Origin of the sequence: Brevibacillus sp. AY1, from assembly GCF_029870785.1 — a bacterium.
In the GTDB taxonomy this organism is placed as follows: domain Bacteria; phylum Bacillota; class Bacilli; order Brevibacillales; family Brevibacillaceae; genus Brevibacillus; species Brevibacillus invocatus.
The window spans coordinates 1-87,674 of record NZ_JAFLPN010000017.1 but is presented as its reverse complement, the minus strand read 5'-3'; the positions used below and the strand labels follow the sequence as shown (position 1 = coordinate 87,674).

Annotated in this window: 87 protein-coding genes and 1 riboswitch; of the genes, 10 read left to right on the top strand and 77 right to left on the bottom strand. The window is 47.7% G+C overall.

What is annotated here, in order from left to right:
• Nucleotides 1–271: 271 nt before the first annotated feature.
• From JZI27_RS14855 to hprK, 15 genes are all read right to left on the bottom strand, one after another.
• On the bottom strand, nucleotides 272–2,239 hold the full coding sequence (locus JZI27_RS14855) for a TRAP transporter permease (protein ID WP_280208010.1): 1,968 nt from the start codon (nucleotides 2,237–2,239) through the stop codon (nucleotides 272–274).
• Nucleotides 2,236–2,754: a DUF1850 domain-containing protein gene (locus tag JZI27_RS14850; protein WP_280208009.1), complete on the bottom strand. Its 519-nt coding sequence runs from the start codon at nucleotides 2,752–2,754 to the stop codon at nucleotides 2,236–2,238. Before JZI27_RS14850 ends, JZI27_RS14855 begins: the two co-directional genes overlap by 4 nt.
• A 34-nt stretch (nucleotides 2,755–2,788) precedes the next feature.
• Nucleotides 2,789–3,808, bottom strand: a complete 1,020-nt coding sequence (locus JZI27_RS14845) for a TAXI family TRAP transporter solute-binding subunit (protein WP_245996396.1) — start codon at nucleotides 3,806–3,808, stop codon at nucleotides 2,789–2,791.
• A 188-nt stretch (nucleotides 3,809–3,996) separates the two neighbouring features.
• Nucleotides 3,997–5,364, bottom strand: a complete 1,368-nt coding sequence (locus tag JZI27_RS14840; RefSeq protein WP_280208007.1) for a sigma-54-dependent transcriptional regulator — start codon at nucleotides 5,362–5,364, stop codon at nucleotides 3,997–3,999.
• Nucleotides 5,339–7,345, bottom strand: coding sequence for a transporter substrate-binding domain-containing protein (locus JZI27_RS14835; protein ID WP_280208005.1), 2,007 nt, complete (start codon nucleotides 7,343–7,345; stop codon nucleotides 5,339–5,341). The genes JZI27_RS14840 and JZI27_RS14835 overlap by 26 nt, the downstream gene beginning before the upstream one ends.
• 168 nt (nucleotides 7,346–7,513) lie before the next feature.
• Nucleotides 7,514–8,161: a bifunctional phosphoribosyl-AMP cyclohydrolase/phosphoribosyl-ATP diphosphatase HisIE gene (gene hisIE, locus JZI27_RS14830; protein ID WP_280208002.1), complete on the bottom strand. Its 648-nt coding sequence runs from the start codon at nucleotides 8,159–8,161 to the stop codon at nucleotides 7,514–7,516.
• On the bottom strand, nucleotides 8,158–8,916 hold the full coding sequence (gene hisF / locus JZI27_RS14825) for an imidazole glycerol phosphate synthase subunit HisF (RefSeq protein ID WP_122907073.1): 759 nt from the start codon (nucleotides 8,914–8,916) through the stop codon (nucleotides 8,158–8,160). The genes hisIE and hisF overlap by 4 nt, the downstream gene beginning before the upstream one ends.
• A gap of 1 nt (nucleotide 8,917) precedes the next feature.
• The gene (hisA, locus tag JZI27_RS14820) at nucleotides 8,918–9,655 is read right to left on the bottom strand and encodes a 1-(5-phosphoribosyl)-5-[(5-phosphoribosylamino)methylideneamino]imidazole-4-carboxamide isomerase (protein WP_280208001.1); all 738 of its coding nucleotides are present in this window, start codon (nucleotides 9,653–9,655) and stop codon (nucleotides 8,918–8,920) included.
• Complete coding sequence (hisH, locus tag JZI27_RS14815; protein WP_122907075.1) at nucleotides 9,652–10,275, bottom strand: imidazole glycerol phosphate synthase subunit HisH; 624 nt, start codon at nucleotides 10,273–10,275, stop codon at nucleotides 9,652–9,654. Before hisH ends, hisA begins: the two co-directional genes overlap by 4 nt.
• Nucleotide 10,276: 1 nt before the next feature.
• Nucleotides 10,277–10,876 (bottom strand): imidazoleglycerol-phosphate dehydratase HisB, encoded by a 600-nt coding sequence (gene hisB, locus JZI27_RS14810; protein WP_122907076.1) that lies wholly within the window; start codon nucleotides 10,874–10,876, stop codon nucleotides 10,277–10,279.
• Nucleotides 10,877–10,890: 14 nt separating this feature from the next.
• Nucleotides 10,891–12,171, bottom strand: coding sequence for a histidinol dehydrogenase (hisD, locus tag JZI27_RS14805; protein WP_280208000.1), 1,281 nt, complete (start codon nucleotides 12,169–12,171; stop codon nucleotides 10,891–10,893).
• A 27-nt stretch (nucleotides 12,172–12,198) separates the two neighbouring features.
• Entirely contained in the window at nucleotides 12,199–12,846 is a 648-nt protein-coding gene (gene hisG / locus JZI27_RS14800; protein ID WP_122907078.1) for an ATP phosphoribosyltransferase, read from the bottom strand.
• 3 nt (nucleotides 12,847–12,849) lie between these two features.
• A complete protein-coding gene (locus tag JZI27_RS14795; protein WP_122907079.1) occupies nucleotides 12,850–14,025 on the bottom strand; it encodes an ATP phosphoribosyltransferase regulatory subunit in 1,176 nt (391 codons plus the stop codon).
• 176 nt (nucleotides 14,026–14,201) lie between these two features.
• Nucleotides 14,202–14,690, bottom strand: a complete 489-nt coding sequence (locus JZI27_RS14790; protein WP_122907080.1) for an acyltransferase — start codon at nucleotides 14,688–14,690, stop codon at nucleotides 14,202–14,204.
• A 26-nt stretch (nucleotides 14,691–14,716) separates the two neighbouring features.
• Nucleotides 14,717–15,652: an HPr(Ser) kinase/phosphatase gene (gene hprK / locus JZI27_RS14785; RefSeq protein ID WP_122907081.1), complete on the bottom strand. Its 936-nt coding sequence runs from the start codon at nucleotides 15,650–15,652 to the stop codon at nucleotides 14,717–14,719.
• A 203-nt stretch (nucleotides 15,653–15,855) separates the two neighbouring features.
• On the opposite strand from hprK, the gene JZI27_RS14780 reads away from it, so the two are divergent.
• Genes JZI27_RS14780 through JZI27_RS14770 form a run of 3 tightly spaced genes read left to right on the top strand, consistent with a single transcriptional unit; the run spans nucleotide 15,856 to nucleotide 17,982 of the window.
• On the top strand, nucleotides 15,856–17,199 hold the full coding sequence (locus JZI27_RS14780) for a sensor histidine kinase (protein ID WP_280207998.1): 1,344 nt from the start codon (nucleotides 15,856–15,858) through the stop codon (nucleotides 17,197–17,199).
• A gap of 22 nt (nucleotides 17,200–17,221) precedes the next feature.
• A complete protein-coding gene (locus JZI27_RS14775; protein WP_122907083.1) occupies nucleotides 17,222–17,839 on the top strand; it encodes an accessory gene regulator ArgB-like protein in 618 nt (205 codons plus the stop codon).
• Nucleotides 17,836–17,982, top strand: coding sequence for a hypothetical protein (locus JZI27_RS14770; RefSeq protein WP_183184733.1), 147 nt, complete (start codon nucleotides 17,836–17,838; stop codon nucleotides 17,980–17,982). The genes JZI27_RS14775 and JZI27_RS14770 overlap by 4 nt, the downstream gene beginning before the upstream one ends.
• A 45-nt stretch (nucleotides 17,983–18,027) precedes the next feature.
• Here the strand turns inward: JZI27_RS14770 and JZI27_RS14765 are convergent, their stop codons facing one another.
• From JZI27_RS14765 to uvrB, 4 genes are read right to left on the bottom strand one after another with little or no spacing between them, the layout of a single operon-like run.
• Nucleotides 18,028–18,390 carry a phage holin family protein gene (locus tag JZI27_RS14765; protein ID WP_280207997.1) on the bottom strand — a complete coding sequence of 121 codons (363 nt, stop codon included), beginning with the start codon at nucleotides 18,388–18,390 and terminating at the stop codon, nucleotides 18,028–18,030.
• A 40-nt stretch (nucleotides 18,391–18,430) separates the two neighbouring features.
• The gene (locus JZI27_RS14760; RefSeq protein WP_280207996.1) at nucleotides 18,431–19,060 is read right to left on the bottom strand and encodes an HD domain-containing protein; all 630 of its coding nucleotides are present in this window, start codon (nucleotides 19,058–19,060) and stop codon (nucleotides 18,431–18,433) included.
• Between the two features lie 18 nt (nucleotides 19,061–19,078).
• Entirely contained in the window at nucleotides 19,079–21,946 is a 2,868-nt protein-coding gene (gene uvrA / locus JZI27_RS14755) for an excinuclease ABC subunit UvrA (RefSeq protein WP_251243937.1), read from the bottom strand.
• A gap of 15 nt (nucleotides 21,947–21,961) precedes the next feature.
• Nucleotides 21,962–23,938, bottom strand: a complete 1,977-nt coding sequence (uvrB, locus tag JZI27_RS14750) for an excinuclease ABC subunit UvrB (RefSeq protein ID WP_251243936.1) — start codon at nucleotides 23,936–23,938, stop codon at nucleotides 21,962–21,964.
• 180 nt (nucleotides 23,939–24,118) lie between these two features.
• Here uvrB and JZI27_RS14745 point away from each other — a divergent pair, with 180 nt between their 5' ends.
• On the top strand, nucleotides 24,119–25,018 hold the full coding sequence (locus JZI27_RS14745; protein ID WP_280207994.1) for a flagellar hook assembly protein FlgD: 900 nt from the start codon (nucleotides 24,119–24,121) through the stop codon (nucleotides 25,016–25,018).
• Nucleotides 25,019–25,087: 69 nt separating this feature from the next.
• Here the strand turns inward: JZI27_RS14745 and JZI27_RS14740 are convergent, their stop codons facing one another.
• The 6 genes from JZI27_RS14740 to ftsE form a co-directional block, all read right to left on the bottom strand.
• On the bottom strand, nucleotides 25,088–26,767 hold the full coding sequence (locus JZI27_RS14740) for a hypothetical protein (protein WP_280207993.1): 1,680 nt from the start codon (nucleotides 26,765–26,767) through the stop codon (nucleotides 25,088–25,090).
• A 185-nt stretch (nucleotides 26,768–26,952) separates the two neighbouring features.
• Complete coding sequence (locus tag JZI27_RS14735; protein ID WP_481752814.1) at nucleotides 26,953–28,221, bottom strand: PDZ domain-containing protein; 1,269 nt, start codon at nucleotides 28,219–28,221, stop codon at nucleotides 26,953–26,955.
• A gap of 99 nt (nucleotides 28,222–28,320) precedes the next feature.
• Nucleotides 28,321–29,787 (bottom strand): S41 family peptidase, encoded by a 1,467-nt coding sequence (locus JZI27_RS14730; protein ID WP_280208011.1) that lies wholly within the window; start codon nucleotides 29,785–29,787, stop codon nucleotides 28,321–28,323.
• A gap of 92 nt (nucleotides 29,788–29,879) precedes the next feature.
• On the bottom strand, nucleotides 29,880–31,082 hold the full coding sequence (locus tag JZI27_RS14725) for a murein hydrolase activator EnvC family protein (RefSeq protein WP_280207991.1): 1,203 nt from the start codon (nucleotides 31,080–31,082) through the stop codon (nucleotides 29,880–29,882).
• Between the two features lie 23 nt (nucleotides 31,083–31,105).
• Complete coding sequence (ftsX, locus tag JZI27_RS14720) at nucleotides 31,106–32,002, bottom strand: permease-like cell division protein FtsX (RefSeq protein WP_251243931.1); 897 nt, start codon at nucleotides 32,000–32,002, stop codon at nucleotides 31,106–31,108.
• Entirely contained in the window at nucleotides 31,992–32,678 is a 687-nt protein-coding gene (gene ftsE / locus JZI27_RS14715; RefSeq protein WP_122907093.1) for a cell division ATP-binding protein FtsE, read from the bottom strand. Before ftsE ends, ftsX begins: the two co-directional genes overlap by 11 nt.
• Nucleotides 32,679–33,060: 382 nt before the next feature.
• Here ftsE and JZI27_RS14710 point away from each other — a divergent pair, with 382 nt between their 5' ends.
• Nucleotides 33,061–34,218, top strand: coding sequence for an iron-containing alcohol dehydrogenase (locus JZI27_RS14710; protein ID WP_280207988.1), 1,158 nt, complete (start codon nucleotides 33,061–33,063; stop codon nucleotides 34,216–34,218).
• 100 nt (nucleotides 34,219–34,318) lie between these two features.
• On the opposite strand, the gene argH is transcribed toward JZI27_RS14710, so the two are convergent.
• The 14 genes from argH to JZI27_RS14640 form a co-directional block, all read right to left on the bottom strand.
• On the bottom strand, nucleotides 34,319–35,764 hold the full coding sequence (gene argH / locus JZI27_RS14705; RefSeq protein ID WP_251243929.1) for an argininosuccinate lyase: 1,446 nt from the start codon (nucleotides 35,762–35,764) through the stop codon (nucleotides 34,319–34,321).
• A complete protein-coding gene (locus JZI27_RS14700; protein ID WP_122907096.1) occupies nucleotides 35,761–37,020 on the bottom strand; it encodes an argininosuccinate synthase in 1,260 nt (419 codons plus the stop codon). The genes argH and JZI27_RS14700 overlap by 4 nt, the downstream gene beginning before the upstream one ends.
• Before the next feature lie 183 nt (nucleotides 37,021–37,203).
• On the bottom strand, nucleotides 37,204–37,635 hold the full coding sequence (locus JZI27_RS14695) for a DUF4760 domain-containing protein (protein WP_280207986.1): 432 nt from the start codon (nucleotides 37,633–37,635) through the stop codon (nucleotides 37,204–37,206).
• 82 nt (nucleotides 37,636–37,717) lie between these two features.
• On the bottom strand, nucleotides 37,718–37,906 hold the full coding sequence (locus JZI27_RS14690) for a hypothetical protein (protein ID WP_057134217.1): 189 nt from the start codon (nucleotides 37,904–37,906) through the stop codon (nucleotides 37,718–37,720).
• A gap of 138 nt (nucleotides 37,907–38,044) precedes the next feature.
• Entirely contained in the window at nucleotides 38,045–38,761 is a 717-nt protein-coding gene (locus JZI27_RS25055) for an HD-GYP domain-containing protein (protein ID WP_481752813.1), read from the bottom strand.
• A 604-nt stretch (nucleotides 38,762–39,365) separates the two neighbouring features.
• Complete coding sequence (locus JZI27_RS14680) at nucleotides 39,366–39,917, bottom strand: DUF5317 domain-containing protein (RefSeq protein WP_251243927.1); 552 nt, start codon at nucleotides 39,915–39,917, stop codon at nucleotides 39,366–39,368.
• A 255-nt stretch (nucleotides 39,918–40,172) separates the two neighbouring features.
• Nucleotides 40,173–40,256, bottom strand: a riboswitch (cyclic di-GMP riboswitch).
• Between the two features lie 91 nt (nucleotides 40,257–40,347).
• The gene (argF, locus tag JZI27_RS14675) at nucleotides 40,348–41,319 is read right to left on the bottom strand and encodes an ornithine carbamoyltransferase (protein WP_280207985.1); all 972 of its coding nucleotides are present in this window, start codon (nucleotides 41,317–41,319) and stop codon (nucleotides 40,348–40,350) included.
• Nucleotides 41,264–44,506 carry a carbamoyl-phosphate synthase (glutamine-hydrolyzing) large subunit gene (carB, locus tag JZI27_RS14670; protein ID WP_280207984.1) on the bottom strand — a complete coding sequence of 1,081 codons (3,243 nt, stop codon included), beginning with the start codon at nucleotides 44,504–44,506 and terminating at the stop codon, nucleotides 41,264–41,266. The genes argF and carB overlap by 56 nt, the downstream gene beginning before the upstream one ends.
• Nucleotides 44,499–45,605 (bottom strand): carbamoyl phosphate synthase small subunit, encoded by a 1,107-nt coding sequence (locus tag JZI27_RS14665; RefSeq protein WP_122907102.1) that lies wholly within the window; start codon nucleotides 45,603–45,605, stop codon nucleotides 44,499–44,501. Before JZI27_RS14665 ends, carB begins: the two co-directional genes overlap by 8 nt.
• A gap of 154 nt (nucleotides 45,606–45,759) precedes the next feature.
• The gene (locus JZI27_RS14660) at nucleotides 45,760–46,935 is read right to left on the bottom strand and encodes an aspartate aminotransferase family protein (RefSeq protein WP_251243924.1); all 1,176 of its coding nucleotides are present in this window, start codon (nucleotides 46,933–46,935) and stop codon (nucleotides 45,760–45,762) included.
• A 20-nt stretch (nucleotides 46,936–46,955) separates the two neighbouring features.
• Nucleotides 46,956–47,753: an acetylglutamate kinase gene (gene argB / locus JZI27_RS14655; RefSeq protein ID WP_280207983.1), complete on the bottom strand. Its 798-nt coding sequence runs from the start codon at nucleotides 47,751–47,753 to the stop codon at nucleotides 46,956–46,958.
• A 16-nt stretch (nucleotides 47,754–47,769) separates the two neighbouring features.
• A complete protein-coding gene (gene argC / locus JZI27_RS14650) occupies nucleotides 47,770–48,810 on the bottom strand; it encodes an N-acetyl-gamma-glutamyl-phosphate reductase (protein WP_280207982.1) in 1,041 nt (346 codons plus the stop codon).
• 192 nt (nucleotides 48,811–49,002) lie between these two features.
• A complete protein-coding gene (gene cccB, locus JZI27_RS14645) occupies nucleotides 49,003–49,377 on the bottom strand; it encodes a cytochrome c551 (protein ID WP_280207981.1) in 375 nt (124 codons plus the stop codon).
• 71 nt (nucleotides 49,378–49,448) lie between these two features.
• Nucleotides 49,449–49,718 carry a YciI family protein gene (locus JZI27_RS14640; protein ID WP_251243920.1) on the bottom strand — a complete coding sequence of 90 codons (270 nt, stop codon included), beginning with the start codon at nucleotides 49,716–49,718 and terminating at the stop codon, nucleotides 49,449–49,451.
• Nucleotides 49,719–49,843: 125 nt separating this feature from the next.
• On the opposite strand from JZI27_RS14640, the gene JZI27_RS14635 reads away from it, so the two are divergent.
• Nucleotides 49,844–50,743 (top strand): PAS domain S-box protein, encoded by a 900-nt coding sequence (locus JZI27_RS14635; RefSeq protein WP_280207980.1) that lies wholly within the window; start codon nucleotides 49,844–49,846, stop codon nucleotides 50,741–50,743.
• Between the two features lie 29 nt (nucleotides 50,744–50,772).
• Nucleotides 50,773–51,063 (top strand): ATP-binding protein, encoded by a 291-nt coding sequence (locus tag JZI27_RS14630; protein WP_251243918.1) that lies wholly within the window; start codon nucleotides 50,773–50,775, stop codon nucleotides 51,061–51,063.
• Here the strand turns inward: JZI27_RS14630 and prfB are convergent.
• The 4 genes from prfB to hpf form a co-directional block, all read right to left on the bottom strand.
• Nucleotides 51,053–52,166 (bottom strand): peptide chain release factor 2 gene (gene prfB, locus JZI27_RS14625; RefSeq protein ID WP_122907107.1). Its coding sequence is split into 2 segments (ribosomal slippage): nucleotides 51,053–52,084 and nucleotides 52,086–52,166, totalling 1,113 coding nucleotides; the frame shifts between segments, so codons are not numbered across the junction. The two genes, JZI27_RS14630 and prfB, sit on opposite strands and share 11 nt — an antisense overlap.
• A 115-nt stretch (nucleotides 52,167–52,281) precedes the next feature.
• The gene (locus JZI27_RS14620; RefSeq protein ID WP_280207979.1) at nucleotides 52,282–52,740 is read right to left on the bottom strand and encodes a hypothetical protein; all 459 of its coding nucleotides are present in this window, start codon (nucleotides 52,738–52,740) and stop codon (nucleotides 52,282–52,284) included.
• A 249-nt stretch (nucleotides 52,741–52,989) separates the two neighbouring features.
• Complete coding sequence (gene secA / locus JZI27_RS14615) at nucleotides 52,990–55,512, bottom strand: preprotein translocase subunit SecA (RefSeq protein WP_280207978.1); 2,523 nt, start codon at nucleotides 55,510–55,512, stop codon at nucleotides 52,990–52,992.
• Nucleotides 55,513–55,757: 245 nt separating this feature from the next.
• Nucleotides 55,758–56,315, bottom strand: coding sequence for a ribosome hibernation-promoting factor, HPF/YfiA family (gene hpf / locus JZI27_RS14610; protein ID WP_280207977.1), 558 nt, complete (start codon nucleotides 56,313–56,315; stop codon nucleotides 55,758–55,760).
• A 205-nt stretch (nucleotides 56,316–56,520) separates the two neighbouring features.
• On the opposite strand from hpf, the gene JZI27_RS14605 reads away from it, so the two are divergent.
• On the top strand, nucleotides 56,521–57,579 hold the full coding sequence (locus JZI27_RS14605) for an HD-GYP domain-containing protein (RefSeq protein WP_280207975.1): 1,059 nt from the start codon (nucleotides 56,521–56,523) through the stop codon (nucleotides 57,577–57,579).
• A gap of 53 nt (nucleotides 57,580–57,632) precedes the next feature.
• On the opposite strand, the gene cspD is transcribed toward JZI27_RS14605, so the two are convergent.
• The 5 genes from cspD to JZI27_RS14580 all read right to left on the bottom strand — a co-directional run bounded on the left by cspD (nucleotide 57,633) and on the right by JZI27_RS14580 (nucleotide 61,553).
• The gene (cspD, locus tag JZI27_RS14600; protein ID WP_122907112.1) at nucleotides 57,633–57,830 is read right to left on the bottom strand and encodes a cold-shock protein CspD; all 198 of its coding nucleotides are present in this window, start codon (nucleotides 57,828–57,830) and stop codon (nucleotides 57,633–57,635) included.
• Between the two features lie 178 nt (nucleotides 57,831–58,008).
• Nucleotides 58,009–58,683, bottom strand: a complete 675-nt coding sequence (locus JZI27_RS14595; RefSeq protein WP_280207973.1) for an amino acid ABC transporter permease — start codon at nucleotides 58,681–58,683, stop codon at nucleotides 58,009–58,011.
• Nucleotides 58,684–58,784: 101 nt separating this feature from the next.
• On the bottom strand, nucleotides 58,785–59,588 hold the full coding sequence (locus JZI27_RS14590) for a basic amino acid ABC transporter substrate-binding protein (protein ID WP_280207971.1): 804 nt from the start codon (nucleotides 59,586–59,588) through the stop codon (nucleotides 58,785–58,787).
• Between the two features lie 353 nt (nucleotides 59,589–59,941).
• The gene (locus JZI27_RS14585) at nucleotides 59,942–60,739 is read right to left on the bottom strand and encodes a flagellar motor protein MotB (RefSeq protein ID WP_280207970.1); all 798 of its coding nucleotides are present in this window, start codon (nucleotides 60,737–60,739) and stop codon (nucleotides 59,942–59,944) included.
• Nucleotides 60,732–61,553, bottom strand: a complete 822-nt coding sequence (locus tag JZI27_RS14580) for a motility protein A (protein WP_280207969.1) — start codon at nucleotides 61,551–61,553, stop codon at nucleotides 60,732–60,734. The genes JZI27_RS14585 and JZI27_RS14580 overlap by 8 nt, the downstream gene beginning before the upstream one ends.
• Before the next feature lie 143 nt (nucleotides 61,554–61,696).
• On the opposite strand from JZI27_RS14580, the gene JZI27_RS14575 reads away from it, so the two are divergent.
• Nucleotides 61,697–61,873, top strand: a complete 177-nt coding sequence (locus JZI27_RS14575; RefSeq protein ID WP_280207967.1) for a putative motility protein — start codon at nucleotides 61,697–61,699, stop codon at nucleotides 61,871–61,873.
• Between the two features lie 52 nt (nucleotides 61,874–61,925).
• Here the strand turns inward: JZI27_RS14575 and fliT are convergent, their stop codons facing one another.
• From fliT to flgM, 29 genes are all read right to left on the bottom strand, one after another.
• Entirely contained in the window at nucleotides 61,926–62,285 is a 360-nt protein-coding gene (gene fliT / locus JZI27_RS14570; protein ID WP_280207965.1) for a flagellar protein FliT, read from the bottom strand.
• A gap of 5 nt (nucleotides 62,286–62,290) precedes the next feature.
• Nucleotides 62,291–62,668, bottom strand: coding sequence for a flagellar export chaperone FliS (fliS, locus tag JZI27_RS14565; RefSeq protein ID WP_280207964.1), 378 nt, complete (start codon nucleotides 62,666–62,668; stop codon nucleotides 62,291–62,293).
• Between the two features lie 18 nt (nucleotides 62,669–62,686).
• Nucleotides 62,687–64,168, bottom strand: coding sequence for a flagellar filament capping protein FliD (gene fliD / locus JZI27_RS14560; RefSeq protein ID WP_280207963.1), 1,482 nt, complete (start codon nucleotides 64,166–64,168; stop codon nucleotides 62,687–62,689).
• Between the two features lie 12 nt (nucleotides 64,169–64,180).
• A complete protein-coding gene (gene flaG, locus JZI27_RS14555; RefSeq protein ID WP_280207962.1) occupies nucleotides 64,181–64,519 on the bottom strand; it encodes a flagellar protein FlaG in 339 nt (112 codons plus the stop codon).
• 61 nt (nucleotides 64,520–64,580) lie between these two features.
• Complete coding sequence (locus JZI27_RS14550) at nucleotides 64,581–65,564, bottom strand: Gfo/Idh/MocA family protein (protein WP_280207961.1); 984 nt, start codon at nucleotides 65,562–65,564, stop codon at nucleotides 64,581–64,583.
• A gap of 12 nt (nucleotides 65,565–65,576) precedes the next feature.
• On the bottom strand, nucleotides 65,577–66,599 hold the full coding sequence (locus tag JZI27_RS14545) for a Gfo/Idh/MocA family protein (RefSeq protein ID WP_280207960.1): 1,023 nt from the start codon (nucleotides 66,597–66,599) through the stop codon (nucleotides 65,577–65,579).
• A complete protein-coding gene (locus tag JZI27_RS14540) occupies nucleotides 66,596–66,898 on the bottom strand; it encodes a hypothetical protein (protein ID WP_280207958.1) in 303 nt (100 codons plus the stop codon). Before JZI27_RS14540 ends, JZI27_RS14545 begins: the two co-directional genes overlap by 4 nt.
• Nucleotides 66,895–67,476, bottom strand: coding sequence for an SGNH/GDSL hydrolase family protein (locus JZI27_RS14535; protein ID WP_280207956.1), 582 nt, complete (start codon nucleotides 67,474–67,476; stop codon nucleotides 66,895–66,897). Before JZI27_RS14535 ends, JZI27_RS14540 begins: the two co-directional genes overlap by 4 nt.
• Before the next feature lie 38 nt (nucleotides 67,477–67,514).
• Nucleotides 67,515–68,342, bottom strand: a complete 828-nt coding sequence (locus JZI27_RS14530) for an SDR family oxidoreductase (RefSeq protein ID WP_280207955.1) — start codon at nucleotides 68,340–68,342, stop codon at nucleotides 67,515–67,517.
• Complete coding sequence (locus JZI27_RS14525) at nucleotides 68,323–69,042, bottom strand: acylneuraminate cytidylyltransferase family protein (RefSeq protein WP_280207952.1); 720 nt, start codon at nucleotides 69,040–69,042, stop codon at nucleotides 68,323–68,325. The genes JZI27_RS14530 and JZI27_RS14525 overlap by 20 nt, the downstream gene beginning before the upstream one ends.
• Nucleotides 69,039–69,950: a Gfo/Idh/MocA family protein gene (locus tag JZI27_RS14520; RefSeq protein ID WP_280207949.1), complete on the bottom strand. Its 912-nt coding sequence runs from the start codon at nucleotides 69,948–69,950 to the stop codon at nucleotides 69,039–69,041. Before JZI27_RS14520 ends, JZI27_RS14525 begins: the two co-directional genes overlap by 4 nt.
• The gene (locus JZI27_RS14515) at nucleotides 69,947–70,996 is read right to left on the bottom strand and encodes a nucleotidyltransferase family protein (protein WP_280207948.1); all 1,050 of its coding nucleotides are present in this window, start codon (nucleotides 70,994–70,996) and stop codon (nucleotides 69,947–69,949) included. Before JZI27_RS14515 ends, JZI27_RS14520 begins: the two co-directional genes overlap by 4 nt.
• A gap of 2 nt (nucleotides 70,997–70,998) precedes the next feature.
• Nucleotides 70,999–71,643, bottom strand: a complete 645-nt coding sequence (locus JZI27_RS14510; RefSeq protein ID WP_280207946.1) for an acetyltransferase — start codon at nucleotides 71,641–71,643, stop codon at nucleotides 70,999–71,001.
• Complete coding sequence (neuB, locus tag JZI27_RS14505) at nucleotides 71,640–72,716, bottom strand: N-acetylneuraminate synthase (RefSeq protein ID WP_280207944.1); 1,077 nt, start codon at nucleotides 72,714–72,716, stop codon at nucleotides 71,640–71,642. Before neuB ends, JZI27_RS14510 begins: the two co-directional genes overlap by 4 nt.
• Nucleotides 72,716–73,381: a PIG-L deacetylase family protein gene (locus JZI27_RS14500; protein WP_280207943.1), complete on the bottom strand. Its 666-nt coding sequence runs from the start codon at nucleotides 73,379–73,381 to the stop codon at nucleotides 72,716–72,718. The genes neuB and JZI27_RS14500 overlap by 1 nt, the downstream gene beginning before the upstream one ends.
• Nucleotides 73,378–74,268 (bottom strand): methionyl-tRNA formyltransferase, encoded by an 891-nt coding sequence (locus tag JZI27_RS14495; protein WP_280207942.1) that lies wholly within the window; start codon nucleotides 74,266–74,268, stop codon nucleotides 73,378–73,380. The genes JZI27_RS14500 and JZI27_RS14495 overlap by 4 nt, the downstream gene beginning before the upstream one ends.
• Nucleotides 74,265–75,437, bottom strand: coding sequence for a UDP-N-acetylglucosamine 2-epimerase (gene neuC / locus JZI27_RS14490; RefSeq protein ID WP_280207941.1), 1,173 nt, complete (start codon nucleotides 75,435–75,437; stop codon nucleotides 74,265–74,267). The genes JZI27_RS14495 and neuC overlap by 4 nt, the downstream gene beginning before the upstream one ends.
• Nucleotides 75,430–76,611 carry a LegC family aminotransferase gene (locus tag JZI27_RS14485; protein ID WP_280207940.1) on the bottom strand — a complete coding sequence of 394 codons (1,182 nt, stop codon included), beginning with the start codon at nucleotides 76,609–76,611 and terminating at the stop codon, nucleotides 75,430–75,432. Before JZI27_RS14485 ends, neuC begins: the two co-directional genes overlap by 8 nt.
• Nucleotides 76,608–77,618, bottom strand: a complete 1,011-nt coding sequence (locus JZI27_RS14480; protein ID WP_280207939.1) for an NAD-dependent 4,6-dehydratase LegB — start codon at nucleotides 77,616–77,618, stop codon at nucleotides 76,608–76,610. Before JZI27_RS14480 ends, JZI27_RS14485 begins: the two co-directional genes overlap by 4 nt.
• A gap of 1 nt (nucleotide 77,619) precedes the next feature.
• A complete protein-coding gene (locus JZI27_RS14475) occupies nucleotides 77,620–79,509 on the bottom strand; it encodes a motility associated factor glycosyltransferase family protein (protein WP_280207938.1) in 1,890 nt (629 codons plus the stop codon).
• A 19-nt stretch (nucleotides 79,510–79,528) separates the two neighbouring features.
• Nucleotides 79,529–80,092 (bottom strand): DUF8042 domain-containing protein, encoded by a 564-nt coding sequence (locus tag JZI27_RS14470; protein WP_280207937.1) that lies wholly within the window; start codon nucleotides 80,090–80,092, stop codon nucleotides 79,529–79,531.
• A 128-nt stretch (nucleotides 80,093–80,220) separates the two neighbouring features.
• On the bottom strand, nucleotides 80,221–81,153 hold the full coding sequence (locus JZI27_RS14465) for a flagellin N-terminal helical domain-containing protein (protein ID WP_280207936.1): 933 nt from the start codon (nucleotides 81,151–81,153) through the stop codon (nucleotides 80,221–80,223).
• Nucleotides 81,154–81,338: 185 nt separating this feature from the next.
• Complete coding sequence (gene csrA / locus JZI27_RS14460) at nucleotides 81,339–81,587, bottom strand: carbon storage regulator CsrA (protein ID WP_280207934.1); 249 nt, start codon at nucleotides 81,585–81,587, stop codon at nucleotides 81,339–81,341.
• Between the two features lie 13 nt (nucleotides 81,588–81,600).
• Nucleotides 81,601–82,017, bottom strand: a complete 417-nt coding sequence (fliW, locus tag JZI27_RS14455) for a flagellar assembly protein FliW (protein WP_280207932.1) — start codon at nucleotides 82,015–82,017, stop codon at nucleotides 81,601–81,603.
• A gap of 13 nt (nucleotides 82,018–82,030) precedes the next feature.
• The gene (locus JZI27_RS14450; protein ID WP_280207930.1) at nucleotides 82,031–82,609 is read right to left on the bottom strand and encodes a DUF6470 family protein; all 579 of its coding nucleotides are present in this window, start codon (nucleotides 82,607–82,609) and stop codon (nucleotides 82,031–82,033) included.
• 29 nt (nucleotides 82,610–82,638) lie between these two features.
• Nucleotides 82,639–83,541 carry a flagellar hook-associated protein FlgL gene (flgL, locus tag JZI27_RS14445; protein ID WP_280207928.1) on the bottom strand — a complete coding sequence of 301 codons (903 nt, stop codon included), beginning with the start codon at nucleotides 83,539–83,541 and terminating at the stop codon, nucleotides 82,639–82,641.
• A gap of 15 nt (nucleotides 83,542–83,556) precedes the next feature.
• Nucleotides 83,557–85,044 carry a flagellar hook-associated protein FlgK gene (gene flgK / locus JZI27_RS14440; RefSeq protein ID WP_122907126.1) on the bottom strand — a complete coding sequence of 496 codons (1,488 nt, stop codon included), beginning with the start codon at nucleotides 85,042–85,044 and terminating at the stop codon, nucleotides 83,557–83,559.
• A gap of 14 nt (nucleotides 85,045–85,058) precedes the next feature.
• Nucleotides 85,059–85,547, bottom strand: coding sequence for a flagellar protein FlgN (locus tag JZI27_RS14435; protein ID WP_348521367.1), 489 nt, complete (start codon nucleotides 85,545–85,547; stop codon nucleotides 85,059–85,061).
• Nucleotides 85,548–85,587: 40 nt separating this feature from the next.
• A complete protein-coding gene (gene flgM, locus JZI27_RS14430; RefSeq protein WP_122907127.1) occupies nucleotides 85,588–85,863 on the bottom strand; it encodes a flagellar biosynthesis anti-sigma factor FlgM in 276 nt (91 codons plus the stop codon).
• A gap of 267 nt (nucleotides 85,864–86,130) precedes the next feature.
• On the opposite strand from flgM, the gene JZI27_RS14425 reads away from it, so the two are divergent.
• Nucleotides 86,131–87,591, top strand: a complete 1,461-nt coding sequence (locus tag JZI27_RS14425; protein ID WP_280207923.1) for an RNA-guided endonuclease InsQ/TnpB family protein — start codon at nucleotides 86,131–86,133, stop codon at nucleotides 87,589–87,591.
• Nucleotides 87,592–87,674 lie beyond the last annotated feature (83 nt).

The following is an 87,674-nucleotide window of genomic DNA, read 5'->3' as shown; positions in this document are numbered from 1 at the left end:
GCAAATCATTTCATGATAGACTCATCAACGCTTTCGCTGTTCAGTTTTCAAAGAGCATTTTTTGTCGAACGCTTTATATCCTATCACGTTCGCTATCTCGGAGTCAAGATCTTTTTTCGTGATCTTTTTTCTCGTTTTCCCGTCGCTCGTTGGCGACAAAAATAAATCTATCATATTCAAAAAAACAAATCAAGAGTTATTTTTAAAAGAATGATTTTCCATCAACAGAAAAAGAGAGGCACTGAAGCCCCTCTTTCATTCAAACTCTACTCTACATTGGAATAGCCAATGCATTTCGCTTTTTCATGTATTGGAATACGGTCACGGACATAAGCAATGCGAGACCAAGTCCAAACAACAAGACTTCAGGGAAGATCAACAGGACACCACCCAAGATTAAAACAGTCCGCATCGCCCAGTTGATTCTGGCGAACAGGAACCCTTCTGTAGCAGCAGCAAGTGCCATTACAGCCAGCAAGGTGGTCACCGTAGCAATCGATATATCTACGATACTTGCATCATGAATCAACAGCCCTGGCTTATAGATAAAGATAAAGGGTACGATAAAGCCTGCCAATGCCAGTTTGCAGGATACCCAGCCCGTACGCTGCGGCTCCGACCCCGCGATACCTGCCCCTGCAAAGGCCGCTAAGGCAATGGGCGGCGTCAAATTCGCGATCGCTCCGAAATAGAAGACAAACAGATGAGAGGCCAGCGGATCAATCCCATAGGTGGACAGTGCAGGAGCTGCCATCGTGGCCGTGATAATGTAGCAAGGGATGGAAGGAAGACCCAAGCCTAGAATAATCGAAGCCAGCATCGTAAATAAAAGCGTCATGAACAAGCTTCCCGACCCCATCATCAAAATGATGTTGGCCAACTTCAGACCCAGTCCCGTCAAACTGAAGACCCCGACTGTTATCCCAACTGCCGCACACGCTGCCGCGACACCAAGCGCATCGCGCACCCCACTTTCCAACGCATGAACGATATCACGGAAGTTCATCCGGCTCGATTTGCGTAATGCTGCGATCAAAATAGTACCCGCGATGGTCGCAACCGCTACCAGTGTCGGCGTATATCCCATCATCAACAGCACAATCAGAAGCACCAACGGGATCAGTAGATGCCCCCGCTCGCGAATCACATCTTTTACTTTCGGCAGCTCACTCTTGGTCAAACCCTGCAGGTTGTCCCGATCTGCGCGCAGATGCACCTGAACGAGCAATCCAAAGTAATACATGATAGCTGGAATAACGGCGGCAATCACAATCGTGACGTACGGTACTCCCAATGTTTCCGCCATGATAAACGCAGCAGCTCCCATAATCGGTGGCAGGATTTGTCCCCCCACCGCGGCTGTAGCCTCAACAGCTGCAGCAAATTCCGGCTTGTACCCAACCCGCTTCATCATTGGAATCGTGAACGATCCGGTCGTCACGACGCTTGCAACGGCAGAGCCGTTGATCGATCCGTGAACGGCCGTCGCGATCACGCCTACTTTAGCTGGACCGCCTTTAGTTCCCCCGGCCAATGAAAGCGAGAGATCATTGAACAAGGTACCCATCCCCGTCTTGGTCAAAAAGGCTCCAAAAATGATGAACAAAATGATAAAAGAAGCAGAAACGGCAATGGCATCGCCAAATATCCCCTCTGTCGTCACATACATATAGTTGGCAATATCGCTAAACGTATAGCCTCGATGCCCAAAATCCCCTGGTAAATACGGCCCCAGATAGGCATAGGCGACAAAGATTCCAGCCATCGCTGTCAGTTCCCAGCCTGTAACGCGCCGCGATGCTTCCAGTACAAGTACACAGGTAATGACCGCAAAGATCACATCCAGCGTCGAGGGAATCCCCCCGCGATTGACGATGTCCAAATAGTAGATAAAGATGTAGCCTGCTGTCCCAAGTGCTGCAAGCGCCAGCACTCCGTCAAGCAAAGACAAGGTTTTTCGAGACGCCTTTTTCCAGCCCGGATAGAGTAAAAATATGAGACAAAGTACGATAGCAACATGCAAGGAACGGTGCTTCAATGTCACGAATGGAACGGCGTATACAGCGTACATGTGATACAGTGCGAAGCTCACTGCAATCACCGTAATCAGCACACTCATCCACTTCTTCGAAAATCTGCGATAACCTGCTTCCAGGTCATATTCCTGCAAAACCGCTTGGGCCTTGCTTTCATTCACACGAATCTCTTGATCATTTGGCAATCTGATCGGTGCACTCAATATTTCGCCACTCCTTTCTCGTCCAACCCGGAAGCAAAGCGATACCACCACGGATACCACCCGACAGAGAGCTCTAACGACGTTCCCAATGGCAATAGATCAGACAATCTCCAGGTTTGCTCTCCGACCTGCAGCAGATAGTCATCCCGCGTGATCAAATATAAAACCTGGTCACGCTTTTCCTGCAAACCCGAGACCGTAATCCATCCATCCCGAACCGATACTTGGACTCCTTGTTGATCTTGAAAATTGGCCGGGACTCCTGCTCCAAAGGACCGAAAAGAAGTCTCTGCCAATTCCATCCCTGAAAATCCAACAACCCTGTAAGTCTCCCGCCACGGGGTTCGTTCGACGGAATGTATCCACTCAATCTGAAAATAATCCTGTATGCGAATCGGGACGACGCCAATTTGCTCCTGCCGATGAAAATCGCTCAGCTCCAAATAAGGATGGGGCCCGATCAAGATGAGCCCCAGTACTAGGGGAATGAACCATTTCGTTAGTCGTCTTCTCATGTTGTTGATCTCCCTCCCCACAAGACTCCCGTTCCTAGTCGAGAGCCCCTACTTCCTTGTAGTATTTTTCTGCTCCCGGATGCAAAGGAACAACCAGATTTTTGCCTGCTTCCTTCACGTCAATTTCCTTGGCAGCATTGTGTGCAGCTTGCAGAGCAGCCATCTCATCGAAAAAGGCTTTGGTCAGATTGTACGCCTGCTCTTCGGACAGGTCCTCACGAATCAAAAGGATATTGCGAATGGCTGCCGTCTGTACGACTTCTTCGTTTTTATAAACACCTGCTGGAATTTCAGCAGAGACGAAGAACGGATATTTTGCGGCCATTTTATCTACGTCTTCCTTCTTGACCGGAACAATTTCTACATCTTTGGTGGTCACCAGGTCAATCACCGTAGAGTTCGGTAGCCCCGAGGTGACAAAGGCAGCGTCAATCGTATTGTTTTTCAACTGCTCAATGGCTTCTGCATATGAAAGATAATCTGCCTTGATGTCGTCATAAGTAATGCCGTGGCCAGCCAAAACCATGCGTGCATTGACTTCGACCCCGGAATTGGGTGCTCCGACCCCGACGCGTTTGCCCTTCAAGTCATAAACCGATTTAATATTGCGGTCTTTCAAGGTGACGATTTGCACATAATTCAAATACAGTCCGGCCATCGCACGCAATTCTTTAACCGCACCGCTGTCCTTGAAATTCTCTTGCCCCTCGTAGGCAAACGTGGTCACATCGGACATCACGAAAGCCAGATCCGCTTTTTTGCTTTTAATCAGGTTGATGTTCTCCACAGACGCTCCTGTAGATTGGACAGAAGCATTGTAGCCCAGCTTATCCTTGTAGACTTTTGCCATCGCTCCGCCAATCGTGTAGTATGGCCCGGAGCTGCCGCCTGTTGCGATAGTCAGGAATTTCTGTTCAGCACCTCCACTTGGCGCAGCAGATCCTCCTCCTTGATTCGAAGCTCCCGGCGCTGGTGCAGACTGCCCTCCACAAGCAGTAACGGTCAAAACCAGCAGCGCAGATGACAAGATAGCTAGCATCTTTTTCCGAAACACCTTGTTTCCCCCTTTTTATATGAAATCGCTTTCATGTCAGATTGTAATAGCAAGCATCATGCCAAGTAGGAAAACGGGACATTTCGTAGATTAAATCAGGCCTTTCAGTAGCGTAGTCATTTTCCGACATTACAAAAAAACGGCAAAAAAATCCCCTTTATACGGAATTTTTTGCCGGATGTGTGTTTTCATCCCATCTCCAGGTATTGCTTTAATTTCTGTCTCAAGCCCCGTTCACTGATTCCCAGTTGATCTGCTGTTTTTTTGCGGTGTCCCCCATGCAACTCCAAGGCATGCAAAATAATCCGTCTCTCCGCTTCCTCAAGCGTGATCCCGGCTGGTATCAGCACCCCATCCCTGTCTATTCGCGACTGGCGCAAACCAGCGGTTCGTTCCATAAGCGCAGGGGGAAGCTCATCCAGCGTGATCACTTCTCCCTGAGAAAGGGCAACCGCGTATTCCACAATGTTGGCCAGCTCCCTGACATTCCCCGGATAGGAGTATCCGTACAGCCACTTTTTCGATTCAGCTGAAAAAATCTTCTTGCCTCTTCCCATCTGGACTGCCGAACCGTGCAGAAAATGGTCCAGCAGGTAAGGAATATCTTCACACCGTTCTCGCAATGCTGGGGTTCGGATCGGAATGACGTTGAGTCTATAGAAAAGGTCTTCGCGAAATCTTCCGCACGCCACCTCCTCCTCCAGCTGCCGATTGGTGGCCGCAATGATTCGGATGTCGACTTCCTTGGCTTTGTAGCTTCCAAGTGGCGTCACTACTTTTTCCTGAATGACGCGTAACAGCTTTGCCTGGAGGGGAAGCGGCATTTCCCCGATCTCATCCAAAAATACTGTGCCGCCGGAGGAGCGCTCAAACAAGCCCTGCTTGCTCTGATATGCTCCTGTAAACGAACCCTTCTCATGACCGAACAGCTCGCTCTCCAGTAGGGCTTCTGGTATGGCAGCACAGTTAATGACGGAAAAAGGAGCGCTTTTGCGATTCCCTTCATAATGAATGGCCCGCGCCACCAGCTCCTTCCCTGTCCCGCTCTCGCCTGTAATCAGAATGCTGGACGGAATATCCTTCACCTTCTCGATCAATTGAAAAACCTTGCTCATCGCTGGGCTCTTCCCGACAATACCGGCGAAGGCATGCTGCTGGCGCACTGCTTCACTAAGCACCTGTACCTGCTTGTGCAGATTTTGATACTCAAGCGCCTTGTTCAATAGCAGCTTGACTTCATCCATGTGCAAGGGCTTGGCCAAATAATGATAGGCTCCGGCCTTGATCGCTTGCACCGACGATTCGATCGTGCCGTAAGCCGTCATCATAATGACAGTCAAATCCGGCTTCATCTTTTTACATTGAACCAATAAGTCCAGCCCACTGGTATGCCCTAGACTCAGATCTAGCAGGACGCAATCAATAGATTCTGTCCTGATGATGTCCAAGGCTTCTTTTTCCTCCGTGGCTGTCCATACGGTATATTCGTCCTCCAATGCAAACGAAAGAGACACGCAGATAGAAGGTTCATCATCCACGATTAGCAAATTTGGCATGGTTCTCCTCCTTCCTGCCAACTGATTCTTCTTCACGTACACCAACCGACCACTGTTGCTCATACCAGACTTCATTCATCTGCGGCATTCGCAGCGTAAACGAGGTTCCATGACCAGGTGTACTGCTCACTTCCATCATCGCCCCGTGCTCCCACATGATCTTTTGGCTAATATAGAGCCCGAGACCGATTCCCTGTGTCTTGCTCGTATGGAAAGGCTCAAACAGGCGCTGCAGTTGCTCCTCCTGCATGCCTTCTCCGGTATCTCTCACAGTGATCCAGATCTCGCCTGCCCTTTCCTCCGCACGTATCACAAGCTGCTTGTCCGAGCTTGCTGCCATCGCTTCAATTGCGTTCATGACCAGATTGATCAGAACCTGCTTCATTCTTCCCCGGTCCACCAGTACCTGCAATTTTTCGGATACCTGCACGGTTACACCGATTCGTTCACTTTCAATCCTGCGGGTAAAAAGTACAAGAACGGATTGAACGAGCTCCTTCACGCGGATGGATTGCATCTGCTTTGGTCTGGTGCGTGAATAATCCAGCAGATCCTCGACAATGCGGTTTAGTCGTTCCATCTCTTCCGGTACGTAGCGCAGCAGCTCGGATCGAAAGCGCGGGTCGTCCATTTTTTTTGGAAGTATTTCAATAAAAGCCTTGATCGCTGTCAACGGATTGCGCATTTCGTGGGCGATTCCTGCGATCAGCTGCCCCAGCGCACGCATCTTCTCCTGCGCAATTAACCGTGTTTGCATGCGAATTTGGTCTGTCCGATCCTGCAAGGTAATGATCCATCCCACATGCTCCTCGGCTGCATTTGCAAATGGGGCCATATAGTAGTGGAACACGCGCCCCGACTCTTCTCCCCATTGGAATTCCCCTTCAAACAGGCGGAACGGCTCAGAGAAGGCGGACTCGATCGGCAGCTCGGGCACAAGGCAGACGATATGACGCCCCAATGCGTCTTCCCCGGCCCCCAGCATCCGGTGGGCAACCTGATTGACTAACGTAATATGTCCGAAAACATCAAGGGATAGAATCGCGCTCTCCGTATGGTCCAGAACTTTTCGCTGAAAGGCCATCATATCAGCCAAAACCGCCGTTTGTCTCCGTACCTCCGCCTGCAATCTTTTATTCCAAGCAAAGAACGTCGCCAATGAGACAACACCCAGCGCCAGTACAATCAGCAAGCCAATCACCAGCTTGCGCCACCCATCTGTCAAGTGGGGCGAGTAAGGCTCGAAGTATTCACTGTACAGCCAGGAGTAGGTTCCATCTCGATACATTTGGTTGAGACCCTCGTTTAGCTTCACCAGCAGTTCTGTGTGCCCATCCCGAACAGCGAATGCATAGTCAGTCGGATTGATCAGACCGGATCGCATCTCGAAGTCATCCAGGCGGTTCTCCTGCCGAAGCACATACTCGGCCGTCCAGCGATTGCCGATGAAAGCATCAGCGCGTCCTCGAAGCAAATTTTCCAGCGCTTCCTTTTGGCTGAAGGAAATGTTCATCTTGACTCGCCGCACGCTTTCCAACAAATCCATACTGCTATGCGAGCGTTGAACTGCCACCACTTTCTCGGACAGCTGGTTCAAGGTGTAGATCGACTCATCCGCACGCGGAACCAGCAACACCTCTGACATCGTAAAAAAGGCTTCGCTGAAGTCGAAAATCTCATCGTAACGACTCGTATACTTCATTCCCAGAACCACGTCTACTTCTCCTGATTGAAGCGCAGTCACGACGTCTTCCCAATCAAGCGGCACATACTCCAGCTTCCAATCATTGTATCTGGCAATCCCCTGGATCAGTTCAATATTGAACCCTTCGATACGCCCGTTCTCTTCCACCGCTGAAAAAGGGGGCAAGGCACGGTCAAAAGCTACCCGAAGGACCTTTTCCTCCGCTCCCGCTCGAGCTGGATACAAGCAGCTTAAGAGAAGAACCAGCAATATGGGCCACAGACGCTGAGCACTCACCATACTCCTCCTATCCCGTGTACGCCGGGAAATAAAAACTAAAAAGGGAACAATCTTAATTATCTGTTTTTTAAATAGTAAAAGAAATCCTCAATCGAGGCAAACACGAGCGGGCGATAATGAAAAAACGAAAAAGCCACTCTCCGCAAATGAGAGTGGCGAATCTGCTTAACGGCGGCGTTCCAGCTCAGAGAGAACCGCGTCAAGTGGCAGTTTTTGTTCCCGCAGGAGGACCAGCAGGTGGAAGATCAGATCTGACGCTTCATAGCGAAGCTCTTGGGGATCGCGGTTTTTGGCTGCAATAATCACTTCAGCCGACTCCTCGCCCACCTTTTTCAGAATCTTGTCTACCCCTTTTTCAAATAAATACGTCGTATAGGAACCTTCCGGGCGCTCCGCTTCTCTCGCTGCGATAAGCTGCTCCAGTTCTCCCAGAATCGCATACCGATCAGAACCTTGTTTCGCTTTGGCTTCCGCTTCCTCTACTGGCAGCAGCTCACCGGCAAAACAGCTGTACGTTCCTGTATGACAAGCAGAACCATTGGGCACGACCTGCACCACTAATGCATCTTTGTCACAATCCATTTGAATGGAGACGATTCGCTGCGTATTGCCGGAGGTCGCCCCCTTGTGCCACAGCTCTTGGCGGGAACGGCTCCAAAACCAGGTCTCTTTGGTTTCCAGTGATTTTTGCAGCGACTCCTTGTTCATATAGGCCAACGTCAAAACCGTTTTACTCACTGCATCCTGCACGATGGCGGGAATCAGGCCATTTTCATCAAACTTCACTTGATCCCATGCTTGTCCTGTTGTCATGGCCTTACCACAACTCCTTTGGTTTGCAGATACTCTTTTACTGCATGAATGGATGTCTCATCGTAGTGAAAAATGGAAGCAGCCAGCGCTGCATCTGCTTTGCCTACCGTCAGGACGTCGTAAAAATGCTCGCGCGTCCCCGCACCTCCAGAAGCAATGACCGGGATGCCAACCGCTTCCGAGACGCTCCTCGTCAGTTCAATGCCAAAGCCTTTTTTCTCTCCGTCGTCGTCCATACTGGTCAAAAGAAGCTCTCCAGCACCCAACGCTTCGGCTTCCTGCGCCCATTCAATTACATCTCTGCCAGTCGCATTGCGTCCGCCATGTGTGTACACTTCCCAGCGGCCATCTCCAGTCTGCCTTGCATCGATCGCAACAACGATACATTGCGAGCCAAATACGGTCGCCCCTTCACGAACCAGCTCCGGTCGCAGGACGGCTGCAGTATTGAGTGAAATCTTGTCCGCTCCTGCACGCAAAATGCGCTTCATATCCTCTACACTGTTGATTCCGCCGCCAACCGTGAACGGTATCGTAATATTCGCCGCCGTGCGTTCAATCACGTCCACCATCGTTTTGCGCCCCTCGTGGGAAGCCGAAATATCCAGAAAGACCAGTTCGTCAGCACTTTCTTCGCTGTATTTCTTGGCCAGCTCCACCGGGTCCCCCGCATCACGCAGACCGACAAATTGCACACCTTTCACGACACGGCCATCTTTGACATCCAGACACGGAATAATTCGTTTGGCCAACATCCTACTCACGCTCCCCCATCTGACGAAGCGCTTCATCCAAAGTAAAAGCATCTGTGTACAGGGCTTTGCCGACAATCGCGCCGGATACACCATCAGCTGTATGAGCGGACAGAGCCAACAGGTCATCCAGCTTGCTGACACCGCCGGAAGCAATGACGGACTTGCCTGTTGAGACGGCCAATCCCGCGATTTCTTCAACATTGGGTCCTGTCATCGTTCCATCTCTAGCGATATCCGTGTAAATGAACGTCTCGGCACCGTACGAAACCAGCCTTTTTGCCAATTCTGTCGCCTGAACATCTGTCGTGGTCAGCCATCCGCGCGTCGCGACCAGACCGTTGCGGCAATCCAGGCCAATGGCGATCTTGTCTCCGTATGCCTGCAAGATCCGCTTGGTAAAAGGCTCATCCTCGATGGCTGCTGTCCCCACAATCACACGTGCCACACCGGCATCCAAATAGTCGGCAATCTGCTCCTCTGTGCGAATGCCCCCGCCGACCTGCACCGGAACGGAAACAGATTTGGCGATCTCCTTGATCAGTTCAGCATTGGCAGGCTTGCCTTCTTTGGCACCATCCAGATCGACCAGATGAACCCAAGCTGCTCCTTGCTCTACCCAACGCTTCGCCATCTCCACTGGCGAATCCGCGTACACGGTTTCCTGCGCGTAGTCCCCCTGGAACAGTCGGACACATTTGCCCCCACGAATATCGATAGCTGGATAAATGATAAAACTCACGCCAATACCCCCTCACACTGTACCGCGAAGTTACGCAACAGACGCATGCCTGTATCTCCGCTTTTTTCTGGGTGGAACTGCATTCCGTACACGTTGCCTTGCCCTACGATCGCCGTGACATCCTGATTGTATTCTGTCGTCGCAAGCAAGGCTGCCCGATCCTTTACGCGTACATGATAGGAGTGGACAAAGTAAACATAGTCCCCGTCCGCCACGCCTTCCAGCAGCGGAAGATTGCTGTTCGTGCTGATCTTCAGCTGATTCCAGCCCATGTGCGGAACCTTGTAATCGCCTTGGAAGCGAACGACTTCGCCTCCCAGCAAGGAAAGCCCCTGATGCTCCCCGTGCTCTTCACTTTTGTCAAACAAGAGCTGCATCCCCAGGCAAATACCCAAGATCGGACGGCCAGAAGCTACGTAATCCTGAATCCCCTGCTCCAAACCTAACTCCCTGATGTTGGCGATGGCATCACCAAACGCCCCGACACCTGGTAGGATAAGTCCCGTATATTCTTGTAATCGCTCTGGCACCGAAACGAATTCGTAGGAATAACCCAACCGCTCCAGCGCCTTGCTCAGACTGTACAAATTCCCCATGCCGTAGTCGATGATGCCGATCATGCTACAAAACTCCTTTGGTAGACGGAACCCCTTTGACGCGGGGATCTATCATCGTCGCTTCGTCCAGTGCGCGCCCCAATGCCTTGAAGATCGCTTCAATCATGTGGTGTGTATTGTGGCCATAATGCAGGATGACGTGCAGATTGATACGCGCCTCCAATGCAAACTTCCACAAAAATTCATGTACCAGCTCAGTAGGGAATTGTCCGACCATCGTCGTCTGGTAGTTCGCACGGTACTCCAGATGTGGACGGTTGCTGATATCGATCACGACTTGTGCCAGAGCGTCATCCATTGGCACGAAGGCATTGCCGTATCGCTTGATTCCTTTTTTATCACCGAGCGCTTCACGCACTGCATTGCCCAAGCATATGCCGATGTCTTCTACCGTGTGGTGGTAGTCGATCTCGATATCCCCTTTTGCCTTCACCTGCAGGTCAAAAAGTCCATGACGGGTAAAAGCGTCCAACATATGATCGAAGAAAGGCACGCCCGAATCCTGCTTGCTCTCTCCCGTGCCATCGATGCCAAAAGCCAGGTTGATTTGCGTCTCTTTCGTATTCCGTTCGATTTGGGCCACTCGCTTCTGCTGCTCACTCATCTGCACTCACACTCCTACTCTTCCCGCTTAAAGTCTCGAAGTCTTTCCGAAATCGCTCGACCATGTGCAGCCAGCCCCTCTTGCTCGGCAAGTGCCACGATCTTATGTCCGTTTGCAAGCAGGTCTTGCTTGCTGTAAGAAACGACGCTCGATTTTTTAATGAAGTCATCCACCGACAGCGGCGAGGAAAAACGCGCCGTGCCATTGGTCGGAATCACGTGGTTGGAACCCGCAAAATAATCGCCTACTGGCTCGGAGCTGTATGGTCCCAAGAAAATAGCGCCAGCGTTCTCCACTTTGCCGAGATGCTCAAATGGGTCCGTGATCATAATCTCCAAGTGCTCGGGCGCGATCGCGTTGATCACTGCAAAGCCTTCATCCAAATTCTCCACCAGTATAATGGCGCCGTGGTTTTGAATCGAAGCCTCCGCGATGGACTTTCTCGGCAAATCCACCAATTGACGCTCGACTTCCAGGGCTACAGCATCCGCCAAAGCAGATGAGGTCGTGACCAGCACCGCTGCCGACATCGGATCATGCTCTGCTTGCGACAACAGATCCGCTGCCACATAACGGGGATTGGCTGTATCGTCTGCCAAAACAGCGATCTCGCTTGGGCCTGCCACCATATCAATGCTGACCAGACCAAACACTTCCCTTTTTGCCAAAGCGACAAAAATATTGCCAGGACCGACAATCTTGTCTACCGCCTTGATCTGTTCGGTACCGTAAGTAAGGGCTGCGATAGCCTGCGCTCCGCCCACCTTGTAAATATCCGTCACTCCCGCGATCTGGGCCGCGACGAGAATCGCCGGATTTACTTTTCCATCGGCTCCAGGCGGTGTCGTGATGACCACCTCAGGCACACCCGCAATTTTTGCCGGGATCGCGTTCATCAGGACGCTCGAAGGGTAGGCAGCTGTTCCACCTGGCACGTACAAGCCTGCTCTTTTTAATGGACGTATGATCTGACCCAGGATAGTTCCGCTCTCTTTGGTAGAAAACCAGGACTGGCGAACCTGCCGCTCGTGAAAATCCCGAATGTTGGCTGCTGCTTCTACCAAGGCCTGCTTGACTTCAGGTGAAACAAGCGCGCTCGCCTCCGCGAACTCCGCTTCACTGACACGGAAATCCTGTAAGGCTACCCGGTCAAATCGTTCCGTATACTCGCGAAGCGCTGCGTCTCCCCGCTCTTTGACATCCGCAAGAATGGCCTTGACTGCATCCTGCTGTTCTTTTGTTCCCGAATCAACGGATCGTTTGGCCTGATACTGATTGGCTGGAATTACTCTCATCTTGTCTCTCACCTCTCCACAGACTCTCTATTTTGAACTCGGAATGACTTCCAGAAACTTTTGGGCAATATCGTCTACCGCTTCGCTCTTCATCCGATAACTCGCTCGGTTGGCGATCAGTCGGGTTGTAATCTCACAAATATGCTCCAGCTCGACCAGTCCGTTTTCCTTGAGCGTACGTCCAGTCGAAACAATATCTACAATGCGATCTGCCAGTCCAATCATCGGTGCCAACTCCACTGAGCCATTCAGCTTGATGACCTCTACCTGCTGGCCCTGCTCGCGAAAATAACGGGAAGCGATCTTCGGGTATTTAGTGGCGACTCGTGGCGCATCTGTCTGCTTCCAGTCGGGCATGCCTGCTACCATCATCCGGCAGTAGCCAATTTGCAGATCCAGAAGCTCATACACATCACGTTCTTCTTCCAGGAGCACATCCTTGCCCACGACGCCAACATCGGCTACGCCATATTCCACATAGGTTGGCACATCCGTCGGTTTCGCCAGGATAAATTCCAATTGCGCATTTTCGACAGGAATGACCAGCTTGCGTGAATCCTGCAGCTCTGCGGTCACCTGCAAGCCAGCCTGTTGCAGAAAGTGAACGGCTTCCTCGAAGATTCGCCCTTTCGGCATGGCGATCGTCAGTTTTTGTGAGCGATCAGAAAAAACCATCTCCTACTCCTCCTGTTTCGTCAAACAGATTACTTTGGCGTAACCCGCTTTTTCACTGTCGCTTAATTCATCTTCATTCCCGATCAATCGAGTCACCACGATCAGTCCATCTTCACGAAGCAATTGCGCTTCTGCCAACGCCTCTCTTCGACGTTCGACGGTGTAGCAAAGCAGAACCCGGGTTGTCGGTTGTCCTTTCATCGCCGGTGTTACTTGGAGCAAACGATCCATTTTGATCGCAAAACCAGTAGCAGGTGCTGGTCGTCCAAACTGCGCCAGCAAATGATCGTAGCGCCCCCCGCCTAACAATGGTGATCCGAGGTCTGCAGCATACCCCTCAAAGACAACGCCTGTGTAGTAATTCAGATTGCTGATCAGATTAAAGTCGAGCAAAAGATCCTCTGTCACGCCATACGCCTCCAGAGCATCCCACAGCGAAGCAATCGTCTCCACCGCCCGTCTAGCCTTGCCGTTCACGGTTAGCTCCCGTGCCTCTGCGATTTTCCCCTTATCCCCGCGAAGTCTGAGCAAGGCCTCCAATCTGTTTCTGGCATCGTCACTCATGTCCAGTGTAGCCAACAACTGACGATATCCTACAAAGTCGCGCTCGTACAGGAAGTTGCGGAATTGGCTGCGAAGCTCTTCATCCGCGATCTCTTCCTCCAGCAAGCCGTCGACAAAGTCAACATGACCGATCGCGATTCGGAACGTCTCCACTCCTGCTGCTCTCAGGCAGAACACTGCCAGAGCAATCGCTTCGGCATCCGCATCCTCTGAAGCGTCCCCGATCAGCTCGATACCCGTTTGAAAAAATTCTGCGTTGCGTCCCGCTTCTTTTTCCTGGGCACGAAATACGTTTGCTTGGTAAAACAGCCGAATCGGCAGCGGAACATCCTTATATAAAGAAGAAACCACACGGGCGATAGGCGTTGTCATGTCCGGACGCAACACAACCGTATGCCCCTGTTTATCCAAAAGGCGGAACATCCGGTCCGTCAAAGTCGCACTGGCCGCTCCTACCGTGTCGTAATATTCCAAGGAGGGTGTAGAGATCTCTTCATACCCCCAACGATCAATGCAATGTCGAAGCGCACGCTCCAAATGCCGCTGCTTGGCCAGTGAATCTGGTAGTATATCCCGCATGCCCAACGGCTTTTCAAATCCCAACGGCTTTGCCATCGTCATTCCCTCCTGCGCCTTATGCTTTACTCTGCTAATATGGTAGCAAGTTAAAGTGATATGAAGAAGAGTATCACGGAATCTTGAACTGGTCAACCGCGATGCGAATAGTCAGAAAACAAAAAGGTGCCGCTTTTTCCTTTGCTGGCACCCTGACTATTCATTTTGTCTTTCGATTAAACGTTTCCTTCGCGGATGACCTGCATCGGATTCCCACCGACAAAAGTCCCCGGCGCTACATCCTTATACACGACGGAGCCTGCAGCTACGATCGCCCCATCCCCAATCGTCACACCCGGGAGGATCGTCGTGTTCGCCCCGATCAGCACACCGTCACCAATCCTTACTTCCCCCAGACGGTATTCCTCGACAAGGTATTCATGAGCAAGAATCGTTGTATTGTAGCCGATCACGCAGTTCCGTCCAATCTTGATCATCTCGGGAAACATGACATCCATCATCACCATAAGGGCTACGGCACTCTGTTCCCCTACCTCCATCCGCAGAAAGGTACGGTACAGCCAATTTTTCAAGGATAAAAAAGGGGTGTACCTCGCCAGCTGGATGACAATGAAGTTTTTCATGACCTTCCAAAAGCTCACTGTCTTGTACATTTGCCATAACGGATTGGCTCCGTGAACGGGATAACGTGTGGTGTTTCTCATTTTTTGCCTGTCCCCTTCTTCCCTTATTAAAGATCAGCTTCTGCATCCTCCAGAATGGCATCGGATTGTTTGCGTGAGAAGTGAACGGCCGCGTTGTAGCCCATCCGTTTCAGACGGAAGTTCATCGCCGCAACCTCAATAATGACAGCGAGGTTTCGGCCGGGACGTACAGGCACTGTAATGATCGGAATTTCCATATCCATGATCTTGACTGTTTCCTCATCCAATCCCAGACGCTCGTACATCTTTTGCGGTTCCCACAGCTCCAGCTGCACAACCATTTCAATGTTTTTCACATTGCGGACAGCGCCTGCTCCAAACATCGTCATCACGTTAATGATGCCCACACCGCGAATTTCCAGCAAATGCTGAATGAGTTCGGGAGCGCTGCCGCTTAGCTGTCCGCCTTGGGTCTGGCGAATTTCTACCGCATCGTCCGCTACCAGACGATGTCCTCTTTTGACCAGCTCCAAGGCTGCTTCACTTTTTCCGATTCCGCTAGAGCCCATGATCAAGACACCTACGCCGTAGATATCGGTCAATACCCCGTGAATCGTCGTCGTCGGAGCCAATCGATTCTCGAGAAAGTTCGTGACTTTGCCTACCAGCGTAGTCGTTGCCAGCGGGGATTGGAGAACCGGTACTTGATGTTTATTTGAAACTTCAATCATTTCCTCCGGCACTGGAAGATTGCGTGTGACACAAAAACACGGCGTCTGTCCCTGCATGAGAAAGTTCATTCTTTCCAGTCGCTCTTCTCTGGACAGCGTCTGATAAAAGGTTACTTCGGTCAGACCAAAGAGTTGTATCCGTTCTTCCGCATAATAGGAATAATAGCCTGCCAATTGCAACCCAGGTCTACTCATATCCGTCACTGTAATTTCGCGTCCCAAACCTTCTTCGCCGCTCAAAATATTCATGTTAAAATGATGGGCAAGATGACCAACATTTGTCTTTCGCATATGGCGTCCCCCTTACATGGGTTAATCTCCCCAATGTCCATCCTTATTGTATCGAAAGGAGTGTAGGCGAGACAACCGTTCTCCTTTCTTTCTTCCTGCAACACATTGTTGTATCATTTACATTTTTCTTCTTATTTCATAAGATAGAACTGTTGTATATACATCAGTCTCGGTAAAAATTTGAACTGAAAGGAGGCATCACCTTGGATTTTTTACTACGTTTCGTTTTTGTGGACGTACCTGAAGCCTTCTTGCTGCTAACCATTGGATTGGCCATGTTCAATCGTTCCGTATTCGAAAAAAAGAAGCAAGCTTTGCTTTTCTCCATTTTATCGGGTGGCTTTGGTGAGTTTTTAGGCTATTATGAAATTTCCTATCAACCCAAAGTACTAACCATGTTTCTGAGTACCACCTTGATTTTCTATCTCCTGTACAAGCCGGGTCTTCTCAAATCAGTATTTATGTCTACTGCCGCCATGGGTTCCCTAATCATGGCAGAGTTCATCTTGCTAGTGATTTACAATAGTCAGCATCTTTACTGGATGGATATCCTCTCCACGGACGCGCTAATGACATTCATACGGATTCTTTATTTGAGCATTTTGTTGATTTTTGCTGTGATCCTGCGAGTCATGAAATTCGATATCCGTCGAGTGTTTCCACGGAATCGCTACAACCGTTATCTGTTTTTATTGATACTGGTAGGAAGTATTGAGTTCCTATTGATCCTTTTTATGAATACCTCCTTTTTTCTAAGGGACAACAATTCGGTGCTGGGACAGGTTTACACGCCACAGTTCCAGTTGATCTTTCAACTTCTCATCTTGGCCTTATTTATTCTTATTGTGTTCTTATTCCGAATCTACCTCACGTTGACCATTCATAGAGTCGAAGAAGAGACTGGCACGCCATACCTGAACAGCATTCATGACATGCTGACGGCCATCCGCTCGTTCAAGCATGATTCCATGAATCATTACACCGCCATTAATGGTTTTCTAAAAAAAGGGTTGTACGATCTGGCCAAGGAATATGTAGAACAACTACTACATGAGATTGTAGTCACTGAAAAGACTGTAGATTCGAGCGCTCATATACTGGAAGGCATCAAGAATCCGGCTGTTTCTTCCCTGCTCCAATCCAAAATGGCGCTTTGTCTGGCAGAGCGCATCCACTTGACCATGAACATCACGACAAGCAACCAGTTTACCCATATTAAAACCTACGATTTGATCAAGGTATTGGGAAATCTTATGGATAATGCGATACGAGCCACATCCTACGAGCTTGAGGAGAATCGCTACATACGCCTGGACTGGGGACAATCAGAGCGCGAACTCTTTCTCACGATTGAAAATAGCGGTCCTGGGATTCCAAAGGATAAGCTGAATGAAGTCTTTTCTATCGGTTATACCACCAAGAAAAATGGAGAAGGCGGCCTTGGTCTCACGATCGTCAAGTCCGTAACCGAGCGCTATGGGGGCAATGTAGACGTCTTCTCTGAAAATGGCATCACTCGCTTCCATGTTTCTTTCAATAACCGATAGATTGCGAAAGGAGGGATTTGACATGACATGGTCAGAAAAGATATCACTGCACTTGGCGAAGCAGATCAAGACAGAGGACTCACCCTACTCCATTGGTCAGCTGGCTCACGGAATTGAAATCTTCCTGCTCAATATCATCAATGGGATCGCTCTTCTCGTCGTATCGGCCCTGCTTCACATCGTCCTGGAAGTCGCCCTCGTTTCATTCCTGTTTTTTCTGTATCGCATCATTACAGGAGGCGTACATTTACGAAATCCTTGGAGATGTTCGTTTGCCACCCTCTTATTGATGAACACCGGCGGATTTACGCTGAAGCATCTGCCGGCGATCCCTTCTCCCTACATCTATCTGCTTATCCTAGTAACACTAGGCCTTGCATTCACGATCAACTACCGATACGCACCCGCCAAGCACACCTATGCTCCTGATCATCCAGAAGTTCAAAAGAAAACTAGAATCATCGCACTATTTTTAATTGGAGGTAGTTGTGTCTTGTCTCTCATTTTGGTAGAATATGCTTATATTCTAATACTTGCCAACATCATTGCCGTATTGACACAATCCGCTCTTCTGTTACCGGGTTCTTTTCTACTAGTTTCCCGCTTGGAAAATTTTCTTGAGAGGGTGGTTGAAAAATGAAAAAGTTACAAGCTCTGTCTAATCGTTTCTTTGGTCGTATTTCTTCTATGAATCTGGCTGGTATTCTCAAGTTTGGTCTCATTTACGAACCCATTCCACCTCAACAACGTGATCAACAGCTGGCGCAAGAAACAAAAAAATGAATCAAAGCCCGCGCATTCTCCGCAAGAGCGATGCACGGGCTTTTTTTACTGCTTTTTCTTACCGAAAATCAAATCGATCAGCCAACCAAATAAACTCATCAACGCTGCAGCTACAATCACCGTACCGATATTATCTGGCCAAGGTCCTAGATCAAAGCCATCAATAAAGAAAGCCGTCAAGGCAAATGTTGCTGCATTGACCACAAACCAGAATAATCCAAGCGTCATGATCCGCAACGGCAGTGTGAGCAACATGATGACCGGACGAATCATCGTATTTACCAATCCCAGTACCAAGGCAGCCCATACAGCTACTCCAAAATTGGCGACACGAATGGATTCAAACCACGAACTGATGTACAACAAGGCAGCACCATTCAAGAAAAGCATGACAATCCAACGTACCATCCGCTTCCCCCTCTCTTCGCTGACCCAACTGCCCAGCACTTTAGCGAATGCCTCGAATCTCCAAATTCCACTGTTCAAAAAACTTCTTCATAAACTGATGCCGTTCTTCTGCAATCTGGCGAGCAGTGGCCGTATACAATCTGTCTTTGATACGGACCAGCTTCCACTCGTATTCGTGAAACGGCGTGTGTTGATCAGGCAGTTCAGCATGGATCGGCTGACCGATGACACCGGAATACGCGAAAGCTCGGGCTACCCCAATAGCCCCTATGGAATCCAGCTTGTCAGCATCAAACAAGATTTTTTCTTCCAGAGAAGTAGGCGGCGACTCTTTGCGAAAGCGATGAGCAAGAATCGCTTTTTGCACAAGCATAATCTGCTCTGAATCCATTCCCTCTTCACACAGCCATTCTCCAGCTATACGGGCACTGATCTCGGCGTGGCACTCTCCCGTTCGACGCTCTTCGGCCCGTCCGATATCGTGCAGGAGGGCAGCGAGGCGAAGAAGTGCCATATCTGCACCTTCCTCGCGCCCAATCCGCTCACACATCGCCATTACCCGGAGATTATGCTGCCAGTCATGCGCAGGATCCTGCCCGTCAAACAAACGCTGTGTGTTCCGTACCAGGCGTTCTGGCAGGGATGCCGTGGTTTCTGTCACATAGTCCATCGCTCCACTCTCCCTGCTCTATTTGGATACCAATTGTTCCAGCTTGGCTTTAGTACGAGCGCGATCACGATCCAAAATCGGCTTCAGGTAGGTTCCCGTGTATGAACCATCCAGCTCTGCGACTTGCTCTGGAGTACCCGTTCCTACGATTTGCCCACCTCGGGTCCCCCCCTCAGGACCGAGGTCAATGATGTAGTCCACCGTTTTGATCACATCTAGATTATGCTCGATGACCAGCACCGTATCACCATTTTCCACCAGCCGCTGCAAAACCTTGAGCAATCGGTCGATGTCATCGGTATGCAGCCCAGTCGTTGGCTCATCCAGAATATAGAGCGTTCGGCCTGTGCTCCGACGATACAGCTCAGAGGCCAGTTTGACCCGTTGTGCTTCCCCGCCGGACAAGGTTGTCGCCGGTTGGCCGAGCTTCATGTAGCCCAGTCCTACGTCGATGATCGTCTGCAGCTTTCTTTCAATGCGCGGCAGATTGCGGAAATACTCAACCGCATCCTCAATCGTCATCTCCAGTACATCTGCAATGCTTTTGCCTTTGTATTTCACATCGAGTGTTTCGCGGTTGTAGCGTTTGCCATGACAGACCTCGCAAGGGACATATACATCCGGCAGGAAGTGCATCTCGATCTTGATGATGCCGTCACCACTGCATGCCTCGCAGCGTCCTCCCTTGACGTTGAAGCTGAAACGTCCCTTTTTGTAGCCGCGCACCTTGGCCTCGTTGGTCGAGGCGAACAAATCGCGAATGTCATCAAAAACCCCTGTATAGGTAGCAGGGTTGGAACGCGGTGTCCGTCCGATAGGCGACTGGTCGATATTGATGACTTTGTCCAGATGCTCCAGGCCAGTGATGCGGCGATGCTCACCCGGCTTTACCTTCGCACCATTTAGATCACGTGCCAGCGTCTTTTGCAAAATTTCATTGATCAGTGTACTTTTCCCGGAGCCGGAGACACCTGTGACGGCCACGAACAAACCGAGCGGAATTTTGGCGGTTACGTTTTTCAGGTTGTTTTCCTTGGCTCCTTCAATCTTCACCCATTTATCACTTGTCGCTCGACGTTCCATAGGAACAGGAATAAACTTCCGACCACTCAAATAGGCACCAGTGAGAGAAGCTTCCTGTTGCATCAGCTCCTCCGGCGTTCCGGTCGCTACAACCTGACCGCCGTGTATGCCCGCACCCGGGCCAATATCGATGATGTAGTCGCATGCCATCATGGTATCCTCATCATGCTCCACCACGATCAAGGTATTTCCCAGCTTGGTCATATGCTCCAGTGTTTTGATCAGACGTGCATTGTCGCGTTGATGCAGACCGATGCTCGGCTCGTCGAGGATGTAGAGCACGCCCATCAGACTGGAACCGATCTGCGTAGCCAATCGAATACGCTGTGCTTCTCCCCCGGACAAGGTCCCGGCTGCACGACTCAAAGTCAAATAATCCAGACCTACGTCCACCAGGAAATGAAGGCGCCCCTTGATCTCCTTAATGATGAGATTGGCAATTTTCGTTTCCTTTTCAGTCAGATCAAGCCCTTCCATAAACGAATGCGCGTCCGCGATCGACAGATCCGTCAATTCAGAAATGCTCCGATTCCCAATCTTTACAGCCAGGCTTTCGGGGCGTAAACGCTGTCCCTTGCATACCGGGCAAGGCTTTTGACTCATGAATCCTTCAATCTGTTCACGGATATATTCAGAGCTGGTCTCCAAGTGACGGCGCTGAAGATTGGGAATGACCCCTTCAAATGCAACCGCAGCCTCGCGCACCTGTCCGAACTCATTCTCGTAACGGAACTGAATCTTCTCGCCCTGACTTCCATACATCACGATCTTAGCCTGCTCTTCTGGCAGCTCCTCAAACGGCAAATCCATGCGAATGCCGAAGTGACGGCAGGCAGATTCGAGCAATTGCGGATAGTAAGTAGACGATTTTGGCTCCCAGGCAGCTACAGCCCCCTCTGCCAGAGGCAAGGTCACATCCGGTACTACCATGTCTGGGTCTACTTCCAGCTTGACCCCAAGACCATCACATTCCGGGCATGCACCGAACGGGCTGTTAAAGGAAAAGATGCGCGGTTCGAGCTCACCGATAGAAAAACCACAAATGGCGCAAGCATGGTGTTCGCTAAAAAGCAGCTCTTCCTGCTCCATCACATCCACGATCACCTTGCCGTCTGCCAGTCGAAGAGCAGTCTCCAACGAGTCGGCCAATCGGGATGCGGCATCCGGTTTGACAACGATCCGGTCGACCACTACCTCGATATTGTGCTTCTTGTTCTTCTCTAGCTTGATTTCTTCTGACAGATCCCGTGTATCCCCGTTCACTCTGACACGAACGAAGCCCTGCTTCCGGATATCCTCCAGCAGCTTGACGTGTTCACCCTTACGTCCCTGGACCATCGGAGCCAGGATTTGAATCCGCGTCCGCTCCGGATACTCCATCACCCGATCCACCATTTGCTCGACCGTCTGTGACTGAATCTCCGTCCCATGCTCAGGGCAGATGGCTCTCCCCACACGAGCGTAAAAGAGACGCAGGTAATCGTAAATTTCAGTGACCGTACCCACAGTAGAACGCGGGTTGCGGCTCGTGGTTTTTTGGTCGATAGAAATAGCAGGAGAAAGTCCCTCGATTGAATCTACGTCCGGCTTGTCCATCTGTCCGAGGAACTGACGAGCATACGCAGAGAGGGACTCTACGTAACGGCGTTGTCCCTCTGCGTAAATAGTGTCAAATGCCAGGGATGACTTACCCGAACCTGATAAGCCGGTCAAAACGACGAATTTATCTCTAGGAATCACAACATCAATATTTTTCAGGTTGTGGGCACGAGCGCCCTTCACCACAATATGTTCCAATGGCATGAAAGTAACCTCTCCTTAGAGTTCAGCCTTTAGCTCAAGAATCAAGTCACGCAATTCGGCAGCGCGTTCAAACATCAGACTGCGTGCTGCCTCCTTCATTTCTTCTTCCATCCGTTCGATGACCGCCAGGCGATCCTTCTTCGGCATCTTCTTGAATTCTGCATGTGGCAGATAGTCGGCTTTTTCTTCCGCTACCTTTGTAGCTTCAATCACGTCTCGTACAGCTTTCTTCACCGTCTGCGGCGTGATGCCATTCTTTTCATTGTACGCCATTTGAATCTCGCGACGGCGCTCCGTCTCGCGGATCGCGGCTGTCATGGAATCCGTCATCTTGTCTGCATACATGATGACGCGTCCTTCCGAGTTGCGTGCCGCACGTCCAATCGTCTGGATCAGCGAACGCTCGTTGCGCAGGAAGCCCTCTTTATCCGCATCGAGAATCGCAACCAGTGAAACCTCTGGCAGATCAAGACCCTCACGCAGCAGGTTGATCCCCACCAGCACATCGAACTCACCCAAGCGCAACGAACGCAAAATCTGCATCCGCTCGATGGTCTTGATATCCGAGTGCAAATAGCGCACCTTGATACCGATTTCCTTCAAGTAATCAGTCAGATCCTCCGACATTTTCTTCGTCAACGTCGTGACCAGTACCCGTTCGTCTTTGGCAATCGTCGCCTGAATTTCACCGATCAAATCGTCAATCTGTCCTTTGATCGGACGAACCGATATCGTCGGGTCGACCAGCCCTGTCGGACGGATCACCTGCTCTACCACTTTCGGGGTATGCTCCAGCTCATAGGGGCCAGGTGTTGCGGAGATATAGATCGCCTGCGGTACCTTTTCTTCAAATTCAGCGAACTTCAACGGTCGGTTGTCCCTGGCAGACGGAAGGCGGAAGCCGTGCTCCACCAAGACATCCTTGCGCGCACGGTCGCCATTGTACATCCCACGCACCTGCGGCAAACTGATGTGCGACTCGTCGATCAACACCAGGTAATCCTCTGGGAAGTAGTCCATCAACGTGTAAGGCGCATGGCCTGGAGGGAGTCCGGTAAGATGGCGCGAATAGTTTTCAATACCGGAGCAAAAGCCCATCTCCATCATCATCTCGATGTCGTAGCGCGTACGCTGTTCCAACCGCTGTGCCTCCAGCAGCTTGCCTGCTTCACGAAACTCTGCCAGTCGCTCCTCCAGTTCAGCCTCGATGTTTGCCACAGCCAACTTCAGTTTTTCACTGCGCGTGACATAGTGAGAAGCCGGGAAAATAGCAACATGATCACGCTGTCCCAGAATTTCCCCGGTTAGGACATCGATCGAAGTGATTCGCTCAATCTCATCACCAAAAAATTCAACACGAATCGCCTGCTCTCCATGTGACGCAGGAAAAATCTCCACAACATCTCCACGCACGCGAAAGGTTCCTCGAACAAAGTTGATATCGTTGCGCGTGTACTGAATGTCTACCAAACGATGCAGGATTTCGTCGCGTCCCTTTTCCATTCCGACCCGTAGCGAGAGCAGCAGCTCTCTGTACTCTTCAGGAGAACCCAAACCGTAAATGCAGGAAACAGAGGCAACAATAATCACATCGCGACGCTCAAACAGAGAGCTGGTAGCTGAGTGACGCAGCTTATCGATCTCCTCGTTCACACTGGAATCTTTTTCAATATAAGTATCCGATTGGGGAATGTACGCTTCTGGTTGATAGTAGTCGTAGTAGCTGACGAAATATTCCACAGCGTTGTTGGGGAAAAATTCCTTGAACTCCGCACATAGCTGGGCTGCCAGTGTTTTGTTGTGCGCCATGACCAGTGTCGGTTTGTTCACCTGGGCAATCACCTGGGCCGCTGTGAATGTTTTTCCCGTACCCGTCGCCCCCAGCAAAGTCTGGTGTCGCTTGCCTGCCCGTACGCCCTCGACCAGCTCGGCAATGGCAGTAGGCTGGTCACCGGATGGCTGATACTCCGATACCAATTCAAAACGATCCATTCCCTCGTTCATCTCCTCGTTGCCTATCTTTTCTCATTTCCATTATAACACAATTCCGGGGATGTTAAGCCGGAAATTCGAACAAACGTTTGTCTTCACACTTCATCCTGATTTTCCGATAGTAATAATGAAATCATATTTATGTCCTCACAAGACCCGCCAATTTCAGGGAGGATCGTTATGTCTGACAATACCGTAAAAAACAACCCTTATATACAACCCCATATGAGCTATCAAGGCAAAAAGGAGTTCTCCACAGAGCTTGACAACAATGCCTTCATGAAGCTTTTACTGGAGCAGTTGAAGCATCAGGATCCGATGTCTCCGATGGACAACTCGCAGTTCATCCAACAGACCAGCATGATGACCATGGTCGAAAAAATCACCAAGATGGCAACGCTGATGGAGCAATCCAACAACAGCATGCTCACGTTGGAGAAATACGAGCAGCTGGTTGGACGCACCGCCACCTACACCCTGACGACCGCAGATCCTGTAACCGGTGAAACTTCCACCGAGACCAAGGAAGGCAACATCGAAGCCGTCTACATGGATAATAACAAGATCTACTTCCGTCTTGCCGGAGAAACCACTCCGATTCCTCTCACCGACATTAAAGGACTGGAATCCCAGGGCATGGCCGGAAATGCAATCGACAGCAGTGTGAAGTTCATGGAAATGATCGGCAGCACCGTTTCCTACAAAACCACTACGCAAGTGGAAGGAAGCGAGCCTGTTGAGGTCATAAAGGACGGCGTCATCACCGGCTTCTCGATGAAAAACGGCGTGGCTCAATTCCAATTGGATAACGGCGCCACCGTCAAACTGGATGAAATCACGGGCATGTCCGTAAACCCGGATAACCAAGCCATGAGCAGCTCGCTGCAATACGCCCAAATGATCGGATTCTTCGTCACCTACAACCAATCGACTACCAACACAGACGGTACCACCTCTTCCGAAGAGGTGTCGGGCATCATCCAGGCTGTCAGCATGAAGAATGGACTGATCGAATTCGTGCTGGAAGACGGCAAAAAAGTGTCACTTCAGCAAATTACCGGCTACGAAGCACAAGCCTAAAAGCAAAATCCGCACTCCACCGATCGTTGGTGAGTGCGGATTTCTCTTTCTGTAAAAACGTTTGAAAGGTTATTCCTTGACAGTAACCTTGCCTGTCAAAGCATCTACCTGAATGGTTGCATCCATCTTCTGTTCTCCACCGCAGAAGCAATGGGCCTTTGTTTGGCGGAACGACAAGTCGTAAGCCAGCTTCCAGGTGACAGCTCCTGTTTCTGGATGGGTCATTTGGACGTAAGTCAGCTCCAATGGATACGACTTCAGCAACTGATTGACGGCAGCCTGCTGAGGAATGGATTTGGAGGCTTGCTGGAATACCATATCACTCGGGCGATTCACGGTGAACTCCTCGATTGCACCGGTCATGCCTTGAATGGAAATCGTGTACATCCCTTCTTCCAAGAGCTGACCTTCCCGATAGACAGGCGTACCGTTGACGACCATATCTGCTGTGATGAGTGTGGTCTGTTCGTTGCCTACATCACTCAATAGGATTGGATTGGGGCCAGTAGGAAGAAGTCGTCTCAATGCCTCTTCGGCTGTGCTCCAGTCACGTTTTTTGTCCAGCTTCCCATTCTTTTGAACTTCATCCTTGCTGACGAAGCGGAGTACCTCGCCCGTCTTGGCATTCGTCACCAGCATGAGATGCTTTTTCTCTTCTGGTTTCACGGTATCAGGGAACATGCCCAGCTCATATTGCTTATCCGCATTGGCAGCGTCTTGCCGGAAATATCCCCAGATAAAGTAGCGCAGCGCACTTCCGTCTTCCCGCTTTTCCTCAAATGACACCAATGGCAGCTTTCCAGGCTCAGCTTTGAACAGCCATCTCACCAGATCGGCGGCCTGAGAGTCTGACATTGCTGACCATCTTTCCCCGGTTCCATTCAGGTTTACCGTTTGAACAGATGGCTGCAAGTCAAGCAATCGCTTGCCATTTATCGCATCCAGCGCACTTCCCGTATGGCTTTGGCTAATGATTCCATCCTTCACGAGATAGACCAGACGCGCTTCTACTCGCCTATCATTTGGTGCATTTTCAGGGAGCAGGTAGACCAGCTCCAATGGCTTGCTCTCGTTGTAGCGCTGGAGCGCTTGCTGGGAGGAGATGGCGCGCGTAGCCGGAGGGAACGAAGCTGCAATCAGTTTTTCATGCGATTTCCCGTTAAAATTGCGGAACCCGATCAGTCTCCCCGTCGAATCAAAGGTGACGAATGAATCATAGGCATCATCCAGGGACACATGGTTAATCTTCCGGACCAACCGTACAGTAGTCAGTCCATCCTTGGTCACGACTTCTCTGGACTGATAGGTATTCCCAACATTTTGCAAGCCTGTTACAAAGGCCATTGCCTTCGTGCTCGCTTGTGCATCTGTCAATGTTGCTGGCTTTTCAGATTTTTGTGGCTTGAGTTCCAGGATCAGCAAATCGCCCGTTGTTGGGTCGAATACAGCGCGATCACCGTTTGGATTCGGATCCTTGGCTGACTCCGCAAACGCAATAGCCACCCCGGATACACCCGGACCATCCACTTCCCCAATATAGACAACATGGCGCTTCGACAATTCCGGAACCAATCGAACCACCTGTTGGATTCCTTTTGTAATCGTTACAGGCACCGGTGTGACAGCAGCAGCCTGCACTTTTTTCACAGCAGCTGCATGAACGTCGACGATGGGTGTCACCCAAAGGCTACCTGCAGCCACTGCTCCTGCCAAAACCAGTAATAAAGGTTTGCGGCTATTCTTCTTCAAAAAAATCCTCTCCCTCGTTGTATCCTAATCTAAGAGACGCATCAAAAATGGTTTTGTTTCCCAAAAAAGGAGTTCTATAAAATAAATTTTACTTAAAAAGAGTAAGCAAACATGAATCTTATACTTGCTTCAAAAAAAGGGGAGAGTTTTTCGCCTAGACTGTGCGTAAACTCTCCCCTGCTTGCTCAAGCTCCAATATTTAGTTTTTCCAGCTTCTGCTTGATCAGCTGGATCACACTGGAACGTCTCAAATCAACGTAGACATTCGTTTTTGCGTCAGGCACGACGATGATTCCCAGCTGATGATGATTCCCAGCATACACGGCGCATTGTACAAACTTGACCTCCCCTTCATACGTGAGCACTTCCATTTTGCAAAAAGCGGAATTAGCTTGAAGGGCAGGATAGAGATCTTCTTTGTTTCGGACATGAATTCCGTTTACTTTTACAATAATCTCACCAGGCAGTATTCCGATTTCTTCTGCTCGTGTCCCCGGGATGACGGCCATCACCTTGATGCCTCGCGAAGATTGAATAAAAAACGGTGATCGCTGTGTCTCGTGGTACTGGCTCCAGAAAAACAAAGCCTCGTGACCGAAAATCGCAAAACATGCAGCGAGCACGATCAACGGAGTCAGCCAAACCGAAAGCGCTGACAACGCTAACAGGATCACAGCGTACAGAGCGAGATGCTTCGATATTTGCTGCGCTTTTTTGAATGGTGTAGTGGTCTGTGTCATGTCGGAAAAGCCGGTTACAGACGGCAAAAGCATGAGCCCGAAGGAAGCCGCTTCCGGCCAGAAAAACGGCCATCCGGGATACAACGCGCCGTTGATCGCGCCTTGCTCCATCTGGACAAACAAGAACAGTGGAGTCAGCCAGAAGGAATGGAGCAGGTACGATCCGACGATGCGGCCCCTTTTCCCCTCTACAAAAAGCGGTGAAGCATCTCTCCCCCCATTCCAGCGTACGAGCATAGCCTCGATGAGATGCATGATCGCCACGAGCGCCAAAAGCGGGATCGGTTTGGCCTGTCCAAACATTACCCACACGTCACCGATCACAGGAATGGCAGCAGGACCTGGAAACACGCTGGCTATGCCATGAAAAAGCGCCAATAATCCAGCCGCGTAGGCAAAGCACAGAAAGCGCAAGCGAATCAGTGCCAGTATCAATGCCAATCCCCATAACAGGTACAAGTCCTGCGCCTGGATGACGACACCCAGACCAGCTGCCAGCAAGGAAATCAGCACACCGCCTGCCAGCCCCATCCCTGCAGAACGAATCGTCTGCAAAACAGGGGTCTGGATACGAGCTGCGAACAGCTGTCTTTCAAAATGCATCTGTCGCCGATAGTGCAAGTAAATGACGAACAAAAACAAATAAAAGACTGGATTCAGAAATAGAAGGGGAATTCCATATAGAATTGAGAGCATGTCTCCTTGAATCGTCAAATGCCTCACCTCGATGGTAAAAGAAAAACCACGACATGTAATTTGCCGTGGTTACCACTTCTACGAGAGCAAGGAAATTCCCTTCCTTACACGTACGGTTTATTTTGTCGATACTACATCGAGTGCTTTTTGCAATTGCAGATCGTTCTCTGGCTTGCGCATGGTCTCACGCAGAGAATCCTCCAATGCAGCACGTGTAGCAGCATCTACTTTTCCTGACACAGTCAATTTTTTCGATGTCTGGAACTGCTTGATCATTTGCTCTGTCTTTTGATCAAAATAGCCGTCATCTCTACCTGGCGACAGATTTAATCCAGTCAGGATCAATTGCAGGTTCTTCACATCATTGCCCGTCATATCACGGGCAAGGTCTTTGTCCGCAGGCAGCTGAGTAGCGTTGAAATAAGCGGGCTGCTTCACTTCGAAATCAGGCACGATGCCTTTTTCATGGACCCAGTCGCCATTCGGAGTCAGCCATTTCGCGATAGTCAGCTTCAACTGGCTCTTGTCTTCCATTTCCATCGTGCTTTGCACGGTTCCTTTTCCGAAGCTCTTCTCGCCTACCAGCTTGTAGTTGCCGCTGTCACGCATCGCTCCTGCGAGGATTTCCGAAGCACTGGCGCTTCCACCGTTGATCAGCACTGTGATCGGATACGGTTTGGCCGCTTCCGTTTTCGAGCGGTACTCTTCACGCTGTTTTCCGCCATTGCCATACTCGATCTGCACAATCATGCCGTTATTCGGCACGAGCATTTCCCCGATTTCCTTCACTGCCAACAGATAGCCGCCCGGGTTGCCGCGAACGTCGATGACAAGTCCGCCAATTCCCTTTTTCTCCAGCTCTGCCAGCTGATCTTTGAAATGCTTGGTGGTCTCTGTCGAGAATTGTGTCAGAGCGATCACGCCTACCTTGACGCCGTTTTTCTCCATGATCTGGCTGTTGACCGTTTCGATTGGAATATCGTCCCGCACACAGACGATCGTAAGCGGTTCAGCTACACCTTGACGAACGATTTGCAGAACTGCTTTTGTTCCTTTCGGGCCGCGGATTTTGGTCACAGCCTGGTGCAAGTCCAGGCCTTCCAGCGACTCGCCGTTGACACTGATGATCTGGTCATTCGGTTTCAAACCCGCTTTTTCAGCAGGAGATCCCTTAAACGGAGATACGATTGTGACGCGACCATTCTGCATGGTTACCTCGGTTCCAATTCCTTGGAACGTCGAGTGCAAAGTGGAGGTAAAATCGGCTGCCGTCTTTGGATCCATGTAATCACTGTACGGGTCCTGCAGCGAACCGACCATGCCACCAATCGCGCCTTCAACCAACTGTTCCGTGGTGACATTTTCGATATACTCTTTCTTAATTGCAGAAAAAGCTTCGTAAAGCTTCTGGAACTCTTCCGGATATCCTTGGGTACCTGGGGCAGAAAGCTTATTCGTTGAAGCCGTGAGTGCCGCATTCGAGGTTGCGCTGACTGAAGGCCGGAGCAGCGTCATTGTAAAGATGCTACTAGCTACCATCGAAACGAGTACAAGCCCTAGTACGGTACGTCCTTTCCATCTCACTTTCACGTCACCATCCTTTTTGCTACCGGCGAAAAGATTCCTGTTAGTCTATGCGTTTTCAGGTAGCAATATTTGTGTGGATCGGACCGGAACTACTTTAAGTAAGGCAGTGGATTAACAGCTACGTCATTTTTGTAGACGGTAAAGTGCAGGTGATTCCCAGTCGAACGACCCGTTGAGCCTACCTCGGCAATTTTTTGCCCTACATTCACTCTTTGTCCGACCGATACTTTGATTCCGCCCTCGCGAATGTGGGCGTACAAGGTTGTAATTTCATCGCTGTGCTTGATCATGACCGTATTCCCAAAGCCGTTGTAGTACCCGGCGTAAGTCACGATACCAGAGGCTGCCGCCATAATGGTGGTCCCTTTTGGCGCCGCCATGTCTAAACCATTATGCCCAGCTGATTTTCCGGTAAACGGGTCTTTTCGAACTCCGAAGCCGGAAGAAAAGCGGAACGCTCCATCCGCGATCGGAAGGGCCAACCTGCCGCCTTTGTATCCGCTGCTGCTGGCGCTCATGGCCCGCACTTGCTCCGCGTACTTGGCAGATTCCTGCTTCGTAAATTGGACAAGCAATTCTCCGGCCTCCGCCAGATCTGCTTCCATTTTCTTCTCTTGCTTGTTCAGCTCAGCCACAATCACCTGGCTTTTCTTGAACTGGCTGTCTAAGTCAGCCTTCAATGCTTCAGCTTCGTCATACATCCCGGCATACACGGTGAGCTGATGGTCAATTTCTTTCTTTTTCGTTTCAATTGTCGCTTTGTCGCGCAGGTTGTCTTCAAGAATACGCGTATCCTGCGCCAAAATCAACTGAAGGCCCTCCATCCGCGTGAGGAAATCGCCAAAGTCAGAGGAACCCAAGAGCACGTCCAGATACGATACTGTACCTCGCTCGTACATGGATTTGACACGAGTCTTCAGCAAGGTTTCGCGTTTTGCCACGCGATCCTTCGCTTCATCCAGCTCGTCCTGTGCTTGGGCTGCTTTCAGCGTCGTCTCTTCCATTTGCTTTTCGAGCTTGTCCAATTTTGACTGCGCTTCATTGCGTCGCAGGTCAATTTGCATGAGCTCTGTGTTCAAATTCTTGATTTGTTTCTGAACCTGAGCAATACTTTGCTCCGTTTGCTTCATTTGCTTTCTCTGGTCTTCTTTCTTTTTGCGAATCTCTGCAAGCTCCCGATTGATTTTATCCAGGGACTGTTTGCTCGCGGCATGGCTGACTTCAACTGGGATGTTTGCAGTTCCGACCAGCAAACCTGCTATCAAGAGGGATAGTAGGATCTTCTTTTTCATGATTCTCCTCCCACAAACTCATTTTACACCCGCAAGAAGCGGCGGACAGACACCAAACTTCCCCAAATGCCGATAAAGGCACCAATCGCTACGAGCGCAAGTGCAACCTGGTTGACCAGTGGGAAGAGTGGTAACAGTTTGAACAGTTGTGAAGCTTCAAAACTCGAATGAATAGCATCCAGCAGGTAATAGTACCCTACTGACAGCATGATGGTCGGAATCAACGCTCCGACTATGCCCATGAGCAGACCCTCTACGAAGAATGGCCAGCGAATAAACCAGTTCGTTGCCCCTACCAGCTTCATAATCTCGATCTCCCGGCGTCGGGCGACAATCGTCAGCTTGATCGTATTGGCAATCAGGAACATCGCTGTGAAGCCAAGTCCAATAATGAAGGCAATCCCTACATTACGCACAGCCCCGGTAACTGCGAAGAGCTTTTCCACCGTACCTTCGCCATAGGTCAGGTTTTTCACATACTCCAGCTTCTTGATCTGAGCGGCCACGGCAGCCGTATCCTGTGGCTGAGCAGTCTTGACCACGAAAGCGTCCGGAAGCGGGTTATCCTTCTCCAAGCCTTCGAAAAGATATGCCTTGTCTCCCAAGCTTTCCTTAAACTGCTTTAATCCTTCATCCTTGGGGATAAACTGGACAGTACTCACCTTGGGGATCGCTTTGATATTTTCTTCTACCTGCTGTACGTTTGCCTCGGTAGCCAGGACGTCCATGAAGACGCGAATCTCTACCTGTTTTTCTACCGATTGTGCAAAGTAGTTGACGTTCATCGCCAGGATGAGAAATACGCCAAGAATTAATAGAGTAATGGCTACGGCACTAATAGAAGCGAACGACATCCAGCCGTTCCGGCCGAGGTTTTTTACCCCTTCACGGACATGGCGTCCCAGCGTTCTAATCTTCATAACCGTATTCCCCTCTCTGCTCGTCACGGGCGATCGTACCCGCTTCAATCGCGACAACCCGCTTTCTCATGGTGTTGACAATCTCCCGGTTATGCGTCGCCATTACGACAGTTGTGCCTCGCTGGTTGATCTCATCAAACAGCTTCATGATTTCCCAGGAGGTATCCGGGTCGAGGTTTCCCGTAGGCTCATCGGCAATGATGATGCCAGGGCTGTTGACCAACGCCCTTGCCAGCGCCACACGCTGCTGCTCCCCACCGGAAAGCTCGCTCGGAAGCATTTTCGCTTTATGCTTCAGCTTGACTAGGCCCAGCACATCCATCACGCGTGGTTTGATCTGCTTGGGATTGGCTTCGATGACTTCCATCGCAAATGCGACATTTTCGAACACCGTCAGCGTCGGCAGCAGCTTGAAATCCTGGAAGACGACACCGATGCTGCGCCGTACCAAAGGAATCTGACGCTCCTTGATCCGGCTGACATTGAAGCCTCCGAGGAAAATCTGTCCCTTGGTCGGCTTTTCTTCACGATACATCAATTTGATAAACGTGGATTTACCCGCACCGCTGGGCCCCACTACATACACAAATTCGCCCTTTTCAATCCGAATATTGACGCCCTTGAGCGCATTTGTGCCATTCGGATACGTTTTCCATACATCGAACATCTCGATCAAGTCCATCACATCCTACGTTGTCTGATCGTTCTTAGCCTTTGTCTGCAAAATCGACAAAAGAACACATCCATTTCTCATCTGCTGTTGCCGTTTGTTGGAAAACAGCGAGAAACTTCATCCTACCTATTATAACACCGTGTTTCACGGATGGTATCCTCTAAATCTCTCATTTCTTGTCGAAAAGGCTACGCTTCACTGACATTCCGACATGTTTTTTGTATAGTACGTCCTCACTTCTCGAAGTCGAAGACGCTTTCATTCATTGCTAGAAAAGGTATAACAGCTGCGATAAGTATGCTGTGAACACACCGTACGCTGGTCTGCGAACCACACACCCGTTACAATAGTAAAGAAGCTAACCTTTAGAAGGAGGTACGTTCAGATGAACAACTTTGTTTACCGCAACCCTACAGAACTGATCTTTGGGCGGGGGCAACTGTCCGTTCTCGAAGCGAAGGCAAAACAACTGGGCTCCACGGTCCTGCTCGTATATGGAGGAGGAAGCATCAAGCGCTCCGGACTGTACGACAAAGTTGTCTCCCAGCTGCAGGCTGCAGAGTGTCGGGTGATCGAGCTGTCTGGGGTAGAACCCAATCCACGGCTCAACACCGTGAAGAAGGGAATTGAACTGTGCCGTCAGGAAGGGGTAGAGTGGATCCTTGCTGTCGGAGGAGGCAGCGTGATCGATGCCGCCAAAGCTGTGGCTGTCGGAGTGCCGTATGAAGGAGATGTATGGGACTTTTATACTCGTAAAGCAGTCGCAGAGAGTGCATTGCCACTAGGTACTGTACTCACGCTGGCAGCAACCGGCTCAGAAATGAATCGGGGCAGCGTCATTACCAACTGGGAAACGCAGGAGAAATTCGGGGGGACGTGTACATTTCCGACGTTTTCGATCCTGGATCCTGAAAATACCTTCACCGTACCGCGTGATCAAACCATCTACGGTATTTGCGATATTATGTCTCACGTGTTTGAGCAGTATTTCAGTCACACCACTGAAATTCCATTGCAAACACGGTTTGCTGAATCCATTATGAAAACGGTCATCGAGAATGCTGAACGAGTTCTGGAGAACCCGGAGGATTACGATGCCCGCGCCAATATCCTGTATTGCGGAACCATGGCTTTGAACGGTACACTGCCTGTCGGCGTTGATACGGATTGGGCTACGCATTCCATCGAGCATGCCGTAAGTGCTGTTTACGACATTCCGCACGGTGGCGGGCTGGCGATCATCTTCCCGCAATGGATGCGTTATGTATACCGCGAAAATATTGCTCGCTTTGTCCGTTTTGCCGTCGAAGTGTGGAAGGTTGATCCTGCAGGCAAGACGGATGATGAAGTGGCTTTGGCAGGTATTGAAGCGACAGCAGCTTTCTTTGCCCGAATCGGTGCCCCTACTCGTCTGGCCGACTACAAGATTGGCGATGACCAACTCGAGGTTATGGCGCAAAAAGCGACTCCATTCGGTCCGATTGGACGCTTCAAACCATTGGGCAGCGAGGATGTAGCGGAGATTTTACGCATGTCCTTGTAATAAACCTGCGAAAACGCCTCTCTCCCATGTGGAGACAGGCGTTTTTATTCTCTAACCAAAAATACCGGACAGGCCTCATGCCCATCCGGTACTGGTATCCTTACGCTGGCGAGCCAACATCGATCAAGGATTCAATCATGACCTTTTGACTATTTTTATCTACCCAAGCATGCGTGTCGACGAGCAGCTTGCGGTATACCTTAATTTGTTCTTCCACCTGATTGCGAGCTGTGCCACCCAGCACGTTGCGCGCATTCACTACTGTCTCTATAGCCAGTGCCTCGTACACATCCTCGCCAATCACACCAGAGAAGCTCTGGAATTCTGCCAAGGACATGTCCAGCAAGTATTTCTTGTTCTCGATGCAGTACAGAACCGTTTTCCCTACCACTTCATGCGCTTCCCGGAACGGCATGTTTTTACGCACCAGATAATCCGCCAGATCCGTCGCGTTGGAGAAGTCTTGCGTAACGGCTTGGCGCATGCGCTCTTCTCTAACCTGCATGGTCTTGATCATCGGAGTCAACAGCGCCAACGCCCCATGAAGTGTCGCGACTGTGTCGAACATGCCTTCCTTGTCTTCTTGCATATCCTTGTTGTACGCAAGCGGCAGGCCTTTCAACACGGTCAGCAAGCCCACGAGATTGCCGTACACCCGTCCTGTTTTCCCGCGCACCAGCTCTGCCACATCCGGATTTTTCTTCTGCGGCATAATGCTGGAGCCTGTGCAGAACTCATCATCGAGCTCAATGAAGGAAAACTCCTGGCTGCTCCATATCACCAGTTCCTCACACAAACGCGAGAGGTGCGTCATGATCAGAGAGGAATCGGCTAAAAATTCAACGATAAAATCCCTGTCGCTTACCGCATCCATGCTGTTTTGATAAACGCCATCAAACTGCAGCAGCTCTGCAACAAAGGTACGATCGATCGGGAATGTAGTCCCAGCCAACGCACCAGCGCCAAGCGGCAAAACGTTGACCCGTTTCCAGGTCTCGGTCATGCGCTCGATGTCGCGTTGCAGCATGGACACGTACGCCATCAGATGATAGCCGAACAATACTGGCTGTGCACGTTGAAGGTGCGTATAGCCAGGCATTACCGTATCGAGATGCTGATTTGCTTTTTCGATCAGCGCTTCCTGCAAATACATCGCCAGCTGGATGATTTCCATGAGCTTTTCTCTGAGGTACAGGTGCATATCCGTCGCTACCTGATCGTTACGGCTGCGGCCCGTGTGGAGCTTGCCCCCCACCGGACCGATTTCTTCGATCAGCATTTTCTCAATATTCATATGGACATCTTCGTGTGCGACAAGAAATTGTGCCTGCCCCCGCTCGATTTTTTCCTTCACCTTTTTCAAGCCCGCAATAATCTGTCTAACTTCCTCCATTGGCAGGATGCCGCACTTGCCCAGCATGGCTACATGTGCCAGGCTCCCGACGATATCCTGTCGCCACATCTGCTGGTCAAAAGAGATGGAAGCTGTATACTCTTCTACGAGCTGATTCGTCGGCTTCGTGAAGCGTCCTCCCCACAGTTTCATTGCTTGATCGCATCCTTTTCGTCCAAGATCTTGATGGCTGTATTTACATTCTCATGCAGAACGCCTTCATTGACTTGTGCGTATACCTGGGTTGGCAGACCCCACAGCTTGATGAAGCCCAATGCTGCTTTGTGGTCAAACTGGTCACCCGCATTGTAGGTAGCCAGCTCGTGGCTGTAGAGCGAAGACGCCGATTTGCGTCCTACCACGATCGCATGGCCTTTGTGCAGCTTCACGCGCACCACGCCGGTCACGTGTTTTTGTGTTTCCTCGATGAATGCTTGAACCGCATTGCGGATCGGAGAGTACCAGAGTCCCTCGTAGATCACCTGCGACATTTTTTGTTCGATAATCGGTTTGAATTGCGCTACCTCGCGAGGCTGAGTCAGGAATTCCAGCTCACGGTGCGCCAGAATCAAGGTAGTCGCTGCTGGTGTTTCGTATACCTCACGCGATTTGATACCGACCAAACGGTTTTCTACGTGGTCAATACGTCCAACACCGTGGTTACCTGCGATCTTGTTCAGCTTCAGGATCAGTTCAGACAGTGCCAGTTCTTCGCCATTCAGCGCAGTTGGCACGCCTTTTACGAACGTGATTTCGATTTCTTCTGCTTGATCCGGTGCATCTGCAATGGATTTGGTCAGATCGTATGCACCCTCTGGTGGAGCTGCCCAAGGATCTTCCAGAACGCCGCACTCGCAGCTTCTGCCCCACAGGTTTTGGTCAATGCTGTATGGATTGTCCAGATCGATCGGGATCGGGATATTGTTCTTTTTCGCATATTCGATCTCTTCGTCACGCGTCCAGCCCCATTCACGAACCGGCGCCACGATTTTGATGTTCGGGTTCAACGCTGTGAAGGAAACGTCAAAGCGAACCTGGTCATTTCCTTTTCCGGTGCAACCGTGAGCAACGGCTACTGCGCCTTCTTTTTCAGCGATTTCAACCAGAACGCGGGAAATCAGGTAACGGGACAGTGCCGATACCAGTGGATACTTGCCTTCATACATCGCGTTTGCCTGCAAGGCTGGCAGAACGAATTCCTGCGCGAATGCTTCCTTCGCATCCACTACAATCGATTTCAGTGCGCCAACTTGCAGCGCCTTTTTCTGTACAAAATCAAGGTCTTTTCCTTCTCCTACATCCAGAGCAACCGCAATAACATCATAGTTGTAGGTTTCTTGCAGCCATTTGATTGCTACTGATGTATCTAAACCGCCCGAATAGGCCAAAACAATTTTTTCTTTAGACATCGCTCTTCTCTCCCTATACACGAAAGATTTTCTTATGTGAGTAATTATACAAACTCATTTATAAAAATACAACCACTTTTATTGAACTCCTTCTCCATTTTCACAGGTAAAATTACGTAGAGGTTCCATGCAGACAAAACCGGATAAGATATTCATCTCATCCGGCCATTTTTCTTACCCCTCTTATTTGATTGCATAAGATACTTTAGGAATGTATGCTTCACCCTTCTTTTTGCCAATCCACTGCAGCTCAGCGACCGCCAGCAATTCGAAGTTCTCAGCGACGTGGATATCTCCCTGCGAGCGCCAATCTGAAATAATCGGGTACATCTTATCGTAAAAACCATTTATGAACCACATGTCAAATAATAGATCCGGATGTATAAGTCCGTTTTTATACAGCACACCGACCATCTCGAAAAATCCGTACAACGTGACAAAGTGCGAAAATCCTTCACTGCCACGCGGGAACTGCTCCCAGAAGGCCGATGGGTCGATTGCTTCATGCAGTCCCAACTCTTTGGTAAACCATCTTTTCGCTGTCCGCAGACGCTCTGATTCAAACTGATCGTACAACTTTAGAATCATTTCTCCATCCTGATAGGTAGGAATCATGGACTTTTCACCTCTTGAAAAATATGGAAGCACATGTCCAGTATCTCTTTTTTTCACTCTTCTGGCAAGAAGCTGCTCGCAATCAAGAAGTCATCGAATGTTTTTCCAAATATTCAATCCTGCTTACGATCATTTGCACCTTTTGATAGATTTCCATGCGACTTTGCCAATTCAATGCCGCTGAGGTTACGGTATCCTTGATCTCTTCTTTCATCTTATTCAGTGCTGTGATGTCCGTCATAGACAATATCTCTGTTTCAAACATGCTCATTCTATACACCTCATTTGAAATGACATTTTGCCCAAACTTTACACAGGCTCACCTAATAGACGTATGAAAGGTGAAGGATAGTTGCATAAAACAGAAATATTTTCCTTATGAGTAAAAAAACCGCAAAGGGACGATTCCTTATCGGAACACATCCTGTAGCGGTTTTTGCGATCTGTCGTTTTGTCTGATGATTGTTTCCAGCTCCTCGCGTGGAAGCTTGTTGATGACATGTATGAAATAGCTGGCTAGCTCTTCATCGAATTGTGTTCCCGCTCCCCGGCGTATTTCCTGCAACGCTTCTTCTACTGGCAAGCCTTTGCGGTAAGGACGATCAGCCACCATCGCATCAAAAGCATCGGATATCGCCAGAATGCGCGCAATCAGTGGAATTTCATTACCGACCAAACCATCCGGGTAGCCTTTGCCGTCGATGCGTTCATGATGGGAGCGGATCGCGGGCAGCAATTCATGGAACATCCCAGCCTGTTTAATGATCTCGTATCCGATCACCGTGTGCTGTTTGATTTTATCGTATTCCTCCGGTGTTAGCTTTCCCTTTTTGTTCAGAATTTCGTCTTCGATCCCGATCTTCCCGATGTCATGCAGAATACCGCCAAAGTAAACCTCTTCTACCTTCTCGGGAGACATGCCGATCTGTTTGGCAATTTCTCTGCCCCAGTGAGCTACTCGTTGAGAGTGGCCACTCGTATAATGGTCGCGGGCGTCGATGGAAGCTGCCATGGTTGTCAGGAATTTATGGTTGAAGTTCTTGACTTCCTCCACCTTTTGCTGGAGTTTTTGAACACTCGCATAGTAATGGTGAAACACATAACTAATGGTAAAAAAAGCAATCATCATGGGTACTAAAGTAAGAAGACCGTAAGATTCAACTAGACGTGATCCTACTCCTGCCAAGATTAGTAACAGTAAATAAGTTGAAGTAAAACCCCTAGCCATCATCTTAACGGTCCGTAACCAGCCCATTTTTTGAAAGTAGGAGATACCCAATCCACATAACATGAGATTGACGAACCAGTAAACGACTGTAAGCATTAAGTCCGAGATAAGAGGCGACAAAAAACCTAAACTCTTAAGCCAATCGTTTAGAAAGGCAACTGTCCAAATGGTCATCAGCAACTGACCAATGTTGATAATCGCTTTTAGCGGATTAAATCGAGTAAGCGTTGCAATTATTAATGCCTCGATAACGGCAGTCCAAACCCCAACCCAAACACCATAAAGAAGAATTCCTGAAAATATTACTGCGTTGTTCACTGTCATAATCGTACTTGCGTTTCTTACTGGGGTAAAACATGAAAAGATGGTGAGGAGAGTATAAATAAATAATACTCCCCAATGTTCCCTTGGCTCCCATTGAGACAAAGATGAATAAAAAATACTTATTGCAGCGAGGACGAAGCCTACTTGAACTACGATGCCCTTTATTATGTATCCAATGTCATTTTTTTGTCGCATAGCTTTTACCTTCTCTGAGTTGTAGTAGGGAGATTGGTTTGTTCATAAGGCGTTGCACGAGTAAAAACGCCCCTAACATGATGAAAATATCCCCAATACTGATAACTCGAGGTATGATAGATGGCATGTAAATCACATCCGTCAGGAATGGAAGATTGGAGCTTTCTGTCAAAACACTATGCTTGAAATTGGTCCCGTTTACCACAGGCTCAAAATCATAGGGCAATTTCCGTGCCTGCTCCGGATCAATAGGCATTTTTCCACCATTCGACCAAATTGCAATCGCATTTAGTAACCATCCGACCAGGAAAATTCGCATATCTTCGAATTCTCGGTTAAATACTAGAAAGGCAAGAATAAACACATACGCTATAGAAATAAAAACGCCACCGATTAAAGGAAAAAATACCGCACATGCCTGCAAAGCAATTGTGATAACCAAGAGATAAATTTTTTGGAACTTAGGAAGCTCTTTTATTCTCCCTCCTCGTATAAGAGCAACGAGAAATGAAAAACAAATGATGTCCAATAACATGTAATTTTCCTCCAGGTTTAAGAAAAAACACCACTTGAAGCAAGCGGTGTTTCTTCATTACGGTAATTAGCCAATGTGGTAGTTTGCTGATGTAGCTGCTACGATAGCAACCACCATCATAATTGCTGCGAACCATTTTTTCATTTTCGTTCCCCCTCCTTCTTACATAGTGGAGAAAGCTGGTTTCGCTACTTGTGCGAGATAGAAGCCAAGCGACCATATAAAGCTTCTACCCCTCTTTCCTTTCTCACATGGAAAGAGAAAGGGCGGATTCGCTACTCGCTCCATACGGACCAAGCGACCAAATACAGTCCGTATTTCTTTGCGCTTTCTTACCTATATTTTACACGTTAGTGACAAAATTCGGCAATGATAGTTTTATATTCTATGTGATTATCATCAAATTGATTCTATAGCACTAGATCGATCATCACACAAGAGCTGCTAGAATGGCCTTTTGGGCATGAAGACGGTTCTCTGCCTGATCGAAAATGAAAGAACGAGGGCCATCTATGACGCCTGCTGTCACTTCCTCGCCGCGATGAGCTGGCAAGCAGTGCAGGAAGAGATAGTCTGAATCGGCATGAGCCACCAGTTGTTCATTCACCTGATACTGGGCAAAAGCCTTCATCCGTACCTCATTCTCTTCCTCAAAGCCCATGCTGGTCCATACATCGGTATACACCGCATCTGCCCCCGCTACTGCCTCTGTCACATCATGCGTCAGCAACAGCTTGCCGCCGCTTTCCAGCGCATATTGCTGCGCTTTTTGCACGATGGAGCTCTCCATTTCATAGCCGGCAGGTGTAGCTACCCGCACATCCAAACCAAGCAGAACGGCAGCCAGCACGAGCGAATTGGCTACGTTGTTGCCATCGCCGACGTAGGCCAGCTTGACGCCTTTCAGCTTCCCTTTGTGCTCCCAGATCGTCAGCATGTCGGCAAGTGCCTGGCAAGGGTGGTACAAGTCCGTCAGACCGTTGATGATCGGGATGGACGCGTGCTGGGCAAGCTCCTCCACGTACGAGTGGGAGAAGGTGCGAATCATCACCGCGTCTACATAGCGGGAGAGCACCTGAGCCGTATCACTGATCGGCTCTCCCCGTCCCAGCTGCAGCTCTTTTCCGCTGAGGAACATTCCCATGCCGCCGAGCTGATACATGCCCACTTCAAAGGAGACACGCGTACGCGTAGACGCCTTGTCAAAAATCATCCCCAGCGTTTTCCCTTGCAAAGGCTGGAAAGGCTGTCCGTGCTTTTGGAGCTGCTTGATATGAGCGGCCAGTTGAAGCAGCTCCATCAGCTCAGTTCCGTTAAACTCGTCAATGCGCAGCAGGTCTTTTCCTTTATGCTTGCTGAGCGGCAAGTTTGGTAAGTGTTCCAATATCTTCACTGGCTGCATGAGAGCCACCTCTTTTCTTCAGAATCGATTTCACGTATAGCTCAAAGGTTTCCACTGCCGAGAACAACGGTACGCCTTGCTGTACCAAGCGACTGCGCAGAGCGAATCCGTTGCGCCCCTGGCGATTTCCCTTCGTCGCGGTAACCAGAGCAAAAGCCGCTTTCTCCTGTTGCAACAAGGAAATCAGTTGGTCGTCCTGTTCCACTACGCTGTCAACATCGACACCCTGCGCGGACAGCCACTCCGCTGTTCCTGGCGTCGTCGCCAGCTTGGCTCCATCTTCTTTCATTTGGGCAATGCTTGTGACCAGCTCCGCCTTTTTGTCACCGTCTGTCAACGAGAGCAGCACCAAGCCTCCAGCTTGCCAATCTCCGTACATGTTGTCCTTGAAAGCAAATGCTTTTCCTGCCGCCTCAGCAAACGTTCGTCCCAAGCCAAGCACTTCACCTGTAGACTTCATCTCTGGACCTAATGCCGGGTCGACGCCATTCAGCTTGACAGTCGAGAAAACAGGAGCCTTGACGACTGCAAACGGGATATCAGGCAAGAGCCCTGTTCCGACATTCATCGCTGACAGCTTCTCGCCGAGTTGTGCACGCACGGCCAGCTGGACCATCGGAATTCCGGTCACTTTGCTTGTGATCGGAACCGTACGTGAAGCACGGGGGTTGACTTCCAGCACGTACACGGTGTCTCCATCGATGACAAACTGGATATTGATCAAACCGATTGCACCCATTTCACGGGCAATCGCATCAGTATAGCTCGCAATTTTTTGTTTCACTTCATCTGAAAGCTCTGGCGCAGGGAAGAGGGCTACGCTATCCCCGGAGTGAATGCCGGCTTTTTCAACATGCTGAAAAATACCTGGAATAAGGACGTTCTCTCCATCACATACAGCATCTACTTCTGCTTCTCGCCCCGGAACGTACTTGTCAACCAGCAACGGGAAGAAGGTGCTGCTGTCCGGATGGTTCAACCAATCGTTGATCGTCGCTGACAGCTCTGACACGTCATGGACGACAGCCATCCCCTGTCCGCCGATCACATACGATGGACGCATCAATACCGGATAGCCGATCTCTTCAGCGATTGCCGCCGCATCCTCTTGAGAAGAGACTCCCTTTCCTGGAATGTGCGGAATGTTCAGCTTGCGCAGCATGTCGTAGAACAGTTCACGGTCCTCTGCTCGAGCGATCGCGTCCAGCGATGTGCCCAGCACCTTCAGCCCTGCTTTTTCCAGCTTGGCTGCCAGGTTGATGGCGGTTTGTCCACCGAACTGAACCATGACGCCTTCTACCTGCTCGTGCTCTGCGATGTGCAGAACATCCTCCACGTGAAGAGGCTCGAAGTATAGGTGGTCTGCCGTTTCGTAGTCCGTACTGACTGTCTCCGGGTTGTTGTTGACGACTACAGCTGCAATCCCGCTCTCCTGCAAAGACTTGGCTGCGTGAACGGAGCAATAGTCGAATTCAATTCCCTGACCGATACGGATCGGACCAGAGCCCAGCACCAGTACTTTGCGGCCAGCCAGGTTCTCGACTTCGTCCACACCTTGCCAGTCGGAGTAATAGTAAGGGGTTTGCGCGTCAAATTCAGCCGCGCAGGTGTCTACAATTTTATACGTTGGCGCGATGCCTGCTTGCTTGCGCTCCGCTTTTACTTGTTCAGCTGTAGAGCCGATCAGGGAAGCGATCGTCTCGTCGGCAAAGCCGCGTTTCTTCGCTGTCATCAAAAGGTCTGCAGGCAATTCACTGCCAGCATGGGACCCCAGCTCCACTTCCAGATCCACAATCTTGCGAATGCTGCGCAGGAAGAATGGATCGACGCCAGTCAAGCTGTGCAGCTCCTCTTCGGTAAAGCCCTTGCGGATCGCTTCTGCCAAAACAAACAGACGAATGTCGGTTGCTTCCTGCAAAGCCGTACTCAATTGCTCATGCGTCCAGGATTCCAGCTCTGGTCTGGAGATGTGCGTGCAGCCCTGCTCCAGCGAGCGAACCGCTTTGAGCAGTCCTGCTTCCAGATTGCGAGCGATCGACATCACTTCTCCCGTCGCCTTCATCTGGGTTCCCAGCTTGCGATCTGCCAGCGGGAACTTGTCAAACGGGAAGCGTGGAATTTTCACTACGATATAGTCGAGAGCCGGCTCAAAGCTGGCGTACGTATAGCCCGTGATCGGATTGAGAACCTCATCCAGTCCGTAGCCCAAAGCGAGCTTGGCTGCGATCCGGGCGATCGGATAGCCCGTAGCTTTGGAAGCGAGCGCGCTGGAACGGCTCACCCTTGGATTTACTTCAATCAGTACATACTGATCAGACAAAGGATCGAGGGCAAACTGAATGTTGCATCCACCTACAACGCCCAAGGAGCGGATCACTTTGGTGGAAACACTGCGCAGCATTTGATACTGCCGATCCGTCAAAGTCTGGGAAGGTGCGACAACGATACTGTCTCCCGTATGAATCCCTACAGGATCGAGATTTTCCATGTTGCACACGATAATGCAGGTGTCGTTGGCATCACGCATCACTTCATACTCGATTTCTTTCCAGCCTTTGACGCTTCGCTCGATCAACACCTGGCCGATCGGGCTTGCTGCGATCCCGCCTGCTGCTACCTTGCGCAAGGTCGGTTCATCTGCAGCGATCCCTCCGCCTGCTCCCCCCAATGTATAGGCGGGACGCACAATGACGGGATATCCAATCGAATTGGCAAAGGCAATCGCTTCCTCTACCGACTCCACGGTGTCGCTCTCCGGTACAGGCTCACCGATTTGCTGCATCAGCTGTTTGAACAATTCACGGTCTTCCCCGTTTTGAATGGCTGCCAGCGGAGTTCCCAGCAGCTCGACGTTGTACTTTTGCAAAACACCTGCTTCAGACAGGGCAACAGCCAGATTCAGACCAGTCTGGCCACCCAATGTGGGCAAAAGGCCATCTGGTCTTTCCTTGGCGATGATCGCCGTGACAGATTCCAGCGTCAGCGGCTCCAGGTATACTTTGTCAGCTACCTGTTCATCTGTCATGATCGTAGCCGGGTTGTTATTGACCAGGACGACCTCCACGCCTGCTTCTTTCAAGGACAGGCAAGCCTGTGCGCCTGCATAGTCAAATTCTGCTGCCTGACCAATGACAATCGGACCAGAACCAATAACCAATACTTTATGAATGTGTGGCAATTTAGGCATATCTGTTCGCTCCTACTACGCGCATCGACTGCAAGAATTGGTGGAAAATGTGAGAAGTATCGCTAGGTCCGGGATGTGCTTCCGGATGGAACTGTACACTGAAAACGGGCATGCTCTGATGACAGAGTCCTTCGACCGAGCCGTCATTGACGTTACGATAGGAGACCGTCAGCTGTCGTTTGTCCAGCGACTCCTCCTTCACCACGTACCCGTGATTTTGCGATGTCATGTAAACCTTGCCTGTCATAAGCTCCTTGACAGGGTGATTGCCGCCGCGATGACCGTACGCCAGCTTTTCTGTCTTTCCGCCAAACATCAGGGCCAACACTTGATGCCCCAGGCAAATGCCAAGCGTCGGAATCTGTTCCACGAGTTTGCGCCATTCGCTGCAATACGCGAGGAGATGCTCAGGGTCACCAGGGCCGTTGGAAAAGAGCAGACCATCTGGCTGCAGTTCTTTGATCTGGGAGATCGGCGTGTCAAAAGGCACGACGGTTACTTTGCACTCCATTTTGAGCAAGGCGTGGAGAATCGAGGTTTTCATCCCCAAATCCACGAGTACCACATGCTCGCCGTTACCTGTGTAGCGTAGGATCTGCTGTGTGGAAACATCAGCGACCAGCGATTTCTTCGCATGCTTGGATCGCAGGGAAACGACTTCCTCCGCGGACAAAATACGGTCGGAAATCACGCCGAATACCGGTCCATTTTGCCGTACGCGCTTGGTAATCGTCCTCGTATCGATTCCGGCGAGAATCGGAAATCCGTATTGATCCGCAATCTCCGCCAGTGTTTTTCTGGACTGATAGTGGCTGGGCTCATTGCACAGCTCACTGATGATCATTCCTGTGAGAGCAGGCTTAGCTGCCTCGAAATCCTGATCGTTAATGCCGTAATTGCCGATCAGAGGATAAGTAAAGGTGACGATCTGCCCTGCAAAGGAAGGGTCGCTCATCACTTCCTGATACCCTGTCATTCCTGTATGAAAAACCACTTCACCAAATCCGCTAATCAAGGCTCCGTATAACGTTCCTGTAAAAACCTCGCCACTCTCCAGCGTGAGGTATCCTGTTCCATGTCCAGTGTTCTCTCTATTCATCTATGAAAGCCACTCCTCTCCAAAGGGCACTCGCTAACCTGAATATATGCAACCATGTGTATTAATATACATTTCATTTAATAAAAATGCAACGAGTTTTTTGAATCCTTTCACTCGTTGCCCATGACAAATCATTCCATCTATTCACTATGTTTTACGCGAGGATTTCATCCAGGACCGTGATCACCTGCTCAATTTCAGCCTGTGTCGTTACGAAGGAAGGCAGCAAACGCAATACTTGTGGTCCTGCGCTCAACAGAATGACGCCCTTCTCGCGGGCCGCATGGATGACATCGTTTGCAGGAATGGTCAATTCAACACCCAGCAGAAGACCTTTTCCCCGGATTCCACTGATCTTTTCCGGATGTGCAGCCTGCAGTTTTTTCAGAGCTTCCATAAGCGTGTTGTGGATGGCTGCTACTTTCTCCAGGATTTGTTCTTCTTCCATCGTCTCCAAGGTAGCGATACCAGCCGTCGTCGCCAATGGATTTCCGCCAAAGGTCGTTCCATGAGTCCCCGGTGAGAAAGCTTCCGCTACTTCAGCAGTAGCCACCATCGCTCCGATCGGAAATCCACTTCCCAAACCTTTTGCCAAGGAGATCGCATCCGGCTTCACACCGTACTGCTGGAAAGCAAACCAGGTGCCCGTACGACCTATGCCCGTCTGTATCTCATCGACCAAAAGCAGCAAGCCATGCTGGTCACACAGCTCCCGCAAGGATTGAACCCACTCCACGTCTGCCGGGTGTACGCCGCCTTCTCCCTGTACTAGCTCAAGCATGATCGCGCACGTCTTGTCGGTAATAGCTCCTTGAACGGCAGCCAAGTCGTTGTATGGAACCGTGACAAAGCCCTCTGGCAAAGGTAAAAAACCGTCTTTTACTTTCGCCTGTCCGGTTGCGGTCAACGTCGCTAGAGTCCGTCCATGAAAGGACTGCTCAAACGTAATGACCTCATACTTGTCAGTTCCCTTTACTTTTTGCGCGTATCTGCGGGCAATTTTGATCAGTGCTTCATTTGCCTCAGCCCCACTGTTGCAGAAAAAAGCTCGGTCCAGACCGGACAAGCGGCTTAATTTTTCCGCGAGTACTTCTTGCTGCGGGATGTGCATCAGATTGGAGCAATGCCAGAGCGTATCCAGTTGCTCGTGCAGTTTTGCAGTTACCTTTGGCGGAACATGCCCCAAGGAAGTGACTGCGATGCCAGAGGTAAAATCGAGATATTGATTCCCCTTGTCGTCCCATACCTGGTTGCCTTGGCCTTTGACCAGACTGATCGGCCATCTTGCATAGTTATTCATGAGATGTGTAGAAGCCGTTACGGTGCTCATGCTCATTCTTCCCTCCCTTGTTAATCTTGTTTCACTTTCATACGAACAGTAGTACCTACAGCTTGATTGGCGCATACAGCCAGTAGGTCTTCAGCTGTCCCTTTGCATATGACGACCTGATCGACTCCTTGCCCGAGTGCATCCAGAGCGGATTGAACCTTCGGAATCATCCCTCCAGTAATCACTTCATCGGCAATCATCTGGGCGATGTCATCGGCGCTGGTCTCCTTCACCACAGCCTTGCTGCCATCTGTCTGCGGGCGGAGAATACCCGGTACATCGGTTACCATTACCAGCTTCTCTGCTGCCAGAGCTGCGGCGATGGCACCTGCGGCAACATCTGCATTGACGTTGAAGTGTTCCGTTCCATCCGCACTGACAGACAGCGGAGCGATGACTGGTACATAGCCCTGAGAAAGAATGGCTTGGGGAATCCCGATATTCGTCTTTTGAATTTCTCCTACCCATCCAAGCGGCTTGCTCGTCTTTTGTGCTACGAGGGTCTGCCCATCGATCCCGCTCACACCCCACGCCTTTGCCCCTGCCTGCGTCAATCTGCGTACGAGTGACTTGTTGATGCTGCCGCACAAGACCATTTCGACGACACCCAATGTATCCTCACACGTGACGCGCAGCCCATCCACGAATTGCGGCACAATTTGGACCCGATCCAGCATGGCGTTGATCGCAGGACCGCCGCCATGTACGATCACCAGCTTCTTTCCTTCCGCCTGCAGCTTGGCAATTGCCTGAAAAAAGCTGTCTGGCAGTTGATCCATTGTGCTCCCGCCACATTTGATTACGACAATGCCCTCCATCTATTGTTCTCCTCCTCTACGGGAATACGGGTACAAGCGGCAACCCCGCCGTTTCTGGCAGATCAAACATCACGTTCATGTTGTGAATGGCTTGCCCTGCCGCGCCCTTGACCACGTTATCGATCACGGACAACACGATGACCCGCCCCGTACGTTCATCTACATGTACAGCGATATCACAATAGTTGGAACCATACACCTCTTTTGTACGAGGGTGACTACCTGCTGGACGAACCCGTACAAAAGGCTGGTCGGCATACGTAGAGAGAAGCAATTCCTGAATTTGATCCGCACTCACCTGTGTGGTCAATTTGCCGTACGCAGTCGCCAGAATCCCTCTAGTCATCGGGATCAGATGAGGAGTAAATTGTACGATCGTCTCCACACCGCTCTGGCGCTTCAATTCTTGTTCAATTTCAGGCGTATGCTGATGCTGTCCTATCTTGTAGGCATGGATACTTTCATTGAGTTCACTGAAATGCACACCCAGTGAAACCCCACGCCCGGCTCCCGAGACACCGGACTTGGCATCCACGATCCAGCTCTGGGGATCTACCCAGCCACTTTTCGCCAATGGGAGCAGTCCGAGCAGCGTAGCGGTTGGATAGCATCCTGGGTTGGCAATCAGTTTGGCTCCTGCCACCTGCTCCTTGTTCCATTCCGTCAATCCGTAGGCGGCCTGCTTGATCCAATCTTCAGCAGCCGGCTCCCTTTTGTACCAGCTCTGATACACCGCTGGACTCTCTAGCCGAAAATCCCCAGACAGGTCAATGACCCTCCCCCCCATCTCCACCACTTGAGGAGACAACTGGGCGCTTACACCTGCTGGCGTCGCGAAAAACACTACATCATTTTCTTTGCTCAAATGATGGGCATCGATGCTCGACAGCGCAGGCAAGCCCAGATTGTATACATGCGGAAAAATTTTGTCCAGAGGCTCCCCTTCTGATGAGCTGGAATACAAATTCGCAATACGTACCTGAGGATGTCCTGCAAGCAGCCTAACAAGTTCCGCTCCCCCGTAACCAGTCGCCCCAACAATTCCGACCCGAATCATGATGGTTCCTCTCTCCCTGCTCTGTATTTTTATACATGAATAATAATAAAAATTCGCACCGAAAACAACCCTTTGTGCGAATCGCTTGTAAAAGCCAAAAGTAATCATGCATAGAAACGAGGAGCAGAATGCACATAAAAAAGGAAAAAGCGTCCGATCCATCTCGGGCGCTTCTTCGTTACTTGATAAAGCTTATTTCTTGTCTGCCAACCACGCAGCCAGTGTTTCAGCATCGTCACCTTTAACCAGACCTGGCGGCATGGAGCCTTTACCATTCTTCAACACTTCCAAAATCTGGTCCTTACTCAACGTGCCGCCAACCTTTTGCAGGTTCGGGCCGACCGCTCCTTCGAGTGTTTGACCATGGCAACCTGCGCAGGTGTTTTTATACAGCGCTTCTGCAGTCGCCGCATCATAGCTGCCAGATGGAGCAGTGGACGGAGCTTCGGTAGAAGGTGTTTCTGTTGCAGGCTGATTGGTATTGGGTTGAGTCTGTTGACCTCCGCCACAAGCGCTAAGGGCGAACACGAGTACAGCCGCAACCACACTAAGTAAAAGACGTTTCATGGGCTGTTTCCTCCTTTTCTCGATATTCTCCGCTAAGTATACCCTGACGTGAACAATTCATTCCTCTAGAACTATTTTAATGGCAATTCAAGTGGATTCCATTCACGCAGCTCCAGTGTACGCGCTCCTCCCACCACAACAGGGTCCGCTTCTGCCAATTGGCGAGCTTCTTCAGGCGTATCTGCCTTGTACATTACCAGACCGCCTTTTTTATCGGTAAAGGGACCTGCCATGACGACTTTTCCTTGCTTGTACAGGTCGTTGATATACTCCAGATGAGCCGGTCTCAGCGCTGTATTTTTTTCCTGGTCGATAATAGGCAAAAAAGCTACATACAACATGTTTTCCTCTCCTTTTGCACTGCCTGTTTGTCTGCATTATACCATTTGCATGGAAGATGACACCATGTACGTCCTGATTGCGCTTTACAGATTGTAGGAAAAGTGACAGGGAGGCGGTCTATGGGATGGGCAAAATGGCACATGTGTATTCGGCTCTTTTCCACCAAAATCCAGATGCGGTTTTCATCATGGACAGTCACGGTCATTTTACTGAGGTCAATGCTTCAGGTGAGTCTTTATCAGGGTACAGCTCAGCTGAATTGCGTAACATGACTTTTCGCGATCTTTTTTTGCCTTTAGGAGATCAGTATTCCCTTCGCAGCAAGCTGGGGCGCCTGATTGAGATCAGCTTGTCGAGTCTACCGGTTACGGGAGATTCCAAGAACGAAAGAACCTGTGTGATCGTGAAGGATATCCGTATGCAAAAGAAGATGGAAGTCGCTCTGCGGCAATCACAGGAAAATTTTAGACTTATCACAGAAAATGCGGATGATGTAATTCGCATCCTCGACCGATATGGCGGCATTACATACGCTTCGCCCTCGCATGAAACAGTATTGGGTCTGACGTCAGATGAAGTGCAAAACCTTCCTGGCTTCCATTCCCTGATTTATGTCGAGGATCGGCAAAAGGCAATCGACGACTTTGCGTTTATGGTTGAGACAAGACGTTCATTTAATCACGAATATCGATACCAGCATACGGATGGCAGTGTCCTGCTGTTTGAAGTAAGAGGTACACCAGTCATCGGTGCAGATGGTGAAATGGAACGTGCCGTGATTGTGGCCCGCAACATTTCAGAAAGACGCCGGTCAGAGGAGCTGCTTCGCTATTCGGACAAGCTCTCCGTTTTAGGGGAGCTGGCAGCCGGTATCGCGCATGAAATCCGCAATCCGCTGACCGCAATCAAAGGATTCATTCAATTACTAAAATCTGATGCGTCAACAACATACGGCTGGCTGCCCATTTTCCAGATCGATCCCCTGTCATTATTGGAGACGAATTTCAGATCAAACAGGTGTTGATCAACATTATAAAAAACGGCATGGAATCCATGCCGTCAGGAGGACTGCTTACGATCGAAGTGACGCAAAGCCAATCCGCTGTAAACATCTTTATTCGTGATCAAGGTGAAGGCATCCCCATGGAACTCATCCCCCGATTGGGCGAGTTGTTCTTCAGTACCAAGGAAGCAGGTACGGGACTGGGCCTTATGGTCAGCTCCAAAATCATCCGTGATCACAACGGAACAATCGAGATCACCAGCACAATTGGGGCTGGAACGACAGTGCTCATTTCACTGCCGGCCATTGGTGAAGCAGCTGAGCTCGCAATTAGCGAGTAATCTGGGAGCGCAGATAGGCATCGATAAACGTATCGATCTCCCCATCCATGACTGCCTGCACGTTGCCCACTTCAACGTTCGTCCGATGATCCTTGACGAGACTGTATGGATGGAAGACATAGGAGCGAATCTGGCTGCCCCAGGCGATATCCTTTTGCTCCCCTTGAATGGAAGCGAGTGTCTTTTCCTGCTCTTCACGCTTGCGTTCAAATAGACGGGCCATCAACATCTTCATGGCACGTTCACGGTTCTTGATCTGAGAACGTTCAGTTTGACAGGTCACCACAATACCTGTCGGAAGGTGAGTAATCCGGACAGCGGAGTCAGTCGTGTTGATGTGCTGACCGCCTGCACCACTGGAGCGGTAGGTATCCACCTTGAGGTCTTCCGATCGAATTTGCACCTCATTGTCGTCCTCGATCTCTGGCAGCACATTGCAAGAGACAAAGGACGTATGGCGACGGCCTGAAGCATCGAAAGGCGATATGCGAACGAGACGATGAACCCCTTTTTCTGATTTGAGGTACCCGTAAGCATTGTATCCCTTGATCAATAGGGTAACGCTTTTGACGCCCGCTTCATCTCCTGGCAGGTAGTCCAATGTTTCTACCTTGAAGCCTTTGGCATCTCCCCAACGCGTATACATACGCAAAAGCATGGAGGCCCAATCCTGCGATTCTGTACCACCCGCCCCCGGATGCAGCTCCAAAATCGCGTTGCTCTTGTCATACTCGTCGCTCAGAAGCAGCTCCAGCTCAAAGCTTTCAAATGACTTACGCAGTTCCTGCGTGCTGTCATACAAGTCCTGAATGAGAGAATTGTCCCCTTCCTCGATGACCAATTCCAGCATCAGCTGAAGGTCTTCGTATTGGGAATCCAGTTTGCCCATCGTCTCGACGAGGCTTTTAATGACATTCAGCTCGCTGATCGTTTTTTGTGCAGCGTCGTTGTCATCCCAGAAGTCAGGAGCCAGCATCCGCTCCTCCAGCTCACCAATCCGCTCTTCCTTTACAGGGAGGTCAAAGAGACCCCCTGATATCTGCTAAACGTTTAGCCATACTAGACATCTCTTGTTTGATGTCCGCAATGTCAATCAATGCCATGTTGCGAATCACCTTCTCTTCTCTAAGCTTGTGTTTATTGTATCGTAAATTCACCGATGCGCAAACACAACAGCGCGTCAAATCCAGAGAAGAAAGGTTCGATCCCAGGCCTTTTCTACAATAGACCCCGCGGCGGAGAGAGCGACGAACGTACGCCTCGCTGTTTTTGGGCTTGCCCACTCTCTTTTTGTGGAAAGGCGATCACCGATTGCTGTGCATTCGCAGACTTCATTCGCGTGTTCAGCCTGTTAGTCAGCATCACTGCGCTGCGCTCCTTTGCTTGGAAGCCGACTTGCTTGGTGCCGGGATCGAACCATCCCTTGAAATAAATCACTTGCTCTTGCCCGGACCAATTGGCTTGAGGAATTTCCTTCGTCAGCCTGTCCTCATAAAAGACGGGGTCCTGCACGGTAAACAGGTGCACCTTCTCTTCCCTGTCCACCGGGTAATCTGTATGAATGATTTGTATTTGATTGTTTTCTTTTCCACCGCGCATCACTGCTCTTAAGGTAGCTCCAATGTTCTCCAGAATTTCTTTCGCCTGTATGCCTAGCACGTTGACTGTCGTATTCATGTTCTCGTCCCCCGTCCACGTGTAATGTGAAAAAGTGTTGTACTTACGATTCTATGTTTTTCTCAAGCAATTACCAGCAGAATCGTTCGATGACATTTTGCAGTGTTAGACAAATCGACGCACCTGTTGCAGTGAGAAAGAATGGATTGGGACGAACGCTGTCTATTGGATAGGAAACAACAAGAAAAAAACCTTCCCTTATTGGACTAGGCCGTTAAGGAAAGGTTTTCGTACATGAATCGAGTCAAATTATTGGTTTTTCTTGTTCTGACGGCGACGCTCCTGATCCATTTGACGTCGCTGGGCGCGGTTCTTCGGATCTGCATCACCAGAAGTAGAGCTGGTAGGACGACTGTCAGGTCCCGAGGCTTCCTGTTTGGAGGTTTCGATTCCCTGGCCAGCGATGACGTCTTGACGCTCGAGGTTTTGGCTCACTTCTGCCTTCATGATGTACATCGCCACTTCCTCATCGACAGCAGCCACCATCGATTGGAACATCTCGTAGCCTTCAAACTGATATTCACGCAGCGGATCGTTTTGTCCGTAAGCGCGCAGGTGAATCCCTTGACGCAGCTGATCCATCGCATCGATGTGGTCCATCCATTTGCTGTCCACTGCACGCAGGATAATAACCTTCTCGAACTCGCGCATCATGTCGCCAATTTCCGCTTCGCGCTGATCGTATTGTTTCAGCACTTCGTTTTTCAGAAGCTCTGTAATCTCTTCCGCTTCCTTGCCTTTCAGCATTTTCGCGGTAATCACTTCATCGTGCAGGAACGTATTGTTGGCTGCATCTGCCAATGCCTGCAGATCCCAATCCTCCGGAACCTCTTCTTTCGGACAGAATGCTTGCACATTGCGCTCCAATACTCTGAACAACATCTGGAGTGCTATCTCGCGCAGATTATCCTGTTCCAGAATATCTCGGCGCTGCTTGTAAATCACGGAGCGCTGCTGGTTCATGACGTCATCGTACTGCAGAACCACTTTACGGGCATCGAAGTTGGAGCCTTCCACACGTTTTTGTGCAGATTCTACAGCACGGGTCACCAGACGGCTTTCGATCGGCATGTCTTCTTCCATTCCCATACGATCCATCATGCCCATGATATTGTCAGCACCAAAGCGGCGCATGAGTTCATCCTGCATGGAGAGGAAGAATTGAGAAGAACCTGGGTCACCTTGACGTCCTGCACGACCGCGCAGCTGGTTATCAATACGGCGACTCTCGTGACGCTCTGTACCAATGATATGAAGGCCGCCGATATCGGCAACACCTTCACCTAGCTGAATATCCGTACCGCGACCGGCCATGTTGGTGGCAATCGTTACTGCACCATACTGACCAGCGCGAGCGATAATCTCGGCTTCACGCGCATGCTGCTTCGCATTCAGTACATTATGCGGAACGCCTTTTTGCTTCAGCATTTGGGAGAGCTTCTCGGAATTTTCGATAGAGATCGTACCCACCAGGATCGGCTGACCTTTTTTATGGCGTTCCACGATATCATTCACAACAGCCCGATATTTAGCTGCTTCTGTCTTGAATACCAGGTCAGAAGCGTCTTTGCGCAACACGGGCTTGTTGGTTGGAATCGCAACGACATCCAGACCGTAGATTTTCTTGAATTCTTCTTCCTCTGTCTTGGCTGTACCTGTCATACCCGCCAGTTTTTGATACATACGGAAGTAGTTTTGCAGGGTAATCGTCGCCAGCGTCATGCTCTCGCTTTGCACACGCAGCCCTTCCTTGGCTTCGATCGCCTGGTGCAAGCCTTCGCTGTAACGACGTCCGACCATCAAACGACCGGTAAACTCGTCAACAATCACCACTTCGCCGTCTTGCACCACGTAATCTACGTCGCGCTTGAACAGCACTTGAGCTTTCAGCGCAGCCGTGATGTGGTGATTCAGCGTCATATGTGCAGTATCGTACAAGTTCTCGATGTTGAACGCTTTTTCGATCTTGGCTACCCCTTCATCCGTCAGGGAGACGATCTTCAGCTTTTCATCGATCGTGAAGTCTTTTTCCTGCTCCAAACGCTTCACAAAGTGAGAACAGATGTAATACAGCTCCGTGGAGCGATTCGCAGATCCGGAAATGATCAGTGGTGTACGCGCTTCGTCGATCAAGATACTGTCGACCTCGTCAATGATCGCAAAGAAAAGAGGACGCTGCACCATCTGTTCCTTATAAAGCACCATGTTGTCGCGCAGGTAGTCAAAGCCGAACTCGTTATTGGTACCATAGGTTATATCACAAGCGTATGCCTCGCGCTTTTCTTCTGCGTTCAGCCCGGTTTTGTTCAACCCCACCGACAAGCCCAGAAAGTTGTACAGTTTTCCCATGATACTGGAGTCGCGCTCTGCCAAGTATTCGTTCACTGTCACGATGTGGACACCTTTGCCCTGGAGCGCGTTCAGGTAGGTAGCGAGCGTAGCAACCAGCGTTTTACCTTCACCGGTTTTCATCTCCGCAATACGCCCTTCCTGCAGAACCATACCACCAATCAGCTGTACATCGAAGTGGCGCATGCCCAGAACGCGCTTGGATGCTTCACGGACTACAGCGAACGCTTCGTTGAGAATGCTGTCCAGCTTTTCGCCCTTTTCCAGACGAGCTTTAAACTCCTCTGTCTTGGCACGCAGGCCATCATCTGAAAGCGCAGAAATACTCGGCTCCAGCGCGTTAATGGCTTCTACGCGCTTGAACATCTTTTTGACTTCGCGTTCATTGCTATCGCCAAACAATTTTTTTACGAGTCCTAACATGAGGACACCCCTTCCATATGCTCCCAACAGGCTCTTGAGCTTAGCCTGTGCAGGAGGGTTCCACATATCCTCATTCTCGCAAAAAAAGCTATCGTTTTCGCGACAGAACGGGATATCGATTTTTTTCTACCATTTTAATGCTCTCTAAAAAGCTATTTTATCAAAACATTGCTCAGATACACAAGTAAAGGGAGTTGCCAATAGCAACTCCCTAGTTTATACGAGTATGCGCTTGAAAGGTTGCGTTATTTAGGCTCAATCAACCCGTAACGCCCATCGTTGCGACGATACACGACATTGACGTCATTGGTATCGCTGTTTTGGAAAACGAAGAAGTTGTGACCCAGCATATCCATCTGCATGACTGCCTCATGCGTATCCATCGGCTTCAGGTCGAAGCGTTTGGTTCGGACAATATCGATTTCGATGTCCTCGTCATCCTGATCAGTCATCATGACAGCCACCGGTTGGGCGTCTCGCTGCATGGCCCGGCTGTTGCTATCCACTCTCAGCTTTCTCATCAGCTTTGTTTTGTGCTTGCGAATCTGACGTTCCAGCTTTTCTACCACCAAATCGATGGCAGCATACATATCTTCATGCGTTTCTTCTGCTCGGATAATCACCCCGTTCAGTGGGATGGTTACCTCGATCGTGCCTTCTCCTCGATGCACCTGCATGGTAACTTGTACATCTGCTGGGAGCGGCTCTTCAAAATATTTGGTAAGACGGCCGACTTTCTTTTCCACATAGTCACGAAGTGCTGCGGTGATCTGAATGTTTTCTCCACGAATGTTGAATTTCATGGTTCCAACCTCCTTCCGTCTATATAAAGGTATTCGGCGCGATTGTAAAAAATCCTCCTCACAACTTTAAATAATCTTTACTTTCTTTTCACTTTACATGCAAAAATCGACAAAATCCTACCAATACTTACGATATTCTCTATGATATAATGGACGAAAACACTCAAATACGCCGCGGTTGTCGATCGCACAGGAGGCCCTCACAATGACAGAGGTGAAACCTTCCCGCTCTATCATTGGAAAAACACTGGCAAAAGATGTATTCAATGAATATGGGCTCCTACTATTACCTGCAGGTGTCGCCCTACATCAGAGTGACATTCGACTGCTCCATTCTCATCAAGTTCGAACCGTATTTGTAGCAGATTTGAACGAGATTTTAGAACTACAAAAACCTTTTCCCCTTTTGTACCAGACAGAAGAGGAAGGGACGCGACAATACATGCTGGCTGTCATGCGGCTGGAACAATTGTTTCAACACATCTCAATTGGCAAAATCCCTGCTCTTCACCAGTTTAGTCAAGCCTTCAGCCCTCTATTTGAGTATATCGTTCCAAATTGGGGCTTTCTTCGCTTTGTTTACAATATGGGAGGAACTGAGAATTACCTGGCACGTCACTCCGTCCATGTAGGCATCGTCGCCGCCTTGATCGGCAAATTGATGGGCTTATCAGAAGAGACGATCTCTTTGTTGTCACATGCCGGACTCTTGCACGACATCGGCAAGCTGCATATTCCTGACGAGCTGCTTTCCAAGCCTAGCCACCTGGAGGCCGAGGAATATGAAGTGATGAAACAGCATACCGTCTACGGTGACCAGATCATACGTAAAATGGAAGGCTCCGATCCGCTGATGGCTTTGTGTGCGCTGCTCCATCACGAACGCCTGGATGGTAGCGGATATCCGCTGAACCGGATGAAGCCGGAGATCCCTTTAGAATGTCAGATCGTCAGTGTCGCTGACTTTTTTGACGCACTGTGCACGGATCGCGTCTATCGAAAAGGCGTCTCCCCGTTCGAAGCGGCCAACCTGCTCTGGGAACAAGCTTGTGTCAAAAAGCTAAACCCCACGATTGTCTCCTGTTTCATTCAATACATCGCCATGCTGTATATCGGTTCCCAGGCTGTACTGAATACAGGCGATGCCGTTGAGATTTTGCTCATACACAAAGATGAACCTACGCGCCCACTGGTCCGCAGAGGCGATGAATTCCTCGATTTGCGCCAGTACCGCTCGCTTCATATCGCAAAAATGATCGGCTAAAATACCAATCCCCCTGCACCCGTCTAGTTGGGTACAGGGGGATTTCATTTGTTCTACAGTTTGACTACGTTGGCTGCTTGCGGACCGCGGTCGCCTTCCACAATATCGAATTCTACCTCTTGTCCTTCATCCAGCGAACGGAAGCCATCCGACTGGATTGCAGAGAAGTGTACGAATACATCGTCGCCGCCTTCGCGCTCAATAAAACCAAAACCTTTTTCTGCGTTAAACCATTTTACTTTGCCTTGCATGAAACAGCACAACCCTTTCTTTTTGAGAAAAACGTCTCGACTTGACGTTTTTCATCAAATTTGATTTGACCACTCGCTCCTCGCATAGAAGAAGGATCGCAGCCGTTTTGTAAGAATCTGGGATTGTCTCCCGTGTGTTTGACTATATCATGCCCACCTCGGACAGTCAAATTCCCTGTTAGCGTGAAGAGTACTTTTTCTCCAGCCCCCGGACGACAACGCGCGAGAGGAACAATGTAAGCACCAGGTATATGGCCGCTTCCGTCAAATACGGAGGATACCTTTCGAAGGTGCTCTTGGCCACGTTCATTGCCGCATAGTTCAATTCCGGTGTCGCAATGACGGCTGTTAAGGATGAGTCCTTCAAAAGGGAGATGAATTCGTTACCAAAGGCAGGCAGCATACGTGTAAAAGCCTGCGGTAGAATGATCACGCGCATCGCTAATCCTTTGCTCATCCCAAGCGAACGCGCTGCTTCCATCTGGCCCGGGTCAATCGATTGTATCCCTGCCCGGAAAATCTCCGCTATATACGCTGCTGCATTGAGCGATAATGCTACAAAGCCTGAGTAGATCGCTTCCGGGCTGCTTTGTCCCGGGTAGAGAAACCCCCATATGGAGGGAATGACTGCAAAGTGAATGAGTAAAATCTGTACCAGCATCGGCGTTCCTCGAAACAGCTCCACGTAGATCGCACAAATCCAGCGCAGTATCTTGATGCTCGACATCTTCCCCAAGCTGATGAACAGCCCCAGGATCAACCCACAAACCGTAGCGACCACAGTCAAAAGAATCGTATTGATTACACCGCGATAAAACAGCTCACGATAATCGTAAATGACGCTCCAATCCAAGCAAACTTCCTCCCTTTCAGCACGACATCTGCTGTTGCAGACAGGTAAACGGGTACGCCTCACATAAGACGTACCCGGTCTGTCTCATACGGCTTTCCTAGTTAGTTGTTGCCGAAGTATTGGTTGTAGATTTCCTGGAGCTTTCCGTTTTCCTTGATCTTTTTCAAACCATCGTTGATTTTAGCCATGATCTCCGTGTTGCCCTTTTTCACCATGACGCCGTAGTACTCTTTCTCGAAGGAATCGTCATTGACCAGCTTGAACGTTTTGCCCGGATTTTTCTTTGCGTAGAAGGCAATGACGCCGTTGTCTCCCACGACAGCATCCACACGGCCGTTGAAGAAGTCATCGACGGAGGAAGGCATGTCGTCGTAGCCTTTCAACCCTTCGTAGGTAGCGCCGAATGCCTTTTTCACTGCTTCTTCACCTGTTGTCGCAGCCTGTACCCCGATATTCTTTCCTTGAAGGTCCGCCAGTTTCGTAACAGGAGAATCCTCTGCAACCAGAATTAACTGATTTGCCTCAAAATAAGAATCCGAAAAATCGTATTTTTTCTTCCTGTCTTCTGTAATCGTAATCGAGGAAATCCCGATGTCTACCGTTCCTTTATCCAACCCGTCAAACAGCGGGTCCCAACCGGTATTGCGCCACTCGATCTTGAAGCCGCCTGCTTCCGCAATCGCATTCATAACATCGATGTCGTGACCCGTAATCTTGCCGTCAGCCTCCAACACCTGGAACGGCGGATAGGCCGCGTCGGTCCCGACTACGTAAACCTTATCCTCTGCACTGCCTCCTGCTGCCGAGCCACTACTCTGCTGACTGCCAGACCCACAGGCAGATACCAAAAGTCCTACCCCAACAGTCAGTGCCAGTGCAGCCAACCACTTTTTCCCGATTTTCATGCAATAACCCCCTAGACTCTGTCTTTTTCTGTGAAAAACGTCCCCTCTCATCGGGGGATTGAAACAACTCATCGTTTTTCAGCAAGCTGGATGTGACCGCTTGCGGCCTAACCCTTTTGTCCCCAATCATGTCCACAAGAAAATCACGTGTTTTTTGCGTTCTCCACAGAGTTATCCACATTATCCACATGTCGTTGTGCACAAGCTGGGAATAACTTTTGACGACTCCATGCTACTCGTCTGCCAAGTGCATGCAAGCCAAAGGAAAAAAAGAAGGACTCCCATCAGATATACTTCTCCCTGATATAGTGGAATCCTTCTGAAAAATCTCTATTATTCAACAAATAATTCAATTATTCCTTCTCTGCAAGGATCATGATTTCGACACGACGGTTGCGCGCCCGATTTTCAGCATTGGAGTTGTCCACCAGAGGCTTGTGCTCGCCCCATCCGGCCACCGTAAATCGCGTGGCGGGCAAGCTATGGACATCCACCATCTCACGCATGACGGCAATCGCGCGAGCCGAGGAAAGCTCCCAGTTGGACTTGAACGCACTGCGCCCGATCGGCACGTCATCCGTGTAGCCCTCGATGCGCACGTAATGAGAAAAGCCATGCAGGACTCCTGCTACTGTAGCGACTACTTCCTTTCCTTCCTCTCGCAAATCCGCCGAGCCACTCGCAAACATAATCGTCTCCGGCAGACGAATCCGCAGACCTTCCCCTGTCTCTTCAAAATCGAGATTCAATTCAGCCAAAGCAGACGACAGCTGGGTTCGTACCTTGTCCATATCCCGCTCCCCCGCTTCTGAAGTGCCTACGGGCGGCTGTGGGACGTTTGGCGCTTCCCCGCTGCCTTCTTGTGTCCCTTCATCAGACAACGTTTTCTTTCGCGCTTCCAGCTGATGAACCTCCCGCTGCAGCTCCAGCTTTTGCAGGTTCAACAAATCCAGGCTTTCATGCACCTGTTGCAAATTCTCTTGCTGCTGAGCCACTTCTTTTTTGGCCTCTTCCCGCTCAGACTTGATGGCCGTCGAAGAGGAAGCCGCGATAATCACCACGATAATGAACAGCAGCGTAATCAGGTCACTGTAGCTGAGCAGCCAGCTTTTCTCCAGCTCCTTCTCGTCGTAAAGCCGATCATCATGCATAGCGGTGATCCTGCCTTTCAATCGTGCCCCGCATGCTGCCAGGCTCTCGGACCAAAACCAGCTTCTGGTCCTCTGGCAGAAACGAGTTCAGCTTTTCAAACAGCAAGCGTGGCGTTTCCAAACGCTGCAATCCGACGCAGCCCTCTATGTAGAGCTTTTTTTCAAACATTTCCTGGTCAAAAATATCCATCAGCCGGTAATAGCACGGCAATGCCAGCATATTTGCCAGCAAGGCACCGTACAAGGTCGCTACGACCGCTGTACTCAGGCTTAGACCAGTCTGCGAGAGATCCTCCAGGCTTCCCAGAACCCCTGTCATTCCGAGCAGCGTCCCCACCAGCCCCATGCCGGGAGCAAGCAAGCTGATCAGGCGAAAAAAGCCGCCGGCCTGCTGGTAGCGGTATTGCTCTCCCTTTAGTTCGTTCTCCAGCACCAGGCGAAGCTCTTCCTCTGTCACGCCTTCGATCGCCAAGAGGCTGCCGCGTTGGACGAAGGTATCACGCTCTTGCTGTAGCTCCTTCTCCAGTGTGAGCTGGCCTTGCTCTTTTTGCACCAGCGCGTAGTAGTAGAAACGCTTGATGGTCTCCTCAACGTTCCCCTGGCGGCCGTGGATCAAGAGTCGGATCATGCTGCGCAGCTTTACGTGCTTGCGCTTGATCGCGTAGGAGATCAGGATGGCCAGGGCGACCATTTCGAGGGCGGCGAGGTTGAGGAGGTCGGAGAGATTGCCGTTGAGGTAGACGGCGTGTATAAAGACGAGGAGGACGGTACAAATGAGGAGTATGGAGCGGCGTTTTGTTGACAAGGGTGTCACCTTCCTAGTAGATTGCGAAAAGATGAGATTATTATAGCAGAGGTTGCGATAGATCAGGGAGTACGCATCGGCGATCGTAGTAACGAAAGTAAGTGATTAAGACGATAAACATAAAGATAGCTAATGGACAGCGAGGTGAGTATATGAACGCGATTCAATTGCAACAAGCGGTCAATATCAGTTTGACCAAGCAGGTACAGGAGACAGTGCAAGCCCAGGCAGCGATGTTGTTGGAGGGATTTGCACAGACACAGCAGAATGTTCAGGCATTACAGGCGCCACATCCGTCGTTGGGGAAGGTTATTGATCTACAAGCATAGGCACGCCACTAATACTACCTTTACGTGAAAAACGGCCGAATACCGGCCGTTTTTAATTTTTGCGGTCAAAAAATGCTCCGTATCCACTTGGTCCCTCATCATTGTATGAGTGCATTGCTTGCTTACTGCGTTGAACATTGTTTAGCTGATTTTGAACACCTTGTTTTCGTTTGTCCATGAGTGGAATTAACCGTTGATTAACATCGTGAATCTTGGTTAATTTCTCACGTTGTAAATCAGAAATTGTAGAACTTGTGAGAGCACTATTCTGGATTATTGAAACCAATTCTTCTCGTTCATCTAAAATAGCAAGCCATTCGTCTGGATCGGAGTCCGTATGAGTAACTGCCTGCTCGAGGCGAAGTGTAGCCTCGAGCAGGCGGTCTAGTAGCGCGTCTGCTGATTGGTTCATTGCCTTCATCCTTGTTTCTTCGCCAACTGCATGGCTTCTTTCCATGTGTCTCTGAACTGGACGAATAGATCTTCTACTTCGCTTAAAATAGTGATGTCCTTGCGAATGTTTGCTTCGATCGTACGTTGCAGCATGTATTCGTAGAGTTTGAGGAACTCCTTTGAGATTTCATACTCGTTGTTTAAAGTGGACATCAATTCATACAGGATGTTTTGTACTTTAAGGGAGGTCTCATGGGCTCTTGCAACATTTTTTTCCTCAATAGCGCTTTTGGTCTGTTTGATAAACTTAATTGCGCCATTGTACAGCATCAAGGTCAAATCAGCAGGAGTCGCGGTTGTTACCTGATTGGATTGATAGGTCTGAGCAGCATTTTGTAACATCTGCATCGCTCCCTGTTATTATTGTTGCCCCAGCATTTGTGCGAACCAAGAACCTTGGGATTGGGCTTTGGACATCGCTTTTTCCATGGCAGTGAATTGTTTCCAGTAGCGGTTCTCGATGATTTTGAGGCGGTCTTCCCAGCGTTGGATGTCTTCGTCTGTTTGTTTAAGCTTTTTGCCGAGACTGCTGTCGTCATAGATGGTTCCCGATGAACCTGCTTCTTTTGTTACCTTATCCATGATTTTGTTCAGTTCACCATAGAGTCGTTCAGCTAATCCACTCTCTTGATATTTTTTGCCCAAATCTGTCTTTTCCGAACTATAATTAGTAAACAATTTCATGACATCATCGCCATTATTACGAATTGCTTCGCGAAGTTTCGTTTCATCAATATACAATTTTCCATTTTCTTGATAAGCGTACTTTCCGTTAGGAGGTCCACCAATACCAATTTCAGATAGGGTATCGAATGCCTTATTAACACCATCAACCTGAAGAGGCGTACTTAAGGCCCGTCGCAATTCTGTTAATCCACTTGTAAGGATTGGATCACGTAGTAGTATACCGCTGCGAGCCATATTTTCCATTTTCTCAGCCGTTTTATCATTAAGTGCTTCTTTTTCTTCATCTAACAATGGCTGGTAGCCTTTGTATTTGGGTTCGGAAATCTTTTTGTTGATTGTTTCGATAACTGCATTGTATTTATCTACAAAATCTTTTACGGTGTTGAAAATAGAGTCTACGTCCGTTTTAGTATGAATCGTAATGGGTGCACCTTCGTTTGATTGCTTCAAGGAAATTTCGATACCGTCAAAAGTAAAGGTATTTGTATCAGATTTGTAGAGAACACCATTAATCATAAATGAAGCAAGTGTTCCTCCTTTTTTTTCAACGTCTACTGCCTCTATCCCTAATTTGTTTCCTTCAGGGGCTGTAGTTCCTATTGAAAAATCACTTCCATCATCTGAGGTTAATACGAACTGATCATTAAAGTAGCTTGCTTTTATTCCTGCATTGGAGCTGTTGATCTTATTGATGATACTTTCAATGGTATCCTCGCTTTTTACATCTATAACGGTGGCCTCTGCACTCGAATCCTTCTTGAGTGTAATCCTGAATTCCTCGTCAATCTTTGTTGTGGTATTCGGTAATGTAGAAGTAAACGAGGCAGTAGCTGGCTTGGCTGCAACTGCAGGGTTAATTACTTCTACTGTATAAGATGAGAGAGCAGGACTGCCAACTACCCTGGCCGAAGCTATAGAGTCGTTTTCTGATGTAGCTACCTTTTTATTGAAACTACTAGACAACCGGAGATTTTTCATGGAATTTTGCAAGTCTGCTAGAAGCGTGTTCATTTCACGGTAGGCATCACGCTTCCACTCAACCGTATATTTACTCCGTTGCAATCGGTTAACAGGCTCTCGTTGTGCTTTCATCAGGTCTTTGATGATCTTTTCTGTATCCATCCCTGATGCCATACCGCTTATCCGTATTCCCATTACTCCACCCTCCTACCTTTTCTCATCGACAAGCAATCCAATCATCTCATGCATTTTGGCGACCATATCCATAACCTTTTTTGAAGGGATTTCTCGAATTACCTCGTTTGTTTGATCGTCTATGACTTGCACAAAGTACTCATTGAGATCTTCATGCAATGTAAATTTGATATGGGAGCTAGTCGATTGAAGCCATTTGTTTATTCCCGTTATTTCCTGTTCTATACTTCGCTTATCTAATTGTGGATCCTTGACGGCTACTTCCCTCTTGCTCTGCGACTGACTACTTGTCTGACCAAATTCAGTGTAAGGCTTCGTTTTTCCGTAATTTTGAATAGCGCCAACATCCATTTGCAATCCTCCTTAGGATATATTCTCCTAAGATAGTTATCGGTTTATTTATGAAGATATTTTACTTTTCACTTTCATCGATTCCTTTTAAGAGGTCAACCAATCGCATGGTGCCAACAGCATCATGAATAGACATCCTACCTTTATAGTCAGTATTTTTATTTTCAATGATGACCTCTTTGACGAAGTACTCGAGTTGTTGAACAAAGCCGGGCTTTTCTTCAACATCTTGTCGGCTCGGAATAAGTCTGTATGGTTCGCGATTTCTCAAATACACGTGCGCTTCTTCCAAATTTGAAAATTGAATTTTGCCGTCCGGAATGTAAAGTTCGTAATTCCAGTTTCCAAAAGAGTGCCAATATGCTTGAAAAGTGATTGGCGTATTCGACTCAGATACAATTAGGGCAGCATACCGATGGTTAAAGGGCTCTTCTACTAAATTGTTCGAAAAAAAGTGGATTTTTTTCAAATCACCACAATAATGGCGAATTAAATCAATACAATGAATACTGTTTCCAGTAAAAAGTACTTCTAATTTATCTAGTGGATAATCATTTTCTCTCAGCGCCCTGTATCGTTCAAACACATCCATTCTCATTCCGAGAAGACCACCAGAGGTATCGATTAATTGCTTAGCCTGATCAACGATACTATAAAAACGACGATTAAAGGCCACCATTACGCTCGTTTGATGACGACTAGCGAGAGAGGACAATTCGATTGTTTGTTGCAACGTAAGACCTGGGGGTTTTTCTATCAATAACGGTATTCGGTACGGTATTAGATTCATCGTAACATCGCGAGTGGATAATATCGGTACCGCCACAATAATTCCGTCCAATTCCTCGTCGGAAAGCATCTCAGCGATATTTGTATAAGTATGTGGTATGCCTAATTCATTCCGAGCTCGTTCGTTACTAGCTTCCGATCGATTGGCAGCAGCTTGGACTCGAACTTTAATATCTCCTTGCTTTTCCAACCAGTTAACAGCATTTATATAATGCGGTGCAATTGTACCAGTTCCTACAATCCCAAGTTTTATCATGTACATCCCTCGCTACGTAAATAAAAACCTCTTCTCGACATATTCACGATCTGTTATAGGTAATTTGACAAGTCTATTTTCTCGTTCAGAAGAGTAATGTATACCGATAATGGCCTCAAGAGCGTCTGCCGCATGTTGAGGATCTGCCGGAACCTGATCCCGGAGCATACTTGTTATCAGTTCTCGGCATAACTCAATCATATCTAATTTAATGGTATATATCTCCTTCTCAAGCAAAGGAGTTCCATACCGTGTAACAGGAAGAGACCTGTCCGCTACAGTTCTGGCTTCAATGATATACACTCGTTGCAATTCATTAACAGTAATACGGCCGTATCTTCCATTAATTACGAGCAGCGGAGGAATACCAGTATCCTCAGTTAATTCAAAAAACATCCGGGTGCCGGAACGGAAGTGTAAAATTGCATAGCCACCAGGGTCTTTAAATTGAGCACCTCTTGGATTAGGGACTCCTTCATCATTCAGAAAACCACATAACTGCTCGATTTTATCATCTAGCAAAAAACTGACTAGATCTATAAAGTGGGTTCCATTGCACCCCATCTGTCCGCCACCCATCGAGAACATTATGCTTTCAACAGAACCTATTACCTCGTTTTTAATCTTCTCTCGTAGTAAAACATAATCGTCTGCCCATCTCCTTCCGTGATTGACCGAGAGCAATACATCTTTCGCACTTGCCAGATCAATCATTTTCCTTGCTTCTTCAAGCGAAGTTGCGATTGGTTTTTCACAGATGATCCTTGGAATACCATACCTAAGTGCATCTATGAACAGAGAGTAGTGACTCGGACCATTTGAAGCAATGATGAGTAAATCGATATTTTCATTTTTTAGCATGTCTACATGTGTTGTGTAGGATGCTAGTTCCTTTACCGAATATGTATCACGAACTTTTTCGATTGCAGCTGTTCTTACATCTGTTACCGCAAGTTTATACTGAGGAAATGTTTGTAATGCTTCGACATACCTCTGTCCCATCGGTCCCAAACCAATAATGCCTATGGTCGTCATCTTATTTGCTCCTTTATCATTTCCACGAGTTGATGCAACGCAGGGTGAAGTATATCGTTCTGGCGGACAAAGCGAATATATTCAATTGTTTTGCTCCAATCTTGCAGTTGGTAGGACAGATATATAAGGTTATACAAATTATCCCCGTAATAAGGGAAATTTTCAAAGGACTCGCAAAAACATTTGTAGCTCATCTCAGGGCTATTTTCGTATAACTGGCATCCTCTTACATTTTCATAAAATGCCGTTAAGCGTTCAACGAGATTTTTTGCAATCAATTCATTTCCTTCTTTATTCAAGTGTTGATCGTCCGGAAGTAAATAAAGATGAGGATTTTCACTATGGACGTATGTTTCCATATCATATAAAATATTTGATGGTGATTTTCTCTGCTTTTTAAAACTACATTGTATGCACGAATCTGATCTAAGATTCCTGGATATCGTTGTTCCATCTTAACTGAAGTCGGGCAAATTCCGATAACAATGAGTTTCGTATCCGGACGTTGTTCCAGAAGGGATAAGATGTGGATATAATGCTGTTCAAATTCAGAAAGTTCCACAAGCTGTTTACCACCGAGATTCTCTCTGAACCAACAATCTACAATTCCAACCTGCATTACAATAACATCTGGCTGGAAAAAGAACAGGTGATCCCAGAACCTTGCAGAAATATCTTTCATGGTTGAGAAGCGTTGCGCACGGTTTGTCACTGTTATTTCAGTAGTTGTATATTTTTTTCTCATTGCCTGTTCGACTAAATAGCCATAAGTTTCTTGGAAACGAACAGCAAGTTCCTCTTTTAATGCTGGAATGTAATTGTTAATTCTATGGGGCCTTGGTAATGCGAGCGAGTCTCCAAGTATAATGATATTCATAGTTATCTCCAACATTTCATGACATGTTTATTCTTCATTCACCAGACTGACATTCCACCATCCACTACTATTTGTTGACCAGTCACATAGCTGGACGCATCAGATGCGAGATAGATTAATGCCCCCACTAGCTCCTCTGGTTGTGCCATTCTGGAAAGTGGTACACGATTCGAGTACTTTTGAATGAATTCCGCATTTTGTCCGCTTTTTACTCCGCCGGGAATTAGCGTGTTCACTCGAATACCATTTGGTGCCCAATACGTAGCCAAATATTTTGTTAACCCTATGACAGATGCTTTTGATGATGAATAGACTGCAGGGGTATTAATTTGTCTATTAAGATAAAATGAGTCCTCATAAATCCGATTATCCGGTGCCACGATTCCATAAATGGAGCCTGTTTGGATAATAGACCCTCCTTTATTTTGCAGTACCATTTGTTTTCCAACTGCTTGAGCTACCAAAAACATTCCTTCCATGTTCACAGATATAATTTCTCTCCATTGTTCAATGGAATAATCTTCGAATGGAGCAAAAAATGCGTCCAAATCCTTCGACTTACTTGCAGCATTGTTGTGCAGAATATGAATTTCTCCAAATTCACGGACAGCTTCTTCAACCATTTTCTTTACAGAATGAGGCGAAGAAACATCACACGAAAGACCAAGACACTTGACACCATATAATGTTTCCAACTCAAGTGCAAATTCTTGCACTTCATAATCAATCAAGTCTACGACCACAACATTAGCTCCGAATTCAGCAAGCCCTCTACAAAAATGTTTACCCAGTATTCCAAGTCCACCGGTAACAATGGCTGTTTTTCCTTTTAAATCAAACGACCTCTTATAGGAATAGTTTTTCATACGAATCCCTCTTTTGCGTTATTAGGAAGTCAACAAACATGAAGTCCAATTCGGAGTCAATATCAATTGAACGATCCTCTGGCATTTCATATAACAAAGTGTCCTTTTGTATGATTGTTTTGGCTTCATAAAAGGTATTTCGCTTCCACACATAGATTGAGGCGTTCATATCGTAACATTTGGGTGAATCCTGTCTTCGAGCTATGCCTCCGTCCAATTCCTTGGAAAGCATTACATATCCATATTTATTTCGTTCTACCAAATTAAAGTAGGGAGATCTTCTAGAAGGGGCAGCTGTAATGACATTGGAACATATTTGACCTTCTAACAATGTCACGGCTCCTTGTATATCTTCAATGGTACGAAGTGGAGAGGTAGCATCCAAATCAACGATAGTTTCGAACGTTATATTCAATCTCTTTTCAACCTCTTGAACACAATGCTGAATAGCAGGAAGTTTTGCTGATTCATCTGTTGCCATCTCGTTGGGTCTCTTTATCAGAAAGTCGGCTCCATATTCTCTGGCAACGTTTAGAATTTCTTCGGAGTCACTACTTACCGCAATGTACTCAAAAATCCCAGATAATTTTGCTTGTCTGATACTAAATGCAATGAGAGGCTTATTCAAGATATGGCGAATGTTTTTGTTTTTTACCCCCTTTGAGCCACCACGTGCACATATGGTACAAATACGTTTCATCTAAACACCCAACTCCTTTTTTGATTTGCCTCTTCAATACCTTTAATCATAGACATTACCTCGCTTGCCTCTACTATTTGACAAACATCTTCCGCTCTTCCATACATAACAGCCTTATGTTGGGCAATATATGTAAAGTCTCGATTCACTTCATACGTCTCCGTTTTTTCATTTACAGATAGAGTATTATGAATTAAATCTACTTTTATCGTACCTGCATTTGTATTCGCAATTATGTGTCTTATTGGGCATCTGTCCAAATAATTTATATGAATAGATACAGCTGGGCACTTAGTAGTTTGCAATAAAATAGAATATACGTCATCACTGTCAATCTCCAAGTTGCTGAAATGTCCACCAATGGCCGTAACACTTTTCCAACCACCTGTTAGCCAATTGACATAATCCAACTCATGACTCAGATCTCGCAACACCCCTCCCCCTTCACTTTTCTTAGCTGAATAGACATTACGATAATCCGTAAGGGGACGCCAATCAGGAAGGTATTGTCCAGTATACACATGAAGCGAATGAATAACTTGCTCTTTCAGAAGATCCCGGAGTTTCTGTATTCCTGGATGGAAACGAAGATTGTAACCAACGAAAATGTTTTCAAAAAAATATGGAGGCATCTCGATTTCGTCATGAAAAAGCGGCTTTTCCACCAGCACTTTCCCGGCAAATCCCTCTTTTGACAACTCTGACAACGAATTATGATGCTCCGCCGTTTTATTTGCAACGACTACATATTGGGGGTCTTCGGCTTGCAATGCTTGAGTAATCGATGCATACGTAGTGTGCCATTCAATTTGTCGGCAACTAACGACGGATACTCTACATCCTAACTCTTGCAAAAGACGAGCATGCCTCATTCCAATTGAACCGAAACCAATAACGAGCGCCCTCAACTGAATACCTCCAAATACTCCCTGTTTGCTTTTTCGAAATCGGCCATCCGACCTATGTCAAGCCAGTATTCTCGAATAGGAAACACAATGGAGTGCTTTTCTTCTTTCATCAGCAATTCGAACAAACTTGGCATATCAAAATACTGCTTGTTCGGGATCCATTCCAAAACACTGGGGCTCAGCACATAGATGCCTGCATTGACAAAAAAACGTTGCGTAGGCTTTTCCTCAATGGAAACTAGCCTATGCTTGTCGAGTCTGACAACGCCATAAGGAATCTGATGATCGTATTCGCGTACGCACATGGTAGCTTCAGCTTGATATGTCTTGTGAAAATCAAGTAGCTGTTCAAAGTTTACCTTCGTCAACAAATCACCGTTCATGACAAAAAAAGGCTCAGTCGGCTGTTCTGGCAATAGACTCAATGCTCCCGCAGTCCCCAGCGATTCTTTTTCTTCCAAATAATGGATGTTGACTCCCCAATTGCTGCCGTCCCCAAAATAGTCTTGAATCATCTCTGCTTTATACTTTACAGAGATAAAAAACTGATGAAAGCCTTGGTCGATGTAGCTTTGCAAAATGGTTTCCAGCAATGGCTTGTTCCCCACTTTAAGCAACGGTTTGGGGCAATTATGAGTAAGCGGATACAGCCGTGTGCCCAGGCCGCCAGCCATTAAAACGACCCAATTTTCCTTTTTGACAGGGCGCAATAAATCATTAAGCATTTCTACATGGACAATTTTCCCGTCCTCATCCACGATTGGAACTTGGTGAATCTGTTTGATTTTCATGAGAGCAAGAATGTTTTCACGGGAGTCGTAGGGGGAGACCACTGTCGGATAGGGATTCATGATCATGGAAATTGGATCTTTCAAAGCCTTCCCTTTCAAAAGTCCTCTACGGATATCGCCATCCGTTACGGTTCCCACTAATCGGTCACTCTCATCAGTAACCAATGCAATTTGTCGGGCATTCCTATCTATTATTTCCAACGTGTCGAGGATTGGGGTATTCGGTGAAACCAACAGGTCTCTCCAATTCACCACTCTCACTCCTTTCCGGGAGTATCTGTCGAGATTTTTCGTGCTGGGACTCCCGCAACCTTGATGTTCGCCTCTACATCTCGAACCACTACCGCACCAGCACCTACAATGCTTTTCCTTCCAATAGTCAACCCCTGAATCGCAACAGCGCCAGTGCCAATATGAACGTCGTCAGCCACCGTAACATTCCCTGACAATACACATCCGGGTGCTATATGGACGTGCTCACCAATCAATCCGTTGTGATCAATCATGGTTCGGGTATTTATGATTGTATTGACCCCGATACGGGTACCTGTTTGGACGATTACCCCAGCCATGAGCTGGACCCCTTCCTCCAGCACTGCATTCGGTGAAACAATAGCGGATGGATGAATGATAGTAGGAAAAGAATATCCTTTCTCTTTCCAGGTCAGAAACAGCCCTTTTCGTCTACTATTATCACCTACTGAGCCTATACCATTGACTAGCCAGATGTCATCTGGACTATAGCTATCTACCACATCATCAAGACCAAGCCATGGAATTGCCCCAATCGAATCACGTCGGGTAAGATCAGTAAAACCTAGAACGGTTCGTCCGCATAATTGCATAGCTTCCATGACAACCTTCGCATGACCACCGCCGCCTAAGACGATATACGGTCTCATGGGCGGATCACTTCATCTTCTTCATAATCCCGGGAAGCCGGCGTGCCGAGTAAATCCCAGTATTGCATCGGCGATATGCCATTTCCTGGGCGTTTTGCAGATATATTTTCTTTCGTAAATAGTTCTCCTATCTTTATTGGTTTTATCGCTACAATGCTCTTTCTTACGATCTGCCTATTTTTGAGTTCTGAACTTGCTGGAAGTTTGTTTGAACAGCCCAATGCTTTTTCAACTAGACGCAAGGAATTAACCATTTGTTTTAATTCATTCGGTTCAATAGATGCCCGATGATCAGGTCCTGGAAGTGTCCGATCGAGTGTAAAATGCTTTTCAATTACTTTAGCGCCACAAGCAACTGCTGCAATTGGAATGGTAATGCCATCTGTATGGTCAGACAAACCTACTGGTAATCTAAAAGCCTTTTCTAACGTTTCCAGTACACGTAAATTGACTTCTTCAAAGGGGGCAGGATACTCAGTCGTGCAATGAAGCAAAGTAACTTTTTTTTGTAGTAACTCCCTTCCTTCATCACAAAAATACGCATTTTGAAACTTCTCTCTAGAAGGTAACTGATCCCTATTCAAGTATCCATAAGCTAGGACTCCAAGCGCTTCCTCGATATCACCAAGCGTACTCATACCTGTTGATAGCAAAATAGGTAGGTCTGTTTGGGCCGCTTTCAATAATAAAGGTGCGTTTGTTATTTCACCAGACGGAATTTTTATCTGATGTACCCGAATTTTTTTAGCTAGCAAATCAACACTCTCTAGATCAAAAGGCGTGGAAAGAAATTCAATTTTACACTCAGTACAACATTCAACAAGTACTTCGTGCATCTTTTCATCCATTTCTAATTTCTTAACCATTTCCAATTGTGTTTCTTCATATTTAGTTGTCTTTATTTGATACTCCGCCTTTTCGGCATACTTACTTATAATTTTTTCAGCGCGAAATGTCTGAAATTTCACAGCGTCTGCACCAGCTTCAGCGGCACGGTAAACCATTTCTTTGGCCATTTCTAATGAACCGTTATGATTCACACCTGCCTCTGCAATGATAAATGTCTTCTTCATTACCACACCTCTTTCAGCAACATAAAAGCTTCTGCCGCTTTGCAACCTGCTGCAGTTCCTCGAACTGCTGACAAAGCACGGATAGACTCTTCGCTCCGAGGAAATGGAAAGGTCCCCATTTCGCTTTCAAACACTTTCATGATTTCAATTTTCTTATCTAGGTATGCCTCAATATCGGAATAAACAGTTGGACGAAAGCCGTTTGTGTCAGGATTTAGCCCAAAATCAGTCTCAGATAAAGTCTCATAAACCATCACTTTTTTTACAGACGGATATCGAAACCATTTAGTACAAGCCACTGCAGCGTCAAATACAGCCTTATGATCGGAGTGAGCATCGCCCTGATAAGGAAGGTAGATAATATTTGGTTTTATCCTTGCTAATACCTCTCCTATACTTGAAACCATGCTAGAAAGCGGAATAGTATCAAGTTGGGTAGTGCAATAATCCAATTGAATTACATTATCAAAGTTGTACATTTGAACTACCTGTTCGATTTCCTCTTGCCTTTTCTTAATACGATCTTTTGAAAAGGATGAATCACCCATTTTTGTGACAATCAACCATGAAACTAAATCGTTCATATACTTATGCTTTAATAAAGTACCACCGCAACCCAATGTTTCATCATCAGGATGAGGTGCGATTACAAGAACTGTATTCAAAAATAGCACCCTTCCTCAGGTAGATTCGTAAATTCGTGATCAAGAATTCGAATGATCCCTTCTCCGCATTTCACATATAGTGAACTTGTTTCTACCTTCAACACTTTTCCAGGCTCAAGATGACTAAAGTCATCCTGTTCTAAGACAATCTCCGTCTTCCAAATTTTTATCTCCTGCCCTTGGTACAAACAATGTGCACCAACGTATGGCCTAGCTAAGGCTTTGACTAGATTATGGATGGATCGGGCTGACATCCTCCAATCTATTTCCCCATCTTGCTTTGTTCTTTTTCTCCAATAATTCGCTTTACTATCATCTTGAGGAAGACGTTTATAAGAGCTCTGGGATAACTCCCTAGTGAACTGTAAAATTTGAATAGCTGCTATATTGGAGAGTTTGGAATATAGTTTACCAGCATCGTCACTATCTTCAACAGAGAGAAATTCTTGACTAATGATATCTCCTGAATCAGCTCCCTCATCCATAAAGAAGAAAGTAGAGGCTGTAGAGGTTAACCCTAAAGCAATCGTCCAGATAATTGGATGTCTCCCTCTATTTTTCGGAAGAGGAGTGGGGTGATAGCCAATTACCCCCAGCCTAGGAATATTCAATACTTCTTGGGGAAGCAAATTCGACCACCCAAAGCAATAAACTACATCAGGATTTTTATCCTTAATCCAATCTTCCATTTGTACTTCTGGTTGTTTATCAATTAACAAGCAAGGTATGTTTTTCTCTTTTGCAATTCCTTCTAATGACGAAAAATCTGCATTATAGGAAGAAAATTTCTTTGTTATGACACCTATAACTTCAGCTTCTGAACACTGTAATACCTGTTTAAGCGCCATTTCGCTGAATTTTACACATCCAATAAACACAATCTTCATTTCACTTCACCAACATCATAGAAAGATTTCACTATAAGCTCATCCAATGCAGCACTTTTTATCTTATCTTTAACTTGGAAGGATACATCTCCTTCACCATAAGGAGACTTCATGTTTTCAATACTTTTCCTAAATGCTTCTGAAATTGCCTTCAATATCGCTTTTTTTATTTCGTTTTTTGAGTCACTACAATCAATGACCGAAACTGGTTTAATACGTCCCTTTTGTCTATCTCCAATATTTACTGTTGGTTTCTTAAAATAGGGTACCTCGATCAAACCGCTGGAGGAATTGCCCAATACTATATCACAGTGATTAATTGCACTTAAATACTTCAGTTGTCCTAATGAAGTAAATGCAATGGCTCTATTTGGATGATGATTTACGTAATCATCAATCATCTGAGAAATCAGTCGACCACTAGTATCAGCATTCGGTTTTGTAAAAATGATTTTTGCCTCAGGAAAATCATCAAGTGCAGAAAACAACTCATTAAGACTATCCCTCGGGCTCATTTTGCTAAGAGTTACAGGGTGATAGGTAACCAAGAAATTTATCGGACCCAATTTAAAATTGATAGCGTCTTGAAATTCCTCTTTATTAAGTAATTTAAGCTTTTTAATTTGGTCGATTCCTATTGCCCCTACATTAAAAACCCTTCCAGGATCTTCACCTAATTGGATTACCCGTTTCCGATATTCTTCAGTCGCAACGAAATGTAGATGCGACATTTTGGTAACTGAATGGCGAATCGACTCATCAATTAGCCCTTCCGTTCTTTCTCCACCGTGCAAATGTGCGATTGGAATACGTGCTACCATAGCCGCTTGTGCTGCTGCTAATATTTCAAAGCGGTCGCCTAATACAACGACAATATCAGGTTTTAATCTCTCAAAAGCATTAGCAAAACCGATCGTACCCAACCCCATTGAAGTAGCGACTCCAACCGGAGTATCGCTCGACAATAGCATTTCGATCTTTTCATCTATAATGAAACCATCTTGCTCAATTGTACGATAGGTCAAACCAAATTCCGGAGACAAGTGCATACCTGTAGCCACAACTTGCAGTTGCAAATCTTGATCACCTTGTATTTCCTTCATTAACCAATAAAGAAGACCATACTCTGCTCGAGTACCAGTAACAACACAAATTTTCCGTCTAGACATAAATAGCCCCCAGGCAGGAACTGCTAGGTATGTTAATAACTGTTCTCTCCAATTCCCTCGCTACAGACAAATCCATTTTTGGTGCATTGGCATACATCGGTAAATCACAAAGTAGCTTCCATACTGGTCTTGTCATCAAGCCTCGTTCATTCGTCACCTGCAAGATCTCATCGCGCAATCTACTATACTTTGGGGAAACCTGAATTGCATTCAGCCAATAATTGCTTTGTGCAAAATCCGGTTCCGCAAAGAAAGTGACTCCCTCTATTCGCGCAAAAGTTTTTTGATAAGTTCGTGCCAAAGCTCTTTTTTCTTGGAGAAAATCCGGCAGTTGTTCCAATTGAGCACATCCCAAAGCTGCATTCAAATTTGGCATCCGATAATTGTATCCAATTTGATCATGATTGAACTCCCATTTATGAGGGAGCTTGGCAGTCGTTGTGAGGTGTTTGGCCAACCGTCCCAACATCTCGTCGTTCGTCAAAATCGCTCCACCACCACCGGTCGTCATGATCTTGTTTCCATTGAAGCTCAACGCCGATACTCGTCCGACATTTCCTGTATGACATCCTTTATAGAAGGATCCCAAAGACTCAGCTGCGTCTTCTATGAGCTCAAGGCGGAAGCGCTGGCACACCTCCATCAGCGGATCCAAATCCACAGGATGTCCGAAGGTATGCATGGGCACGATCGCTTTGATTCGTCTGCCCGTTTCTTTATTGTAGCAAACACCGCCTTTCACTACGGTGATGTCATGCAAATAGGCATCCAGCTTAAAGGGATCGACCCCCATTGTCAGATGGGAGCTATCTACGAAATGCGGTACAGCTTCGCAGTAGCTAACCGCATTGGCTGTCGCAATAAAAGTTAATGCAGGGAGAAGCACCTCATCCCCACGCTCGACACCTACTAACTTGAGGCATATATGTAAAGCGGCCGTGCCATTAACTACGGCTACAGCACGCTTAACACCCGTATATTCACGCAGCATCTCTTCAAATCGGTCAACATACTTGCCTACCGAAGAAACCCATCCTGTATCTAGACATTCTTTTACATAACTCCACTCATTCCCTTTGAAGGAGGGTTCATGCAAGGCGATGAAATCCTTTCCAGAGGGCATACATGATTGGATGGAAGCAACAATATTTTCGAGAATTTCAGCATGTCTCATACGTTATAGATCCCTGCCTTGTATTGGCGCAAATTGTTGGGCTGCGTAAACCATTCAATCGTTTCAGAAAGACCGCGCTTGAAGCCATCCAGCTCGCCATAAACGGGCTCCCATCCCAAAAGCCTTTTCGCTTTTCTATTGTCTGCCCACAGTCGCTCCACTTCACTTTTATCGGGACGCAGCCGTTGGTCGTCGGTCAAGATTTCAATCTCTTGTCCCATAATCTCGGCAATTAAGCGCGCAGTCTGACCAATCGAAACCTCGTAATTGCTGCCGATATTGATCACCTGTCCTACAGAGCGCTCCGATTCGGCTACGGCCATAAATCCCGCAACGGTATCCTGTACATAATTGAAGTCTCTGGTTGGATGCAGGGAACCGAGACGTATCCTATGTTCACCACTTGCAATCTGCGTAATGATAGTGGGGATCACCGCTCTAGCTGACTGCCTTGGACCGTAAGTGTTGAACGGCCGGATGATGGAAACAGGTGTACTAAACGAATTGTAAAAAGACATCGCCATCTGGTCAGCTCCGATTTTACTCGCAGAGTAAGGGGACTGCCCTTGGAGCGGATGTTCTTCCGTGATGGGTACAAATCTGGCTGTTCCATAAACCTCACTCGTCGAAGTATGAACTACCTTCTCGACCTCCAGTTCCCGAGCTGCCTGGAGGACATTCAACGTACCTTTGATATTCGTATCCACATAGGTATCGGGGGAATGGTAGGAATAAGGAATCGCGATGAGAGCCGCTAGATGAAGCACGACATCACATCCCTTCATTGCTTGTTTTACTCCGTGAGGATCGCGGATGTCTCCGGGGAAAACCTCCAGCTGCTTGGTGATTTCTTGCGGAGCATGATCCAACCACCCCCAGGAGTTGAAGGAATTGTACATCACGAAAGCCTTTACGTCATGTCCTTGTTTGACTAACGCTTCCGTAAGATGCGATCCGATGAAGCCATCCGCTCCTGTAATAAGTATTTTTTTTCCACTCAGAACCATGTTATTTATCTCCTAGGTTTTTGTTATATAACAATTTAATTTTTCCATGTAACTCATTCATTAACGGTTCTACAATGGCTGTATTGAGAAGACAATGATCCAAGTATGATCCAAACTCATCTACCACCCTTTGGGCCTTCGTAATTTCATCCTTCTGATATCGAATCTCTTGAAACATACTCATTACGACCTCAAAATGCACGCGACTCATTCTATTTATCATATGAAGATAGAACTTATTGTTTTGTAACCGAGTGAATTTATCATCAAATTTGTTAAAAAGTTTGTTCAAACGTTTCCTGTTCTTCATTTCTGCTTGGCGTGAAATATCTGATAAAATCTTTCTAAACTCAAAAACGATTATTTTAAATTTTTCCTTCTCTTGCTCCATAACCTGCGATTGCGTCAACGCGTAACTAATATCATATCCCCGAGAAGATACATGATGCTCCCAATTACTTTCAACAACTTGATTAACCAGTATTTCATTAATAACGTTTTTCATCGGAATATAATTAGTACCAGCTATCTCAGCGCCACCAACCGTAGTATTTATCACATTCTTCATCCCGTTACTTCGTATACAATTCTCAATTTGCAGTCTCATACTATTCAAACCATGACTTGTAAATATTTCGTTTCCCTCGATATCCTTAACCTTAACAAGATTTTTATCAGAATTTCTTGAAGTAGGTATATGATCATAGTCAATACCTTTAGCGTAGTACTGATTGTCTCTATACGCCAAATTTTGTCCGACCAACACCACCGGATTGGCACCTAATTTTGCCAAAAGTTGCAGTGTGACAACTGCAATCGTTGGGGCATCATTCAGAAATATAAGCGGCTCTCCATCATTTCTTTTAAGGTAGTGATAGGCAATCAAATCTTGGTTTATTAACATATGGTATTTAGGTCCTAAATATTTTTGAAGTATTTCGTATGCAACGGTACTCCCAAATATCATTGGAATATTGTCCAAGCCTCTTTCTATAAGATTTGCGAAAACAACCTGATTTAATTCACTGGGGTCATATGTACATACTGCATCTGGGATAATATCGTTGGATAATAAAGCATTAATAGCAGAGCCTATAGAAAAAATGTAAGCCAGCTTATTTTCTTTGACATAACGAATGTTTTCGATTTCCTCTTCTAACGACGGACCAGCAGCCACTATCAATACAGGCTTATTCTTAAATAGTTTAGAGTCTACATGTAAAATATCCGACGATGTTAGTACATTGTATAAGTTATTAATACCATTTATAATCCAACGTTTTTCGAAAGCAATATTAATTCTCATCTCAGATTTTTTATTTATAATCGATTTTGAAAAGTTATTCTCAAAGTAACTAAACTCTTCCCTAAATAGCCTTCTATAACTGGGTAATATAATAACTAGTGTTTTCTTTGCAGCTATCTTTAATATGGAAGAAACGCATACTAATGATTCTTGTTCATTTTCTACTAGATAAATATCTTTCAGAGATCCACTCGAAAAGTCATCGAGTTTTTTATTTGATAGATATTGATATAGTATCTCCTTGTTTGGCTCGCATATTGAAAATGTGATATTTGGATACCTTTTTGTAAAAACTTCAATATGATACCCCAATCCCACGCCAAAAAATACTACATGTTGATACTGTGTTATTTCATTTCTATATTGATCAATGATTTGCTCAGCTTCCTGAAGAGGGTCATATTTACTATGGATAAACGTAGTAAGTCCTTGACTGTTCTTTTTTGTAAGTGTAGGGAGTCCTATTTTTGATTGAATCAATTCAATGTCATTTACCCAATCAAACTGTTGCTCGAATTGATACAATCTATCCCAAACTGATGGAGCCAACTTTTTAAGATAAGAAATATTATCTGTTAATATCACGATTATTTCTCCTCTAAAATCAATGAACTTTTATTTCAAGATGAATTTGATTTAATATGTCACTGATCTCATAATTGATAATATCTGCGACTAAAATCGTGTCAGTCACTTCTATCGCTTGGAGAAGGTTTACAATACTACTATCAAGTGAAGAAACCAACTCTTCTAGTGTTACTACGTTTTTTTCCTGAAGGAAATTCAATGCTTGATTAATCCACTGTAAACCTTCAATTAACTCCGAAAACTCAACCCATGTTTTAGGCTCCGGATCTTGATAAAACTCTTTAGAGAGTGATTCTAATTGAGGTAGTACATTACTTAAATAACCACTTAAAGAATCCATCACTTCATCCACGAACTCTTCTTCAGTACTAGTCACAACTTGGATTCTTTCAATATCACGAATGTCCATCTCATTTATATATTGAGTGTAATCACCGATAACTTCTGTGTCATTAACGATGATATTTTTGATGATTATTTTTTTATCTTTTAAGAAACATTCGATATCTGTCAATACTTGTTCTATTGAAGAATTATTGTTTCCATAATAAAATTTATGATTTTGAATTGTAACTTCCATAGTATCTCCGTCCTTTCTATTACTATATATATCGGCGATAATCTCCCCTGACTTAACAACAGTTCATTGGGTAATTAATACCAAAAAGGGACCCTTCGTTTCCAAAGGGTCCCTTTTTATAATACTTTTTAACGCAACAATTGTAGTACACCTTGCGGCAATTGATTCGCTTGTGCAAGCATTGCCTGGGAAGCTTGTGTAAGAATATTATTCTTTGTAAATTGCATTTGTTCTTTCGCCATATCAACATCGCGGATACGGGATTCTGCTGCAGTCAAGTTTTCAGCTGTAATATCGAGGTTATTGATGGTATTTTCCAGGCGGTTTTGGTTTGCACCCAAGTAAGAACGGGCAGCACTCACTTTGTTAATGACAGCTTCAATACCTGCCAATACAGCGCGAGCACCTGATTGAGTGCCAATATTCCATCCAGAAACAGTTGCGGATACACCACCTGCTGGAGCACCAGAACCAGATACTGCTGGAGCACCAGAACCAGATACTGCTGGAGCACCAGAACCAGATACTGCTGGAGCACCGGAACCACCGGCTACTACCGTAGCAAGAGTAAACTTAGTCAGATCCAAATCTAATGTTTGTGTAGATCCTTCGCCAATTTGGAAGCTGATCGTACCGCTAGCGGTAGCATTAAGAAGATTAATTCCGTTAAATTTAGTATTGTTCTGAATGTTAGTAATCTCTTTGTTCAATTCAGTAAGCTCTTCTTGCAAGCGTGAGCGGTCAGCTGCGCTGTCATAAGTACCGTTCGCAGATTGTGTAGCAATTTCCTTGATGCGGACCAGCATATTGTTTACAGTTTGAAGCGCACCCTCAGCAGTTTGGATTAGGGAGATACCATCTTGAGAGTTACGAGAAGCTTGCTCCATACCGCGGATTTGTCCACGCATGCGCTCGGAGATGGAGAGACCGGCAGCGTCGTCTGCTGCACGGTTGATGCGGTAACCAGAAGACAATTTCTCTACGTTTTTGCCAAGGTTGTTGCCGTTAACACCCAGTTGACGATGTGTGTTAATAGCTGACATATTGTGTTGAATAATCATACTCAATTCCTCCTTGAGAGTTCGACAGTCACGTCCCTGTGACTGTTGCTATTTATTTAGGAGTCATCGCAATCGCGCGCTTGCGACTTTGTCCCTACATTTCTATTATCGGATTCTCCTGACCAGGTTGTTAGCATTTTTAGGGTTTTTTCTTCTTTTTTCTGCAAAAAAATAAAAAAGATGATCTATTGACCATCTTCTGATTTCTGATTCATTTGTATCAGTTGTTTCAAAGCCGACCAATCGCTTTGATTGTGCGTAGCCAGCCTGTTCTCCTCCTGGATTGCATCGTAAATTTCCTTACGATACACATCCAGTTTTCTCGGAGCTTCGATCCCAATCCGCACCAAATCACCTTCAACGGAGATTACCTTAATTTCAATGGTGTCTCCAATCATTATGGATTCATTTTTCTTTCGAGAAAGGACCAACATGTCTGGACACCACCTACTCTTGATCCGCAGCTTGTTGTGCGAACAACGGCTGACGGATGGGATACGTATCTTCTGGCAAGATGACCTGTCTGCCCATTCGATTGGTTAGGTTGATTACAATCGGCGCTTTTAGATTGACTGTAGCCTGATTGTTGCCCCTGATCGTGACGATGGAAAACACCGCTACAGGAGACTCCTCGTTCAGATGAAGAGCTTCCTTGGATACGTCGGACAGCGTGAACTGGTATTCAGGGAAGAATGAAAAAGGATTTACCACCCAGAAGCCGATATCCTTTTCTTCTGTAGACTGTATAAGAAAAAAGGGACTTTCTTCTTCCTGGAGCAACTGAAAAAACTGCAAATGGGAAAAACCAGGAATGCCGTCCTCAAAAAAAAGCTTGCCCAATTCTACTTGCTGACTTGCGTTCATGTTTTCGCCTCGCTTACATCATTCGGTCCAACTGGCTACCCACGACATCAATTTTCAAGCTATTGTATTGTATCATATAAGGCTCTACCTTGCCTGGCGTATAGGATAATTCAGGCGGCTTGGTCACAGGATTCATGGTCATTCCGTTACGTTGGACCTGTATCACCACTGGCTTGAGTTGGATTTGAATATCTACACCTTCGTCTGCTGATGCAGAAGGAGGTCTATATCCGCCTTCCAGTACTCGTAGCCCTTTTTCCCTGCCAATGGCAGCGATGGCATTTTCTTTTGTATAAATGCGCATCAAGCGATCGCCTTCCTGACTCTTTTCAGCGATCGACTGCATTGCCTTTTGTTTTCCGTATGCCGCATTACTTTCACTAAATTGCGTTGAAGTCATGATGCCAATATTGGCACGAGCTTGACTAGAATCGATCGACAGTTCCAGTCGTGCTTGCTCAATATCCAGTTTGGCTGGCACCTGACTTAGATTCATCTCAGCAGCCGGTTGTCTGATTTCCTGTACAGGTTTATTGATGTTTAGGCCAAGACGGGCAAAAGTACTTTCCATCCGTAATTGTGCGATTGGCATCCTGTCAGCCTCCTGTATCTCAACTCACCTTATCGCAGGAAGTCCAGCAAGGTAGGCTGAATAATTCGGGCCCCTGCACCCAATGCCGCGTTATGCACGCTCTCCTGCGTTTTCAAATCTGTCATAACCTTTGCCATATCGGCATCCTCATTTTTGGACATCAAACCGGTGATGCTTACTTCCTGGGTATCCAGACGCTCCGCGATCAATTCCACGCGGTTTACACTCGCTCCCAAAGTTGCTCTTTCTGCAAGCAAGTTATCGAATTGATCATCCATCACCGTCTGGAACTGTGTAGCCGACCTTCCCGCTTTCAGTTCGTCGATGATATTATTCAACACTTTGAACACATTACCAGCGGCATTCGGGTAATTAAAAATATTTTGGGCATTTACGTTGGAAGTGACAAAGACATTCTGACTGACTTCGAGATTGATTGGAGAAGCATTTGTACTGACAAAGTCTCCTTTTCCACCTAGTGCATTGGCATCAAATGGAGCTTTATTCGTATCAGTTCCAGCAAAAATGTACTTGCCATTAATCTGCTGGTTTGCCAGCGTCCCCATGTGATTTTTCAGTTCCTCAATCTCCGCGCCCATCGTTTTCAAGTCATCAGGCGAGACGGCTCCATCTCCCGAGTAAACCAGCAGCTCTTTCACCCGCTTCATAATATTACCCATCTCATCCATCGTAGCATCGGTCATATCCATCCAAGACTGCGCTTCATCGACATTGCGCTTGTACTGATCATTTTCCATCAGAGAGGATCTGTAAAACATCCCCCGTGCAGCTACCACGGGATCATCAGAGGGCTTCTCAACTTTTCTTCCCGAAGAAAGCATGTGCTGCAGCTTGTCCATATTGTGCATCGAATTGTTCAGATTGCGAAGCATGTTGCTATTGAGCATGGTTTGCGTTACGCGTACTGACAAGACTCATTCCTCCTATTAGAGACCGACACGGCCCATGCCGTTGATAACTTTATCCAGCACTTCATCCATGCTCGTCATGACGCGGGCAGAAGCACTGTAGGCATGCTGGTATTTAACCATTTCAGCCATCTCTTCATCGATTGATACCCCGGAAACAGATTGGCGCTGGTTGTTGACTGTCCCCACAAGCATCTCCGCGTTCTTCTGGTTACGGATCGCTTCCTGCGCATCGATTCCCATCTGGCTGATGGTATAGCGGTAGTAGTTGTCCAAAGTAGAGCTCTCAGCCAAATCTGTAGGTCCAGTACCCGCTGCAAGTACTTTAAATTTGATCGAAGCGATTGCCAGGGCGCTTTCGTTGTTTCCTACCGGTGTCCCAGCTGCCTCTGGCTTGGCCGCTGCGATGGCATCCAGGCTTTGCATAATAGCAGGATTGACCACGATTTTAGAAGCGCCTTTTGGATAGTCCTTAGTCGCTGCGTTTGCAGCCAAGGCATCGGCATCCACGAAAAATGGAAGATCCTGCACCCCGCCATTGGCGATATCCGTAAGACTGCGTCCCGCGCGGTGGAGATCATTGATTTCTTTGGTCAGGTTGACTGCCAGAACGTCCAGCCGATTCAAAATGTTAGGGACGATTTGGTCCCGTGATTCAAGGGTTCCTGCGAGATAACCCGTTGTCGGAGTGAAAGCCGCTCCACCCAACGTGATGTTGCTTTTCCCCGTCACGGGATCTTGCGTCGCTACAAACGGCTGCGATGTCACACCAGTGACGAACGCACGCCCTTCAATGGTGATGTCAACCATGCCGTTCACCGTTTGAGTCGCTCTCACTTCTACGAGTTTAGAAAGTTTGTCGATGAGGACATCTCGTTGGTCGTACAAGTCGTTTGGGGAGTAACCATGCGGCTCCACATTCGCGATCTGACTGTTTAACGCTGCAATTTGCTGACCCAGGGAGTTGATCTCCAAGGATTTGACATTCACAACGTTGTCCAGGTCTGTCCGCACCTCTTCCAGATGCGTGTAGAGGGTATTGAAGGTATCCGCAACAGCCTTGCTGCGTTCACGGACTACTGCACGTGCAGACGTATCAGCAGGGTCCTTCGCCAGGTCCTGCCATGCTTGCCACATCTGGTCCATGACCTTCGCCAGGCCTGTATCAGACGGTTCGTTCATGATGCCTTCCAGTTTGTCCAGCGTCTCCGCGCGGGCATCCCAATAGCCTTGGCGTTTGTACTCGTTGCGGTATTGGATGTCGAGGAATTCTTCCCGCAGTCGCTGAATGCTGTCCGCACGAACTCCTGTCCCCATGAGTCCGGCTTCTACCCCCGCTTGAAGGCCGACATAAGGGAGGCCGTTCGTTGTCACCATATTGACTCGTTGCCGACTATATCCTTCTGTATTTGTATTGGCGATATTGTGACCTGTCGTATTCAATGCCGCCTGTTGAGCAAACAAACCGCGTTTGCTTACTTCCAGGCCGTGAAAGGTAGATCGCATCCTAGCACCTCTTTTTATGCTTTTTTATTGAAAAAATTCCGATTCGCCTGCTTGATATCATGGGTTGGTTTTCCGTAGATATAATCATCCTCAGGCGTATCCGTGATCAAATCCAGCGTCATGTTCACAAAAGAAAGGGATTGCTTGAGCAATTGCTGATTCAGCTCATTGGCATCTCGCAATTCCCCTACGATCCGACTCAGTTCTTCGCGGTACGTTGAGAGGCGCTGCTTCTCTTCCGCGCTGGTCGTCAACTTGATCAATTCAGCCAACGTACCTTCCTGCAAGGTAAATCCCTTTTCACTGGAAAGCTCTCGCACGGCGTTTTGCCGCGCCGTCTCCGCAGCCGTTACCCCTTTGATCAGCTTTTGTTCCTGTCGGGTAATAGCCACCAGCTCGTCGATCTCACCTTTGATCAGTATCTGCATCTTCTGCTCGGCCAGGGTATACATGGCTTTGTGCAGTTGGATCAAGTTGTCGAGCAGATCGTAGAGTGTCTCCATCTTCGTCATGTTGTTCCCTCAGCTTCCTCGAAGAAGTGTGCTACCATTTTTTCCAAAAGGAAAGGAACTTGTCCGCGATTTTCTCGCTAGGCACATGGTACGTGCCTTCCTGAACCTGTTTGCGCAGCTGCTCTACCTTTTCGCGGCGCGCAGGAGCATTCGGGTCTTCGATTTGTTTCAGCATCTCCATGGCCTCTGTAGAAATTTTCACTTCATCTTTTCCCATCGCCATTTTTCCTTTTTTGCTCACTGATGCGGTACCCGTCTTATTGTATGCCTGAATCATCCCTGTACGATTGGGTTCATGTATTCGCATGCGAAACCATCCTCTCAAGCGATCGGTTCTTCCTGATCGCCTTCTGTAGGTAAAATAAAATAAAACCGACGATACTTCTTAGTAGTATCATCGGCAATTTCGTTTCTAACGATTAGTTCTTTTCTTTGAAAACTATCTAAGTCAGGCGAGGTACTCCTACTTCATATAAGTGGGTGAATCGCTTTTCTTTTTGCCTGCTTTTGTATATAATTAAAACAAGAACAAATGTTCCTATTTAGGGATATAGGAAAAAGGAGGTGAAAAAACATGAAAGGCAAAAGTTCCTACCAAACCTACCAGATTTGGATCAAACCAGGCCATCGGCTGTTTCCATATTTTCAAGGGATGTGTCAACAAGCCAAAGGTTTGTATAACACCACGAACTTTTACATCCGACAGGTGTATACCGCAGTGACCCAAGAGAAGGGGCTTCAACCACTTCAACAGGAGGTGATGGATGCATTGATTCGGCATATTGATGCTATCAACGACAACCAGCTTCTCGCCTATCAGAAGAAACAAGAAAAGGAATGGTTGAAACCTTTAGAACAACGCAAAGAAGTCCATGCCAACCTCTTTTCTCTTCCGACGAAAGCGAATGCAATGATCACCTATCCCTTTCTCGATGCGTTATTTAAAGCGATAGGGCAAGAAAATTATCGTTCCTTGCCTGCGCAAAGCAGTCAAAACATCATGAAAGTCGTCTTTCAAAATTGGAAGAGCTTCTTCGCCTTGCGGAAGAAGTGGCGCGATCATCCTGTTTCTTTGACAGGAGAGCCGCGTATTCCGAAGTATTGCCGTACTTCGCAAAAAGAAGTGATTTTCACCAACCAGGATTGTAAAATCAAAAATCAGCGGTTCTTAAAGCTTCCCTATACGAAGCAACGCTTGAATATCGGCAAAGTGGGTTATACCAACGGAAAGCTGATGCAAGTTCGTGTTATTCCATCCTATGGACGTTATGTGGTCGAGCTGATCTTCACCTGCGAAGAACAGCTACAAGTGCATCCCACGCATCGGGTGATGGCGATGGATCTGGGCATTGATAACCTGGCAACCATTGTGACCAATACAGGCAGAACGCCAACATTGGTCAAGGGCAAGGTCGTCAAATCGATCAATCAGTATTACAACAAGCAGAAGGCGCACTATCATAGCATTTTGCGGCAAGGAAAGAAAGCGTACGAAGGTCAAATGACTTCGCAGCGCTTGGAACGTTTACATCGTAAACGATTTCTGAAAATCAAGGATTTCTTTCATAAAGCGAGTTATGCCATCATGGGAATCGCTTTGCAAGAGCGGATTGGAACCATTGTCATTGGTCACAACAAGCAATGGAAAAGCGAAGCCAACATGGGCAGGCGAAATAATCAGTCGTTTTGCCACATTCCGCATCATCTACTCATCCAGATGATTCTGTACAAAGCAAAACGCTTGGGCATTTCGACCGTCGTGCGAGAAGAATCGTACACCTCAAAGGCAAGCTTTCTAGATTGTGATGATATTCCCGTATATGGGGAAAGTGATACGAAAAAGCTCTTCTCGGGAAGACGGATCCACCGTGGCATGTATCGCTCTGCAACAGGCATGTGCATCAACGCTGATGTGAATGGTGCATACAACATTTTGCGAAAAGAAGTTCCAACGGCATTTGCTAATGGAATAGAGGGGTTGGACAGCCTTATGGCTGTCGCAGTGTCAACTCCGCTTGTGTTAAGCGTCCGATAAGGACGAGACAATCGGGTAGGAGGCTACCCATTATTTGAGTAGCCGACCTCCCACACCACCGTACGTACCGTTCGGTATACGGC

Excerpts from the sequence above, each read along its gene's own strand:
- neuB (WP_280207944.1), bottom strand. The coding sequence starts at position 72,716 with ATGAAGAAGACATTTATCATTGCAGAGGCAGGTGTGAATCATAACGGT.
- JZI27_RS14585 (WP_280207970.1), bottom strand. The coding sequence starts at position 60,739 with ATGCATGATGATCGGCTTTACGACGAGAAGGAGCTGGAGAAAAGCTGG.
- JZI27_RS14665 (WP_122907102.1), bottom strand. The coding sequence starts at position 45,605 with ATGAATAGAGAGAACACTGGACATGGAACAGGATACCTCACGCTGGAG.
- JZI27_RS14450 (WP_280207930.1), bottom strand. The coding sequence starts at position 82,609 with ATGCCAATCGCACAATTACGGATGGAAAGTACTTTTGCCCGTCTTGGC.
- hpf (WP_280207977.1), bottom strand. The coding sequence starts at position 56,315 with ATGAAATTCAACATTCGTGGAGAAAACATTCAGATCACCGCAGCACTT.
- JZI27_RS14765 (WP_280207997.1), bottom strand. The coding sequence starts at position 18,390 with ATGGTACGTTGGATTGTCATGCTTTTCTTGAATGGTGCTGCCTTGTTG.
- JZI27_RS14605 (WP_280207975.1), top strand. The coding sequence starts at position 56,521 with ATGACAGAGGTGAAACCTTCCCGCTCTATCATTGGAAAAACACTGGCA.
- JZI27_RS14630 (WP_251243918.1), top strand. The coding sequence starts at position 50,773 with ATGCCGTCAGGAGGACTGCTTACGATCGAAGTGACGCAAAGCCAATCC.
- argC (WP_280207982.1), bottom strand. The coding sequence starts at position 48,810 with ATGATTCGGGTCGGAATTGTTGGGGCGACTGGTTACGGGGGAGCGGAA.
- JZI27_RS14480 (WP_280207939.1), bottom strand. The coding sequence starts at position 77,618 with ATGGTTCTGAGTGGAAAAAAAATACTTATTACAGGAGCGGATGGCTTC.
- JZI27_RS14745 (WP_280207994.1), top strand. The coding sequence starts at position 24,119 with ATGTCTGACAATACCGTAAAAAACAACCCTTATATACAACCCCATATG.
- hisIE (WP_280208002.1), bottom strand. The coding sequence starts at position 8,161 with ATGACAACAGGACAAGCATGGGATCAAGTGAAGTTTGATGAAAATGGC.
- flgM (WP_122907127.1), bottom strand. The coding sequence starts at position 85,863 with ATGCGAATACATGAACCCAATCGTACAGGGATGATTCAGGCATACAAT.
- flgK (WP_122907126.1), bottom strand. The coding sequence starts at position 85,044 with ATGCGATCTACCTTTCACGGCCTGGAAGTAAGCAAACGCGGTTTGTTT.
- uvrA (WP_251243937.1), bottom strand. The coding sequence starts at position 21,946 with ATGCCATTGGAACATATTGTGGTGAAGGGCGCTCGTGCCCACAACCTG.
- fliD (WP_280207963.1), bottom strand. The coding sequence starts at position 64,168 with ATGGGAATACGGATAAGCGGTATGGCATCAGGGATGGATACAGAAAAG.
- flaG (WP_280207962.1), bottom strand. The coding sequence starts at position 64,519 with ATGGATGTTGGCGCTATTCAAAATTACGGAAAAACGAAGCCTTACACT.
- JZI27_RS14850 (WP_280208009.1), bottom strand. The coding sequence starts at position 2,754 with ATGAGAAGACGACTAACGAAATGGTTCATTCCCCTAGTACTGGGGCTC.
- JZI27_RS14545 (WP_280207960.1), bottom strand. The coding sequence starts at position 66,599 with ATGACGACCATAGGCATTATTGGTTTGGGACCGATGGGACAGAGGTAT.
- JZI27_RS14840 (WP_280208007.1), bottom strand. The coding sequence starts at position 5,364 with ATGCCAAATTTGCTAATCGTGGATGATGAACCTTCTATCTGCGTGTCT.
- argB (WP_280207983.1), bottom strand. The coding sequence starts at position 47,753 with ATGGAGGGCATTGTCGTAATCAAATGTGGCGGGAGCACAATGGATCAA.
- cspD (WP_122907112.1), bottom strand. The coding sequence starts at position 57,830 with ATGCAAGGCAAAGTAAAATGGTTTAACGCAGAAAAAGGTTTTGGTTTT.
- JZI27_RS14510 (WP_280207946.1), bottom strand. The coding sequence starts at position 71,643 with ATGAGACCGTATATCGTCTTAGGCGGCGGTGGTCATGCGAAGGTTGTC.
- hisB (WP_122907076.1), bottom strand. The coding sequence starts at position 10,876 with ATGAGTGAGCAGCAGAAGCGAGTGGCCCAAATCGAACGGAATACGAAA.
- neuC (WP_280207941.1), bottom strand. The coding sequence starts at position 75,437 with ATGTCTAGACGGAAAATTTGTGTTGTTACTGGTACTCGAGCAGAGTAT.
- JZI27_RS14535 (WP_280207956.1), bottom strand. The coding sequence starts at position 67,476 with ATGAATATCATTATACTTGGAGACTCGCTCGCATTACCAAGGCCCCAT.
- JZI27_RS14590 (WP_280207971.1), bottom strand. The coding sequence starts at position 59,588 with ATGAAAATCGGGAAAAAGTGGTTGGCTGCACTGGCACTGACTGTTGGG.
- JZI27_RS14470 (WP_280207937.1), bottom strand. The coding sequence starts at position 80,092 with ATGGAAGTTACAATTCAAAATCATAAATTTTATTATGGAAACAATAAT.
- argF (WP_280207985.1), bottom strand. The coding sequence starts at position 41,319 with ATGCAGCCAGTGAAGATATTGGAACACTTACCAAACTTGCCGCTCAGC.
- JZI27_RS14620 (WP_280207979.1), bottom strand. The coding sequence starts at position 52,740 with ATGAATACGACAGTCAACGTGCTAGGCATACAGGCGAAAGAAATTCTG.
- JZI27_RS14635 (WP_280207980.1), top strand. The coding sequence starts at position 49,844 with ATGGGCAAAATGGCACATGTGTATTCGGCTCTTTTCCACCAAAATCCA.
- csrA (WP_280207934.1), bottom strand. The coding sequence starts at position 81,587 with ATGTTGGTCCTTTCTCGAAAGAAAAATGAATCCATAATGATTGGAGAC.
- secA (WP_280207978.1), bottom strand. The coding sequence starts at position 55,512 with ATGTTAGGACTCGTAAAAAAATTGTTTGGCGATAGCAATGAACGCGAA.
- hisD (WP_280208000.1), bottom strand. The coding sequence starts at position 12,171 with ATGAGAGTAATTCCAGCCAATCAGTATCAGGCCAAACGATCCGTTGAT.
- fliW (WP_280207932.1), bottom strand. The coding sequence starts at position 82,017 with ATGAACGCAAGTCAGCAAGTAGAATTGGGCAAGCTTTTTTTTGAGGAC.
- cccB (WP_280207981.1), bottom strand. The coding sequence starts at position 49,377 with ATGAAACGTCTTTTACTTAGTGTGGTTGCGGCTGTACTCGTGTTCGCC.
- JZI27_RS14725 (WP_280207991.1), bottom strand. The coding sequence starts at position 31,082 with ATGAAAAAGAAGATCCTACTATCCCTCTTGATAGCAGGTTTGCTGGTC.
- JZI27_RS14485 (WP_280207940.1), bottom strand. The coding sequence starts at position 76,611 with ATGAGACATGCTGAAATTCTCGAAAATATTGTTGCTTCCATCCAATCA.
- JZI27_RS14530 (WP_280207955.1), bottom strand. The coding sequence starts at position 68,342 with ATGAAAAACTATTCCTATAAGAGGTCGTTTGATTTAAAAGGAAAAACA.
- JZI27_RS14550 (WP_280207961.1), bottom strand. The coding sequence starts at position 65,564 with ATGATAAAACTTGGGATTGTAGGAACTGGTACAATTGCACCGCATTAT.
- hisF (WP_122907073.1), bottom strand. The coding sequence starts at position 8,916 with ATGTTGGCCAAACGAATTATTCCGTGTCTGGATGTCAAAGATGGCCGT.
- JZI27_RS14660 (WP_251243924.1), bottom strand. The coding sequence starts at position 46,935 with ATGAGCACCGTAACGGCTTCTACACATCTCATGAATAACTATGCAAGA.
- JZI27_RS14795 (WP_122907079.1), bottom strand. The coding sequence starts at position 14,025 with ATGGCAAAGCCGTTGGGATTTGAAAAGCCGTTGGGCATGCGGGATATA.
- uvrB (WP_251243936.1), bottom strand. The coding sequence starts at position 23,938 with ATGGATCGTTTTGAATTGGTATCGGAGTATCAGCCATCCGGTGACCAG.
- JZI27_RS14465 (WP_280207936.1), bottom strand. The coding sequence starts at position 81,153 with ATGATTATTCAACACAATATGTCAGCTATTAACACACATCGTCAACTG.
- JZI27_RS14680 (WP_251243927.1), bottom strand. The coding sequence starts at position 39,917 with ATGTTATTGGACATCATTTGTTTTTCATTTCTCGTTGCTCTTATACGA.
- hisG (WP_122907078.1), bottom strand. The coding sequence starts at position 12,846 with ATGGTTTTTTCTGATCGCTCACAAAAACTGACGATCGCCATGCCGAAA.
- JZI27_RS14760 (WP_280207996.1), bottom strand. The coding sequence starts at position 19,060 with ATGGACTATGTGACAGAAACCACGGCATCCCTGCCAGAACGCCTGGTA.
- hprK (WP_122907081.1), bottom strand. The coding sequence starts at position 15,652 with ATGCGAAAGACAAATGTTGGTCATCTTGCCCATCATTTTAACATGAAT.
- JZI27_RS14695 (WP_280207986.1), bottom strand. The coding sequence starts at position 37,635 with ATGATTCCTACCTATCAGGATGGAGAAATGATTCTAAAGTTGTACGAT.
- carB (WP_280207984.1), bottom strand. The coding sequence starts at position 44,506 with ATGCCTAAATTGCCACACATTCATAAAGTATTGGTTATTGGTTCTGGT.
- JZI27_RS25055 (WP_481752813.1), bottom strand. The coding sequence starts at position 38,761 with ATGATTGCTTTTTTTACCATTAGTTATGTGTTTCACCATTACTATGCG.
- JZI27_RS14775 (WP_122907083.1), top strand. The coding sequence starts at position 17,222 with ATGACATGGTCAGAAAAGATATCACTGCACTTGGCGAAGCAGATCAAG.
- JZI27_RS14770 (WP_183184733.1), top strand. The coding sequence starts at position 17,836 with ATGAAAAAGTTACAAGCTCTGTCTAATCGTTTCTTTGGTCGTATTTCT.
- JZI27_RS14790 (WP_122907080.1), bottom strand. The coding sequence starts at position 14,690 with ATGAGAAACACCACACGTTATCCCGTTCACGGAGCCAATCCGTTATGG.
- fliS (WP_280207964.1), bottom strand. The coding sequence starts at position 62,668 with ATGTTACAAAATGCTGCTCAGACCTATCAATCCAATCAGGTAACAACC.
- argH (WP_251243929.1), bottom strand. The coding sequence starts at position 35,764 with ATGAAACTGTGGGGAGGACGCTTCACGAAGCCGACGAATCAGCTCGTA.
- JZI27_RS14575 (WP_280207967.1), top strand. The coding sequence starts at position 61,697 with ATGAACGCGATTCAATTGCAACAAGCGGTCAATATCAGTTTGACCAAG.
- JZI27_RS14710 (WP_280207988.1), top strand. The coding sequence starts at position 33,061 with ATGAACAACTTTGTTTACCGCAACCCTACAGAACTGATCTTTGGGCGG.
- JZI27_RS14700 (WP_122907096.1), bottom strand. The coding sequence starts at position 37,020 with ATGTCTAAAGAAAAAATTGTTTTGGCCTATTCGGGCGGTTTAGATACA.
- JZI27_RS14495 (WP_280207942.1), bottom strand. The coding sequence starts at position 74,268 with ATGAAGATTGTGTTTATTGGATGTGTAAAATTCAGCGAAATGGCGCTT.
- JZI27_RS14425 (WP_280207923.1), top strand. The coding sequence starts at position 86,131 with ATGAAAGGCAAAAGTTCCTACCAAACCTACCAGATTTGGATCAAACCA.
- JZI27_RS14525 (WP_280207952.1), bottom strand. The coding sequence starts at position 69,042 with ATGAAACGTATTTGTACCATATGTGCACGTGGTGGCTCAAAGGGGGTA.
- hisH (WP_122907075.1), bottom strand. The coding sequence starts at position 10,275 with ATGATCGGCATCATCGACTACGGCATGGGGAATTTGTACAGTCTGAGC.
- JZI27_RS14435 (WP_348521367.1), bottom strand. The coding sequence starts at position 85,547 with ATGGAGACACTCTACGATCTGCTCGACAACTTGATCCAACTGCACAAA.
- JZI27_RS14690 (WP_057134217.1), bottom strand. The coding sequence starts at position 37,906 with ATGAGCATGTTTGAAACAGAGATATTGTCTATGACGGACATCACAGCA.
- JZI27_RS14640 (WP_251243920.1), bottom strand. The coding sequence starts at position 49,718 with ATGTTGTATGTAGCTTTTTTGCCTATTATCGACCAGGAAAAAAATACA.
- ftsX (WP_251243931.1), bottom strand. The coding sequence starts at position 32,002 with ATGAAGATTAGAACGCTGGGACGCCATGTCCGTGAAGGGGTAAAAAAC.
- fliT (WP_280207965.1), bottom strand. The coding sequence starts at position 62,285 with ATGAACCAATCAGCAGACGCGCTACTAGACCGCCTGCTCGAGGCTACA.